At 63.8% G+C, this 115,343-nt stretch carries 92 protein-coding genes and 1 riboswitch (2 of these 93 cut by a window edge); of the genes, 60 read left to right on the top strand and 32 right to left on the bottom strand.

Translation table 11 applies throughout. The features are described 5' to 3' along the window. Positions 1-626 carry the 5' portion of an alpha/beta hydrolase family protein gene (locus tag AC3CBN_RS00755; protein ID WP_488634926.1) on the bottom strand. 478 nt of this gene lie to the left of the window's left edge, so the window shows 626 of its 1,104 coding nt (coding positions 1-626); the start codon lies at positions 624-626; its stop codon lies beyond the left edge, outside the window. A 145-nt stretch (positions 627-771) separates the two neighbouring features. On the opposite strand from AC3CBN_RS00755, the gene glyA reads away from it, so the two are divergent. From glyA to AC3CBN_RS00680, 15 genes are all read left to right on the top strand, one after another. Beyond that, positions 772-2,025, top strand: a complete 1,254-nt coding sequence (gene glyA, locus AC3CBN_RS00750; protein WP_488634925.1) for a serine hydroxymethyltransferase — start codon at positions 772-774, stop codon at positions 2,023-2,025. Positions 2,026-2,108: 83 nt separating this feature from the next. After that, entirely contained in the window at positions 2,109-2,627 is a 519-nt protein-coding gene (gene nrdR, locus AC3CBN_RS00745) for a transcriptional regulator NrdR (RefSeq protein ID WP_488634924.1), read from the top strand. A gap of 197 nt (positions 2,628-2,824) precedes the next feature. Next, complete coding sequence (ribD, locus tag AC3CBN_RS00740; protein ID WP_488634923.1) at positions 2,825-3,925, top strand: bifunctional diaminohydroxyphosphoribosylaminopyrimidine deaminase/5-amino-6-(5-phosphoribosylamino)uracil reductase RibD; 1,101 nt, start codon at positions 2,825-2,827, stop codon at positions 3,923-3,925. A 40-nt stretch (positions 3,926-3,965) separates the two neighbouring features. Beyond that, positions 3,966-4,826 (top strand): phytanoyl-CoA dioxygenase family protein, encoded by an 861-nt coding sequence (locus tag AC3CBN_RS00735; protein WP_488634922.1) that lies wholly within the window; start codon positions 3,966-3,968, stop codon positions 4,824-4,826. Beyond that, a complete protein-coding gene (locus AC3CBN_RS00730; RefSeq protein ID WP_488634921.1) occupies positions 4,823-5,839 on the top strand; it encodes a Gfo/Idh/MocA family protein in 1,017 nt (338 codons plus the stop codon). The genes AC3CBN_RS00735 and AC3CBN_RS00730 overlap by 4 nt, the downstream gene beginning before the upstream one ends. Before the next feature lie 126 nt (positions 5,840-5,965). After that, a riboswitch (FMN riboswitch) is annotated at positions 5,966-6,134 on the top strand. Positions 6,135-6,267: 133 nt separating this feature from the next. After that, positions 6,268-6,909 carry a riboflavin synthase gene (locus AC3CBN_RS00725; protein WP_488634920.1) on the top strand — a complete coding sequence of 214 codons (642 nt, stop codon included), beginning with the start codon at positions 6,268-6,270 and terminating at the stop codon, positions 6,907-6,909. A 143-nt stretch (positions 6,910-7,052) separates the two neighbouring features. Next, the gene (ribBA, locus tag AC3CBN_RS00720; RefSeq protein ID WP_488634919.1) at positions 7,053-8,144 is read left to right on the top strand and encodes a bifunctional 3,4-dihydroxy-2-butanone-4-phosphate synthase/GTP cyclohydrolase II; all 1,092 of its coding nucleotides are present in this window, start codon (positions 7,053-7,055) and stop codon (positions 8,142-8,144) included. Positions 8,145-8,306: 162 nt separating this feature from the next. Further along, positions 8,307-9,272, top strand: coding sequence for a muramoyltetrapeptide carboxypeptidase (gene ldcA, locus AC3CBN_RS00715; protein WP_488634918.1), 966 nt, complete (start codon positions 8,307-8,309; stop codon positions 9,270-9,272). A 46-nt stretch (positions 9,273-9,318) separates the two neighbouring features. Next, the gene (gene ribH / locus AC3CBN_RS00710; RefSeq protein ID WP_488634917.1) at positions 9,319-9,780 is read left to right on the top strand and encodes a 6,7-dimethyl-8-ribityllumazine synthase; all 462 of its coding nucleotides are present in this window, start codon (positions 9,319-9,321) and stop codon (positions 9,778-9,780) included. Beyond that, the gene (nusB, locus tag AC3CBN_RS00705; protein WP_488634916.1) at positions 9,780-10,226 is read left to right on the top strand and encodes a transcription antitermination factor NusB; all 447 of its coding nucleotides are present in this window, start codon (positions 9,780-9,782) and stop codon (positions 10,224-10,226) included. Before ribH ends, nusB begins: the two co-directional genes overlap by 1 nt. Beyond that, positions 10,226-10,768, top strand: a complete 543-nt coding sequence (locus tag AC3CBN_RS00700) for a GNAT family N-acetyltransferase (protein WP_488634915.1) — start codon at positions 10,226-10,228, stop codon at positions 10,766-10,768. The genes nusB and AC3CBN_RS00700 overlap by 1 nt, the downstream gene beginning before the upstream one ends. 40 nt (positions 10,769-10,808) lie before the next feature. After that, positions 10,809-11,786: a thiamine-phosphate kinase gene (gene thiL / locus AC3CBN_RS00695; protein ID WP_488634914.1), complete on the top strand. Its 978-nt coding sequence runs from the start codon at positions 10,809-10,811 to the stop codon at positions 11,784-11,786. Further along, positions 11,783-12,277, top strand: coding sequence for a phosphatidylglycerophosphatase A family protein (locus AC3CBN_RS00690; RefSeq protein WP_488634913.1), 495 nt, complete (start codon positions 11,783-11,785; stop codon positions 12,275-12,277). Before thiL ends, AC3CBN_RS00690 begins: the two co-directional genes overlap by 4 nt. A gap of 171 nt (positions 12,278-12,448) precedes the next feature. Further along, positions 12,449-13,606, top strand: coding sequence for an acyltransferase family protein (locus AC3CBN_RS00685; protein WP_488634912.1), 1,158 nt, complete (start codon positions 12,449-12,451; stop codon positions 13,604-13,606). 65 nt (positions 13,607-13,671) lie between these two features. After that, entirely contained in the window at positions 13,672-14,244 is a 573-nt protein-coding gene (locus AC3CBN_RS00680; RefSeq protein ID WP_488634911.1) for a hypothetical protein, read from the top strand. Positions 14,245-14,275: 31 nt separating this feature from the next. On the opposite strand, the gene ahr is transcribed toward AC3CBN_RS00680, so the two are convergent. Next, positions 14,276-15,292: an NADPH-dependent aldehyde reductase Ahr gene (gene ahr / locus AC3CBN_RS00675; protein WP_488634910.1), complete on the bottom strand. Its 1,017-nt coding sequence runs from the start codon at positions 15,290-15,292 to the stop codon at positions 14,276-14,278. Between the two features lie 150 nt (positions 15,293-15,442). Here ahr and AC3CBN_RS00670 point away from each other — a divergent pair, with 150 nt between their 5' ends. The 22 genes from AC3CBN_RS00670 to msrA all read left to right on the top strand — a co-directional run bounded on the left by AC3CBN_RS00670 (position 15,443) and on the right by msrA (position 37,973). Continuing rightward, the gene (locus tag AC3CBN_RS00670; RefSeq protein WP_488634909.1) at positions 15,443-16,411 is read left to right on the top strand and encodes a potassium channel beta subunit family protein; all 969 of its coding nucleotides are present in this window, start codon (positions 15,443-15,445) and stop codon (positions 16,409-16,411) included. Between the two features lie 232 nt (positions 16,412-16,643). Beyond that, entirely contained in the window at positions 16,644-17,540 is an 897-nt protein-coding gene (gene bla, locus AC3CBN_RS00665; protein ID WP_488634908.1) for a subclass B3 metallo-beta-lactamase, read from the top strand. Between the two features lie 69 nt (positions 17,541-17,609). After that, positions 17,610-17,819: a hemin uptake protein HemP gene (gene hemP / locus AC3CBN_RS00660; protein ID WP_488634907.1), complete on the top strand. Its 210-nt coding sequence runs from the start codon at positions 17,610-17,612 to the stop codon at positions 17,817-17,819. 137 nt (positions 17,820-17,956) lie between these two features. After that, positions 17,957-18,541 carry a hypothetical protein gene (locus AC3CBN_RS00655; RefSeq protein ID WP_488634906.1) on the top strand — a complete coding sequence of 195 codons (585 nt, stop codon included), beginning with the start codon at positions 17,957-17,959 and terminating at the stop codon, positions 18,539-18,541. Positions 18,542-18,716: 175 nt separating this feature from the next. Then, on the top strand, positions 18,717-19,988 hold the full coding sequence (locus tag AC3CBN_RS00650) for an efflux RND transporter periplasmic adaptor subunit (protein ID WP_488634905.1): 1,272 nt from the start codon (positions 18,717-18,719) through the stop codon (positions 19,986-19,988). 24 nt (positions 19,989-20,012) lie between these two features. After that, positions 20,013-20,735, top strand: coding sequence for an ABC transporter ATP-binding protein (locus AC3CBN_RS00645; RefSeq protein ID WP_488634904.1), 723 nt, complete (start codon positions 20,013-20,015; stop codon positions 20,733-20,735). A gap of 61 nt (positions 20,736-20,796) precedes the next feature. Then, positions 20,797-22,110 carry an ABC transporter permease gene (locus AC3CBN_RS00640; protein WP_488636786.1) on the top strand — a complete coding sequence of 438 codons (1,314 nt, stop codon included), beginning with the start codon at positions 20,797-20,799 and terminating at the stop codon, positions 22,108-22,110. A 10-nt stretch (positions 22,111-22,120) separates the two neighbouring features. Further along, complete coding sequence (locus tag AC3CBN_RS00635) at positions 22,121-23,353, top strand: ABC transporter permease (RefSeq protein WP_488634903.1); 1,233 nt, start codon at positions 22,121-22,123, stop codon at positions 23,351-23,353. 78 nt (positions 23,354-23,431) lie between these two features. Then, complete coding sequence (locus AC3CBN_RS00630; protein ID WP_488636785.1) at positions 23,432-24,745, top strand: ABC transporter permease; 1,314 nt, start codon at positions 23,432-23,434, stop codon at positions 24,743-24,745. A gap of 15 nt (positions 24,746-24,760) precedes the next feature. Next, positions 24,761-25,990: an ABC transporter permease gene (locus AC3CBN_RS00625; RefSeq protein WP_488634902.1), complete on the top strand. Its 1,230-nt coding sequence runs from the start codon at positions 24,761-24,763 to the stop codon at positions 25,988-25,990. A 33-nt stretch (positions 25,991-26,023) separates the two neighbouring features. After that, entirely contained in the window at positions 26,024-27,328 is a 1,305-nt protein-coding gene (locus AC3CBN_RS00620; RefSeq protein WP_488634901.1) for an ABC transporter permease, read from the top strand. A gap of 10 nt (positions 27,329-27,338) precedes the next feature. Continuing rightward, positions 27,339-28,562 carry an ABC transporter permease gene (locus tag AC3CBN_RS00615; protein ID WP_488634900.1) on the top strand — a complete coding sequence of 408 codons (1,224 nt, stop codon included), beginning with the start codon at positions 27,339-27,341 and terminating at the stop codon, positions 28,560-28,562. An 85-nt stretch (positions 28,563-28,647) separates the two neighbouring features. Further along, positions 28,648-30,468, top strand: a complete 1,821-nt coding sequence (locus tag AC3CBN_RS00610) for a DUF885 domain-containing protein (RefSeq protein ID WP_488634899.1) — start codon at positions 28,648-28,650, stop codon at positions 30,466-30,468. A gap of 237 nt (positions 30,469-30,705) precedes the next feature. Then, positions 30,706-32,043: a sigma-54-dependent transcriptional regulator gene (locus AC3CBN_RS00605; protein ID WP_488634898.1), complete on the top strand. Its 1,338-nt coding sequence runs from the start codon at positions 30,706-30,708 to the stop codon at positions 32,041-32,043. 158 nt (positions 32,044-32,201) lie between these two features. Beyond that, on the top strand, positions 32,202-32,516 hold the full coding sequence (locus AC3CBN_RS00600; RefSeq protein WP_488634897.1) for a hypothetical protein: 315 nt from the start codon (positions 32,202-32,204) through the stop codon (positions 32,514-32,516). 28 nt (positions 32,517-32,544) lie between these two features. Next, positions 32,545-33,927: a sensor histidine kinase gene (locus AC3CBN_RS00595; RefSeq protein ID WP_488634896.1), complete on the top strand. Its 1,383-nt coding sequence runs from the start codon at positions 32,545-32,547 to the stop codon at positions 33,925-33,927. A gap of 68 nt (positions 33,928-33,995) precedes the next feature. Beyond that, positions 33,996-34,946, top strand: a complete 951-nt coding sequence (locus AC3CBN_RS00590; protein WP_488634895.1) for an SPFH domain-containing protein — start codon at positions 33,996-33,998, stop codon at positions 34,944-34,946. A gap of 14 nt (positions 34,947-34,960) precedes the next feature. Further along, positions 34,961-35,407, top strand: coding sequence for an NfeD family protein (locus tag AC3CBN_RS00585; RefSeq protein WP_488634894.1), 447 nt, complete (start codon positions 34,961-34,963; stop codon positions 35,405-35,407). A 74-nt stretch (positions 35,408-35,481) separates the two neighbouring features. After that, positions 35,482-35,760 carry a putative signal transducing protein gene (locus AC3CBN_RS00580; protein ID WP_488634893.1) on the top strand — a complete coding sequence of 93 codons (279 nt, stop codon included), beginning with the start codon at positions 35,482-35,484 and terminating at the stop codon, positions 35,758-35,760. Between the two features lie 9 nt (positions 35,761-35,769). Continuing rightward, on the top strand, positions 35,770-36,699 hold the full coding sequence (locus tag AC3CBN_RS00575; RefSeq protein WP_488634892.1) for a DMT family transporter: 930 nt from the start codon (positions 35,770-35,772) through the stop codon (positions 36,697-36,699). Between the two features lie 16 nt (positions 36,700-36,715). After that, positions 36,716-37,234, top strand: a complete 519-nt coding sequence (locus AC3CBN_RS00570) for an adenine phosphoribosyltransferase (RefSeq protein ID WP_488636784.1) — start codon at positions 36,716-36,718, stop codon at positions 37,232-37,234. A gap of 82 nt (positions 37,235-37,316) precedes the next feature. Beyond that, positions 37,317-37,973, top strand: a complete 657-nt coding sequence (msrA, locus tag AC3CBN_RS00565; RefSeq protein ID WP_488636783.1) for a peptide-methionine (S)-S-oxide reductase MsrA — start codon at positions 37,317-37,319, stop codon at positions 37,971-37,973. 6 nt (positions 37,974-37,979) lie between these two features. On the opposite strand, the gene AC3CBN_RS00560 is transcribed toward msrA, so the two are convergent. Together AC3CBN_RS00560 and oxyR are read right to left on the bottom strand one after the other, a co-directional pair. Continuing rightward, the gene (locus tag AC3CBN_RS00560; protein WP_488634891.1) at positions 37,980-38,579 is read right to left on the bottom strand and encodes a hypothetical protein; all 600 of its coding nucleotides are present in this window, start codon (positions 38,577-38,579) and stop codon (positions 37,980-37,982) included. A gap of 6 nt (positions 38,580-38,585) precedes the next feature. Continuing rightward, positions 38,586-39,530, bottom strand: coding sequence for a DNA-binding transcriptional regulator OxyR (gene oxyR, locus AC3CBN_RS00555; protein WP_488634890.1), 945 nt, complete (start codon positions 39,528-39,530; stop codon positions 38,586-38,588). A gap of 230 nt (positions 39,531-39,760) precedes the next feature. On the opposite strand from oxyR, the gene AC3CBN_RS00550 reads away from it, so the two are divergent. Next, positions 39,761-42,445 (top strand): M1 family metallopeptidase, encoded by a 2,685-nt coding sequence (locus AC3CBN_RS00550; protein ID WP_488634889.1) that lies wholly within the window; start codon positions 39,761-39,763, stop codon positions 42,443-42,445. A 172-nt stretch (positions 42,446-42,617) separates the two neighbouring features. Next, complete coding sequence (locus AC3CBN_RS00545; RefSeq protein WP_488634888.1) at positions 42,618-46,739, top strand: hypothetical protein; 4,122 nt, start codon at positions 42,618-42,620, stop codon at positions 46,737-46,739. A 136-nt stretch (positions 46,740-46,875) separates the two neighbouring features. Here AC3CBN_RS00545 and AC3CBN_RS00540 read toward each other — a convergent pair whose 3' ends face one another. The 6 genes from AC3CBN_RS00540 to AC3CBN_RS00515 all read right to left on the bottom strand — a co-directional run bounded on the left by AC3CBN_RS00540 (position 46,876) and on the right by AC3CBN_RS00515 (position 52,659). Beyond that, positions 46,876-47,892, bottom strand: coding sequence for an NADP-dependent oxidoreductase (locus tag AC3CBN_RS00540; protein WP_488634887.1), 1,017 nt, complete (start codon positions 47,890-47,892; stop codon positions 46,876-46,878). 16 nt (positions 47,893-47,908) lie between these two features. Next, positions 47,909-48,697, bottom strand: coding sequence for an SDR family oxidoreductase (locus tag AC3CBN_RS00535; protein WP_488634886.1), 789 nt, complete (start codon positions 48,695-48,697; stop codon positions 47,909-47,911). Between the two features lie 16 nt (positions 48,698-48,713). Further along, the gene (locus AC3CBN_RS00530) at positions 48,714-49,484 is read right to left on the bottom strand and encodes an SDR family oxidoreductase (RefSeq protein WP_488634885.1); all 771 of its coding nucleotides are present in this window, start codon (positions 49,482-49,484) and stop codon (positions 48,714-48,716) included. Positions 49,485-49,672: 188 nt separating this feature from the next. After that, positions 49,673-50,362 (bottom strand): histidine phosphatase family protein, encoded by a 690-nt coding sequence (locus AC3CBN_RS00525; protein WP_488634884.1) that lies wholly within the window; start codon positions 50,360-50,362, stop codon positions 49,673-49,675. A gap of 3 nt (positions 50,363-50,365) precedes the next feature. After that, entirely contained in the window at positions 50,366-51,433 is a 1,068-nt protein-coding gene (locus AC3CBN_RS00520) for a phosphotransferase family protein (RefSeq protein WP_488634883.1), read from the bottom strand. Then, positions 51,430-52,659, bottom strand: coding sequence for an acyl-CoA dehydrogenase family protein (locus AC3CBN_RS00515; RefSeq protein WP_488634882.1), 1,230 nt, complete (start codon positions 52,657-52,659; stop codon positions 51,430-51,432). The genes AC3CBN_RS00520 and AC3CBN_RS00515 overlap by 4 nt, the downstream gene beginning before the upstream one ends. A gap of 276 nt (positions 52,660-52,935) precedes the next feature. On the opposite strand from AC3CBN_RS00515, the gene AC3CBN_RS00510 reads away from it, so the two are divergent. From AC3CBN_RS00510 to AC3CBN_RS00495, 4 genes are all read left to right on the top strand, one after another. Then, positions 52,936-53,856 (top strand): LysR family transcriptional regulator, encoded by a 921-nt coding sequence (locus tag AC3CBN_RS00510; RefSeq protein ID WP_488634881.1) that lies wholly within the window; start codon positions 52,936-52,938, stop codon positions 53,854-53,856. 126 nt (positions 53,857-53,982) lie between these two features. After that, complete coding sequence (locus tag AC3CBN_RS00505; RefSeq protein ID WP_488634880.1) at positions 53,983-55,659, top strand: FAD-dependent oxidoreductase; 1,677 nt, start codon at positions 53,983-53,985, stop codon at positions 55,657-55,659. 79 nt (positions 55,660-55,738) lie between these two features. Continuing rightward, positions 55,739-56,578, top strand: a complete 840-nt coding sequence (prmC, locus tag AC3CBN_RS00500) for a peptide chain release factor N(5)-glutamine methyltransferase (protein WP_488634879.1) — start codon at positions 55,739-55,741, stop codon at positions 56,576-56,578. 162 nt (positions 56,579-56,740) lie between these two features. Next, positions 56,741-59,032 carry a TonB-dependent receptor gene (locus tag AC3CBN_RS00495; protein WP_488634878.1) on the top strand — a complete coding sequence of 764 codons (2,292 nt, stop codon included), beginning with the start codon at positions 56,741-56,743 and terminating at the stop codon, positions 59,030-59,032. Here AC3CBN_RS00495 and AC3CBN_RS00490 read toward each other — a convergent pair. Both AC3CBN_RS00490 and dxs read right to left on the bottom strand, forming a co-directional pair. Continuing rightward, positions 59,009-61,609, bottom strand: coding sequence for an MMPL family transporter (locus AC3CBN_RS00490; protein WP_488634877.1), 2,601 nt, complete (start codon positions 61,607-61,609; stop codon positions 59,009-59,011). The genes AC3CBN_RS00495 and AC3CBN_RS00490 overlap by 24 nt on opposite strands. 87 nt (positions 61,610-61,696) lie before the next feature. After that, positions 61,697-63,586 (bottom strand): 1-deoxy-D-xylulose-5-phosphate synthase, encoded by a 1,890-nt coding sequence (gene dxs / locus AC3CBN_RS00485; protein WP_488634876.1) that lies wholly within the window; start codon positions 63,584-63,586, stop codon positions 61,697-61,699. Between the two features lie 132 nt (positions 63,587-63,718). On the opposite strand from dxs, the gene AC3CBN_RS00480 reads away from it, so the two are divergent. Then, on the top strand, positions 63,719-64,135 hold the full coding sequence (locus tag AC3CBN_RS00480) for a low affinity iron permease family protein (RefSeq protein WP_488634875.1): 417 nt from the start codon (positions 63,719-63,721) through the stop codon (positions 64,133-64,135). A 19-nt stretch (positions 64,136-64,154) separates the two neighbouring features. Here the strand turns inward: AC3CBN_RS00480 and AC3CBN_RS00475 are convergent, their stop codons facing one another. After that, complete coding sequence (locus tag AC3CBN_RS00475) at positions 64,155-64,757, bottom strand: HNH endonuclease (RefSeq protein ID WP_488634874.1); 603 nt, start codon at positions 64,755-64,757, stop codon at positions 64,155-64,157. Between the two features lie 254 nt (positions 64,758-65,011). Here AC3CBN_RS00475 and AC3CBN_RS00470 point away from each other — a divergent pair, with 254 nt between their 5' ends. After that, positions 65,012-65,773, top strand: coding sequence for a SapC family protein (locus tag AC3CBN_RS00470; protein ID WP_488634873.1), 762 nt, complete (start codon positions 65,012-65,014; stop codon positions 65,771-65,773). Positions 65,774-65,985: 212 nt separating this feature from the next. After that, on the top strand, positions 65,986-66,387 hold the full coding sequence (locus AC3CBN_RS00465; protein ID WP_488634872.1) for an ester cyclase: 402 nt from the start codon (positions 65,986-65,988) through the stop codon (positions 66,385-66,387). Positions 66,388-66,391: 4 nt separating this feature from the next. On the opposite strand, the gene AC3CBN_RS00460 is transcribed toward AC3CBN_RS00465, so the two are convergent. From AC3CBN_RS00460 to AC3CBN_RS00445, 4 genes are all read right to left on the bottom strand, one after another. Beyond that, positions 66,392-67,105, bottom strand: coding sequence for a DUF899 family protein (locus AC3CBN_RS00460; RefSeq protein WP_488634871.1), 714 nt, complete (start codon positions 67,103-67,105; stop codon positions 66,392-66,394). 67 nt (positions 67,106-67,172) lie between these two features. Next, complete coding sequence (locus AC3CBN_RS00455) at positions 67,173-67,646, bottom strand: GNAT family N-acetyltransferase (RefSeq protein WP_488634870.1); 474 nt, start codon at positions 67,644-67,646, stop codon at positions 67,173-67,175. Positions 67,647-67,855: 209 nt separating this feature from the next. Further along, positions 67,856-69,631: an acyl-CoA dehydrogenase C-terminal domain-containing protein gene (locus tag AC3CBN_RS00450; protein ID WP_488634869.1), complete on the bottom strand. Its 1,776-nt coding sequence runs from the start codon at positions 69,629-69,631 to the stop codon at positions 67,856-67,858. Positions 69,632-69,667: 36 nt separating this feature from the next. Beyond that, positions 69,668-70,150, bottom strand: coding sequence for a hypothetical protein (locus AC3CBN_RS00445; RefSeq protein WP_488634868.1), 483 nt, complete (start codon positions 70,148-70,150; stop codon positions 69,668-69,670). Between the two features lie 194 nt (positions 70,151-70,344). Here AC3CBN_RS00445 and AC3CBN_RS00440 point away from each other — a divergent pair, with 194 nt between their 5' ends. Then, a complete protein-coding gene (locus AC3CBN_RS00440) occupies positions 70,345-70,812 on the top strand; it encodes an SET domain-containing protein (protein WP_488634867.1) in 468 nt (155 codons plus the stop codon). 92 nt (positions 70,813-70,904) lie between these two features. Here the strand turns inward: AC3CBN_RS00440 and AC3CBN_RS00435 are convergent, their stop codons facing one another. Together AC3CBN_RS00435 and fusA are read right to left on the bottom strand one after the other, a co-directional pair. Further along, a complete protein-coding gene (locus AC3CBN_RS00435) occupies positions 70,905-71,411 on the bottom strand; it encodes a GreA/GreB family elongation factor (RefSeq protein WP_488634866.1) in 507 nt (168 codons plus the stop codon). A 138-nt stretch (positions 71,412-71,549) separates the two neighbouring features. Further along, the gene (gene fusA / locus AC3CBN_RS00430; RefSeq protein WP_488634865.1) at positions 71,550-73,589 is read right to left on the bottom strand and encodes an elongation factor G; all 2,040 of its coding nucleotides are present in this window, start codon (positions 73,587-73,589) and stop codon (positions 71,550-71,552) included. Positions 73,590-74,006: 417 nt separating this feature from the next. Between fusA and AC3CBN_RS00425 the strand changes: the two genes are divergently transcribed. The 3 genes from AC3CBN_RS00425 to AC3CBN_RS00415 all read left to right on the top strand — a co-directional run bounded on the left by AC3CBN_RS00425 (position 74,007) and on the right by AC3CBN_RS00415 (position 79,556). Next, the gene (locus AC3CBN_RS00425) at positions 74,007-74,888 is read left to right on the top strand and encodes a hypothetical protein (protein WP_488634864.1); all 882 of its coding nucleotides are present in this window, start codon (positions 74,007-74,009) and stop codon (positions 74,886-74,888) included. 63 nt (positions 74,889-74,951) lie between these two features. After that, positions 74,952-76,874: a hypothetical protein gene (locus AC3CBN_RS00420; RefSeq protein ID WP_488634863.1), complete on the top strand. Its 1,923-nt coding sequence runs from the start codon at positions 74,952-74,954 to the stop codon at positions 76,872-76,874. A gap of 129 nt (positions 76,875-77,003) precedes the next feature. Next, a complete protein-coding gene (locus AC3CBN_RS00415) occupies positions 77,004-79,556 on the top strand; it encodes a hypothetical protein (protein WP_488634862.1) in 2,553 nt (850 codons plus the stop codon). 255 nt (positions 79,557-79,811) lie between these two features. On the opposite strand, the gene AC3CBN_RS00410 is transcribed toward AC3CBN_RS00415, so the two are convergent. From AC3CBN_RS00410 to AC3CBN_RS00385, 6 genes are all read right to left on the bottom strand, one after another. After that, positions 79,812-80,393 carry a hypothetical protein gene (locus tag AC3CBN_RS00410; protein ID WP_488634861.1) on the bottom strand — a complete coding sequence of 194 codons (582 nt, stop codon included), beginning with the start codon at positions 80,391-80,393 and terminating at the stop codon, positions 79,812-79,814. Between the two features lie 132 nt (positions 80,394-80,525). Further along, positions 80,526-82,772, bottom strand: coding sequence for a patatin-like phospholipase family protein (locus tag AC3CBN_RS00405; RefSeq protein WP_488634860.1), 2,247 nt, complete (start codon positions 82,770-82,772; stop codon positions 80,526-80,528). 222 nt (positions 82,773-82,994) lie between these two features. Further along, entirely contained in the window at positions 82,995-85,259 is a 2,265-nt protein-coding gene (locus tag AC3CBN_RS00400; RefSeq protein WP_488634859.1) for a xanthine dehydrogenase family protein molybdopterin-binding subunit, read from the bottom strand. Beyond that, complete coding sequence (locus tag AC3CBN_RS00395) at positions 85,256-85,786, bottom strand: (2Fe-2S)-binding protein (protein WP_488634858.1); 531 nt, start codon at positions 85,784-85,786, stop codon at positions 85,256-85,258. The genes AC3CBN_RS00400 and AC3CBN_RS00395 overlap by 4 nt, the downstream gene beginning before the upstream one ends. A gap of 51 nt (positions 85,787-85,837) precedes the next feature. Further along, a complete protein-coding gene (locus AC3CBN_RS00390; RefSeq protein ID WP_488634857.1) occupies positions 85,838-87,163 on the bottom strand; it encodes an APC family permease in 1,326 nt (441 codons plus the stop codon). A 145-nt stretch (positions 87,164-87,308) separates the two neighbouring features. Further along, a complete protein-coding gene (locus AC3CBN_RS00385; protein ID WP_488634856.1) occupies positions 87,309-89,213 on the bottom strand; it encodes a S53 family peptidase in 1,905 nt (634 codons plus the stop codon). Positions 89,214-89,634: 421 nt separating this feature from the next. Between AC3CBN_RS00385 and AC3CBN_RS00380 the strand changes: the two genes are divergently transcribed. The 5 genes from AC3CBN_RS00380 (at position 89,635) to murD (ending at position 97,222) form a co-directional block, all read left to right on the top strand. Further along, entirely contained in the window at positions 89,635-91,149 is a 1,515-nt protein-coding gene (locus AC3CBN_RS00380) for a fumarate hydratase (protein WP_488634855.1), read from the top strand. A gap of 312 nt (positions 91,150-91,461) precedes the next feature. Continuing rightward, positions 91,462-94,029: a bifunctional aspartate kinase/diaminopimelate decarboxylase gene (locus AC3CBN_RS00375; protein ID WP_488636782.1), complete on the top strand. Its 2,568-nt coding sequence runs from the start codon at positions 91,462-91,464 to the stop codon at positions 94,027-94,029. Positions 94,030-94,112: 83 nt separating this feature from the next. Next, a complete protein-coding gene (locus AC3CBN_RS00370) occupies positions 94,113-94,508 on the top strand; it encodes an endonuclease domain-containing protein (RefSeq protein WP_488634854.1) in 396 nt (131 codons plus the stop codon). Between the two features lie 3 nt (positions 94,509-94,511). Next, positions 94,512-95,855, top strand: a complete 1,344-nt coding sequence (murL, locus tag AC3CBN_RS00365) for a UDP-N-acetyl-alpha-D-muramoyl-L-alanyl-L-glutamate epimerase (protein ID WP_488634853.1) — start codon at positions 94,512-94,514, stop codon at positions 95,853-95,855. A 38-nt stretch (positions 95,856-95,893) separates the two neighbouring features. After that, entirely contained in the window at positions 95,894-97,222 is a 1,329-nt protein-coding gene (gene murD / locus AC3CBN_RS00360; RefSeq protein WP_488634852.1) for a UDP-N-acetylmuramoyl-L-alanine--D-glutamate ligase, read from the top strand. A 22-nt stretch (positions 97,223-97,244) separates the two neighbouring features. On the opposite strand, the gene AC3CBN_RS00355 is transcribed toward murD, so the two are convergent. Continuing rightward, the gene (locus tag AC3CBN_RS00355) at positions 97,245-97,964 is read right to left on the bottom strand and encodes a ThuA domain-containing protein (protein WP_488634851.1); all 720 of its coding nucleotides are present in this window, start codon (positions 97,962-97,964) and stop codon (positions 97,245-97,247) included. A 151-nt stretch (positions 97,965-98,115) separates the two neighbouring features. On the opposite strand from AC3CBN_RS00355, the gene AC3CBN_RS00350 reads away from it, so the two are divergent. Together AC3CBN_RS00350 and AC3CBN_RS00345 are read left to right on the top strand one after the other, a co-directional pair. After that, positions 98,116-98,583 (top strand): GNAT family N-acetyltransferase, encoded by a 468-nt coding sequence (locus AC3CBN_RS00350; RefSeq protein ID WP_488634850.1) that lies wholly within the window; start codon positions 98,116-98,118, stop codon positions 98,581-98,583. Positions 98,584-98,653: 70 nt separating this feature from the next. Then, positions 98,654-99,031 carry a DUF6632 domain-containing protein gene (locus AC3CBN_RS00345; RefSeq protein ID WP_488634849.1) on the top strand — a complete coding sequence of 126 codons (378 nt, stop codon included), beginning with the start codon at positions 98,654-98,656 and terminating at the stop codon, positions 99,029-99,031. A gap of 142 nt (positions 99,032-99,173) precedes the next feature. Here the strand turns inward: AC3CBN_RS00345 and AC3CBN_RS00340 are convergent, their stop codons facing one another. Further along, positions 99,174-101,252 carry a M13 family metallopeptidase gene (locus AC3CBN_RS00340; RefSeq protein ID WP_488634848.1) on the bottom strand — a complete coding sequence of 693 codons (2,079 nt, stop codon included), beginning with the start codon at positions 101,250-101,252 and terminating at the stop codon, positions 99,174-99,176. Between the two features lie 150 nt (positions 101,253-101,402). On the opposite strand from AC3CBN_RS00340, the gene AC3CBN_RS00335 reads away from it, so the two are divergent. After that, positions 101,403-101,762 carry a YfeK family protein gene (locus AC3CBN_RS00335; protein WP_488634847.1) on the top strand — a complete coding sequence of 120 codons (360 nt, stop codon included), beginning with the start codon at positions 101,403-101,405 and terminating at the stop codon, positions 101,760-101,762. Positions 101,763-101,791: 29 nt separating this feature from the next. On the opposite strand, the gene AC3CBN_RS00330 is transcribed toward AC3CBN_RS00335, so the two are convergent. The 4 genes from AC3CBN_RS00330 to AC3CBN_RS00315 all read right to left on the bottom strand — a co-directional run bounded on the left by AC3CBN_RS00330 (position 101,792) and on the right by AC3CBN_RS00315 (position 110,846). Then, entirely contained in the window at positions 101,792-105,586 is a 3,795-nt protein-coding gene (locus tag AC3CBN_RS00330) for a translocation/assembly module TamB domain-containing protein (RefSeq protein WP_488634846.1), read from the bottom strand. 10 nt (positions 105,587-105,596) lie between these two features. After that, a complete protein-coding gene (locus AC3CBN_RS00325; RefSeq protein WP_488634845.1) occupies positions 105,597-107,357 on the bottom strand; it encodes an autotransporter assembly complex protein TamA in 1,761 nt (586 codons plus the stop codon). Positions 107,358-107,464: 107 nt separating this feature from the next. Continuing rightward, the gene (locus AC3CBN_RS00320) at positions 107,465-110,062 is read right to left on the bottom strand and encodes a glycosyltransferase (RefSeq protein WP_488634844.1); all 2,598 of its coding nucleotides are present in this window, start codon (positions 110,060-110,062) and stop codon (positions 107,465-107,467) included. A 130-nt stretch (positions 110,063-110,192) separates the two neighbouring features. Further along, on the bottom strand, positions 110,193-110,846 hold the full coding sequence (locus tag AC3CBN_RS00315) for a helix-turn-helix transcriptional regulator (protein ID WP_488634843.1): 654 nt from the start codon (positions 110,844-110,846) through the stop codon (positions 110,193-110,195). A gap of 131 nt (positions 110,847-110,977) precedes the next feature. On the opposite strand from AC3CBN_RS00315, the gene AC3CBN_RS00310 reads away from it, so the two are divergent. Beyond that, positions 110,978-112,030 carry a class I SAM-dependent methyltransferase gene (locus AC3CBN_RS00310; protein ID WP_488634842.1) on the top strand — a complete coding sequence of 351 codons (1,053 nt, stop codon included), beginning with the start codon at positions 110,978-110,980 and terminating at the stop codon, positions 112,028-112,030. Between the two features lie 250 nt (positions 112,031-112,280). On the opposite strand, the gene AC3CBN_RS00305 is transcribed toward AC3CBN_RS00310, so the two are convergent. Continuing rightward, positions 112,281-112,748 (bottom strand): Dps family protein, encoded by a 468-nt coding sequence (locus AC3CBN_RS00305; RefSeq protein ID WP_488634841.1) that lies wholly within the window; start codon positions 112,746-112,748, stop codon positions 112,281-112,283. Positions 112,749-112,869: 121 nt separating this feature from the next. Between AC3CBN_RS00305 and hrpA the strand changes: the two genes are divergently transcribed. Next, positions 112,870-115,343: the 5' portion of an ATP-dependent RNA helicase HrpA gene (hrpA, locus tag AC3CBN_RS00300; RefSeq protein WP_488634840.1), read on the top strand. The gene runs 1,681 nt beyond the window's last position; the window shows 2,474 of its 4,155 coding nt (coding positions 1-2,474); it begins with the start codon at positions 112,870-112,872; its stop codon lies beyond the right edge, outside the window.

Below are 115,343 nucleotides of genomic sequence, written 5' to 3'. Positions count from 1 at the left end.
TGCGGATAGCGTTCGCAGAAGGCGATGAAGCGAACGAAGCGTGGTTTGGCGCCGGCCAGCATCAGCGAGGTATAGCCGCCCGCGGAGAAGCCCGCCACGCCGATACGACTTGGATCGATCAGCGACTTCCAGCGTGGATCGCTCAGCAGCGTGGTGATGGCTGACTTCACCTGGATCGGTCGTCCCGCGAGCACCTCGATATGGCCTACGCCGCTGGTGTCGCGGAAATAGTCGCCAAGATGGTTGAGCGTGGCGACTACGAAACCATGGGCGGCAAGATACGTCGCCAGGTCATGGTGCCCCAGGTTGCTGCCGCCGTTGCCGTGCGAAATCACTACCAATGGCTTGGCGCCGGGAATGGCCGGAGCGCCGGGCTCGGCGGCGACGTCATAAGGACCCATCGCCGTGGTGCCGGTGGTGGGCTGGGAGGAGGGATAGAACACATAGCCCTCGGTCTGGCCGCCGTTGACCGGGTCGGGGATGCGGATGGGCGCGATGCCGACGCCGTTGACGGTCGGGGCGGCCCATGCCAGCGGGGCCAGCAGGAACAGGACAGGGACGAGCCAGCGGAACAGACGTACAGACGGCAGGTGGCGCGCAGGGGCGTGCAAAAGGGTAGTCGGCATGAGGAAGTCCGTGCAAGGTTTGGTTGCGTGCGTCGTACGGTACGCTGTACGCAATCGTGGTGCAAGTGCACGACGGTGGCCCCCTTAACACGCGACGGCTACAATTTAAGGCTCTAACCCTGCAACCACCCCCCACGAGGTCAGGATGTTCCCGAAGCACGAGACGATCGCCGGTTATGACAATGAGCTGGCGCAGGCGATGGCTGACGAAGCGCGTCGCCAGGAAGATCACGTCGAACTGATTGCTTCGGAGAACTACGCCAGCCCGCGCGTGATGGAAGCGCAGGGCAGCGTGCTGACCAACAAGTACGCCGAGGGTTACCCGGGCAAGCGCTATTACGGCGGCTGCGAATACGTAGACGTGGCCGAGCGCCTCGCCATCGAGCGCCTCAAGCAGCTGTTCGGTGCCACGTATGCCAATGTGCAGCCGCATTCGGGCTCGCAGGCCAACCAGGCCGTGTATCTCGCGCTGCTGCAGCCAGGTGACACCATTCTTGGCATGAGCCTCGCTCATGGCGGCCATCTCACCCACGGCGCCAAGGTCAACATTTCCGGCAAGCTGTTCAATGCCGTGCAGTACGGCGTCAACGAAAAGGGCCTGGTCGACTATGACGAGGTCGAGCGCCTCGCCGTCGAGCACAAGCCGAAGATGATCGTGGCCGGCTTCAGCGCCTACTCGCAGATCATGGACTGGGCGCGCTTCCGCGCCATCGCCGACAAGGTCGGTGCCTATCTGTTCGTTGACATGGCACACGTCGCCGGCCTGATTGCCGCGGGCGTGTATCCCAGCCCGCTGCCGCATGCGCACGTGGTCACCTCCACCACGCACAAGACGCTGCGCGGCCCGCGTGGCGGCATCATCGTCGCCAAGGACGCAGGCGAAGAGATCGAGAAGAAGCTGCAGTCGATCGTGTTCCCGGGTATCCAGGGCGGTCCGCTGATGCACGTGATCGCCGCCAAGGCGGTCGCGTTCAAGGAAGCGCTGGAGCCTTCGTTCAAGACCTATCAGGCCCAGGTGGTGAAGAACGCCAAGGCCATGGCCAAGACCTTTATCGAGCGCGGCTACAAGATCGTTTCGGGCGGCACCGAGAACCACCTGATGCTGGTGGACATGATCGGCCGCGACATCACCGGCAAGGACGCGGAAGAAGCGCTGGGCAAGGCACACATCACGGTCAACAAGAATGCCGTGCCGAACGACCCGCGCAAGCCCTTCGTTACCTCCGGCCTGCGCGTGGGTACGCCGGCGATCACCACGCGCGGCTACCAGGAAGCGGACGTGGTCGAGCTGACGAACTGGATCTGCGACGTGCTGGATGCACCGGCCGACGAGGCAGTCATTGCCAAGGTGCGCGAGAAGGTCACGGCGCAGTGCCACAAGTATCCGGTCTACGGCTGAGCTGAGAGACGAATGGAGAGGAGTGAGATATGAGTAACGGCAACGACCCTCGTTTCTCGTTCTTGGCTATTCGCTTCTGACCCATGCATTGCCCCTTCTGCCAACACGAAGACACCCGCGTGATCGACTCACGTCTCGCCGAAGATGGCGCCACCGTGCGCCGTCGTCGTGAGTGTCCGAAGTGCGGCGAGCGCTTCAACACGTTCGAGACAGCGGAGCTGAAGCTGCCGACCATCGTCAAAAGCGGCGAGCGTCGCGAGCCGTTCGATGAGCACAAGCTGCGGGTTAGTTTCGATCGCGCCTTGCAGAAGCGCCCCGTACCGACCCACTCGGTGGATTCGGCGGTGCGCGAAATCACCAACGACCTGCGCCGCTCCGGCGAGCGCGAAGTGCCTTCGCGCCAGGTCGGTGAGCTGGTGATGCGTGAGCTGAAGAAGCTCGATCAAGTCGCTTACGTGCGGTTCGCTTCGGTCTACCGCAAGTTCGAGGACGTGCAGGCGTTCCGCGAGGAAATCGAGAAGCTGGAGCGCGATTTGCCGGAGCTGGAGGCGTTGCAGCTTTCCCTGCTCGGCGAGAGTGTGGCGCGAAGGAAGAAGTCCTGACGCTTTTCCCCTCTCCCCTTTGGGAGAGGGTAGGGTGAGGGGTCAATCTTGCCTGATGGCTAGGTCAAAGCCGGCTTCTGCTGAAACGCTTCCGCGAGCACCGGCCCCTCACCTCAGTCCTCTCCCCGGAGGGGAGAGGAAGTAAAAGGCGCCACTTCGCATAGACTGACGCAACAGCACTGCGAAACAGCCTATCCATGACCGCCGCTTTTACCGCCCTCGATCATTTGCACATGGCGCACGCCTTGCGCCTCGCTGAGCGCGGCCTGTTCACCACCCAACCCAATCCACGCGTCGGTTGCGTGATCGCGCATGGCGAGCAGATGGTCGGCACGGGATATCACCAGCGCGCTGGCGAACCGCATGCCGAAGTGTTCGCATTGCGCGAAGCCGGCCAGCAAGCACGTGGCGCCACCGCCTATGTGACGCTGGAACCCTGCGCGCATCACGGCCGCACGCCACCATGTGCGGAAGCATTGATCGACGCTGGCATAGCGCGCGTGGTGATCGCCGTGGAGGATCCCTTTCCACAGGTTGCCGGCCGCGGTATTGGCAAGCTGCGCGATGCAGGTATCACGGTCGAAACGGGTTTGATGCGCGAGCAGGCGCGCGAACTCAATATCGGTTTCTTGAGCCGCATCGAGCGCGGGCGTCCCTGGTTGCGCGTGAAACTCGCGATGAGTCTGGATGGCCGTACCGCGCTTTCCAATGGCGACTCGAAATGGATTACGGGCGAGGCCGCGCGTGCTGATGTGCAGCGTTGGCGTGCGCGTAGCTCGGCCATCCTCACCGGTTCGGGCACCGTGCTGGCGGACAACCCGCGCCTGACGGTACGCCTGCCGGATGACGAGGCGTTCACGCCACCATGGCGCGTGTTGCTGGACAGTCGCCTGCGCACACCTGCAGACAGCCATGTGCTGGACGGCGCCGCTCCGACGCTTGTTCTGCACGATGCAACCGCCAAGCCGGTCGACGCGCGTTTCCAGGCTGTCGAGTTGGCGGTGGCAGCTGGGCAGGGCGGTGGACTCGACGTGCACGCCGTGCTGAAGGAACTCGCGCAACGCCATATCAGCGAGGTGCATGTGGAGGCCGGCCCAACGTTGTGCGGCGCGCTGTTCGCGGACGGCCTTGTCGACGAATTGTTGATCTACGTCGCACCGTTGTTGCTTGGTGACACCGCACGCCCGCTATTGTGTCTCCCTCCATTGGCAGACATGGCGGCACGATGGAAACTGCGGACGATCGATCGCCGGGTGATCGGCGATGACATGCGCCTGCTCTTGCGTTCCGACGTGTGAGCTCGGTGCTTTTTCCGAATCCACAGCAAAGGTACAAGGCATGATGCAGTCGCAGCCGACCATGTTGACCGAGGCGGAGCGTGCCTCATTCCGCGAACAGGGTTATCTGGTACGCAAGATTCTCGACGATGCCGCAGTGGCTCGTTACATCGCGGCCGTCGACGAAGCACGCCGTGCGCGCGGTGACGCGGAGCGCATGAGCAACCTGCAGTTCCTGCAGCCCGGCAAGGCGATCCGCGGCATCCAGGACATCATTTGCAACGCCGACATCCTATCCGTGTGCCGCGACTTGCTGGGCGAAGGCATCGTGATCGATGGCGCTTCGCTGTTCTACGGCGAGGCAGGCATCGATTACCGGCAGGGTTGGCACCGCGACGTGCTGCAGGTGCCCGATGACCAGATCGACCCGAACTGGTTCAGCGATGGCTACCACTACAACTATGTGCAAATGAACATGCCGCTCACGGTCGACAGTTGCCTGTGGATCGTGCCGGGCAGTCATCGTCGCCAGCTCAATGCGCAGGAGCGCGCTGTCTTCGGCAACACTGAAAAGATGGCACCGGTGGACGGGCCCGAACTGAGCGAAGGACGTCAGATCGTAGTGCAGCCAGGCGAAGCCGTGTTCTACAACAACTACGCCGTCCATCGCGGTTACGGCGGCGTGCTCAAGGACCGGCGTATCACCATCCACCTCGGGTTCCACTCCACCGAGCATGCGCCGACTTGCCATTTTGGCGTACTCGATCACACCGAGTACACGCTGGATTACCTGTCTTCGCTGGAGCCGCGCGTGCGCGAAGCGATGCGCGCACATCTGGTCGAGCGCGCGCGGCATCCTGAAGTGAACGTGTTCCACGCTTATCACCAGCAGTTCTTAGTCAAGGAGTTCAAGACCACATGACGACGGCAGCGATACGCTGGGGCATCATCGGTTGCGGCAATGTCACCGAAGTGAAGAGCGGGCCGGGCTTCAGCAAAACGCCCAACTCCGCGCTGGTGGCAGTGATGCGTCGCGATGGCGACAAGGCCCGCGACTATGCGCAGCGACATGGCCTATCGCGCTGGTACGACGATGCGGCGGCGCTGATCGCCGACCCCGAGGTCAATGCGGTCTATGTGGCCACGCCGCCTTCGACGCACAAGCAGTACGCGCTGATGAGCATTGCCGCCGGCAAGCCGGTGTACGTGGAAAAGCCGATGGCGATGGATGCGGCCGAATGTGAGGCGATTATCCAGGCGAGCCGCAAGGCGAATGTGCCGGTGTTCGTGGCCTACTATCGCCGACGCTTGCCGCGCTTTCTCAAGGTGCGCGAGCTGATCTTCGATCAACAGGTCATCGGCACGCCGCGCATCGTCAACGCGGTGCTGCATGAGCCTCACCATCCGCGCTACCACGACAGCAACAACCTGCCGTGGCATGTGCGCCCCGAAATTTCAGGTGGCGGCGTGTTCATGGATATCGGTTGCCACACGCTGGACATCCTCGACTGGCTGTTCGGCCCCATCGCTTCCGTCAGCGGCCGCGCGAGCAACCAGCTTGGCGCCTATCCGGTGGAAGACACCGTCGCGATGTCGTTCGCCTTCGGCAACGGTGTGCTCGGCACAGGGCTGTGGAACTTCGACAGCTACAGGCATCACGACCAGATCGAAGTGATCGGCGACAAGGGTCGCATCGCGTTCGCCACTTTCGGCGACGGTCCGATCCGCGTGGAGAATGCCGATGGCATGCATGAACACCATGTGGAAAACCCGCGACATATCCAGCAGCCACTGATCGAGACCATCGTGGCCGAGCTGACCGGGCAGCAGGGCGCGTGTCCGTCGACCGCGGAATCCGGCGCCCGCACGAGCTGGGTGATGGATCAGGTGTTGCGGGACTATCGGCGGGCGTCCGGGCACCCGATGGGGTTGTGAGGGGACCGTCGCGCCCCCCGTGCGCGACCGCCGGGACACATCGTTCTCCTTCACGCACGATCCCGCCGGAGTCCCGGCCAGGGAAGGTGGTAAACTCCCCCCGCCGGTTCGCCGGCAAAACCACAACGACGTCTTCAGGGCGGGGTGCGATTCCCCACCGGCGGTAGGCCCTTCGGGGATAAGCCCGCGAGCGCTTCCGGTGTCATCGGAAGGTCAGCAGATCCGGTCCAATGCCGGAGCCGACGGTTGGATACCAGCGATGGTTTCCAGAAAGTCCGGATGAGAGAAGACGGTATGGTGCGCGCCTTCGCAGGCGTGTGTCTGCCAGACGCCTTGGGGCGTTTTTCGCATGTTTTTCAACGCGGGAAACGTTTCATGTCCAAGCATCGTTACCAATCTTTTGCCGCCTCCGTGCCGGAGGTGCGCTGATGTTTACCGGGATCATCCAGAGCGTGGGTCGCATTGCGCGGCTTGAACCACGCGGCGGCGACGTGCGCCTGCATGTGGATACGGCCGACCTCGATCTTGCCGATGTGCAACTGGGCGACAGCATCGCCGTGTCGGGCGTGTGCCTCACCGCCGTCACGCTGGACCCGCGCGGTTTCAGTGCGGACGTGTCCAATGAAACGCTTTCGCTTACCACGCTGGGCAAGCTCAAAGCGGGCGACCCGGTGAATCTCGAAAAGGCGCTGCGTCTTGCGGATCGTTTGGGCGGCCATTTGGTGTCCGGCCATGTCGACGGCGTGGGCAAGGTCGTCTCGATGACGCCGGATGGCCGTTCGCTGCGCTGGGTGTTTGAGGTGCCGGCCGCGCTGTCGCGCTATATCGCCGCGAAGGGCTCGATTTGCATCGACGGCACCAGCCTCACCGTCAACGAGGTGAACGGCCATCGCTTCGGGGTAAACCTTATCCCCCATACAGTGGAACACACAGCATTCCATGCACGCCGTGCAGGAGACGCGGTGAACATCGAAGTGGACGTGGTGGCTCGCTACATCGAGCGGCTGATCGCCAGTGGCGACGCGCCGAAGCTCGATGAGGCGTTCCTCAAACAGCATGGCTTTGCCTGAAACGCCCTCTTCCTCCGGGAGAGGGATGGGGAGAGGGTGCGGGGCTTGCGCAACCTTCCAGGTGCCGCTCCGCACGAGCCCTCATCCGCCCTCCGGGCACCTTCTCCCGACGGGAGAAGGATCAACGACACGGAATCCTGACCATGAGCTTCAACACCATTCCCGAAATCCTCGAAGACATCCGCGCCGGCCGCATGGTCGTGATCCTCGATGACGAGGACCGCGAGAACGAAGGCGACCTCATCATGGCCGCGCAGATGGTGCGGCCGGAGGACATCAATTTCATGGTGCGCGAAGCGCGCGGCCTGGTCTGCCTCACGCTGACCGAGCAGCGCACGCGCCAGCTGGGCCTCAAGCCCATGGTGGTCGACAACACCTCGCCGTACCAGACCAACTTCACCGTCTCGATCGAGGCGGCCGAGGGCGTTACCACCGGCATTTCCGCGCACGATCGCGCGCGCACCATCCAGGTGGCGGTGAAGTCTGACGCGAAGCCGCAGGATCTCTCGCAGCCGGGCCACATCTTCCCGCTCACCGCACAGCCAGGTGGCGTGTTGACGCGCGCCGGCCACACCGAAGCGGGATGCGATCTGGCCGCGCTAGCGGGGCTTGAACCTTCGGCGGTGCTGATCGAGATCCTGCATGAAGACGGCTCGATGGCACGCCGCCCCGAGCTGGAGATATTCGCGAAGAAGCACGGCCTGAAGATCGGCAGCATTGCCGACCTGATCCGCTATCGCCTGGAAACCGAGAAGACGGTGCAGCGCGTCTACGAGGAGGAGGTGCAGACTGAATTCGGCCCGTTCCGCCTGGTGGCTTACCGCGACGTGATCCGGCACGGGCTGCATTTCGCGCTGGTGCGCGGCACGGTAAACGACGGTGCCCCGGTACTCACGCGCGTGCATGTGCGCAACACGCTGTCCGACGTGCTGCACCTGCAGCGTGATGATCTCGGACTCACCGTGACATCGGCGCTGCGCCGCATTGCCGATGAGGGGCGTGGCGCGCTGCTGGTGCTCTCGGGCGAAGACACTGCCGATGCGCTGCTGCGTCGACTCAATCGCCAGCCGTCGGTGCAAGCGCCAGAAGAAGCACAGCAGCAGGAGTGGCGCCAGTTGGGTCTGGGCGCGCAGATCCTCGCGGATCTGGGCATCCGCCAGCTGCGCGTGCTGGGCACGCCGCGCAAGATGGTGGGCCTTGGCGGCTTTGGTCTCGAGGTGGTGGAGTACGTTTGACGAAAGGTCGAATGCCCCTCATCGTCATCCCGGCTTGACCAGCCATTAGGCTGTTGAAGAGCGCTTCACGGGCATGACGGTGAGGGAGATGACCGCATTTAGCCCCATGGGTGCCATGTTTCTATCGGCATATTTCCGATACGACCACCAACAGACAACGCCATGACCCCAACGACCGTCCGCCTGATCGCCCCATCCGGTTATCCGCACGACCGGGACGCCATGACGCGCGGTGTCGCGCGCCTGCAGGCTGCGGGCTGCGTCGTCGACGGGCTGGACGCGCTCGATCGCGTCGAACAGCGTTACGCGGGCAGCGATGCGGAGCGCGTGGCCGATCTCAACCGCCTGGCCATCCATCCTTCCTTACCGGACGTCGTATTGGCGGTACGTGGCGGCTACGGTGCTACGCGATTGCTGGAACACATCCACTACGGTGCGCTGCGCGAGCGGTTGGCCGACACGTCAACGCTGCTGGTTGGGCACAGCGATTTCACGGCCATCCAGATGGCGCTCCATGTGAAGAGTGGGCTGACCACCTTCGGCGGCCCGATGCTGGGACCGGACTTTGGCGCACCGGAACTCAATGGGTTGATGTGGGAGCACTTCTGGCGTGCCGTTGGCGAGCCGGAAGCCACGGCGAGCTGGGCCACGCCCACGCAGACGGAACTGGATGTCGAAGGCCCGTTGTGGGGCGGCAACCTTGCCGTGCTGTGCAGTCTGATCGGCACGCCGTATTTCCCGAAGATCGACGGCGGCATCCTGTTTGTGGAAGACGTGGGTGAGCCACCGTTCCGCATCGAGCGGTTGCTGTACCAGTTGCACCTCTCCGGCGTGCTGGATCGCCAGCGCGCGCTGGTGCTGGGGCATTTCACCAACTGCCGCCCACATAGCTACGACAACGGTTACGACATGGCCGCCGCGTTCGACCAGATCAGCCGCGTGGCACACATCCCGGTGGTACGCGGCTTGCCGTTCGGCCACGAGCCGGACAAGTTCACCCTGCCGTTCGGCGTGCCAGCCCGGCTGCGCGTGGCCGCGGGGCAGGCCAGCCTGCATTTCCGCGGGCATCCGCACCTTTCCGGAGCGGTTTCCCGGCCTGATCCGGGCACGTTGCCCCAAATCCCGTAAAATAGTTGGCCCCGTAAGGGCCTCAGCCCTCAGGAAACGCTTAACCATGAAGATCATCGAAGGCGATTTCGCCACGCCCAAAGGCCGTTTTGCCATCGTCGCCGGCCGTTTCAACGGTTTTGTCGTCGAGCCCCTGGTGGCCGGCGCGCGCGACGTATTGGTACGCCATGGCGTGAAGGACGACTCCATCGAGCTGATCCGCGTGCCGGGGGCCTGGGAAATCGCGCTGGCTGCCCACAAGGTCGCCAACTCGGGCAAGTACGCCGCAGTGATCGCGCTGGGCGCGGTGATTCGCGGTTCCACCCCGCATTTCGACTTCGTGGCTGGCGAGTGCGCCAAGGGTCTGGCCCAGGCGGCCTATGCCTCCGGCGTGCCGGTGGCGTTCGGCGTGCTGACTACCGACAACATCGAGCAGGCCATCGAGCGTTCGGGCACCAAGGCTGGCAACAAGGGTGCCGATGCCGCGCTGGCCGCGCTCGAAATGGTCAACCTGTACGGAAAGCTGTGATGAGCCAGCGTCCCGAAGGCATCGATCTGGCCGCACGCTCGCGTGCCCGTCGCCGCGCGCTGCAGGCGCTGTACGCGTGGCAGATCAGCGGCAGCCACATGAACGCCGTGATCGACCAGTTCCGCCACGAGCAGGACATGGAAGTGGCCGACCTCGAATACTTCGAGGATCTGCTGCACGGTGTGGAGCGCCATGTCGATGCCATCGACGAAAGCCTCAAGCCGTACGTAGATCGCGAAGTCAGCCAGATCGACCCGATCGAGCGCGCGGCGCTGCGCCTGGCCGCGTATGAGCTGAAGTACCGCCCGGATGTGCCTTACCGCGTGATCATCAACGAGGCCATCGAGGTCACCAAGCGCTTCGGCGCTGACCACGGCCACAGCTACGTCAACGGCGTGCTGGACAAGCTGGCCGGCGCGCTTCGCGCCACCGAGAAACGCGGCTGATGACTGCCGGGGGGCAGTGGATTGAAGGCCGGGTGCCGCTGATCGAGACCGATCGGCTGCGATTGCGTGCGCACCACGCGGGAGATCATGCGCAGTGCACCGCGATATGGTCCGATCCTGACGTCACGCGCCACATTGGTGGCCGGCCATTCACCGCCGAGGAAGTGTGGAAGCGCTTGCTGCAGTACGTCGGCCTGTGGAGCCTGCTCGGCTACGGTTACTGGGCGGTGGAAGAGAAAGCCACCGGCCGCTACGTCGGTGATATCGGGTTTGCGGATTTCAAGCGCGACCTAGAGCCATCGCTCGAAGGCATGCTGGAGTTTGGCTGGGTACTGGCGCCACAGGTCCATGGCAAGGGCTATGCGAGCGAGGCCGTTGCGGCCGTGATGGCATGGGCAGCACAGCACCAGCCGACGTTGCGCGCCGTCTGCATCATCGACCCGGAAAACCTGCCCTCGATCCGCGTGGCCGAGAAGGCCGGCTTCAAGCGCTGGCAGGAAACCACTTACCACGGCAGCCCCACGATCGTCTTCAGCCGGTAGCATCGGCAGCGACATTTCCGATTCACACAGGTCGCAAGCCATGGAATTTCGCCTGATCGACCGCATTCGTGAACGCACTGTGCAAGGTCGCGAAGACGTGCGGCTTGGCATCGGCGATGACGCGGCGCTGGTCGCGCCGCCTGCAGGGCAGGAGATTGCCATCGCCGTCGACACCATGGTCGAGGGCGTGCATTTTCCTCATGGCACCGATCCTGCCGATATCGGCTGGAAGTCGCTGGCGGTCAATCTCTCCGACCTGGCCGCGATGGGTGCGAGCCCCGCATGGGCATTGCTGGCGCTTACGTTGCCGCAGCAGCCGGACGAACAGATACAGCAATTCATCGATGGCTTTGCCGATGGTTTCGCCCAGCTCGCGCAGCCACACCGGTTGGCGCTGATCGGTGGCGATACCACGCGCGGCGCGCTCACCGTGAGCGTGGCCGTTCACGGCTTCGTGCCGCCCGGCAAGGCGCTTACCCGCACCGGTGCGCGCGCTGGCGACGTGGTGCTGGTGACGGGCACGCTCGGCGATGCCGCGGGTGGCCTGCGGCTTTTGCAGCGTGGTGCGCGCGTCGATGAGGGCGATGGGCGCGCCGCCTATCTCATCGAACGCCTCAACCGGCCCACACCGCGGTTGTCGGCAGGCCTCGCGCTGCGCGAGCGAGCCACAGCCTGCATCGACGTTTCCGATGGGCTGCTGGCCGATCTTGGACATATTTGCGAAGCGAGCGGGCTGGGCGCGGAGATCGAGGCGCCGATGCTGCCGCGCTCGTCCATGCTGCTGGGTGCGTTTGATGACGCCGCCGCACGCGATCTTGCATTGGGCGGCGGCGACGACTATGAGTTGTGCTTCACCGTGCCATCGTCACTGGTGGCCGAAGTGCAGAGCGATCTCGCGCGCCTGGGCTGTGGCGCTACGCGCATCGGCCGCATGATCGAGGGTTACGGAGTTCGCATTCGGGACCAGCATGGACAATGGCTGGAAGCAACGCATCGCGGCTGGGACCATTTCGCATGAACGACAAGAAGACACTGACTTCCGAGCAACGCCGCCTGCTGCTCGCCACGCCAGCTGGCTGGCTTGCGTGTGGCTTCGGTTCCGGCCTGGCGCCGGTGGCACAAGGCACATTCGGTTCGCTGGCCGCCGTGCTGCCCTGGCTGCTGTTGCGCACGCTGCCACTGCAGCTCTACGTGTTTGCCGTGGTGGTGGCATTTGTCCTTGGTGTCTGGGCCTGCGGCATCGCAGGTCGCGCGGTGGGTGTGGACGATCACCGCAGCATCGTGTGGGACGAGTTCGTGGGTCTGTGGATTGCGCTGATCCCCGCACTTTGGGCGCCATGGTGGAGCGTGGTGATTGGCTTCGCGCTGTTTCGTCTGTTCGACGTATGGAAGCCCTGGCCCATTGGCTGGCTGGACCAGCGCCTCAAGGGCGGCGTGGGCGTGATGATGGATGACGTGGTGGCCGGCGTGTTTGCAGCCATCGTGCTGGAGTTGCTGCTGAAGCTGTAGTGCTTATTGGCTAGAGCGGAATGAGCGTTTGACTGTCATCCCAGCGAAAGCTGGGATCCAGTGTCTTCGGTGCCATGAAAAGGCCCTAGATCCCGGCGTTCGCTGGGATGGCGGTTCAACCCGAGTGCCGCGTTCGAATTCAATGGAATGACAAGAAAACAGGGGGAGTCGATGAACCGCATGCCGGGCCTGGATCTGCTGCGCGCGATCGCGATCGTGTGGGTGATGATTTTCCATTCCTACATCATCGACGGCTGGGGCCACTTCGGCGGCATCGAAAAAGATGGCTGGATGGGCGTGGATCTGTTCTTCGTGCTCAGCGGCTTCCTGATCGGTTCGCAGGTACTCAAGCCGTTGGCGGAGGGAAGGGCGTTCTCGTTCGCCGATTTTTACCTGCGTCGAGCCTTTCGCATCCTGCCCGCTTATTTGCTGGTGGTGGCTTCCTATTTCCTTTGGCCGTCCATACGCGAGTATTCCGGCATCCAGCCGCTGTGGCAGTTCCTCACCTTCACGGTGAATCTGCTGATCGACGTGGATCACAATCTCGCGTTTTCGCACGTGTGGTCGCTGTGCGTGGAAGAGCACTTCTACCTGCTGTTTCCCGTGCTGGCGTGGTGGCTTGCGCGGCGGCCCTCGCTCGCGAAGTTCGCGGCCGTGTGCCTGGCCGTGGTGGCTTTCGGCCTGCTGGTGCGGGGGTATGTCTGGCTTCACGCCATGGCGCCGGTCAAGGACATTGACCAAAATTCCTATGGAAAGGTCTTCCTGGAAGGCATTTACTACCCCACATGGTCGCGTCTGGACGGTCTTCTGGCCGGCGTGGTGCTAGCGGTTATCCGCATTCACCGGCCGAGGCTGTGGGCGCGTTGGGCCGAGCATGCGCAGGGGATTCTGGTGGCGGGGCTGGCGTTGGTGGGCGGGGCGGTCTGGTTGTTTCAGGATCGGACGGGTTTCATCCCCACCCTGTTGGGCTATCCGTTGCTGTCGTTCGGGTTTGGCCTGGTGGTGTGCGCTAGCTCCAGCGAAAGGTGTGTGCTGGCGCGATTGCGGGTGCCGGGTGCGGGTTGGTTGGCACTGGTTTCGTACAGCCTGTACCTGTCACACAAGGCAGTGTTTCATGTGGTGGAATCCATCGCGGGAACCCGGCTGGACGGTCATGGTGTGCTGACCTTTGCCGGGTACGCGGGGGTGGTGCTACTGGTGGGCGCGCTGTTGCACTACGGGGTGGAGCGTCCGTTCTTGCGATTGCGCGAGCGTTTGGTACAGCCCGCGCAGTCACGACGGCCCCATGCTGGTGACGCAATAGCCGATGCCAGTGTTGAGGTCGCCTGACGGCGATAGCGTTGCTGTTGGCTGGTTGTTGTTCAAAGGGGTTTGACAATCTCAGGGGGGGTGTCATGCGCAAGCTTCTTCAGTTGGCATGTTTGGTTGCGCTCGCATGGAGCGTGACGTTGGCGGTGTTGGCGGCGGATGTGTCGCCGAGGCCATGCAGGATGATCGACCCATCGACCTGTCCCAATGCCACCGTGCTGGTGCGCGCATCCGGATTCGTGCAGGCGCTGGGTCATTTCACGGGCGGCGAGAAGGCCAGCTACTTCAAGTCCAATGGTTCCTTGAGTTCACAGGCGCTTGCCGGCCTGGGGGGGGCGGCGGACAGCGTGGTGGTGCTGACGGACAAGCGCTACCTGTTCTCGGCTTGCCCCACGCGCGACTGCGCTGGCAGTGCGGCTGCCGTGATCCTCAACGAGTATGGCCAGATCGAAGCGCTTGGGTTCTCCAGTTTCCATTGCGATACCGGGTGCGAGGACTACCGGCATCTGGATATCTACATGCGAAAGGACTCGCAAGACGATGCGGTGATCGCAGCGCTGAAAGCATGGGGAACCAGCGAAAAGCTCCGCAAGACGCTGTCGCGACCGGATGCAGACGATGGCATCGACAAGCGGATGGACGTCCATTTGCTGCCCTGAAGGTTAACCCGGCTGAGCGATGCGCAGACCTTTAAGTGCGCATCGCTTCCAGCACGAGGCGATAGCGCGCCTTGCCATCGGCCAGGTGCTTCAGTGCCTGGTTGACCTGGTCCATCGGGAACATTTCCACCTGGGGGCGGATGTCGTGCCGCGCGGCGAAATCGAGCATGGTGGCAATGTCCACCGGCGATCCGCTGGGTGAGCCCGAAACTTCCCGTTCGCCGCCGATCAGTGTGAAGGCCGGCACGGGAATCGGTTCTGGCACCACTCCGACAACATGCATGCGGCCGCGCGGCGCGAGTGTGCCGAGCAGTGCGCCCCAGTCCATCGGTACGTTGACGGTTATCAGCAGCAGGTCGAGTGAGCCGGCTATCGCGGTGATGGCCTTGGCATCGCGGCTGGCTACGACATGGTGAGCGCCGAAGCTGCGCGCCTCGTCCGCCTTGGCAGCGGTGGAGGTGAAAGCGGTGACCTCGCAGCCCCATGCTTTCGCGAACTTCACCGCCATGTGGCCCAGGCCACCGATACCCACCACGCCCACGCGTGCGCTGGGACTGATGTCGTAGGCGAGGAAAGGCTTGAGCACGGTGACACCGCCGCATAGCAACGGGCCGGCGCTGGCCAGATCGATGCCCTCGGGCAGGGGAATGGCCCATGCCCAGTGCGCACGCACTTTGTCCGCGAACCCGCCATGGTGGCCGCCGATGGTCGCGACCGAGGTCGCGCACAGGTTCTGGTGGCCCGACATGCACTGGAGGCAATGCATGCAACTTGCCGCGGTCCAGCCAATACCCACACGCTGTCCTACCTTCAGCCCTTTGGCCTGATCGCCGATTGCCGTAACGCGGCCTATCACTTCGTGCCCGGGCACGAACGGGAAGCTCGACATGCCCCAATCGTTGTCGATCATCGATAGGTCCGAGTGGCAGATGCCGCAATAGTCCACGGCCACTTCCACTTCCTCGGCACCGAGTGGGCCGAGATCGAAAGTCTTCAATTCCAGCGGCTTGCCAGCCTGCTGGACCGCCCAACCCTGCATGTGGGACATCGCTTTAACTCCTGGGGAGGGAGGATGCATGCGTCGAAGACGCTGAAGCCTATTCCACCGTCCGTTGGCGCGATGTATAGGCAAAGCCGATGGACGCGGGGTGCATGCTCTTGGCATGCTGGTCCATCCCCTTTTCACCGGAGTGCACCCATGCAATATCGTCGTCTTGGCAAATCCGGTTTGAAGCTGTCGGCGCTATCGTTCGGTGCCTGGGTCACCTTCGGCACGCAAGTGGGGCGCACACTGGCGCGCGACCTGCTGGCGATGGCGCATGACCATGGCGTCAACTTCTTCGACAATGCGGAGACCTACAACAACGGCATCGCCGAGACCTTGATGGGCGACGTGCTGGCGGACCTGCGTTTCCCGCGCGACAGCTACTGCGTGTCGAGCAAGGTGTTCTTCGGCGCAGTGGACAACCCGTTGCCGACCCAGCGTGGCCTGTCGCGCAAGCATGTGATCGAAGCCTGCCATCAGGCATTGCAGCGCCTGCGTGTCCAGCATCTCGACCTGTATTTCTGCCATCGACCTGATCCGGACACGCCCATCGAGGAAACGGTGGCCGCGATGGACACGCTGGTGCGGCAGGGCAAAGTGCTTTACTGGGGCACCAGCGAATGGCCGGCCGAAGCCATTGTCGAAGCGCATCGCGTGGCGCGCGAGAACTACATGTTTGCGCCGGTGGTGGAGCAACCGCAGTACAACCTGTTGCACCGCGAGCGAGTGGAGCAGGAGTACGCGTCGCTGTACGACGCCTATGGCATGGGCACCACGATCTGGTCGCCGCTGGCTTCCGGTTTGCTGAGCGGCAAGTACAACGATGGCGTTCCCGCCGACGGGCGTCTCGCGCAGCCGGGTTACGAGTGGCTGCGCGAAGCCATTCTCGAACAGGGTGGTAACCGGATTGAGAAGGTGCGCCGCCTTGTGCCGATTGCTGCTGATCTTGGCGTGTCGATGGCGCAGCTGGCCGTGGCGTGGTGCCTGGTGAACCCGCATGTATCCACGGTGATGCTGGGCGCGAGCAAGCTTGAGCAGCTCAAGCAAAACCTGACGGCGCTGGATGTGGTGGCGAAGCTGGACGCCGATGTGCTCAAGCGGATCGAGCGGGCGGTGGCATAAACGCAGCGGCTCCCTCATTTGCAGGAGCGCACCCCTGTGCGCGACCGCAGCCTGCAAACTCACCAAAACGATCGGACGCTGCGGTCGCGCACAGGGTGCGCTCCTACAGGACGCGGCACGTTTTTATGCCAGCGCTTTGCCACAGTCTGCCTCCGTCAGGCCTTGAAGTGGCCGCATATGCTCCGGTCCGAGGCGTCATGTTGATGTGACCCAACCCAAGGAACCCACGAGCATGAAGTCACTGGCACGCACCGCATTTTGCGCATGTCTTACTCTGCTGGCGTTTGCCTCGGCGCGCGCCGATGAGCCGGAATGGACACAGCCCCAGAAGCCATTCCGCATCTACGGCAATACGTACTACGTCGGCATGCGCGGGCTTAGCGCGATCCTCATCGATTCAGCGCAGGGTCTGGTTCTGATCGACGGTACGCTTCCAAAAAATGCGCCGCAGATCGAAGCCAACATCAAGGCGCTGGGTTTTCGCATCACCGATGTGAAGGTGATCCTCAACTCGCATGCGCACTTCGATCATGCCGGTGCCATCGCCGCGCTGGCCCGGGACAGCGGTGCGCGCGTGGAGGCGAGCGAGGCGGGCGCGAAGGCGCTGATGCTGGGCGGCAAGGATCCGGATGATCCGCAATTCGGCGAGGCGTCGCCCTTTTCGCCTGTTCCCCATGTCACGTCGGTCAGCGACGGCGGGGAGGTACGCGTGGGCGACGTAGTGCTCACCGCGCATTACACGCCAGGCCATACGCCCGGCAGCACAACGTGGACATGGAAATCGTGCGAGCAGGGACACTGTGAAAACATCGTCTATGCGGACAGCCTGAGTGCGGTCGCCGCAGATGGCTTTCGCTTCACCGATGACGCGGCGCATCCCCATCGCGTGGAGGACTACCAGCGCGGCATCGACGTGATCGCTGCGCTGCCTTGCGACATCCTGATCACGCCGCATCCCGAGCAGAGTGATTTCCTCAGCCGCGTGGCCCAGGGAGGCGCGGGCGTGAAGCCTGACCCGGTGAAGGACGCCAATGCCTGCCGCGTTTACGCCGAGAAGGGCCGCAAGCGGCTCGAGGCGCGGCTTGCCAAGGAACGGGCTTCGCAGCAGGGCGGGCAAGCTTCGCCTTGAATCAGGGAGTTGACACTCAAATGAGAATTATTATCATCTGACGGTCACCCACCCACGCGGAGCATTCCGATGACCATGACGGTACTGCCACTCGCTCAGGGCGCCGAAGCGCTGGCCCGCCCGTTCCGCCTGCTGAGCCTCAAGACGCCCACGGCGCCGGCCCGTCACATTTCCAGCCAATCGCTGCTGCAGGGCGAGCGTGAACTGGTGATCCAGCATCAGGGCAACGAGTACCACCTGCGTCTGACCCGCAACGACAAGCTGATCCTGACCAAATAGCACCGTCCCTCGAGGAACGCTTCACGGGCAGGGATGCCCATCCTCGATCCGGCCCGTTGGCCGGATCGCCCCAACGCCTATCGCCACGCTGTTCCACGGAACGCCAGCCGGGTCGCCTCCCACCAAGGAGAATGATGATGTTCGGCTGGCTCGCGCATGTCTTACCCGCAGATCGCCCACCCGCTGATGCGACAACCTGGTCCATCAGCCGTTGTTCGGTGTCGATGCCCGGCCCCGAACTGGCGGCGCGCCTGCCCACGCTGGGCAGCGTGCTGTACCTGCCCACGCACCACGCCGCGCATGCCAAATGGCCGCTGCCTCCCGGCTGGCTGGTGGCGCGGCGCGAACTGGTGCCCTTGATGCACGTCGATGAGCTGATCGTGTCCAGCATGATTGGCGCGGATGGACCGCGTGAATGGATCGACGCCGTGGATGCGAGCGGGCGCTTCTGCGCACGACTGCATCTGCTGCCCGATACCGACTACCTCGCATGGGAGTCGTTGCTCACTCGGAGCAGGGTGTTGCCGTCAACACCGTTGTCTCCGCATGAGGTGATCTGCCGTGCGGCCAGTGCCGAACTGGTGAGTTTCCGGGTACGCCGACTGGGGGCACTCAACATGCTCGAAGCTCTGCCGCTGGGTCAGCTGTCGGCGCTGGGGTGCGGCATTGCGCGCGAGGTCGCCCGTGCGGCGGCGGTGGAACTGGAGCCTGCGCTGGGCTGAGTAGTCCGCGGACGCTTGTCCGCCTGTCCGTGCCGGTGTCCGCGGACAACTGTCCGAACCTTTGGCAACATCGTAACTGTATGAAAGCAAGACATTAAATCATCGAATTGCGGTTGGCACGCCGCTTGCTGAGTAAGGTCCAGGGGCCGCATTGTCCGCGGCCAGGGACATATCGATGATTCGTGACACCTCCGCTCAAGACCGCCTGGTCGAGGTCAAACCCAATCGCAAGCGCCGCATGCTGTGGATCGGCAGTGGCATTGCCGTGCTCGCGCTGCTGGCGGTGTTTGGCCCGCGCATTGGTCGGCTGTTCTCGGCCGATGCTTCAGTGAGCGGCTCGCGTCTTGCCTTCGCTACCGTGCAGCGCGGTCCGTTCGTGCGCGACATCGCTGCCGAGGGCAAGGTGGTGGCGGCCGTCAGCCCCACGCTCTACGCGACCTACGGTGGCGCTGTGACGCTGAAGGTGCACGCAGGCGATGCCGTGAAGAAGGGCCAGATGTTGGCCGTGGTCGACAGCCCTGAACTTGCCAACAAGCTGGCGCAGGAGCAGAGCGCCGCCGATGCGATGGAAGTGGATTACCTGCGCGCGCAGATCGATGCCCGCAAAAAGCGCGGCGAACTGCAGAAGGCCTACGACAACGCGCAGATCGAGCAGGAAGGCGCACAGCGCGACCTCGCTCGCTACCAGAAGGCGTTTACCCAGGGCGCCGTGCCGAGCATGAATGTGGACAAGGCCAAGGACGAGCTGGAAAAGGCCAAGATCACGATGACTCATGCCAAGGCCGACCTGGGCACCGACAACGACAGCCTCGACTTCGACATCAAGTCCAAGAAGCTTGCGCATGATCGCCAGCTGCTGTTGGTGAAAGATCTGCAGCGCCAGGTGGATGATCTCAACGTGAAGTCGCCGGTGGACGGCCAGGTCGGTCAGCTGTTCATCGCCGAGCGTGCCACCGTGGCCAAGGACGCCCAGCTGCTCAGCGTCATCGATCTCTCGGCGCTGGAAGTGGAAATGAAGGTGCCGGAGAGCTTCGCGCGTGACCTTGGCATTGGCATGGGCGGCGAGATCAGCGGCAACGGCAGCATCTGGAAGGGTCTGGTCAGCGCCATTTCGCCTGAAGTGGTGAATGGCGAAGTGGCCGCGCGCCTGCGCTTTGACGGCGCCACGCCCAAGCAGCTGCGCCAGAACCAGCGCCTGTCCGTGCGCATCCTGCTCGACAAGCGCGACAACGTGCTCACGGTGCAGCGTGGCTCGTTCGTCGACGAATCCGGCGGCAGCTATGCCTACATCGTGCGCGATGGCGTCGCCGAGAAGCACCCCATCCGCGTCGGCGCCAGCAGCATCGACAAGGTGGAGATCCTCGATGGCCTGAAGGAAGGCGACAACATCGTGATCTCCGGTACCGACAGCTTCAAGGGCGCCCAGCGCGTCGCCATCAGCAACTAACCACCTCCACTGAAGGACAAAACCATGCTCAAGATGACTCATCTGTCCAAGGTCTACCGCACTGAAGTGGTGGAGACCTACGCGCTGCGCGATTTCAACATCAACGTGAACGAAGGCGAGTTCGTTGCCGTGACCGGTCCATCCGGTTCGGGCAAGACCACCTTCCTCACCATTGCCGGTTTGCTGGAAACCTTCACCGGCGGCCAGTACCACCTTGATGGCGTCGAGGTGAGCAACCTCAACGACAACGAGCGTTCGCGCATCCGCAACGAGAAGATCGGTTTCATCTTCCAGGCGTTCAACCTCATTCCCGACCTCAACGTGTTCGACAACGTCGAAGTGCCGCTGCGCTATCGCGGCATGAAGGCGGCCGAACGCAAGCAGCGCATCATGGATTCGCTCGAGCGCGTGGGCCTGGCTTCGCGTGCCAAGCACTATCCGGCCGAACTCTCCGGCGGTCAGCAGCAGCGTGTGGCCATTGCCCGCGCACTGGCCGGCTCGCCGCGCCTGCTGCTGGCGGACGAACCCACCGGCAACCTGGATACGCAGATGGCGCGTGGCGTGATGGAGCTGCTGGAAGAAATCCATCGCGAAGGCGCCACCATCGTGATGGTGACGCACGATCCGGAGCTCGCCGCGCGTGCGCAGCGCAACGTGCACATCATCGACGGTCAGGTGGTGGATCTGGCGGAAGATCCGCGTTTCCACCAGGCAGTGCACGCGGCGCGCGCCAACTCGCCAGCCTGATCCAAAGCACCAGGAACCTCCCGTGCAGCGGGAGGTCGCCATCGCCCCAGAGCGGATGACCATGTTTGCCTATTACCTCCAGCTTGGCCTGCGCAGTTTGCTCAAAAATCCGTTGCTGACCGCGCTGATGGTGATGGCGATCGGTTTCGGCGTGGCCGCATCGATGACCACCTATTCGGTGTTCCGCGCCACGTCGAACAATCCCATTCCGCAAAAGTCCTCGCAGCTCTACGTGCCGCAGATCGACAACTGGGGCCCGGAAGATGCTGCCGAGAACAAGGGCGAGCCGCCGGGTGCGATGAGCTATACCGACGCCACCGGCCTGATGCGCGAGAAGCGCGCCAAGCGTCAGACCGCGCTGTATCCGGCGGCCATCTCCATCATTCCGGAAGACGCTGGCATGCTGCCGTTCCGCGAGAACAGCTACGCCGTGTATGCGGATGCGTTCCCGATGTTCGACATCCCGTTCCTCTACGGCGGCGGCTGGGCGGCAAGTGACGACGACGCACACGCTGCTGTCGCGGTCATTGGCCGCACGCTCAACGACAAGCTGTTCCACGGCGCCAACAGCGTCGGCCGCGAGATCAACCTCAACGGCCGCAGCTATCGCATCACCGGCGTGATGGATACCTGGCATCCCGAGCCGCTGTTCTTCGACCCGGTGAACACCAACGGCTTTGACGATCCGACCGAAGTGTTCCTGCCGTTTACCCGCGCGGTGGAACTGAAGATCGCCACCAACGGCAACAACAACTGCAACAAGGATGCGGGTAAAGGCTGGGACGCCTGGCTGCATTCCGAATGCGTGTGGACCGGCTTCTGGGTCGAGTTGCCCAGCACGGCCGATGCCGACGCGTACAGGCAATACCTCAAGGGATACTCGGCCGAGCAGCAGCGCGCCGGTCGCTTCCATTGGGCACCCAATACGCGCCTGCGCAACGTCACCGAGTGGCTGGATTACCAGAAGGTGGTGCCGCAGGAAGCCAAGGTATCGCTGCTGGTGTCGCTCGGCTTCCTGCTGATCTGCCTGGTCAACACCATCGGCTTGTTGCTGGCCAAGTTCCTGAAGCGCGCCCCGGAGATCGGCGTGCGCCGCGCACTCGGTGCATCGCGCAAGGAAATCTACGCGCAGTTCCTGATCGAAGCGGGCGCGATTGGTCTGGCAGGTGGTGCGCTTGGCCTGCTGCTGACTGGCGTGGGCGTGCTGGGCGTGTCGCTGGTGTTCGAACCGGACATCGCCAAGCTGGCTCGGCTGGATCTGTCGCTGATGGCGCTGACCCTGCTCGTCGCCGTGCTGGCCACCGTGCTGGCAGCGTTCTATCCCACATGGCGGGCCGCGCAGGTTCAGCCTGCCTGGCAGCTGAAATCCAACTGAGGCGACGACCATGCTGCATATCAAGCCCATTCTCGCCGCGCTCAAGCGACACAAGGCCGGCACCATCCTCATCGCCATGCAGATCGCGCTGACGTTGGCGATCGTATGCAACGCGCTGTTCATCATCCAGCAGCGCATCGATCGCATCTCGCGCCCCTCTGGCCTGATCGAAAGCAATCTGATGGCGATCCAGACCCGCTGGGTCGGCATCGAGGACAGCAAGACCGGTCCGCTGACACGCGCCGACGTGCAGGCATTGCGTCAGCTGCCTGGCGTGGAGGACGCGGTGTCGACCAACTCCTATCCGCTGCGTGGCGGCGGCTGGTCGACCGGTGTACGCCTGAATGCCGAGGACAAGAAGCCCAAGGGACACACCACGCTCTACTTCGTTGACGAACATGCGCTGGCCACGTTGGGAGCGAAGTTGATCGCGGGGCGTAATTTCCGTTCTGACGAGGTCAGCGAGTCCGATCCGCAGGCCGTCGGTGATCCGCCGGCCGTCATCATCACCAAGGCGCTGGCCGAAAAGATGTATCCGGACAGCTCGGCGCTCGGCAAGCAGATCTACCTTGGCGACACCAAGAAGCCGAGCACGGTCGTCGGCATCATCGAGCGACTGATGGTGCCGTGGAACGGCACGTGGGCCGACACCTTCTACGAGAATGCCGTGCTCGAGCCGTTCCAGCTCACTGGCAGCTTTACCAACTACCTGATCCGCAGCAAGCCGGGGCAGCTGGACGCCGTGATGAAATCCGCGCCAGCGCTGCTGGTGAAGCTCAACCGCATGCGCGTGATTCCCACCGAGACTGGCGTGCGCACCTTCGCCGCTGTGCGTGAGCGTGCGTACAAGGGCGACCGCGGTATGGCGATTCTGATGGGTGTGGTGTGCCTGGTGCTGCTGGCGATCACCGCAGCGGGCATCGTCGGCCTCACCAGCTTCTGGGTAGGCCAGCGCCGCAAGCAGATTGGCGTGCGACGTGCGCTGGGCGCCACGCAGCGCGACATTCTCAGCTACTTCCTCACCGAGAACCTGCTCATTGGCATTGCCGGTGTGGTCATCGGTGCTCTGCTGGCCGTGGGCATGAACCTGTGGCTGGTGACGCAGTTCGAGATGGCGAGGCTTTCGCTGGTCTATGTGCTGGCGGGTGTCGTTGCGCTGCTTTTGCTGGGGCAGGGCGCCGTGCTGGCGCCGGCGATGCGTGCTTCGCGCGTGCCGCCGGTTGAGGCAACGCGGTCGGTGTAAGGCGCGGTCGATGAGGTGGCGCATGGAAGTCTTGGCACGAGTGAAGTCCTTGAGCGGAATGAGGTGTTCATGAGCGGCATGTTTGTCCACAACCTTCGACTTGGTGCAGCCAGCCTGCGGCGCAATCCGCTGCTGACGGCGCTGATGGTCATGTCGATCGGTTTTGGCGTGGCGGCGTCGATGGTGACGTATGCGGTGTTCCGGGCGGTGTCGGGCGATCCGATTCCACAAAAGTCCTCGCAACTGTTCACGCCGCAGATCGACAACCGTGGTCCGCAATACAACCGTCATGGCGAGCCGCCTTCCGCGCTCAACTACACGGATGCGATGGCGTTGATGCGTGCGCACAAGGCTGCCCGGCAGACGCTGCTGTTTCCGGTGGGCCTGTCGGTGATTCCCGATGACTCGCACCGGATGCCCTTCAAGGCCATCGGCTATGCAGCTTATGGCGATTTCTTCCCGATGTTCGACGTGCCGTTCCAGTACGGCTCGGGATGGAGCTCGGAGCAGGATGAGTCACGCGATTCGGTGGTAGTGATCAGTCGCGCTCTCAATCAGAAACTGTTCGGCGGCAAGAACAGCGTCGGGCGGGAAATTACGCTCGATGACCGGCATTACCGCATCGTCGGCGTGACCGAAAACTGGGACCCCAAGCCGCGTTTCTTCGACCTGTTCAGCGGCAATGCCTACGCCGATCCGTCGCAAATCTATATCCCGTTCACGCTCGCGATCGATCAGCGGATCGATACCTATGGCACCAACAATTGCGGTAGCGATGGCAAGCGCGGCGACAACTGGGACAGCTGGCTGCGCGGCGAGTGCGTATGGATCAACCCATGGGTGGAACTGACTACTGCCGACCAGGTGCAGGCTTATCGGCAGTTCCTAGACGGATACGCACAAGAACAACGCCGAGCCGGACGCTTCAACTGGGCGCCGAACAACCGTTTGCGCGATGTGCATCAATGGATGGACTACCTGCACGCGGTGCCGCCTGAAAGCCGCATCTCGCTGTCGCTGGCGCTCGGCTTCCTGGTGATCTGTCTGGTCAACACGATCGGGCTGCTGTTGGCCAAGTTCATGCGCCGCGCGCCGGAGATCGGCGTGCGCCGCGCACTGGGTGCCTCGCGCGGCGATATCTATCGCCAGTTCCTTGCCGAGGCCAGCATGGTGGGTCTGGCCGGTGGCGTGCTGGGTTTGGTCCTTACAGGATTGGGCATGCTCGGCATTGGTCTGGTGTTCGAGCCGCAGATCGCGCGATTGGCGCATCTGGATGTTTCGCTGGTGCTGCTGACCCTGCTGGTGGCGATCGCCGCCACGGTGCTGGCGGCGTTTTATCCCACCTGGCGGGCGGCGCAAGTGCAGCCAGCCTGGCAGCTGAAATCCAACTGAGGCGAGGAGCGAACCGTGCAGATCAAGCCGATTCTTTCCGCGCTGCGCCGACACAAGGCGGGCACCTTCCTGATCGCGATGCAGATCGCGCTGACGCTCGCGATTGTCTGCAATGCGCTATTCATCATCCAGCAGCGCGTGTCGCACCTGTCCGAGCCAAGTGGCATCGACGAGCCCAACATCTTCACGATCCAGAACGAATGGGTGGGCAAGACCAACCCCGAACAGGTCGACGCCAGGATGCGAGAGGACCTGCAGGTGCTGCGCGAGCTGCCCGGTGTGCAGGACGTAACACCGAGCAATTCCTATCCGTTGCGCGGTGCTGGTTGGGACGACAGCGTCAAGCTCAAGCCCGACCAGCTGCAGGACACCTCGGGTGCGACGTTCTATTTCGCCGACGAGCATTTCATCGACACGCTGGGCCTGAAATTGATTGCCGGCCGTAATTTCCGTGCGGAGGAAATCAGCAGCATGGACATGCGTTTCACGCTTGCGCCACACGTCGTCATTGTGACGAAAACACTGGCAGACAAACTGTTTCCGGCTGGCGATGCCGTCGGCAAGACCATCTATCTGATTGGCGGGCCGACCACCATTGTCGGCGTGGTCGAGCTGCTGCAGGCGCAGAGCGTCGAGCGTTGGGCTTCGGAATTTGCCTATCGGTCGGTGATCGTGCCTGAGCGCCTGGCCGTGTCGTTGGGTGCGTTCTACATCGTGCGCGCGCGGCCGGGACAGCTGGAAGCCACCATGCGTGCGGCACCCAAGGCATTGTTCGAGCACAACCCGCGTCGCGTCATCAATGATGAGAATGGTGTGCTGAGTTTCAGCGAAGTGCGTTCGCGTGCCTACGAACGCGATCGCGGCATGGCGCTCCTGATGGGTGTGATCTGCGTAGTGCTGTTGGCCATTACCGCGGCGGGCATCGTGGGCCTCACCAGTTTCTGGGTGGGCCAGCGTCGCAAGCAGATCGGCGTGCGTCGTGCGCTGGGTGCCACGCGGCAGGACATCCTGCATTACTTCATGACCGAGAACCTGCTGATCAGTTGCGGCGGCGTGTTGTTCGGCGCGCTGCTCGCGGTGGCGATCAACCTGTGGTTGGTCACGCGTTTCGAGATGCATCGGCTGTCGTTGGCGTATCTGCTGGCTGGCGTAGTGATCCTGTTGTTGCTTGGGCAGGGTGCAGTACTGGCACCGGCGATGCGCGCTTCGCGCGTGCCGCCGGTAGAAGCTACGCGGTCGGTGTGACCGCGCGGTTGGCAAGGGACGGAGGGGAAAACCATGTTCAGCTATTACCTTGATCTGGCGCTGCGCAGCCTGAGGCGCAACAGGACACTCACCGCGCTGATGGTGCTGGCCATCGCGCTGGGTATCGGCGCCAGCATGACCACACTGACCGTGTTGCATGTGCTGTCAGGTGACCCTCTGCCGGGAACGAGCGGTACGCTGTTCTATCCGCAGCTGGATCCACGGGATATGGACGGCTATGAGCCTGCCAAGCCGCCGCCGGAACAGGTGAGCTGGATCGACGGCATGAATCTGTTGCGCGCCAAGCGAGCAGATCGGCAAGCACTCATGACGGGCGGCGCGGTGGCGGTGCAGCCCGCGCAGTCGAGCCTGGATCCGTTCTACAGCGACGCGCGCTATACAACCAGCGACTTCTTCGCGATGTTCCAGGTGCCGTTCCTGTATGGGCGCGGCTGGAACGAAGCGGACGACAACAGCAAGTCGCGCGTCGTGGTGATCTCGCGCACGCTCAACGACAAGCTATTTGGCGGCAAAGACAGCACCGGCCAGACGCTGCGCATGAAGGACACGGCCTTTCGCATCGTGGGTGTGCTCGGCAGCTGGCGCCCGAATCCCCATTTCTACGACTTGAACATGGGCAACTATTCGGCGTCTGAAGATGTCTTCGTGCCGTTGAGCACATCGCGCGACATCCACTTCGAGCACAACGGGTCCACCGATTGCTGGGGTACCGGTGGCGGTTCCGAAGAGCATGCCGAGACACAACCCTGCGTCTGGCTGCAGTTCTGGGTGCAACTGGACAGCACGACCAAGGTGGCCGCGTACAAGGAATACCTGACCCACTACGCGCAAGATCAGAAGGCGTTGGGTCGCTTCGAGCGTCCGGTCAACGTGCGCCTGCCGGGGCTGATGGAGTGGTTGGACATCAACAAGGTGGTGCCGGGCGACGTGAAGCTGCAGACCTGGCTGGCGTTCGGGTTCCTGCTGGTATGCCTGGTCAATACGGTGGGCCTGATGTTGGCCAAATTCCTGCGCCGCTCGGGTGAGCTGGGTGTGCGCCGCGCGCTGGGCGCTTCCAAGCGCGAGGTGTTTGCGCAGCTGCTAGTCGAGTCTGGTGTGATCGGTCTGGCGGGAGGCTTGGGTGGCCTGTTGCTGGCATTCGTCGGACTGTGGCTGGTGCGACACCAGCCATCTGACTATGCCGCATTGGCGCATCTGGATACGTCGATGCTGCTGATCACTTTCCTCCTGGCGGTGGGTTCGACTTTGCTGGCGGGTTTGCTACCCGCCTGGCGTGCCTGCCAGATCACTCCCGCGCTCCAACTGAAAAGCCAGTAAGGACGACGCCATGGATATCCTTCCCATTCTTTCCACCCTGCGCCGCCACAAGATCACCGCTTTCCTGGTGATCATCGAGATCGCGCTGACCTGCGCCATCGTGTGCAACGCGGTGTTCATCATCAGTCAGCGCCTCGACCGCATGAGCATGCAGAGCGGCGTGGACGAGCACCGGCTGGTGCACATCGCGCTGGCGAACATCGGTGCCACCAATGACCAAAAGGCGCGTGCGCTGGAAGACCTGGCCGCGCTGCGACAGATTCCCGGCGTCTCGGATGTGGCTTCGGTCAATCAGGTGCCGTTCGGCCGGTCGTCGTCCAATGGCGGCATCAAGCTTGATCCCAAGCAGCGGCTTTCCACGCTCAACGCCACCATGTATTCCGGCGAGAACATCGTTCAGGCGATGGGGGCGCAGCTGATTGCCGGTCGCGATCTGAAGTCGGACGAGTACATGGACTTCGACGATGTAGTGAAAGCCGCCGAGACCAAGGACGCCAAGTCGATTCCCCATGTCATCCTGATCACGCAGAAGATGGCCGACCGCCTGTGGCCGGGTCAGCAGGCGCTTGGCAAGCAGGTTTATCTTTCCGACTTTCCGCTGACTATCGTGGGCGTGGTCAAGGAGCTGGTTCGGCCGTCCATCTGGGACGACTCGGCCGCGAGCTACAGCATGATTCTGCCCATGCGCATCTCCAATGGTGAGTTCGTGATACGCACGGCATCGCCGCAGGATCGCGAACGCGTGCTGGCGGCTGCTTTGGCGAAGCTCAAGGAAATCAACCCGCATCGCGTCGTGCTCAAGAAGCATGTCTTTGACGATATGCGCTACGAGTTCTTCCAGAACGACCGTGCCATGGCCAGCCTGCTGGTGGGTGTGTGCATCGCCTTGCTGGTGGTGACTGCGCTGGGCATTGTGGGCCTGGGCAGCTTCTGGGTGGCGCAGCGGCGTCGGCAGATTGGCGTGCGCCGCGCGCTGGGAGCTACGCGTCGCAACATCTTGCATTACTTCCAGACCGAGAACTTCCTGCTCGCCACCATCGGCATCGTCCTCGGCATGGTGCTGGCCTATGGCATCAACCTGATGCTGATGGTGCATTACGAGCTGCCTCGGTTGCCGGCCGTCTACTTCCCGGTTGGCGCATTGCTGCTATGGACGATCGGCCAGTTGGCGGTGCTCGGCCCGGCCATGCGCGCGGCAGCGGTGCCCCCAGTGGTGGCGACACGATCGGTCTAGCTGAATGCCGGGACATGCGGTTCGGCACGGGCGCAAAGCCGCGCACCGTGCAGAATAGGCACATCTCAACCCGAGGGAAGTACCCATGAAGATCGGTCCGCGTATGGTATTGGCGGGTTTGTTGATGTCGACTGTGAGTATGGCCGCTGTGCATGCGGCCACGCCGCAATCCGCACAGGCGGACGTCTCCACGCGTGTAAAGTCGCTCAACGACCTGCTCGCCGAGCAATGGCAGCACACGCTGGAAACCGCGCCCGAGTTCGCCACGATTCTCGGCGATCTGCGCTACAACGACCGCTGGAGTGACGCCTCGCTGGCCAAGGCAGAGTCCGAATACGCCAAGAACAAGGAATTCCTCAAGCGCTTCGAAGCCATCGACACCGCCGGCTTTTCCGATGAGGACAAGCTCAACCAGCAGTTGATGGTTCGCCAGTTGCGTGACGCCATCAAGCAGCACGATCTGAAGATCGATGAGATGCCGCTGGAGCAGATGAGTGGCGTGCATTTGCGACTGGCTGGCTTCGTCAGCTCCGTCCCGTTCGAAAACACCAAGGAATACGACGATTATCTGGCGCGACTGAAGGCGGTGCCGAAGCTGCTCGACCAAGTGACGGCGTTGGCGCAGCAGGGCATGAAGGACGGCATGATGCCGCCCAAGTACCTGCTGGAAAAAGTCGTCACGCAGATCGACAGCATCTCCAAGCCGGCAGGCATGGATAGCGCGTTCGCCGAGCCGCTCAAACACTTCCCCAAGACGGTTTCCGCGGCCGACCAGAAGCGCTTGCACGACCAGATCCTTGCCGCGATCGACCAGCAGGTGCGCCCGGCGTATCAAAAGCTTGGCCAGTTCGTGGCGAAGGATTATGCGCCGCACGGCCGTACCGAGCCTGGCGTATGGCAGCTGCCCAACGGCGAAGCGATCTACCGCTTCCAGGCGGAGCAGATGACCACCACCAAGGAGAGCCCGGAGCGCATCCACGAGATCGGCTTGTCCGAAGTGAAGCGCATCGAGGGCGAGATGACCGCGATCGCCAAGTCGCAGGGCTTCAAGGATCTGGCCAGCTTCCGTGAATCGCTGAAGACCAACCCGAAGACGCACGCCACCTCGCGCGACGACATTCTCAACCGTTACCGCACCTACATTGCCGGCATGCAGCCGGAGCTGCCCAAGCTGTTTGGCCTGCTGCCCAAGACCAAGGTGGAAGTAGTGGCGGTGGAAGCGTTCCGCGAAAAGGAAGCGGCCGCCGCTGAATACCAGCAAGGCACGCCGGATGGTTCGCGGCCGGGCAAGGTGTTTGTCAACACCAGTGACTTCGCCAACCGCAGCGTGCTGAGCATCGAGTCCACTGCCTATCACGAAGGCGTTCCCGGTCATCACATGCAGATCGCCATCGCGCAGACGCTGCCGGGCTTGCCGCCGTTCCGCCAGCAGGCCGGCTACAACGCCTATATCGAAGGCTGGGCGCTGTATGCCGAGCGCCTGGGCAAGGATATCGGCTTCTACAAGGACCCGCTGTCCGACTACGGCCGCCTCGCCGACGAGCTGCTTCGCGCGGACCGCCTCGTGCTCGACACGGGTGTTCACTACAAGCACTGGACGCGCCAGCAGATGGTGGACTTCTTCCACGCCCATTCCAGCGAGGACGAGCCGGACGTTCAGGCCGAAACCGACCGCTACATCACGTGGCCGGGTCAGGCGCTGGCGTACAAGATGGGCCAGCTGAAGATCCTGGAGCTTCGTGAGCGCGCGAAGAAGGAGCTGGGCGACAAGTTCGACATCCGCGCCTTCCACGACGAAATCCTCGGCGGCGGCGCGTTGCCCCTGGATGTGCTGGAGGCCCGCACGGACGCATGGATTGCTGCGGTGAAGGCAGGCAAGGCGCCGGCTCACCCAGCGAAGGGCTGAGGTTAACGAGGCATCCTCTCCCCTCCGGGGAGAGGATTGAGGTGAGGGGCGGGCTTGCGATGGGGCCACAGCCAGAGCAAGCCCTGATCCGACGCTGTCGCAAGGCGGCGCCCTCACCCAACCCCTCTCCTCGGAGGGAGAGAAGCATCGCGTCGCACCCGACCCGCGACGAATCCTGCCGAAGATGGCAACCTTTTGGCGTGGAGATGCATCCACGTCTACATGTGCAAGCGACGAATGCGAACCGTACTGATCATCGATGACAACCCGGCCGTGGGTGAGGCGCTCTCTTTGGCGCTGTCCCTTCACGAAATCCGCCCGCTCATCGCGCTGACGCCTGAGGATGGCCTGGCGCAGCTGGAACGCGAGCGGATCGACGTGGTGATTCAGGACATGAATTTCACGGCGGATACCACCTCGGGCGAGGAGGGCATTGCGCTGTTCCGTGCCATCCGCCAGCGCCATGCCGACCTGCCAGTGATCCTGCTCACCGCGTGGACGCATCTGGAAACGGCGGTGGAACTGGTCAAGGCCGGCGCCGCCGATTATCTCGCCAAGCCGTGGGACGACGCCAAGCTGCTGGCCACGGTGGAAAACCTGCTGGAGCTTTCCGAGTCCACTCGCGAAGTGGCGCGTACGCGCAACGAGCGCCGCAAGCGCCGCGAGGACCTGCAGCGTCGCTACGACCTCGACGGCCTGGTATTTGCCTCGGAGGCGATGGCGCGCACGCTGGACCTGGCCTGCCAGGTGGCGCGCTCAGACGTGCCCGTGCTCATTACTGGCCCCAACGGCGCCGGCAAGGAGCGCATTGCCGCGATCGTGCACGCCAACTCGGCGGCCAAGCGCGGTTCGTTTATTGCCGTCAACTGTGGTGCGTTGCCCGGCGAACTGATCGAGGCCGAATTGTTCGGCGCGGAGGCCGGCGCCTATACCGGCGCAAACAAGGCGCGCGAAGGCCGTTTCGAGATGGCCGATGGCGGCACGCTGTTCCTCGACGAAATCGGCAATCTGTCGCTATCGGGTCAGGTGAAGCTGTTGCGCGTGCTGGAAACCGGTCAATTCGAGCGCCTCGGTTCGGGCCGCGCGCGGCATGTGAAGGTGCGTGTGCTCAGCGCCACCAATGCCGACCTCAAGACGATGATCCGCGCCGGCACGTTCCGCGAGGATCTTTACTATCGCCTCAACGTGATTGAAGTGAACCTGCCGCCGCTTTCCGAGCGAATCGACGACATCCTGCCGCTGGCCGAGCACTTTCTCGGTGGTCGTGCCGAGCTGGGTGACGCCGCGCGCGAATCGCTGTTGAGTTATCCGTGGCCGGGTAACGTGCGCGAACTGAAGAACGCGATCGAACGCGCCTCACTGCTGGCCAGCGATGGCCGCATCACGCCCGAGCAACTCAACCTGCCGCAAGTGGCACCGTCGGGCGTACGCAATCTGGATGAACCCAGTCGCGAAACGGTGGAAGCGGCGCTCGACAAGGCGGGTGGCGTGGTCAGTCGGGCCGCTCAGGCATTGGGTCTGTCCCGTCAGGCGCTGTACCGCCGCATGGAGCGCTACGGCCTCGCCCAGGCCTGACAGCTCTCGTACCCCCTGTGTGTGCGCCGTCGCGGCCTCATCGCTCCGCGGGCTCTTCACGCACGGGGTGCACTCGTGTCAGTGCTCCCTACCAATAGTCATGATTGCCGCCGTGCCGAAGGACGAGGATGATGTTGGCTGTGCCGATGGAATCCGTCATGCGCTATCGCCACCTGCTGCTCGTGACCACCCTGCTGTGCGCCAGTGCGGCAGCACAGAGCGTTGCGCCGCCTCCCACCGCACAGCCGAGCGATCGCTGGAGCCCGCCGCAGCCAGCACCTGCCGCGACCAGCGGCGGCGCTTATCGCGATGCCTTGAGCACGGCGGCCAGCGAGGCTCAGCACTTCAACTTCAGCGACCAGCCCGAAAAGGACAAGGCTCCGCCGGACCAGTCGCCGATTCGCGTCATCATCAACAATGGCCATGGCCCTCACGTCAATTGCGTACCGATGGGAGCCGGTGCGTGTCATTGATGCCCCATGCGATAAAGGGAATTCATTGATGCTGCGCGGCCGGATTTCGCTTGAGTCGCGCATGGTCGTGTTGCTGGTTCTGGCCGGGCTATCGGGCGCGCTGATCTATGCCGGCGTCACCCAGTGGCCGCTGCCGCAGTTGCTGGTATGGATGCGCCATGACCTGGGCATTGACCTGGGCGCGCCCGCTCACTTCGATTTCTATGGCGGACTGATCGTCTCGCTGGCGTTGCTGTTGCCGCTCGCGCTGTGGCTGGGGCATCGCGTGATGTCGCCCATTACCCGGCTGTTGCGTGCACTGGAAGGTGCCGTGGCGAGCTACCGCGACGGCGACTTCAGTTTCTCCATCGCCGCAACGCGTCGCGACGAGCTCGGCGAGTTGATCCGCATGCACAACACGCTGGGACAGACGTTGCGCGAACAGCGCCAGAATCTCGCACAACGCGAGTTGCTGCTCGACACCGTGGTGCAGAACACGCCGGTGGCGCTGGTGCTCACCGACGCCATTGGACGCGTGACCTACGCCAACATCGCCGCGCGGCACCTGTTCAACGAAGGGCGAACGCTGCACGGGCTGGACTTCATCGAGTTGCTCAGCGGGAGTCCTGAGGCGTTGCGCCGTGCGGTGGAGGGTGGCGAGGACGCCTTGCTCACAGTGGAGATGGATGGTGGTGAGGAAACCTTCCATCTTTCACAGCGCAGCTTCCGCCTGCAGGGACGCCCGCATCGCCTGCAGTTGTTCCGACGCATGACGCGCGAGTTGTCGCGGCAGGAAGTGGCGACGTGGAAGCGGGTGATTCGCGTGATCAGCCATGAACTCAACAACTCGCTGGCACCGATTTCCTCGCTGGCCCATTCGGGTGCGGAACTCGCGCGCCGCGGCGACACCACTCGGCTGCCTGGCGTGTTCGCCACCATTGGCGAGCGTGCCCGTCATCTGCATGGGTTCATTGCCGGCTACGCGAGCTTCGCCAAGCTGCCTGCGCCGCAACCGCTGGCAATTGCGTGGCAACCGTTCCTCGATGGTCTATCGCTGCATTGCAAGTTCCAGGTGCGCGGATCCATTCCCGAGCAACCGGGCTGGTTCGATGCCGGGCAGATCGAACAGGTACTGATCAACCTGATCAAGAACGCGCATGAGTCGGGCAGCGCCGATGACGAAGTCACACTGTCGCAGACGGTCATTGGCCGCGACCTGCGCATCGAGGTCGCCGATCATGGTCCAGGCATGAGCGAAACGGTGCTGGCACAGGCGTTGTTGCCGTTCTATTCGACCAAGCGCTCGGGTACCGGTCTCGGCCTGGCGCTGGCGCGAGAGATCGTGGAAGCCCATGGCGGGCGCATTGCCCTGGCCAATCGCGAAGAGGGCGGCCTGCGGGTCAGCCTTCTGCTGCCGCTGGGGCCGAAGTAGGCCGTTATCCGGGGGCGGTTGCGCTCGCCTATACTCGCTGCATCTTTCATGGATGTGGGGATTAGGCAATGGGACAGCTGTTTGCTTTGGTAGTAGTGATTGTCGTGGTGATCGTACTGGCCAAGCTGGTGCGCATCGTGCCGCAGGGCTACGAATGGACGGTGGAGCGTTTCGGAAAATACACGCGCACGCTCAGCCCTGGCCTGCATTTCCTTGTGCCCTTCATCTACAGCGTCGGGCGCCGGATCAACATGATGGAGCAGGTGCTGGAAGTCCCTTCTCAGGACGTCATCACCAAGGACAACGCCGTGGTTCGCGTGGACGGTGTGGTGTTCTACCAGGTGCTCGATGCCTCCAAGGCCGCCTATGAAGTGTCCAACCTGGAACAGGCGGCACTGGCGCTGGTGATGACCAATATCCGCACCGTGCTCGGCTCGATGGATCTGGACGAATCGCTCAGCCAGCGCGATGCGATCAACGCCAAGCTGCTGAAGGTGGTCGACGAGGCCACTCATCCCTGGGGCGTCAAGGTCAATCGCATCGAGATCAAGGACATCGCGCCGCCGCGCGACCTGGTCGATTCGATGGCCCGCCAGATGAAGGCCGAGCGCGAAAAGCGCGCCAACATCCTCGACGCCGAAGGCTTCCGTCAGGCGGCCATCCTCAAGGCCGAAGGCGAGAAGCAATCAGTGATCCTCGCTGCCGAAGGCGAAAAGGAAGCCGCCTTCCGTGCCGCCGAAGCCCGTGAGCGTTCGGCCGAGGCCGAAGCGAAGGCCACCGCGATGGTGTCCGAGGCGATCGCCAACGGCAACGTCAACGCGCTCAACTACTTCGTCGCGACCAAATACGTGGAAGCGTTGAAGGAGATGGCCCACTCGCCCAACCAGAAGATGCTGCTGCTGCCGATGGAAGCCACCGGCATCCTCGGTTCGCTCGCCGGCATTGCCGAACTGGCCAAGGAATCGCTGGGCCAGCAGCAGAGCAGCACCGTCCGGCGTTCACCGCCGCCGGTGGGTTGAGCGAGGCGACGATGATGGAAGCGTTGGCCCTGCACTATTGGTGGTGGATTCTCGCGTTGGTGCTGATCGCTATAGAAGTGATCCTGCCTGGCTATTTCATGCTGTGGATCGGCATCGCTGCCGGTGTGACCGGTTTGGTGGTGCTGGTGGCGCCGGGGCTGTCGCTGCTGGGCCAGGCCTTGGTATTCGCTGCGCTGGCGTTCCTTTCCTGCGCAGCCTATTGGTACTGGCTGCGCCCACGACTGATGCGCGACGAGCCTGGCGACGCACGACTCAATCGCCGCGGCGAGCAGAAGATCGGTCAGCGCTACGTGCTTGCCGAACCCATCGTTAATGGCCGTGGCAAGGCCAAGGTGGGCGATGGCCTGTGGCTGGTCTGCGGGCCCGATCTGCCGATAGGCAGCATGGTCGAGGTAGTGGGGGTCGATGGAACGACGTTGCTGGTGAGGGCCGCGGAGTAGTGCGTTTCTTCACCCCAGGAACACATCTGCGGCACGAACTTGCTAGCCACCCTACACAGCGTTAGCGTGACCCCATGCGCATTGCCTATCGAGCCGAAACCCTGATTGACGCCCACCTGGTGAAGGACGCGCTGGAGCGTGCCGAGATTCCGGCGTTTGTTTCGGGCGAGTACCTCACCGGCGCAGTTGGGCAGTTGCCGGCGCTGGACTATGTGGCCGTGTTGGTTCCGGAGACGAGTCTCGCGGCGGCTGAGCAAGTGGTGCGCGAAGTGGAGCGTGACCTGGTCGAGGCGCGGCTGGCCATAAGCGACCTGGATGAGGATCCGGACGCACCGCAACCCGCTTTCTGCTGAGTTTTTTGCATGAACGACATTTCCGTCGGCGCGCGGCAGCGTGCCGATCTGGCATTGACGTTGCGCGGAGCCGTCCTGCGGGTGGGTGCGGGTGCCGTGATGCTTTCCACCACCAGCATCTTCGTGACGCTGGCTCAGGTGCCGCCAACCGTATCGGCGTTCTACCGCATGCTGTTCGGCGGAATCATGCTGCTGTCGTGGACGCTGCTGCGCGGCAACTGGCGGACGGTGACACGCCGCGATGCACTCTTGCTGGTGCTGCCGGCGGCAGGCTTCGCGGCGGACCTGATCCTGTGGCATCGGAGCATTTTGTGGATCGGTCCGGGCGTAGCGACGTTGCTCGCCAATGGCCAGGTGTTCCTGATGGCGATCGTGGGCTTTCTCTTCTATCGCGAATGGCTGGGACGCTGGTTCATTCCCGGCGTGTTGATGGCCATGGTGGGCCTATGGGTGCTCGTAGGGGCGAACTGGTCGTTGTTCGATGCGCAACATCGGCTGGGGGTGTGGTTCGGCTTGATCAGTGGCGTGGCCTATACGGTGTATCTGCTCAGCTTCCGGCGCGCACTGCAGGGGCAGACGCAGCTGTCGGCGTCGCAATTTCTGGGCCTGATGAGCCTGTTGTCGGCGGCGTTGCTCGGCGTTTGGGCGTGGGGCGAGGGCGAATCGTTCGCACTGGTCACGGCGCGTAGCTGGGCATCGCTGCTTTCGCTGGCCTTTGTAGGTCAGTTGCTGGCGTGGCTGCTGATGGTGCGCTCGATGCCGCTGCTGCCGGCCTCGCTGGTGGGCCTGCTGTTGTTGCTGCAACCAGCGCTCGCTTTTGTCATGGATGTTCTGCTGTTCCATCGACCGACCACGACGCAGGACTGGTTAGGTCTGGCGCTGGCGCTCGGCGGTATCCTGTTGGGCGCACAGCGCGCTCGTGCACCCATTTCGGAGTAATTCCTTGGACACCTCGCTGCAACAGATCCAGGCATTGATTCGCGCCGTACCGGATTTCCCGAAGCCCGGCGTGGTGTTCCGCGATATCACGCCGCTACTTGCCGATGCCGGTGGCTTCGCCCGTTGCATGGACGCACTGGCCGAACCCTGGCAGGGCAGTGGTGTGCAGGCCGTGTGCGGCATCGAATCGCGCGGCTTCATCTTCGGCGCCGCGCTGGCGCAGAAGCTGCACGCGGGCTTCGTGCCACTGCGCAAGCCCAACAAGCTGCCGCCCCCGGTGGTGGCGGTGGACTATGAGCTGGAATATGGAGTCGATCGCCTGGAGGCGCGTAACGATGCGCTGCGTCCGGGCGAAAGGGTATTGATCGTCGACGACGTGCTGGCTACGGGCGGCACGTTGGCGGCGGCGCGTGCCCTGGTGGAAAAGCTGGGCGCACAGCTGGTGGGTGCCAGCGTGGTGATCGAGCTGGCGGCGTTGCAAGGACGCGCTCGCTGGCGGGAAGGTGCGCCGTTGCAGTCGCTGCTGCGTTACTGATCGCGAGACTGTGGCGCTTCGTTGATTTGCCCGTGCACGGGCGCCACATAGTTCGTATCGCAGAGTGATGGAGGTCATGCCAATGCTGGGTATTGGTGCCTACAAGCAGCGGATCCCACAACGCGAGGATGCGTTGGCGGGTCGTGATCGGCAGATCGTGCCTTCCTCCGCGCATCACGTGCTGGGGACATCATTGCAGGCTCAAGCCTTTCCTCAAGCTGCCGTCCTGGTCGTGGGCATGGGCTGTTTCTGGGGTGCCGAGCGCAAGTTCTGGAACGTGCCAGGTGTGCTGACCACGGCGGTCGGTTACGCGGGCGGCTATACACCTAATCCGACTTATGGCGAAGTCTGTTCGGGCCAGACTGGCCATGCGGAAGTGGTGCGTGTGGTGTACGACCCTGCGAAGGTAAACGTCGATACGCTGTTGCGCGTGTTCTGGGAAAACCATGATCCGACACAGGGCATGCGCCAGGGCAACGATATGGGCACGCAGTACCGCTCTGCCGTCTATGTGAACGATGTAAAGGAACTCGCGGCGGTGGAAGCTTCCGCCAAGCGCTTCCAGCAGGAGCTGAGCCGCGCTGGCTACGGCCCGATCACCACGGACATCGCACTCGCCGGCCCGTTCTATTTCGCCGAGGACGAACACCAGCAATACCTGTCCAGGAACCCAGACGGTTATTGCGGCCTGGGTGGAACAGGTGTGAGCTGTCCTATCGGCGTGATGCAGGCGGTCTGAGCCGGCCTACGGCGTCGCGGGCCCGATGTCTTCAACGTAGACCAGCTCGCAGGCACCGTTGCCGGTGTCATCGCGTGTCATCGAGGTGCGCCAACGCCAGCCGTCTGGGCGGCTGGCATCGACCAGGAAACCTTCAAGATGCACGAGCTCGCCCGGACGCACGCGTTCGAGTTCGCGGCGCACGTGATCGTCGGCCGGGATCATGTGCATGTTCGCGCTGGACCTTTCGATCTCCCGGCGCGGAATCGGGAAGTCGTCGACGTGCCAGTGATAGAAGCGGTTTTCCTGGCTGATCTGGATAGTGGCCAATACCTGGCTATCTGACATGCGGCCCCAGCCAAGGGCGAGATCGACGGGCGCAAGCGCCGCCCCCGCGTCGAGGTGATAGTCCTCGCGTGAAAGTACCCGTGCCGTGAGTTGAAATTGCGCGCGCGTGACCAGCTTGGTGTCACCACGTTGCAGCGTCGTGCCGTCATCCAGATCGACCTGAGTGGGAGCATCCGACGCCAGCACGCCCGGCGGTGGCGCGAGAGGACGATGGCGCGCCCAATGGACGGCGCCAAGGCCGGCGATCAGCAAGAGCCCGATCAGAAGGAATCGCTGCATCGGTGCTCAGCGTCCCGTGTGCTTTGCTGGTTTGGTCTCTGCCAGGTTCGGGTGCAGAAGGTCCGGCGGCAAGCTGCGGATGACATCGGTGAAATGCTTGAGGAACGTGCCCATCGATGAGCTCTTTCGCCATACCAGCGCAATGCGACGGCTGGGTGGATGGCCCGCAAATTCCAGCAGGTGCACGTTGTCGGTGCGTGTCACCGGTGGCTTGATCGCCAGCGTCGGCAGCAAGGTGATGCCCACGTTCGCCGCCACCATCTGGCGCAGCGTTTCCAGGCTGGTGGCGCGGAAGCCCGAGCGTTCGCCAGCGCCGGCCAGCTGACACACTTCCAGCGCCTGGTCGCGCATGCAGTGGCCGTCTTCCAGCAACAGCAGGCTTTCGTTTTGCAGGTCGTCCAGCTTGAGGCGCTTGTTCTTGTGCGCGAGTGGATGCGCTTCAGGCACTGCCAGCACGAAGGGTTCTTCAAACAGAAATTCTGCGTGCAGGCTGTCCTCGTGCAGAGGCAGGGCGAGGATGCCTACGTCCAGCGAACCTTCGCGCAGCATGCGGATCACCTGCTCGGTTTTTTCTTCTACCAGCAGCAGTTCAAGGCGTGGAAAACGCTTGCGCACCATCGGCACCAGATGCGGCAACAAATAGGGGCCGAGCGTGGGGAAGATACCCAGCCGCAACGTGCCGGATTCCGGATCGCGCGTGCGCTGCGCGATGGCTTTGATCTCTTCGATCTCGGAGATCACGCCTCGCGCGCGGCGAGCGATTTCGCGACCGGTTTCAGTAAGCAGCACCTTGCGAGGCGTGCGCTCCACCAGCGCCACGCCCAGTTCCTCCTCCAGCTTCTTGATCTGGGTGGACAGCGTGGGCTGGCTCACGAAGCTCGCTTCGGCGGCGCGACCGAAATGTCGGTGCTCCGCCAGGGCGACGAGGTAGTGCAGGTCACGCAGGTTCATGGGGCGACATTCCGGATAGGCTGATAGCTCATGTCAATCATAATGGTGGTAATGATCGATTTGAACAATGCTTCTGCGGGCGATGATCTGCGGCAGATGTGCATCCGCATCAATCATTTGATGGGATAGCGAGCACGCTGCGCCACCGTGCTCCATGCCTTCTGGCACTGGGTCACTAGTCATGGCAACCCTAGCGTGGAGGTTTGTTCGTCCTAGGGGAGCTTTCACGCATGCGTCGTTTTATTCGTCCACTCGCACTTACCGCTCTCGCCGCCTGTTGCGGTGCCGCCCTGGCCGCGCCGGCCGCCGATGACCAGCCTCACGGCAAGCTGCCGGGCTGGGCGCAGCCGGAGTCCTATCAGCTCGACTTCAAGGTCGATCCGCGCCAGCAGGATTTCTCCGGCACCACCGTCATCAAGGTGAAGCTGACGGAAGCGTCGGATCACTTGTGGCTGCACGGCCGCGAGCTGAAGGTGGGCAAGGTCACCGTGACCGACGCCGCCGGCAAGAAGCACGCGAGCAAGTACGTGGACGTGGCGCCGCAGGAAGGCGTGGTGCGCATCGACTTTGGCGGCAAGCTCTCGCCACAGGAGCTGATCGTCGCCATCGAGTACAGCGCGCCGCTCAACAAGCAGCTGCAGGGCCTGTACAAGGTGAGTCACGAAGGCCAGCCGTATGCGATGACGCAGATGGAGCCGATCAGCGCGCGTTACGCGTTCCCCGGCTTCGACGAGCCCGGCATCAAGACGCCGTTCGATATCCGCCTGACCATTCCGACCGACGAAGTGGGCGTGGCCAACACCAAGCAGGTGAAGGAAGAAGCTGCCGGCAAGGGCTGGAAGACCCTGACCTTTTCCACCACCAAGCCGCTGCCGACGTATCTGGTCGCGTTCGGCGTGGGTCCGTGGGACGTGGTGAAGGGGCCGGACATTTCGCCGACCCAGTATCGCGATCAGGTGCTCGAACTGCGCGGCGTTGCCGCCAAGGGCGAGGGCCATCGCATGCAGCACGTGCTGGGCGAAACGCCGAGCATCATCCATACGCTGGAGGACTACTACGGCTTCGGCTATCCGTGGGACAAGCTCGATCTGCTCGCCGCGCCGGATTTCTCCGCAGGCGCGATGGAGAACCCGGGCCTGGTCACCTTCCGCGACTGGCTGCTGCTGCTCGATCCGGATTCCCCGGCCAACTACGTGCGCGGTTCGTTCAACGTCACCGCGCATGAGCTTGCCCACCAGTGGACCGGCGACACCGTGACGCTCGCATGGTGGGACGACCTGTGGCTCAACGAAGCGTTCGCCACCTGGATGCAGCAGAAGGTGACGCAGAAGGTGCATCCGGAATACCGCGCCGATCTTGACCGCGTGCGCGGTGCGCAGGGTGCGATGAACGGCGACAGCCTGGTCACCACGCGCAAGATCCGCCAGCCGATCACCGGCAACGGCGACATCGAGACCGCGTTCGACGGCATCACGTACCAGAAGGGTGCGGCGGTGCTTGGCATGTTCGAAGGCTACGTGGGTGAAGCCACGTTCCAGAAGGGCATGCGCGTCTACATCCAGGATCACAAGTTTGGCAACGCTACCGCCGACGACCTGATCGACTCCATCGCCAAGGCTGCCGACAAGGGCAACGACTTCAAGCAGGCCTTCAAGAGTTTCCTCAACCAGCCGGGCGTGCCGTACGTGCAGACCAGGCTGGCGCAGGAAGACGGCAAGACCGTGCTGCATCTCAGCCAGAGCCGTTACCTGCCGGTGGGCAGCAAGGGCGACGACAAGCAGGTGTGGGGCGTGCCGATGTGCGTGCGCTACGGTACTGCTGACGGCAGCAAGGTGAGCTGCGAGCTGTTCGACAAGGCGGAGGGCACCATGGTGCTCAACGGTGCCAGCAAGGCGACCTGGGTGCTGCCCAACGCCAACGGTTCGGGCTACTACCGTTTTGCGATGGCCAAGGACGATCTGGCCAAGCTCGGCAAGCAGGTCGGCAAGCTCGATGACGCCGAGCAGCTCGCCTATGCCGATGCGGTGTTCTCCAGCTTCAAGCATGGCGATCTCGACGCCAGCAACGTGCTTGCCGCGCTCAAACCGCTGACTTCGTCCAAGACGCGCGAAGTCGCCACTGCGCCGCTCACCAGCTTCAACTGGATCTATCGCAACCTCGCGCAGACCGACGCGCAGCGCGCCAAGCTTGCCGCATGGGCCAAGGACGCCTACCTGCCGCGCCTCACGCAGCTGGGTTATCACCGCAAGCCAGGTGAGGCCGATAGCGATTCGCTGCTGCGCAGCACGTTGGCCGAAGAACTGGCACTGGCAGTGAAGCTGCCTGAAGTGCGCGCCGAGCTGCTGAAGCAGGGCGACGCGGCGCTCAAGCGCAATGCCGATGGTCACCTCGACCTTGGCGCTGCCGATCACGACCTGCTCGGCGCTGCGCTGGGCGTGGCTGTGCAAGAACGCGGCAAGAGCGCCGTGGACGCGCTTGTCGCCGAACTGCCGCAGACCAGCGACCCGGCCATGCGCAACGCCATGCTCGATGGCCTGAGCGAAGCGAACGATCCGGCGCTGGCCATCCAGGTGCGCAACTTCGCCCTCGACAAGAAGGTGAAGGTGGGTGAGATGGCCATGCTGCTGCGTGGCGGCCGCGACACGCGCGAGCAGCGCGATGCCTCGTGGGAATGGGCAACCACCAACTACGACAAGATCGTGGAGCGCACGGGCAGCTTCGCCGGCGGCCAGCTGCCCGGCCTGATTGGTGGTGGCGGCTGTTCGCAGGTCGAAGCCGATCGCCTCCAGGCGTTCTTCAAGACCCGCGCGAAGGACGTGACCGGCGCCGAGCGTGGCCTGGCGCAGACGACCGAATCGACCGTGCTTTGCACCGCGCTGAAGGAAAAGCAGGGCAACTCCGCGATCAGCGGCTGATCCTGCGTCATCCGACGTACGCCGGGCGGTGCGAACCGCCCGGCGTTTTTTATGGGCGATGGCCAACCCCATCCGCGAGGGGATGCCGTTTCATGGCAGGAGGGTGCTTTCCGTGGCCTTTGGTCGGCACCTACACTGGGCCGGCCCACCCAGGGTAGTCAGGGAGAAAGACATGCGTCGTCCGTGGGAATGGTTGTGCCCGCTCGTGTTGATGGTGGCGCCAGTGTTGGCGCAGGACGTACCACCGCCTTTGCGGGATTGGCAGCCATGGGTACTGCACGACGTGCCGCAGCACGCATGTCCCGTGCTTGCCACACAGGGCGGTATTGCCGAGGAACGGCAATGTGCGTGGCCGGGCCGCCTGGTGCTCGATGCCGGCAAGGACGGTGCGCGCTTCAGTCTCGATGTGCATGTGGATGCGCGCAGCTGGGTCAGTCTCCCCGGCGATGCACACAGCTGGCCGCAGCAGGTGAGCGCCGATGGCAAGCCCATTGCGGTGCTCGATCATGACGGCACACCCGCGCTGCAACTGGAACCGGGCGACTATGCCTTGCGCGGCGTGCTGCCATGGAGCAGCCGGCCAGCTCGCCTGCACGTGCCGGGTACGATCGGACTCGTCGCACTCACGCTCGATGGCAATGCCGTGAGCCGCATCGAGCGCAACGACGATCAACTCACGCTCGGCGAAGCCGCTGCCGCGCAGCGTGCCGCGGATGCACTGTCACTGCGCGTGTTCCGCCGCCTCTCCGACGGCCTGCCGGCGATGCTGGAAACTCAGCTTCAGATCAACGTCACCGGCAGCGCGCGCGAACAGCTCCTCGGCCCCGTGCTACCCAAGGGTTTTGTCGCCACGTCGCTGGAAGGCGAGCTGCCGGCGCGGCTGGAAAATGACGGTCGCCTGCGTGTGCAGTTGCGCCCTGGCCAGTGGACGCTGTCGCTGGGTGCACGCGGCACCGGTGTGCTTGAGCACATCGGTCTCAGCTTGCCCGGCGAGCCGTGGCCGAAACAGGAGATCTGGAGTTATGCCGACGATCCCTCGCTGCGCAGTACGCGCGTGCAAGGGCAAGCCACCGATGCCGGGCAGGCCGATGTGCCCGCCGCTTGGCAAGCGCTGCCGGCCTATGTGCTAGACGATGCCGAAGGGCTTGCCGTTGAACAGGGTACGCGTGGCGGAGAAGGTGGGCAGGGCGATCAGCTCACGCTGCATCGTCAGTTGTGGCTCGATTTCGATGGCCATGGTTTGAGCGCGGCGGATCGCCTCACGGGCACCCTGCGTCACAGCCAGCGGCTGGATGTTGCCACTCCGTGGCAGCTGCTCAATGCGTCGCAGGGTGGTACGCCGTTGTTGGTCACTGCGACCGGTAAGCAACAAGGCGGCGTGGAGTTGCGCGAGACCCAGGTCAACCTTTCCGCCGGATTGCGCATGCCAGAGCGCGGCATCATGCCAAGCGGTGGTTGGCAGCTGCCGCTCGAAGGCATCGACGCCACCTTGCACCTGCCCTATGGCTATCGCCTCATTGGAGCCGCTGGCGCGGACCACTCCCCCGACTCGTGGATCGCGCAATGGAGTCTGCTCGATCTTTTCGTGGTGGCGTTGATCGCCTTGCTCGCTGGCCGACTGCTTGGCTGGCCGTGGTCACTGGTGGCAGTAGGCTTCCTCGCGTTGTCGCAGCACGAGGGTGATGCACCTCGCTGGACGTTGGCTGTCGCACTGGCACTCGCTCTTTTGATGCGTGCTTTGCCGGAAGGGCGGCTTCGCGTCTTCTCGCGTATCGGTGCAGGCGCGTTGCTGGTACTGGCCGTGCTATGGACGTTGCCGTTCACGGCCACGCAGATGAACTATGCGTTGCATCCGCAACTGGAAGGTCGCGGCATGGGCGAGGCAGCATTGGCTGCCAGATTCATTCAGCCGCCGGCAGAAATGGAAGAGGATCGGTTGGCTTCCGCACCTGCGTCGGCTGTCGAGGAGGCATCGACGAATGCGGCGCCGGCGCCCGCTGCCCCTCCCGCGGATATCATCGCGGGGCGTCTGGATAAGGCCAAGGCATTGCAGCAGGTCAGGCCGATGCCGTCTCAACGCAAATTGGAGACCGTCACCGTCACGGGGACACGGATCACTGCCGCGATGACCGTAGGCCAGGAACAGGATGCGCACAGCATCATCCAGGCAGGTCGCGGCACGCCACATTGGAATACGGGCAACAACTATCGCCTGGGTTGGTCTGGCCCGGTGACAGCGGAGCAGTCCACGCGGCTGGTGATAGCACCGGCCTGGCTGGTGCGCGTGTTACGCGTATCCATGCCCGCGCTGCTGATCATGCTTTTGGGCAAACTCGCGCTTGGTCTGCTGCAACCCATGCAGCCGCACTGGCGTCGCTGGCGTTTCCAGGGCGGCGCGGCAGCGTTGCTGGCGCTCGCGCTATTGCCACATGGCGCGCACGCGCAATCCATGCCGAACGATGAGCTGCTCGCCCAGCTGCGCAACCGCCTGACCGAAGCTCCGATCTGTGCGCCCGATTGCGCATCGGTGGCGCAGGCGATGTTCCAGGTCGGTGGCGATAACGTATCGCTGGATATGGAGATCCATTCGGGTGCTTCCATCGCCGTGCCATTGCCGCAAGGTGACGGTGCGATGCAGTTGCAATCGGTGTCACTGGATGGCCGGGATGCTTCGCTGGCTCGCAAGTCCGATGCACTGCTGCTGAAACTCGACCGCGGCGTGCATCGCGTGGCATTGCGCTATCGCGTGGCATCGGTGGAAACAGCGAGCCTGCACTTTCCCCTGCATCCGCAACGCGTGACCTTCAGTGGCGATGGCTGGACGTCCGACGGACTGGACGACAATCGCCTGCTTGGCGACAGCCTTGCCTTGAATCGCGTGCGCACGTCGGACGACGGTAAAGCCATGAGTGCAGTGGCGCAGGCGTTTCCGCCGTTCGTGAAGCTCACGCGTACGCTGGAGCTGGGCACGGAATGGACGGTGCGCAACACCGTGGAACGCATCGCGCCCGTCGACGGTGGCTTCACCCTGGAGTTGCCGCTGCTGCCGGGCGAGCACCCGCTGGGCGATAACGCGCGTGTGCATGACGGCCGCATTGGCGTCACTTTCAACGCCGGCCAGAACGAAGTGAGCTGGGACAGTCGGCTTGATCGCACTGACAAGCTTGCGTTGAGCGCGCCGCCACTGGGCGAGCGCGCGGAACAATGGGTGCTGCAGTCGGCACCGATGTGGCACCTGGAGGCGCAGGGTGTGCCGGCCAGCGTCAGCGACGACGGGCTGCGCTTCCAGCCGCTGCCCGGTGAAAGCCTGAAGGTGGCCATCAGCCAGCCCAAGGCAACGGCAGGCGATAGCCTGGCTTTCGACGAAGTGACCGTGGAGAGCCGCGCTGGTGATCGCGCCACCGAAACGGAGCTGGTGCTCATGGCGCGCAGCACGCGCGGTGGCGAGCACGCCATCGGCTTGCCTGCTGGCGCGGAGCTGCTCGAAGCGCAGCGTGACGGGACGCCGCTGAGCCTGGCCATTCGCGATGGCAAGATCAGCTTGCCACTGCTGCCCGGCGCGCACCGCTATGCGTTGCGACTGCGAGAGCCGCAAGGTGTTTCGATCAGCACGCGCACGCCGGTGTTCTCACTGGATGCTCCAGCGGCAAACATCGCCTTGCGTCACGCCCTGCCAGAGAGCCGCTGGGTGCTGTGGACCTGGGGCCCGACGGCGGGACCGGCCGTGTTGTATTGGTCGCAGCTGCTCGTGCTGCTGGTCGCTGCGTGGTTGTTGTCGCACTACGCACCCACGCCGCTGCGGTTCCACCAGTGGCTGCTGCTTGGGCTGGGCTTCTCGGCGTTCGCCTGGGGTGCTTACGCGCTGGTGGTGGCGTGGTTGATCCTGTTGGGACTGCGCGCGCGGCAGGTGCTGCCGGAACGCTTCGGCACCAGCTTCAACTTGCTGCAAACAGGGCTGGCGCTGGTGACGCTGGCAGCGCTGGCGGTTTTGATCTCCGCCGTGCCGAAGGGGTTGCTTGGGCTGCCTGACATGCACGTGGCTGGCAACGATTCCACTGCGTGGCAGCTCCGCTGGTTTGCCGATCAGAGCGACAGCGTGTTGCCACAGGCGGGTGTCTTCAGTGTGTCGTTGTGGGTCTACAAGATCGCCATGCTGCTGTGGGCACTGTGGCTGGCCAATGCGTTGATCGGCTGGTTGCGCTGGGGCTTCGAGGCATGGAGCCATGGCGGCTACTGGCGACCGCGCAAACCCAAGGTAGTGGAGCCACCGCCAGTGCCCGCGGCTGCGGAGTGAAGGGAAAACGCCACGGCATGTTTGTCGTGGCGTTTCCGGCATGCGATGCACGGTCGCGCACATGGTGCGCTCCTACAAGGTTGCGGCAGCCCTGTAGGAGCGCACCATGTGCGCGACCGCAACCCTTCGATGTATCTCAGTCCTCACTTGCCACGCGCAACACCAGCTTGCCGGTATGGCTTCCATCAAACAGCCGGTTGAGCACCAGCGGCGCGTTCTCCAGTCCATCAGCCACGGTTTCGCCGGCCTTGATCTGGCCGTTGAGAATCCAGCCCACCAGGTCCTGCACGGCGCGCTGCGTGTCGCGATAGTCGAACGCGAGGAACCCGCGCACGGTGAGACGCTTGACGATGATCACGCTGTAGTCGTCCGATGGCTTGCCGCCGCTGGCGTAGTTGGCGATGAGGCCGCACAGTGCCACGCGGCCGCCGTTGACCATGCGAGACAGCACCGCGCGCATCACCGGGCCTCCCACGTTCTCGAAATTCACGTGCACGCCATCGGGCGTTGCCGCAGCGAGTGCCTTCTTGAAGTCGTCGGCTTTATAGTCGACGGCCGCGTCGAAACCGAGATCCTCGACCAGGTGGCGGCACTTCTCCGCACCGCCCGCAATGCCCACTACACGTGCGCCGCGCAGCTTGCCGATCTGGCCGGCAATGGAGCCGACCGAACCGGCCGCCGCCGATACCACCAGCGTTTCGCCGGGCTGCACCGGTGCGATCTCGGTCAGGCCGTAATACGCCGTGATGCCACTGAAGCCACAGGCGCCGAGCAATGTGGGCAATGCCACGGGTGATTTCGGCGGCAGCTTGACCCAGTCTTTTGCATGGGCGTCGTCGATGACGGCGTAGTCCTGCCAGCCGACCAGACCCTGCACCAGGTCACCCACCGCGTACCGCGACGACCGGGACGCGACCACGCGGCCAAGGCCAAGCCCGCGCATCACTTCGCCGATCGCCACCGGCGGCATGTACTGCGGAATATCGCTCATCCACACGCGATTGGTTGGATCCATCGACAGATACAGCACACGTACCAGCGCCTGGCCATCCGCCAGTTCTGACGTGGGTTGTTCGCGCAGCTCGAAATTCTCCTGGCGCACCAGACCTTCGGGTCGGGTTTTCAGCAGCAGTTGCCGATTCGTAAAACTCATGGCGTGATCTCCAGGATCAGACGGCGCGGGCGCCGCCATCGAGCACCAGCTCGGCGGCAGTGACGTAGCGGCTTTCGTCGGAAGCGAGGTAAAGCGTGGCGTAGGCGACATCGTCTGGCTCGCCCAAGCGGTGCATCGGGATACCGCGCACCAACTTTCGCGTGGCTTCTTCCTCGCCCAGCTTCTCGAAAAATGGCGCGACGATGCCGGTGCGGATGAAGGCGGGGTGGATGGAATTGCAGCGCACGTCGATCTTCTGCCGCGCGCAATCCACCGCAACGGATTTGGTCAGCATAGCCACGGCTGCCTTCGACGTGTTGTAAGCCGTGTAGTCCGGATCGACCTTGAAGGCGGCCAGCGAGGAAATGTTGATGATGGAAGCGGGTTGCGCATCGCGCAGATAAGCCATGGCGTGCTTGCAGCCGAGCAAGACGCTTTCCACGTTGACGCCCATCACGCGACGCCATTCCTTCAGCTCAATGGCTTCTATCGCACCGAGCGAACCGATGCCCGCGTTGTTGACCAACACCGAGATGCCGCCCATGGCCTGCGCCGCCTCCGCAAGCGTGCGCTCCCAGTTTGCCTCGTCGCGCACATCCTGCGGCGCGGACCAGGCCACTTGCGTATTGGCATCACGGTTGATATCGGCAGCTAGCGCCGCTGCCGCATCGCCATCAAGATCGGTGAGGAAAACTTTGGCGCCGTGCCGGGCAAGCATGCGTGCGATGGCGGAGCCGAGGCCGCCAGCGGCTCCGGTAACAAAAGCGCGCTTGCCGGCGGCGCGCTGCGGAAGGGGTTGGGTCATGGGAGAGTCCTTGGGATCAGACGCACAGATAGCCGCCGTCGACATTCAGCACCGCACCTGTGGTGTAGGAGGCCGCGTTGGAAGCGAGATAGAGCGCGGCGCCGGCCATCTCCGACGGCTGCGCCACGCGGCGCATCGGCACGTGGGCCAGCGCTTGTTTCAGGATGGCCGGCGTGTTTACCAGCACGGAAGCGAACTTGGTGTCGGTAAGGCCAGGCAGCAGCGCGTTGCAGCGCACACCCTGTTCGGCGCATTCCACCGCGAACGCCTTGGTCATCGAAATCACCGCTGCCTTGGTGATCGAATAGATGCCTTGCGCCACGCCCGGTACCACACCGTTGACCGAGGCGACGTTGACGATGGAGCCGCCACCGTTTTTTGCCATCAGACGGGCACCATGCATGGACATGTAGAAATAGCCGCGAATGTTCACATCCACGGTCTTCTGGAACACCGAAGGATCAGTATCGAGAATGTGGCCGAAGAACGGGTTGGTGGCGGCATTGTTGACGAGGACGTTCAGACGTCCATGCGTCTTTTCTACTTTATCGTACAGAGACTCGATCTGCTCCATTTCGCCGATATGGCAGGCGATGGCTTCGGCCGATCCGCCACTTGTCACGATGTCGTCAACCACTGCCTGGCAGTCGACCTGCTTGCGGCTGGATACGACGACGTGCGCGCCATGCTGCGCGAGCAACCTGGCGATCTCCGCACCGATGCCACGGCTAGCGCCGGTGACGATGGCGATCTTGCCGGTGAGGTCGAAGGGATTGGGTATGGTCATGGCGGCCTACCTGAAGGTGATGAGGTGTTTGGGGTTTACCGTCATTCCGGCGAAAGCCGGAGGTGCTTTACAACAGCCGAAGGGCTGGTCATCCAGCGACTTTGCTGTTGGGTGACAGGCACTGGATTCCGGCTTTGGCCGGAATGACGTTAGGGCGCGGCGGCATGGCATGGAAGAACAAGGCCAACTCATCGCAATGTCACCAGTGCGGAATCATTGACCCGTTCCAGATGCGGCCACGCGTTGTACGTCGTCAGCGTGGCACCGCGCGAGCCTAGCCGCAGTCGCGTCACGCTGGCGTTCACCAGCGGCCAGCTGAGCTTGAACGTGTGCTCGATGGGCGTGTCGAGCAGGGCGCTGGCGATCACCGCGATGGGGCCGCCGGAGGTGAATGCCCAGATCGTTCGTGCGGGATAGTCGGTGAGTTGCTGCAAGGTCGTAAGAACGTCGGCGCGGAATGACAACCAGCTGCGGCTGTACTCGTGGTCATGTTCACCACTGACCCAGCGCGCGATGGCTGCAGCGAACAATTGCTGGAACGCACGATGAGGGTCCTTGGCTTGTTTCAGCTCGGCGCGCAACGCGCCTGCACCCGCGAGATCGGGACGCTGGCGTGCCAGCAGCTCATGGTGGTCAACTTCATCCAGTCCTGGCAGCAATAGCGGCTGCATCGCGATGTCTGCTGCCTGCAGACACAGCGATGCCGTGTCGCGGTGGCGAACGCGCGGACCGATCGCCACCAGGTCGGGTTGCGAGCCGCAGGCGGCCAGCCACTCGCCGAGCAGGCGCGATTGCTGCTCGCCGATCGGCGAGAGCCGGTCATAGTCCTCGGCACTGAAGCTGGCTTGGCCGTGGCGTATCAGCAGTAGCTCGCGCATCGCTTAGCCTTCCGCAGCAATCAGGCGACGACAACGCATGCCCATGTAGCGGGCGGCGTCGCCGAAGCCGGCGAACTGCGGGTTGGTGGTCTGGCCCAGCGCATAGCGGCGGTAGATCTGCTGGATGATCACCATCAGGCGGAACAGGCCGAACACTTCGTAGAAGCCGAAGCGTGACACGTCCAGTCCGCTGCGCTCGCCGTAGTACGCGATCACTTCGGCACGAGTGAGCATGCCCGCCTCGTGCGTGGGTTGGCGACGGAACGACTGGAACACCTTGTCGTCATCGGCCTGCACCCAATAGGCCAGCGAACCACCCAGATCCATCAGAGGATCACCGATCGTGGCCATTTCCCAGTCGAGCACGCCGATGATGTCGAGCGCGTTGTCGGGTGCGAGTACCACGTTGTCGAAACGGTAGTCGTTGTGGATGACGCAGCTGGCGTTGTCGTGACTGGGCTGGTTGGCTTCAAGCCACGCGAGCACGTCCTCGCAGGAGTCGGAACCTTCTGTGGCGGCCTGTCGCCAACGGTTGCTCCAGCCCGTCACCTGACGTGCGATATAGCCCTCGCCTTTGCCAAGGTCGCTCAGTCCCGGCTGCGTGACATCCACCTTGTGCAGCTCGATCAGACGATCGATGAAACCCAGGCAGAGCGTGCGCACACCGTTGCGGTCGAGCCCCAGTTCGGGTGGCAAATCGCGCCGGAGGATGTTGCCTTCGAGGCGCTCCATTACGTAGAAATCCTGGCCGATCACACTGGCGTCGTCACAGCGCGCAAGGATGGCGGGCACGTACGGATAACTTGGCTTGAGCGCGTGCATGACGCGCGCCTCGCGCAACATGTCGTGCGCGGATTTTGCCTTGGCGCCGCGCGGCGGGCGGCGCAACACCAGTTCGCGGTTGGCGTAACCCAACAGGTAGGTGAGATTGGAAGCGCCGCCGGGAAATTGCCTGACGGTCGGCGTGCCTTCGAGGCCATCGATATGCTGCTTGAGGAAGGCATCGACGCGCGTCACGTCGAAGGCATCTTCTTCGCGTACCGCGCGGGCCTGGTCTGGAATGGCAGTCATGCGCTGGATCCCTGCGAGAGCTGAGCCTTGGCTTCAAGTTTGGCGACGACGGCGCGGTGTACTTCGTCCGGACCGTCGGCCAAACGCAGCACGCGGGCGTAAGCGTAGAGCTGTGCCAGCGGAAAATCGTCGGTGAGGCCGGCGCCGCCGTGGATCTGGATCGCTGCATCCGCCGCTTGCTGTGCCACCGCAGGCACCACCACTTTGATCTGCGAGATCAGGCTGAGCGCGGCCTTGCTGCCTTGCGTGTCGAGTGTCCACGCCGTCTTCAGCGTCAGCAATCGCGCCTGTTCGATCGCCATGCGCAGGTTGGCCACGATGTCGGCGTTGCTACCGAGCTTGAACAACGGCTGGCCGAATGCCACGCGGGACTGTGCACGTTTGCACAGCAGCGACAGCGCACGTTCGGCGGCGCCAAGCGCGCGCATGCAGTGATGCACGCGGCCGGGGCCGAGCCGACCCTGTGCGATCTCAAAGCCGCGGCCGGGGCCGAGAATCACGTTATTCAGCGGTAGACGTACATCGTGGAAACTCAGCTCGCCGTGGCCGGAGGGTTCGTCGTAGTCGTGGAATACCGGCAGCATGCGTTCAATGTGCACGCCAGGTGCATCGAGCGGGCAGATCACCATGCTGTGACGGCGATGCGGCTCCGCCTGCGCATCGGTCAGGCCCATGAAGATCACGAAGCGGCAGTGCGGATGACCGAGGCCGGTGGTCCACCACTTGCGGCCATCGAGCACCACCTCGTCACCCTCAATGCGTGCCGTGGCCTGCATGTTGGTGGCGTCGGAAGAAGCAACGTCCGGTTCGGTCATGGCAAAGCCCGAGCGGATCTCGCCATTGAGCAGCGGCTTCAACCAGCGCTCGCGTTGCGCAGGCGACCCGTAACGATGCAGCACTTCCATATTGCCGGTGTCCGGCGCGTTGCAATTGAACACCTCGGGCGCGATGAAGGAGTGGCCCATGATTTCGGCCAATGGCGCGTATTCGAGATTGCTCAGGCCAGCGCCATCTTCCAGATCCGGCAGGAACAGGTTCCACAGGCCCGCAGCGCGCGCCCGCACTTTCAGCTGTTCCATCACCACCGGTTGGCGCCACTGACGATGGTCGGCGCCGCCGGCCAGCTGGGACGCGTAGACCAGTTCGGCGGGGAGGATTTCCTCGCGCATGAAGCGGCTGAGGCGCTCGGTGAGCGACAGGGTGCGCTCTGAAGGGGTGAAGTCCATGGTCAGGCTCCTGAGTCCGTCGCAGCCTACGCCCCTGTCATCCAATTAGTGAAATGAATATGCTTTATGGACGGACATTAATGACTTGAATGACTGGTCAGCTAAAGCTTCTCATCCGTCATTCCGGCGAAAGCCGGAATCTAGCGCCTTGGTGGCACAACCAAGTCACTGGATTCCGGCTTTCGCCGGAATGACGGAGAGGTTCTGGCGGACTCATTCTTGTGCCTGCCGTATCAGCCACTTGCTTGGCGTAGCAGTCTCCTTGAGGACCCATCCGTGGAACGCGACAGTCGCATCGATCTCAACCTGTTCCGCGTGCTGGACGCCATCTACACCCACGGCGGGGTCAGCGCCGCCGCGCGCGTGCTGCACCTGACCCAGCCGGCGGTGACGCATGCGCTGGGCCGCCTGCGCGATCACCTGGGCGATCCGCTGTTTGTGCGTCAGGGCAACCGCTTGCTTCCGACCGAAAAAGTGCGCGCGATGATGCCGACGGTGCAGGCGCATCTGAAGGGCCTGCTGGCCAGTACGCATGCCCAGCCCCAGTTCGATGCGGCGCGGCTGCAGATGGAATTCGTGATCGGGTTTCGCGACATCCTCGAATCCATTGCATTGCCCGGTCTGATGGCGCGCATCGCTCGCGAGGCGCCGAAGGTACGCATCGTGAGTCGACGCGTGGCTGCCGACGACGTGGAGCGCGAACTGGGCACCGGTACGCTGGATCTCGCCGTGGACCGGCCGTTGCGTGCCGGCGCACGCATCGCACATCGTCACCTGCTGGATGAGACGCTGGTGGTGGTGATGCGCCGCGATCATCCATTGACCGAACAGCTGCGCCGCGACGACTACCTTGCCGCCGAGCACCTCACCGTCTCACCACTGGGCGAGTCCAGCGCACTGGATCTGCTGCTGGGTCAGAACGGCATGTTTCGCGAGGTACGGCTGGTGTGCCAGCACTACTTCTCGGCATGCCAGGTCGTGGCGGCCAGCGATCTTCTACTCACTGTGCCGCAGGCGTACGCGAGTCATCTCGCTGGGCTGCTGCCCATCGCCATGCGGCCGTTACCCATTCGTGTAAAGGCCTTTCCCATCCTGGCCTACTGGCACGATTCGAAAGACGCAGACCAGGCGCACCGCTGGTTCCGTGAGCGTGTGGCAGAGGCGGTCGCGCAGGCGATGGAAACTTCTTCACTCTGACTTGCTACCGACACCGCAGCGGGCGCACGATGCCAAGACGGAGCCGCGTCCCTCTTTGCGCCGCGCCGATAACCCAGCAGGAAGACGCCGGCGCGTGCGACCGGCTCCAACGACGAGGTGTCATGCATGTCGGTTACTACGCCCACGCCTGAAGTGGTGTACGACCCCACCGATCCGATGAACCGCAAGGAACAGATGTTCCCGCGGCTGAATCCGGCGATGGTGGCGCGCATCGCGGCTTATGGCGAAGAGGAGCGTGTACCCGCTGGTACCATGCTGTTCCAGCGTGGCCAGCGCGGTGCGGATTTCTTCCTGGTGCTGGATGGCCTGATCGAAGTCTTCGATCTGGACAAGGACGGGAAGGCAAACGTATTCACGATCCACGCCGCGAGGCAGTTCAGCGGCGAAATGAATCTGTTCAACCAGCGCAGCGTGCTCGCCTCGGGGCGTGTCGCCTGCGACAGTCGCGTGGTGCGCGTGCGCTCGGAAGCGTTTCGTCGCATGGTGGCCGCTGAGGCGGACGTCAGCGAAATCATCATGCGCGCCTTCATCCTGCGTCGCGTGGGCCTGATACGGCAGGGTCACGGCGGCGTCGTGCTGGTTGGCCCCGGACACAGCGCCGATACGCTGAGGCTGGAGCGCTTCCTGGTGCGCAACGGATATCCGCACCGGCTGTTGGACACTGAGGTCGATCCGGATGCGGACGGTTTCGTGGCGAGCTTCCAGCTCAGGCGTGAACAGTTGCCGGTGGTGATCTGCCCCGAGCGTTGCTTCCTGCAAAACCCCAGCAATTCGGAGCTGGCCGACGAGCTTGGCCTTACCGAAACCATCGATCCGAATTTCGTATATGACGTGGTAGTGGTCGGCGCCGGCCCAGCCGGTCTTGCGGCTGCTGTCTACGCGGCATCGGAGGGACTCTCCACCATCGCGGTGGAAGGGCTTGCTCCCGGCGGGCAGGCTGGCACTTCGTCGAAGATCGAAAATTATCTTGGCTTCCCCACCGGCATTTCCGGACAGGCGCTGGCTGGACGCGCGCAGGCGCAAGCGCAGAAGTTCGGAGCTCGCCTGGCCATCTCGCGCCACGCAACAGGCGTCGACTGTTCAGAGCAACCTTATCGGTTGATGCTCGACGATGGGCAGACCATTAGTGCGCGTGCGGTGATCGTCGCCACCGGTGCGCGTTATCGCAAACTCAATGTTCCCGGCTATTCGCGCTTCGAAGGCGCGGGCATCCATTACGCCGCCACGGCGATGGAAGGCCATCTGTGCAAGAACGAAGAAGTGGTCGTGGTTGGCGGCGGAAATTCCGCCGGACAGGCAGCGGTATTCCTCTCGGGTCTCGCATCGCACGTACATGTGCTCATACGTTCCGATGGATTGGCTGCGACCATGTCTGACTACCTGGTGCAGCGCATCGCCAGGTCCTCGGCCATCACCTTGCATACACGCAGCGAAATTGTTGACCTCGATGGCGAGGAGCGGCTGGAGCATGTCACCTGGCGTCATCGAGATACGGTCGAACTCACTACGCGCCCGGTGGGTAACATGTTTGTGATGATTGGCGCGGAACCATGCACTGACTGGCTAACCGATTGCCTTGCGCTCGATACCCACGGCTTCGTGCTTACGGGGCGCTGCGCCGAAGGTCATCTGCTGGAGTCACCGTTCGCCACCACCAAGCCGGGCATCTTCGCTGTCGGCGATGTGCGTTCCGGTTCGGTCAAGCGCGTGGCTTCCAGTGTTGGTGAAGGTTCCGTGGTGATCCAGGCCGTGCATCATTACCTGCATCCGGAAGCAAGCTGACGCGCAGCGCGCAAGCTTTACACTGTCGGCTCTCTGTCGATGGATACCACCATGCTGCGTCTGCCGCCTCGCCGTCTGAATGAGTCGTTCCCGCGTGGCTGAGGTGCGCCAGGCGCTTGGCGACGCGGCACGCGAGCTGGGTGACCGGCTGGAAGCGGAACTGCTGCTGGTGCACGTGCTGTGCAAGCCGCGCAGCTGGCTGATCGCACATGCCGACGATGCGCTGGATGCGGCGGATGCGGGCGCTTTCGCGGCACTGGTGCAGCGGCGTCGCGATGGCGAGCCCGTGGCCTATATCACCGGTCATCGCGGCTTCTGGTCGCTGGAGCTGGAAGTGACGCCAGCCACGCTGATCCCGCGACCGGAAACCGAACTGCTGGTGGAGCTGGCGCTGGATCGCCTGCCGATCGACCAGGCCGTTCGCGTCGCCGATCTCGGCACCGGGAGCGGCGCCATCGCACTTGCCATCGCGCGGGAGTGCCCGCACGCGCAAGTTGTCGCCACGGACGCCAGCGCCGCTGCATTGGCAGTCGCGCAGCGCAACGCGGAGCGGTTGGGCATCGGCAACGTCACCTTCGCACACGGCGACTGGCTCGCGCCGTTATCGAAGGATCGTTTCGACGTGATCGTTTCCAACCCGCCATACATCGAAGCTGATGACCCGCACCTGGGGCAGGGCGATCTGCGCTTCGAGCCCGTCAGCGCGTTGGCGTCCGGTGCCGACGGACTCGATGACATCCGTCGCATCGTTGCGGATGCGCGCATCCATCTGAAGCCTGGTGGCTGGCTGCTGATGGAGCATGGCTGGAATCAGGGCGATGCCGTGCGAGCCGTGCTGCAGGCGGCCGGCTATGGCGAGGTGTTTACCGCGCAAGATCTGGAACAGCGCGACCGGGTCAGCGGCGGGCGCAGCGACTGAGCGCGAACCGTCTTCCGGTTGCTGCAAAGTGCCATAGGCGTACACTCGACCAAACCTTGAGAAGTCAGTGCCCGGTGTAGGGCGTTTGTCCGGGCGCATGCCATTCCTGCCGGGAGAGGCGCCTTGCCCGATCGCGTGTCTGGATCAAGCAATCCTGTGCGGATGCGAGGTTTCACGGTTTGGCTGGCGAGCATCGGGCTGGCGTTGCCGTGGGGTCTTTTGCATGCGCAGTTGGTCGAGCCTTCGGCGCAAGACCAGCCGGCACCGCCCCGCTCAGTAGCGCCGGGCACGCAGGCACCGAAGCGAGTGGTGACGCTGGGTGAAGTCATCGTCACGGCCAATCGCCGTCGCGAGCCATCGCGTGAAGTTCCGATGCACGTCGAGGTGGTGGCAGCGGAGCAGCTGCAGCAGATGGGTGCGCGTACGCTCAACGACTATGTGTCCTATCAACCCGGCGTGTTCTTTGCCAGCCAGGGCGGCACGGGGCAGGGCGAACTGGTGATGCGCGGTGTGTCCACGGGCAACCAGACCAGCCCCACGGTATCGCTATATATCGACGACGTACCCATCGGCGGCAGTACGGTTTATGCGGCGTCCGCCACCTTCCTGCTCGACCCGGTGCTGCTGGATCTGGACCACATCGAGTTCCTCTATGGCCCGCAGGGCACGTTGTATGGCGCGGGCTCGATGGGCGGCCTTGTGAAGTACGTGACACACCAGCCCGATGCAAGCGCGGTTTCCGCAAACGTCGGCGCGGATATCTCAAACACCCAGCACGGCGGTATGAACTACTCCGAGCGCGCCACGCTGAATGTGCCGCTGGCCAAGGACGTGGCTGCCCTGCGCCTGAGCGTGGTGGATCAGCACGCCGCCGGTGTTTACGACGCGGTCGGTGCAGTTGCTGCGCGCGGCGCGGACCGCTCGCATACACAGGGCATACGTGCTCAGGTGCAGTTTGATCCAACCAGCAGGCTAAGCATCAATCTCAGCGCCACGGCACAGCGCATCGCCGCGGACGGCCTGTCGATGGCTGACTACAGCCTCGACGGGCAACCGATCTCAGGCGGCCCCTACAACCGCAACCTTAACCATCGTGAGCCCTTCACGCAGACGCTGCAGCTGTACGCGCTACGTGCCAGCTACGACTTCGGTTGGGCGACGCTGGACTGGATCAGTGCATACCAGAACTTCACCAACCGCAGCGTGCAGGACTATCCCAGCGGTTTTCTCGACCTGCTCAACCTGCTGGGCCCCACGCTCGGAGTCGATCAACGGTTGAGCAACCTTTACGTCGATTCCAACTACACCGTGCACAAGGCCACGCAGGAAATTCGTTTCACCTCCAGCAAGGGTGACCACATCGACTGGCTGGGCGGCCTCTGGCTCAATCGCGAAGATGTGTGGGCGCAATATGCGCTGCTTGGCGACAACCTCGCTGCGCCGGGAAAGACCTTTCTGATCGAACAGCGCCACAGCTCACGATTTGAGGAATATGCCGGCTACGGTGACCTCACCTGGCATGTCGGTCCCACCTTTGATCTCGCGGCCGGGGCGCGCATCAATGGCGATTCGCAGCGGCTGTCAAGCCAGGAACAAGGCCCGGTGGCGGGAAGTCCTGGTGGTTTCAGCATCGGGCGAAACAGCTCCGATATCACCGAGATGCTCACTGCCACGTATCGCCCGGATGTCCGTCACAGCTACTACGTCCGCGTATCGACGGGTTACCGTCCTGGCGGACTGCAGGCGCCTCTGACCAGCAGCATCCTGGGCCCTGTTACGAACGCGTCGGATACGTTCGGCTCGGACAAGTTGCAGAGCTACGAGATTGGCTACAAGGGCAGCCATCTGGACGGCCATCTGAATATTGGTGTGGATGCCTACGATATCGAATGGCATCATATGCAGCTGTTCACCTATACGCTGGGCAACACCATCATCCAGAACGCCGGCGATGCGCGTGTGGATGGCCTGGAAGCACAGGTTAGTTACGACACCGGTCCGTGGAACTTCAACGTCGCTGGCGCGTATACCTACGCACGCACGTTGGACAGCAATCCCGAGATCGGCATCAGCGAGGGTGCGCCGCTCCCTTATTCGGCGCGGGCCACGGCCACACTCAATGCCCGCTACCAATTCGAGCTGGCGGGCTTTGGCGCCTATGTCAATGCCACGGAGCGACTGTCGACCATGCGCCACGCAGGCTTCGCTGGCGATCCGAGCGATCCGGATTTTCGCTTGCCCGGATTCGGTCTGCTCGATCTGAATGCCGGTGCGACCCTTGCGCATGGCATCACCGTGGATGTCTATCTGCGCAATGCCCTGAATCGACGCGTTGCCATGGGCACACTGAACGCCCAGGCGATCAACTTTCTCGCGGCGTTGGGTGGCCCGATGCTGGTGCAGCAGTCGACGCCGCGTACTTTCGGCGTGTCATTCAACGTTCCGTTTCACTGAAGACGCCGGGCCGAGCGCGTAAAGTAGTGCGGGCAGGAACACAAACGTTGCCAGCAGCACGGCAGCAAGACTGAGTAGCAACAGTCGCCCCATGCTGGCCATACCCAGATCGTGCGACAGCGCCAGCGAACCGAACGCAGTGCCGGTCGTGAGGGCCGAAAAAAGCACGGCGCGCGCCGATGCCGAGCCCACGAAACTGTCCATGCCGGCGCGCCAGTTCATGACAAAGTACACGTTGAACGAGACGCCTACGCCAAGCAGCAGCGGCAACGCGATGATGTTGGCGTAGTTGATCGACATGCCGGCGAGGCGCGCCGCGAGGGCGGTCAGCAAGGCCGACATCGCAAGCGTCAGCAACACGATGACGGTATCGCGCCAGCGCCGCAGCACCAGCAGCAGGACGACAGCGATGGCGATCGTGGCCCACGTGGCTGCCTGCTGGAAGGCATGCATGATGGTGTCGGCCGAGGCAATGGTGGTGATTGCCGGTCCACCGACATTCGGCACAACGCCCTTCACTGCGGCGACGAAACGACGCAGCGCTGCGGTGTCTTGCGCATCGGTCGTTGGAGACACCTGGATGCGCACGCGACCGTCGGCGGCTATCCAGTCCCGGCGGATCGACTCCGGCAGGTCACGCAGCGTCACGGCACGCGCCTCAAGTGATTCGCGCAAACGATCCAGTTGCGTGGGAAGAAACCGACTCACGGCCGCGTTCATTGCCAGCAATGTTGGGTCTGATGCGTGCCGCAACTGGCCCAGCGCGGTATCGATGCCGCGTAGTGGCGAATCGACGGGAAGTTCAGGCATGGCCCGCGCGATGGCTTCGCGGCTGTCGTCGATCGCCTCGCGTAGTGCTGCGGGTGTCACGGCCGCCGGGTCGGCACCCAGGCTGATGGAAGGCAATAGCAGGTCCTGGGCCTGCTCCAGCTGATCAAGCTTCGCCTGCTGGTGTGATGGAACAAAAGTGCCGGCATGGATCACGCTCGATACTTCCGCCAGCGCTTGCAGGCGCGCGGCCCACGCGCGTGCCTGCGCCAGATCGGGGGCGAGGATATCGATGTTGAATGGGTTGGTGACCGGGTGGTCGGCCATCTGTTGCAGTGTCCGCATCGGCTCGGAGTCCGGCGCCTGCGTGTGCAGTGGGTTGGCGTCAAATGGCATGTGCAGAACGGCAAACAGTCCCGCGATCGCAAGCAGACCGAAACCGATCAGTACGCCATGACGCCTTCGGTTTAGCCATCGATCGCACGCCGCACCATAAGGCAGCGCGATATCGCCGGCGCTGTCCTCTGGACACAGCAACGCGAGCAGCGCGGGCAGCAGGGTCAGCGTGCATATCAACGCCAGCACCATGCCGGTGCCAGCGATGATGCCGAGCTCGGCTACGCCGACGAAGGCCGTTGGGGCAAATGCGAGGAAACCGCAGGCTGTCGCGGCGGCAGCTACCGCGATCTGGCTACCGGCCGAGCGCGCTGTTGCAGCAAGCGCGTCGGCCAGCCGGTGATGCTGCTGGCGCTGGTCGCGCAGGCGCACGGTGAACTGGATGGCAAAGTCCACGGCCAGGCCGACGAACAGCACGGCGAACGCCACCGAGATCAGGTTCAACGTTCCCACGGCCAGCGCCGCGAAGCCGAGCGTCAACAGCAAACCGGTGAGCAGGGTGATCAGTATGGGCACTATCAGCCGCCACGAGCGCAGCGCCAGATAGAGCCACAACGCCAACAGCAACAGGCTGACCACCGTACTGCCGACGATGCCGTCGGTGAGCGCGCCAAATTGAACGTCCGAGAGCGCCACCGAGCCGGTGTAGTGCACTGAGACCCGGCCTTCGCGCACCGCGGGCAATTGCGCCCTCGTGCGCTCCAGCGCCTGGGTGGCGGCAAGGCCGGGCTGAAGCGCGCCCCGGTCGAGCACGGGGTGGATAAGCAGCAGCTCCGGTGCGTCGGCCTGCTGGATCACATCCGAGCTCAGCATTTGCTGCCACGACAAGGGCTGGGTTTGCCCACTTGCCGAGGCTTGCAGCACCTGGCGCAATTGCTCCAGCGCAGCGTGATACGGCGTCAGGTCCGCATGGGCAATGCGCACACCTTCGGCCATCAACGACACGCCCTTCAGAAGGCCACGTGCCGATGGATCGCCGGCCAGAGGCCCCAGCAGCGGTTGGGCCGCAAGCAGGCCATCGAGCAGCTTGCCAAGGTCCTTCGCGTCAAGCAGCAACAGGCCTTCGCGGCGCAGGTAGGGATTCGCACCGGGTCGCACGACATCGCGAAAATGTGCGTGATCCGCCTGCATTGCGTGCGCCAGCGCATCGGCTGTGAGTTCCGCTTCCTCCGGCGTCTTGCCACGCACCACGACCACAATGACATCGTTGAATTGTGGGAACAGGCGATCCATCGCCAGCGCGTGCTGCCGCCAAGGCAACCGTGCGGAGAACATGTGATCGGTGTCGGTATCGATGCCGAGGTGGCTGGAGGCGTAGCCAAGACAGGCCAGGCCTGCCAATGCGTAGGCGCCGATCACTTGCCAGGCATGGCGCCGGCTGGCATCGACGACGCGGGCAATCCACTCAGCCACCGCGGCAACTCCCGAAGGCTACCGCGTCGTCCTACCTGACGCGGCCGGTGTCGCGGTGTCGCCGGACGCTGCGGCCCGACCCGGAGGTCAGGCGCTGATCTGGTTCAGGCTTCCAATTTGTGGAAATCGCGCGCGGATGGCGTTGCGGATGCTCGGCAGATCCAGGCCGGCCATGGTCAACACTTCTTCGCGGCTGCCATGTTCCAGGTACACGTCGGGCAGGCCCAGGTGCAGGATCGGCTTGACGATGCCGTGAGCGGCCAGGCACTCGGCCACGCCGCTGCCCGCGCCGCCGGCAATGGCGTTGTCTTCCAGCGTCACGAAGGCATCGTGCGTCTTCGCCAGCTCGAGGATCATCGCCTCGTCCAGCGGCTTCACGAAGCGCATGTTGACCAGCGTGGCGTCGATTTCGCCGGCAATGACCGTAGCGGGCGCCAGCATGGCGCCGAAGCTCAGCAGCGCCAGTCCACGACCTCGACGGCGCAATTCCGCCTTGCCGATTGGCAGCGTATCCAGCTCCTTGCTGAGCGGTACGCCCGGGCCGGAGCCGCGCGGGTAGCGCACCGCGGCGGGGCCGGCGTAACCGAAGCCGGTGCTCAGCATCATGCGGCACTCGTTCTCGTCAGCTGGCGCCATGATCACCATGTTCGGCAGACAGCGCAGGAAGGAAAGATCGAAACTGCCTGAGTGCGTGGCGCCGTCCGGGCCGACCACGCCGGCACGGTCGATGGCGAAAGTGACGTCGAGGTTCTGCAGCGCCACGTCGTGAATGGCCTGGTCATAAGCACGCTGCAGGAAGGTGGAATAGATCGCCACCACCGGCTTGGCGCCCTCGCAGGCCATGCCCGCGGCTAGCGTTACCGCGTGCTGCTCGGCAATGGCTACGTCAAAATAGCGCTGCGGGTATTCCTTGGAGAAACGCACCAGTCCCGAGCCTTCGCGCATCGCCGGCGTGATGCCCAGCAGGCGCTCGTCTGCCGCGGCCATGTCGCACAGCCAGTCGCTGAAGATGTCGGTATAGGTGGGCTTGGCCGGCGCGGATTTCTTCACCAGGCCAGCCTGCGGATCGAACGGGCCGACCGCGTGGTATTCGATCTGCGCCTGCTCGGCGGGCGCGTAGCCCTTGCCCTTGGTGGTGATGACGTGCAGCAGCTGCGGGCCGGGCAGATCCTTCACCGTGCGCAGCGCGGCGAGCAGCTGCGGAATGTTGTGGCCATCGATCGGGCCGGTGTAGTGGAAGCCCAGCTCCTCGAACAGCGTGCTCGGTACGAACATGCCCTTGGCGTGTTCCTCCCAGCGCTTGAAGAAGCGGCCGAAGAAGGATTGCTTGGGGATCGCGCGCTTGGCACGTTCGCGCCACACGTTGAGTGTGTGGCTGGCCATGGCGCGGGCCATCATCTTGGTCAATGCGCCAACGTTCTCGCTGATGGACATGCCGTTGTCGTTGAACACGACCAGCATGTTCGGCTCCACGTCGCCGCCATGGTTGAGCGCTTCGAACGCCATGCCGGCGGTCATCGCACCATCGCCGATCACCGCCACGAACTTGCGCGGATCACCCTTGCGCTGGGCGGCGATGGCCATGCCGAGCGCTGCCGAGATCGAGGTGGAGGAGTGGCCGACGCCAAAGGTGTCGTACTCGCTTTCCTCGCGGCGTGGGAACGGGGCGAGGCCGTCCTTCTTCTTGATGGTGGTGATGCGGTCGCGGCGGCCGGTGAGAATCTTGTGCGGATAGCACTGATGGCCGACGTCCCACACCAGGCGGTCGACGGGTGTGTCGAACACGTGGTGCAGGGCCACGGTCAACTCAACCACGCCCAGACCTGCGCCGAAATGACCGCCGGAGCTGGCCACGGATTCGATCAGATATTGGCGCAGCTCGTCGGCGACAGCGGGCAGTTCCTCATCGGGAACGCGGCGCAAGTCGGCGGGCGTCTCGATAGGCGCCAGGTGGGGGTAACGGGAAAAGTCGTTCATCTGCGTATTGTTGGCCCAGCGAGGGGGCGGGGCAAGGGCAAACGGGTGAAAACTCGCGGGCACTGCGTCTGCACGCGGTGCAGACGTGGCGGGCGCGAGGCTCAAGGCAGGCATTCAGCAAGGGTCTTCTTCATGAGCAAGCGCAAGGCATTCCAGCGTTTCTCCGAGGCGGTTGCCCGCCATTCGGGACGGCCGGCCGCTTTTGTCCTGGCTGTCGCAGTCGTGGTGGCCTGGGCGCTCACTGGCCCGATGTTCCACTTCGGCGACACCTGGCAGCTGGTGATCAATACCGGCACCACTATCGTCACGTTTCTGATGGTGTTCCTGATCCAGAACACGCAAAACCGGGACACCGCGGCGCTGCAGATCAAGCTGGACGAACTCATCCGCAGCTCGGCGGCACACAACGCCCTGCTGAACCTGGAGGAGCTCGACGACGCGGCGCTGGAACACATTCGCCGTCATTACTGCCTACTTGCCCACGAAGCGGCAGACAGCGTCATCGACGATATCGAGCGCGAGCTGGAAGACGCGAAAAAAACGTCGTGACCTGGCCGCCGACCGGCGGTCAGGCCATGTGTGCGCGCCGGTCGCGAGGCAAGTGGCTCACCAGGAATTCCATCTGGTCGGCCAGGATATTGCGGTTGGACAGGATCAGATGCTCCACCCAACTCGGACGGTAAGGCACCGCCAGCAACGGCATGTTGGCCTGCTGCGGGGTGCGGTTGCTCTTCTTCAGGTTGCAGGCCAGGCAAGCGCAGACCACGTTTTCCCAAGTGTCCTTGCCGTGCTTGGAGATGGGCAGCACATGATCGCGGGTGAGCTCGCCGCGGCTGAAGCGATCGCCGCAATACAGGCACAGGTAGCGGTCGCGGGCGAACAGGGCAGCGTTGGTAAGCGCGGGCGCCGGATCGATCGCGTGGTCACGGCAATGGCCCGTGCTGGCGATGATCGGGTGCAGGGAAAGCCGGCTCTGCTCGCCACTGATGCGGTTATGGCCGCCGTGCACGGTGAGACAAGGGTCTCCCAGGGTCCAGGCGACGGCGTCGCGGACATAGAGGCAAACCGCCTCCTGCCAGCTTATCCAGTCAAGAATTCGGCCAGCGGCATCCAGCGAAAGCACGCGAGTCGAATGAAGATCGACAACGCGGCTAGGTACTTCCATAAGCATGCAAAACCGTCCTTCAACCAGTGCGAATGAACGTCCGGGCGATGCAACGATGCTCGTATTGACTTGAGCATAGACCAATTTCGTTACAGAACACACGCAAATGGTTGTCAGGACAGGAAGATCCCGTCACGGACGGGGGTGTTCGCGAGGCGTGCGGGCGCTGATATAGTGTTTGTTCATCTGTAGACCCGGGGCCGGGTTTGGGAGGGGGAGCCTGGGTGGCGACCCCGGCACGGCAGGGGAGAGGTAGTAACGTGGCTGAAGTTCTTTTCTACGAGCGTCCTGTTCCGCTCAACCGTAACGAGCACAAAGACCTGCGCATCAAGCCCATTCCGAACCTGAAGTTCGCGGGCCTGGTGCACTCGGTGCCGCTGACCGGCGTGGAATTTCCCGCTGCGGCGCGCGACCTGCCGATCCTGTTTGGCGGTTTGACGGCTCAGGATGCCGGCCCGATGGCTCTGCTCGGCCTGCGTCAGAACGAGAACCTGTTCATCGACGCTGATGGCCGTTGGGAAGCCAACGCCTATATCCCGGCCTTCGTGCGCCGTTATCCGTTCGTGCTGGCCGAGAAGCCGGCCGGTGCGGAAGGTGACGATTTCACTGTGTTCCTCGACGAGGCTTACGAAGGCTTCGGCACTGCCGAAGGCGATCGCCTGTTCAAGGAAGACGGCAGCGAGACCGAGCTGCTCAACAACGCGGTGAAATTCCTGGGCGAATTCCAGCAGCATATCGGCCGCACGCAGTGGTTCATGGAACAGCTGCGCAAGCATGACCTGCTCGAGCCGCGCAACATCCGCCTGGAGAAGGATGGCAACACCATCAATCTCAACGGCCTGTTCGTGGTCAACGAAGACAAGCTGCGCCAGCTGGACGAGAAGACCACGCATGAGTTCCTGCGCGAAGGCGTGCTCGGCTGGATCTACGCGCACCTGCTGTCGCTGGGCAACATCGACCGCGTGTCCCAGCGCCTGAGCCAGCGCGAGCAGGCTGAAGCATCGGCTGCGTTGAAGAACTAACCAGCCTTTCGGCGCCGCGGCACGGATGATGTCGCGGCGCTGTTCCCGTGGCGCGCAAGGCGCCGCGGTGTCCGCCGAGGTGGGCGGCGTGCAAACCGTCCTCACATATTCGAAGCATGTTCGGGCGATATGCTTGCTGCGCACGGGCCCATGGCATTGCTCCAGGTTGGGTGCTCCCGGCCAGTCCGCGGTTTCCGCAAGGAGGCAGTTGCGTGTCGGAACAGAACAAGCGTGTGGTGTTGGCCTACGTGGACGCTTTCAACCGCGGCGACCTCGACGCGGTGTGCGAAATCTTTGCCCCTGATGCGCTGATCCATGGTGCGCAGGGCTGGGGCGGGCTGGATGCGGCGCGGCCGATCTGGAGCGACCTGATGCGCTGCTTCCAGGTGAGCCTGGAAGTGGATGCCGTGGTGGCTGAGGGCGATACCGTAGCGGTCTGCTACACCGAGCGTGGCCGTTCGGTGGCTTCGTTCCGTGGCGGCCCGGTGACCGGGCGCGATTACGAAATGATCGCCATGGAGTGGTTTGTATTGAAGGAAGGCCACATCGAGCGCCGTTGGGGCGCGCGCGACACGGCATCGATGTTCCTCCAGATGGGGTTGCCGTTGGCCTAGGGTGTCAGTGGGGCTTGTCGTACCACAGGCTGGGCCGCCAATCCGCACCTCGACCTTCCGGGGTGACATCGAGCATGTTCCACAGCGGCCAGATGAGATCGACGTGGCGTGGATCTTGTCCTGGCTCTGGCGCCGTGAACATCAGCTCGCTGCTCCAGATGTGGTGAATCTGGCCATCTTGCCTCGCGAACACGTTGAGCGCGGGTATCTGCTGGCCGTCGGCCGTCTCGCCGTGGTAGTCCGCGCTATAGGTGTTGTGCGCCGACGACAGCAGGTGCAGGTATCGCCAGCCACGTTCGCGCGCGAAATGGCGGATGCGCTGGATCGGCGACTTGGCTACCACAGCCACGTTGGTGCGCTGGCGCAGGTGTGGCATCTGGCCGTCGAGCGCATCAAGGATGGATGAGCACGACGGGCAAGGTTGCGCCATCGCCGGGCCGAACATGAAGCTGTAGATGAGCAGGCTGTCCTTGCCGTTTTCGAACAGGTCGGACAGGCGCACCTGGCGTTCGATATCGGTATCGAGTGGCGTGTTGCCTTCGTCGTCGAAGGAGTAATCCACCGGCACCACGCCACCCAGCGGCAGGGCTCGCCTCAAGGCGGCTGTGGCTTCGATCTGCCGCCGCAGTTCCATTTCGGCGCGCAGGAGACGATCGCGTGCGTTGCGGTACGCATCGCTTTCACCGGGGAATCGCACGGCATGCAATGGCTGGCTCATGGTCGTCCACCCTCATGCAGCGGCCGCGCACGCCGCGACCGGCGTCTCTCCCGCGTGTAGTTTCCGCTCAGCGGACGGGCTTGGCGAGTCTCAGTAGATCGGCCGCATAGCCCGCGTTCTCGTAGATCGCGCGCGCCCGCTCGTTGCCGGGGAAAACGGCGAGCGTCACCAGATGGCAACGATGCTCGCGTGCCCAGGTTTCGGCGTGGTCCAGCAGCACACGGCCCACGCCGCGGCCTTCGTGCTGCTCAGCCACGGCGATGTCGGAAATGTGGCAGTTGCTTCGCCCGGTAAAGAAATCCAGCGTCTTCTGCAGGTGGACGAAGCCGACCGGTTCACCGTCGTCGTCCTCGGCGACGAACAGGAAGCTGTTGGCCGGCTGATCTTCGAGGTGGTGCAGCAGGTCCTTTCGTATGCCCTCGATGCATTCGTGTCGCCGCCGCCATGGGGGCAGGGTGAAATCCACGAAACGGGGCACCAGGCCGAGGATGAAGTCGTCGTCGTCTTCGGCCAGACGGATCAGGAACGTGACATCGCTCATGCGGGAAAACCGTACTAGCGAAAAGAGGTTTGCCGTTTCTACACCTTGGCGGGCCGCCGCGGTAGTCCCCGACTCGCTACCCGTAGGGGCGCACCCAATGTGCGACCGCGCCGTTCTGGCATCACCGCGCCGCTGGCTCGTCGCGCACAACGGGCACTCCTGGAAAATACAGCCGGGCAGCCCCTCGGCGAGAGGGGCTGCCCGATTGATCAGGCGATGGCCGGGACGCTGTCCACGCCGGCCTCGATGGCCGCCTTGTGGGTCAGGCAGCGCGGCAGGATGCGTGCGAAGTAGAACTTCGCCGTGTCGCGCTTGGCCTGCTTGAAGGCTTCCTGCTGGCTGCCGTTGGCCAGCGCCGCCACGCTACGCGCCTGCATGTAAGCCAGCGCGATGTAGCCGGAGTAATACAGGTAGTCGATGGCGGCGGCGCCCAGCTCTTCCGGGTTGCCCTGCACGCGCTGCGCCAGCGCCAGAGTGAGGTCAGCCCACTGCTTGGCGTAGGTGGCCAGCGAAACGATCAGGTCGCGCAGCGAGGCATCCTGCGCGTGCTGCTGGCAGAACGCCTGGATTTCCTGCAGGAAGATCTTGAAGCCCGCGCCCTGCAGCTGGAGGATCTTGCGGCCCAGCAAGTCCGCCGCCTGGATGCCGGTGGTGCCTTCGTACAGCGTGATGATGCGGGCGTCACGCACGAACTGCTCCACGCCGTTCTCGGCGATGTAGCCGTGGCCGCCGTACACCTGCAGCGCTTCCTTGGTGCTTTCCTGCGCCAGCTCGGTCACCACGCCCTTGGCGATGGGGATGAGGAAGGCGACCAGGTCGCTGGCCTTCTTGCGGGTGGCTTCATCTGCGCCGCGTGCTTCCACGTCGGTCTGCAGCGCGGTGTACAGCAGCAGTGCACGCGAAGCTTCCACGATGGCGCGCTGGGTCAGCAGCATGCGGCGAACGTCCGGCTGCACCAGCAGGTTGTCGGCGGGCTTCTCGGGGAACTTCACGCCCGACAGCGAACGACCCTGCAGACGCTCGCGTGCGTAGTTGGTGCTGTTCTGCAGCGCGCGCTCGGACAGCGCCAGGCCCTGCACGCCCACGCCCAGGCGCGCGGCATTCATCATGGTGAACATCGCGGCCAGGCCCTTGTGCGGCTGGCCGATCAGGTAGCCCTCGGCCGCGTCGAAGTTCATCACGCAGGTGGCCGAACCGCGCAGGCCCATCTTGTGCTCGATGGCGCCAGCCGCGACGTTGTTGCGTGCACCCAGCGAGCCGTCGGCGTTCACCTTGAACTTCGGCACGATGAACATGGAGATGCCGCGGCTACCAGCCGGTGCGTCGGGCAGGCGGGCCAGCACGAGGTGGATGATGTTCTCGGTGAGGTCATGCTCGCCGGCGCTGATGAAGATCTTGGTGCCGGTGATCTTGTAGCTACCGTTCTCGCCCGTGTCGGCGCGGGTCTTGAGCAGGCCCAGGTCCGAACCGGCCTGCGGCTCGGTCAGGCACATGGTGCCGGTCCAGCGGCCTTCCACGATCGGCTTGAGGTAGGTGTTCTGCTGCTCTTCCGTGCCATGCATCTCCATCGCGTGGCAGGCGCCTTCGGACAGCAGCGGATACAGGCTCCACGACAGGTTGCCCGACTGGAAGATCTCGGTGGTGGCAGTGCCCATCGTGTTGGGTAGCGCCTGGCCGCCGAAGTGCTCGGCCTGGGTCAGGCCGGTCCAACCGCCCTCTGCAAAGGCTTTGAACGCTTCCTTGAAGCCCTTGGGCGTGGTCACCGCGTGGGTGGCCTTGTCGAAGTGGCAACCTTCTTCATCGCCACTGGCGTTAAAGGGCGCGAGCACCGCTTCGCTCAGGCGACCGGCTTCCTCCAGCACGGCGTCCAGCAGGTCGCGTGTGTGGCCCTCGCCACCCTGCAGTTTAGCGAGAACAGCTTCTGCGCCGAGCACATCGAAAAGGGTGAAGCGCTGGTCGTCGAGAGGGGCCTTGTAGATGGTCATGGCGAAGTTCCTTCGGTGGTCATACGGGCGCTGGAATCAGCGCCAGGTGTTAGGGATGCCCGGCACCGGCGAGAGCCAGTCGTTGCCGTGGAAATTGAAATCGCGCGTCTTGTCTTCCTGCTCTGGTTTGGCACTGGCGCTGCCGGCCACGCTGTAGGGCAGGCTGCCGGCGCTGCCTTTGACGGCGACCGTCTTGAGCGCAGCCGACATTTCAGGGGTTGGCAGCAGGTCGATCTGGGCGACGTCGGCGGCGAAGGGGGGAATATCGAGATCGAAGCGGCTGTGCAGTCGCACTGGCACCAGGTCCGCCACCTTCAGCTCGCCATCGATGGATTTGAATTCCATGCCGCCGTAGCTGTTGTTCTGGATGCGGACGGTGAGGCGCCACTGGCCGTCTGGCCGCGTGGTCATCTCCTGGATGCTCACGGTGGGCGGGAACACGCTCTTCTTCGGCGGCCCGCAAGCCACCAGGCCTGCGACCAGAGCACCGAGCGCTACACAGCGAAGCAGTCGTCCCATGGATTCACCTCAAACGATTGTTTGAATCTTAGCAGGATGACCTTGCCGTCTGTCACGGGGTCATCGCCCGATCGGGTGATCTCACCGGGGCGGCGATCACGTCCGCGTGATGGAGTGCGCCGCCGGCGGAGAGGTTCCCATTGCGCAGCGCAACAGGCATCATCGCTGGCTCCCCTACCAGTCTTAGCTCGCACATGACCCGACGTATCGCTGCCCGCCGCTCGCCCATCCATGGCAATGGCGTCTTCGCCGTCGCCCCGATCAAGAAGGGCGAGGAAATCATCGAATACAAGGGCACGCTGATGACCCATGCCGAAGCCGACGTGATGTACGGCGACGGCGGCGAAACCGGGCATACGTTCCTGTTCACGCTCAACGACGAATACCTGATCGACGCCAACCGCAAGGGCAATACGGCGCGCTGGATCAATCACAGCTGCGACCCCAACTGTCAGGCGCTGATTGAAGAAAGCGCCAGCGGTGACCCGCGCAAGGACCGCGTGCTGATCGAAACCATCCGCAACATCAAGCCGGGCGAAGAGCTGACCTACGACTACGGCATCACGCTCGACATGCCGCACACGGCGCGCCTGAAGAAGCTGTGGGAGTGCCGTTGCGGCTCGAAGAAGTGCATCGGGACGCTGCTCAAGTCCAAGCGCTGAGCACGACCGCTTCCCTGCAGCAGCGCACTTGGTGCGTGATGGCAGGGGTGCGGTGTCATCGCGGTATCGCCTTGCCGCGCGCAGGAGCGCTGCTACAAAGATTCATCCGGATAGACGATGGCGACCACCTCCACGGTGAGGTTTCCGGCGGGCCGCTGCCACACCACCTCGTCGCCGACTCGCGCGCCGAGCAGCGCCACCGCCAGCGGTGATACGTAGCTGACCAGCCCGTGCTCCACGTCCGCCTCGTCCTCGCCGACGAGGCGATATCGCGCTTCCCCTTCGTCGCCGTCCACCGTGACCAGCGCACCAAAAGCCACGCGGTCGCGGGGTTGTTGCGACAGATCCACTTCGATGGCACTGCTGACGCGCGCATTGAGCCAACGTACGTCGCGTTCCATCACGGCAAGCTCGCTCTGCTGCGGCAGCGTGTCGCTAGCGGCGCGCAGCGCATCGCGGCGTTCGCGCGCAGCGATCAGGCGCGCGCGCAACTGGGCCAGCCCTCGCGGGGTGACGTAATTGGGATGTTCGCTCAGCGGGATATCCGGCAGCCGTTCGCCGACGGACTCGTCCGCATCCTTCACGAAGGAGCGGCTCATGTGTCGTGCCTCCTGCGCCCTACGCGTCGGCGCATATCTGTTCATCACATGGCGACGTTGTCGCCGCGCATCAAGCGGTGCGCACGCCCCCGAAACGTGCGTGGTTTTCACCACGCACGCCAGCTCGGTGGGTGCGGATCAATCCTCTTCCACGTGGGGCTTCCAGGCCTCGGTGAGCTGTTTCTGCACCGGCGAGGGCACCGGTTCGTAGTGGCTTAGATCCAGGCTGTAGCGACCACGACCGCCGGTCATGGCCTTCAGCTCGGTGGGGTAGTCGGTGAGCTCGGCCAGCGGGGCCTGTGCCTTGATCACCAGCTCGCCGCCGCGCAACGAGTCGGTGCCAAGAATGCGGGCGCGCTTGCCGGCAAGGCCGCCGGTGACGTCGCCCACGCTCGACTCGGGTATGGCCACTTCCACGTCCACGATGGGTTCGAGGACGATCGGGCGCGCCTTGCCCACTGCATCGAGAAACGCTTTCTTGCCGGCGCTGACGAAGGCCACTTCCTTGGAATCCACCGGGTGGTATTTGCCGTCGTACACGGTTACGCGCAGGTCCTGGATGGGATAGCCGGCGATGGCGCCGTTCTCCATGGCTTGGCGCACGCCTTTCTCGATGGCAGGCAGGAAATGGCCGGGAATGACGCCGCCTTTCACCGCATCCACGAACTCAAAACCCGCACCGCGCTCAAGTGGCTCCACGCGCAGGAACACTTCGCCGAACTGGCCGGCGCCGCCGGTCTGCTTCTTGTGCCGGTGATGGCCGTCCGCACGCGCAGCAATGGTTTCGCGATAGGCGATGCGCGGCGGGTGCGTAGTCACCTCCACACCGTAGCGCTCCTTCATGCGTTCCAGCATCACTTTCAGATGCAGGTCGGATAGCCCACGCACCACGGTTTCGTTGAGTTCCTTGTGATGCTCCAGTCGAAAGCAGGGGTCTTCCTCTCCCAGCCGCGTCAGTGCCTGCGAGAGCTTCTGTTCCTGACCCTTGTGCTTCGGCTCGAGCGCAAGGCCGAACATCGGTTGCGGGAATCGCATGGGTACGAGGTGAATGCTGTCCTCGTCGTGCGAGTCATGCAATACGGCATCGAAGTGGATTTCCTCCACCTTGGCGATCGCCGCGATGTCGCCGGGAATCGCCAGTTCGATCTCGTCGTGCGTCTTGCCGCGCAAACGGAACAGGTGGCCCACCTTGAACGGCTTTTTGCTGTCGTCGATTAACAGCTGCGTATCGCGACGGATCGTGCCTTGCCACACGCGGAACACGCCAAGCTTGCCCACGAATGGGTCGTTGACGATCTTGAACACGTCGGCGATTACGTGCTGCGAGGGATCGGCATTGACGGTGATGCGTTCGTTGTCGCCATTGAGGAAATGCGGTGGATTGCCTTCCGATGGACTGGGCAGCAACCGGTCCGCCAATTGGAGAAACTCTTTCACGCCAGCGCCGTTGCGTGTGCTGACGAAGCAGATCGGCACCAGATGCCCTTCGCGCAGGCATTGCTCGAAGGCGTCATGCAGTTCCTGCGGGCTGAGGTCGCCTTCGCCCGAATCGAGGTAGTGACCCATCACGGTTTCGTTGATTTCCACGACCTGGTCGAGAATGCGCTGGTGCGCCTCGGACAGCGACGAGAAATCCGTGGTGCCCTCGCTGTGGAAGAAACAATCGAGTACCAGCTTGCCGCCCTGCGCTGGCAGGTTCACGGGCAGGCACTGGTTGCCGAACTCCTCGCGCAATGCGTCAACCAGCGCGCCAAGCCTGGCGCCTTCGAAGTCGATCTTGTTGATCACCAGTACACGTGCCAGACGGCGCTCGGCGGCGCGCTCCATCATACGTCGCGTGCCGTATTCGATGCCGTTGCAAGCGTTGACCACGATCGCCACCGTTTCCACGGCAGCGAAGGAAGCCAGCGTGGGGCCGCGGAATTCCGCGTACCCCGGGGTATCGATGAGGTTGATGTGGCTGTTGCCGAACGGAACGCTGGCGATGGCGGTGTCGATGGAATGGCTGCGCGCTTTTTCCTGGGCGTCGGTATCTGACTGCGTGGTACCGCGCTCCACCGAACCCTGGACCTGGATGGCGCCGCCTGCATGCAGCAGAGCCTCGAACAGCGTGGTCTTGCCGGCGCTGGCATGTCCGGCGAGTGCGATGTTGCGGATGTTTTCCGTGTTGTACGACACGATGCGACCCTCCTCTGGCGAGGCGCGGTTTCGTGCCGACGATGACCTGCGGCGCCGCACGAAGCCGCGCAAGCGGCTGACGATGGCGGGCCGTCATGGTCGTCCAGGCGTGCGGGACGCGGGGGCGGTCATGGCGGGTACGGCCGGGGAGGCCGTCTGCGTAGATTTTCGCTAATACCCAGCGGGGTCAAGCTGCAGTGCGGGGAAGGGGAACCCTCGGGGCGTGTCGCTTGTCAGCAGAAGTCTCCCCGCGCATGGCTAGAAGGACGCTGGCCGTGCGGTTGTTCCCCCGACGCAAAGAAGGGACTCCCCATCGAGCACACCGAGCAGGTCGAACACCATCGCTGGACGCCACCCGAGCCGAGCACGCGCGGGCTGGCGCCTCTCGATGGCCCCACGCGCGCGTTGCTGCATCAGATGCGCTGGCGCAAGGCGCCACCCAGCCGGGGGCGCCGATGGTTGGCGCTGGGCGTTGTGCTGGTGCTGCATGTGCTGTTTGCGCTGCTCACCTGGCACGAAATGCGGGTGCGCGACCTGCGGGAGGCAGGCCATGTGCGTCAGGATGCGCTTCAGGTGCGCCTGATTCCCCACATGCCAGCTGCCGCGCCGGTCGCTCCGCCGGAGGTGACCTTGACGCCACCGCCACCGCCGCCACCCCGCAAACCTCCGGTCGTGCATGAACCGCCCGCGAAGAACGCGATGACGGTGACCATGCCTGAACCAGCACCGGCCGAGCCATCCACGGTCGCGCCCGCGCCATCGCTCTACGACGCGAACGGCCAGCCGCTGTTGCCCGCTCCGGTCACCAGTGCGACCACCGCAGCCTCCGGCTATGTGCAAAGCGCACCGCGGGGCGACAGCAAGGTGATGCGGCACGACAACCCCATCACCTATAAGGCGACGCGCTTCGACAAGGACTGGTCACAGGGCGGCGGCAGTTCCGTGGACGACGCCCTCAAGCGCGTGGTGGAAAAGAGCACGGTGGAGCACACCTTCCACGTTGCGCCCGGTGTGCGCATTCATTGCGCCGTATCGCTGGCGGCGCTCGCGGGCGGCTGCGGTGGCGACCCGCCACCGACGCCATCGGCCAAGAGCGCGGACATGCGCCTCAACATGGCTCCTGCAAACGCATTGGCGCCGGGGGAGCCAGCACCGAAGCCGCCGACTGTGGACGAATGCATTGCCATCTACCGCGCCGACAAGCCGTTGCCGCAGGGTTGCCCTGTCGATACGCCCACGCGCTCAGTGGATGCCGAGTTGCGCGAGCGGGCAGCGCACCCAGCAGACCAGGGCGGCTGAGTCTCTGGTGGTCGCCGCGCGCGAGCTTCTAGAAACGTCATTGGCGCCCGCTACACTGCGCCCATGGACAGGGAATCCGAGAGCCGGCTGACAGTGACGCTTCCATCGCCCAAGTCGGCGGCGGAGAGTGCATTCGTCTATCGCCGCCGACGCGCGGAGCGGCCGCGCGAGCGCTGGCTGCGCATCCTGGGGCTGGCTGGCGCGCTGATTGTGCACCTGGTGTTCCTGTTCGGCGCGATCCTTGGGCCTGCCTACCAGATGGAGGAGCTCACCGAATCGAGCACGCCGCTGGTGGTCCGCCTTATCGAGAAGAAGAAGGAAGAGCCGCCACCGCCGCCGCCCGTGCGTGGCACGCCGCCCAAGCAGGTCGGACCGGTGCATCGCGGCAACGCGAGCAAGGCGCCGCGCACGGCGAAGCAGAGCAGCTCGTCCACGCGCACCAACAGCGAACTCTCGCCGGTGCCGATCCCCGCGTTGCAGACACCGGTAATCGCCGAGGTACCGAAGGCGACCGCGCCCAAGCCCGAAATCACGGCCGCACCACTGCCGCCGGTCACTCTGCCCAGGCCCGCGCCGACCGAGGAGCTGCAGCCCGTGCCCACGGCGCCCGAGCCGCCGCAGGTGGCTCTGGAAACGCCGCCAGCGGCCAAGCCAGTGCCACCGAAATTCCAGCCCGAACCGGTGCGCAAGCCGCAGACCGAGGGCAACCAACCCGAGCCGCCGCCGGCCTCGCTGGCGATTCCCGAATTACCGTCGCAGTCGGCACCGGTGGTCACGCCGCCCACCATCGCGATGGAAAAAGCAGCGCCCGCGAACACGCGACCGAGCGTGGCGCAGGTGGCGCGCCCCGAAGAGCCCGCCGCACCGCCCGAGCCAGAAATGCAGGCCGTACCGTTGCCGGCGCAACTGGCCCCCACCGTCAACCTGCAGCCGCAACCGAGCACGGTGGTGCCGGTGGTGCCGCGCGAGCAGCCGCGCGTGGAGGCACCGGCCATTCGCGTGGCCGAGGCAGAGCTGGAAGCCGTGCCTTTGCCACCCAACCCGCAACCGAGTTTGGAACGCCCGCAGGCCCCGCGTCTGGAAACCGCAGCACCCAAGGCCATTGCGCTGGAAAACAAACCCGCCATCGAACGTCCGCAGATTTCCGCCGCGACGCCTTCGGAGGCAGCGCCAAGCCAGAGCAGTGCGGCGTCGGCAGCTTCGTCCACTACGCAGTCATCAAGTGCATCGAGCGCGCAGGCCAATGCGGCCAGCAGCGAAACGAGCCAGTCAACCGGCGAGCAGGGCGTCAGCAGTGCACCCAATGCCACCCCTCAAGGAAGCAACACGGCGACGCCGGGGCAACCGAGCGGCGTGAGCCAGTCCCCCGCGGCTACCGGAGGCAACGGTCCCAATCTTTCGCTGCCGCCTGGCCAGGGGAACAGTCAGGGGACGCAGCCAGGACAAGGTCAGGAAGGCGGCGTCAACGGCACGTATGTGCAGCTAAAGCCGCACGGCAACACCGAGATCATGTCGCACGGCACGCCTAGCATCGGTTACGAGCCCACGCGGTTCGAAAAGGACTGGACGCCCGAGGGCGAAAGCTCGATCGACACCGCGCTGCGTCACGCGGTGGAAAAGACCACCATGCGTCACACCTTCCACTTGCCGCGCGGTGTGCGCGTGGAGTGCGTGGTGATGCCGTTGTTCCCCGTCGCATTGTTTGGCTGCGGCAATGGCGATCCGCCACCGAAGCCAGTCGATGATGTGGTGTACGACAGGATGAAGATGGCACCCACCAACCCGCTGGTGCCGCCTGCGCCGTCCACCGCACCTGCCCCGGCCATGGCTACGGTGAAACTGGACAACAGCGCGCAGTGTGCGGCGGCCCGGGTGGCAGGCGGCCCACTGCCTGGCGGATGCAGCAATCTCGATCCGGTCGTGGTGCCGACAGGGCCGGCGCGTTCCAGCAGTTCGTGGGTGCCGGCAAGCGATCAGTTCCACTGAGGCCCGCCATTGCGCCGGCGCGCTTAGGTAAATTTACGCGGCGGCATATGCGAAGTTTTGCGCTACCGGGCGTTATCCGCGAGGTTCATGCTCGTCGCATCGCAATGGCAAACAGCCGTGAGGTGCAGCATGCGCGCGATGCGTTGGCTTGGCCTGATGCTTGCGCTCGCCCTGTTGGCGGGTGCTCCTGTCCACTCGCAACAGGGCAACACGACAGCCGCGCCCCAGGGCAACGCGGACTTTCGCGCATGGCCGCATACCTTCGATATCGATGGCGTGCACATGGTGTTGCATCACCCGCAGCTCGATAGCTGGGTGGGCACCCAGCTCAAGGGGCGCATCGCCGTCGCCGTGAAAACGGGCACGCAGGTCGGCAGTGACGGCAAGTCGCATGACGTGATGACCTATGGCGTGGCCTGGGTTACCGCGCGCACCGAAACGGACAAGGTGCTGCGGCAAGTAACGCTCTCGCAGGTCACCGTCGACAAGGTTTCGTTTCCCACCGATACCGCGCAACAGTCGCGCTACCTCGACGTATTGCGGCGCATCGCGGCACGCAGCCACCAGGTAGCCAATCTCGACACGCTGGAGGCCTCGCTGGCGATCAGCAAGCAGGAGAAAGAAATAAAGAACGAGGCGGTGCGAAACGATCCGCCGCAAATCATCTTCTCGTTCAAGCCGGCGCTGCTTGTGCTGATCGATGGCGCACCCGCCAGCAAGCCCACGGGTGTGTCCGGCATCAATCGCATCGTCAACACGCGCTCGTTGATACTCCAGCAAGGTCAGCAGTACTACCTCACGTTCGCGGGCAAGTGGGTGTCGTCGACGTCGCTGGATGGGCCGTGGACAGCAGTGAAGACACCGCCGTCAGCAGTGACGAAGGCCGCGCAGGCGGCGGTGAATGCCAAGCAGGTGGACACGCTGGAGAATCCTTCGGATGCACTCAAGCAAGTGCTCGATTCTGGTCAACTGCCGGAGATCGTGGTGCGTGCGCAGCCGTCGGAACTGATCATGGTGGAGGGGGAACCGCAGTTCGCCGCGATCCCGGGTACGCAGCTCGCCTATGTCTCCAATACGGGGTCCGATGTGTTCGTCGATCAGGCGCATGGCCTCACGTGGTACGTGTTGATCTCCGGTCGCTGGTTCACCGCCGAGTCGACCAATGGACCGTGGCGCTATGTGGCGGGCGAGTCGCTGCCGCGAGATTTCGCCAACATCCCTTCGGACAGCCCCAAGAGCGCCGTGCTCGCGTCGATCCCGGGCACGCCCGAGGCACGCGAATCGCTGATCGCCAACAGCATTCCGCAGACCGCGACGGTGGACAGCCACACCACCGCGCTCCACCTGAGCTATGACGGCGCGGCGCAGTTTCGTCCGATTGAAGGAACCACGCTGTCCTACGCGTGGAATACCGAGGTTCCAGTGATTCGCGTGGATGCCACGGCCTACTACGCGGTGCAGAACGGCGTGTGGTTTACGGCGAGCAGTCCCAATGGGCCGTGGTCGGTGGCGCTGGAAGTGCCGTCGGTGATCTATTCGATTCCGCCCAGCTCACCGCTGCACTACGTCACCTACGTGTACGTGTATGGCCACGAGAGCAACCAGGTCTACGTGGGTTATTCGCCGGGCTACTACGGCACCGTGGTGAGCGATGGCGTGGTGATTTACGGCACGGGGTACGCCTGTGATCCGTGGATAGGCAATGACATCTGGTACGGCTGTCCGGCGACCTATGGCTTCGGCGTGTCGTTCGGCTGGACGCCATGGGCGGGTTGGGGCTTCGGCTACGCCTGGGGATGGGGATGGGCGTCGGCGTGGTACGGGCCGTGGTGGGGGCCCTGGGGTTACTACCCGGGCTACTACCCGGGGTACTGGGGCGGCGCCATCGCAGCGGCCAATGTCTACGGGCGTTGGGGCAATGCCGTAGTGTCCGGCCGGGTCGCTGGTTGGGCCAATCCGTGGACGGGCAACATCGGTCGGGCAGGGCGCGGCGGCTACACCAACGAGGCGACAGGTGGTCGCGGCGTGGGCTATGCCGGCCGCAACACCAACATCTACACAGGCACGACGACGGCCGCCGCAGGCGGCATCCGCTACAACCCGCAAACAGGCCGTGTGGTCGCCGGGCAGGGCGGTGCCGCGGTCAATCCGTACACGGGCAACGCGGTGGCGGGCGGGCAACGCACCGTAGCGAACACCGAAACTGGTCGCGTCACCCAGCAGGCAGGCGTCGCCGGTCGTACCGACCAGGGTGCCGGCGCGGCGGGAGCGTTCAATTCGCAGGGTGCGGGTGGTGACGCACGCGGTGCCGGCTATGTTCACTACGACAAGGCGACCGGCGATGTCAGTCGCGGCGGCGTGGTGAACGTCAACGATCAGATCTACGCCGGCAAGGACGGCAACGTCTACCGCTACGACAAGGACCAGGGCTGGCAGCAGGTCGACAACAAGGGCGAGTTCAACCGCGTGAATGGGCCGGACAGCGCCGACACGAACCGAGATCGCATGGCGCGCGACCGAGGCGCCGACAGTACTCCGTCTCAGCAGGGCCAGCAGCGCCAGCAGTTCGACCGCAGCAACTACAACAGCCAATACCAGGGTCGGATGGGCGGATACCGCCCGTCGACGGGTGGTGGCCGTTTCGGTGGTGGGCGCATGGGCGGCGGAGGGCGCCGGCGGTAGGACGCTCTGAAAAAGTATTCGCCGTCGTCACCGGTCCTGTCTGCGCGCAGACAGGACCGGTGACGACGTATTGAATTTCAGATAACGGGGTGATGCCTGAAAGACTCGCCAGCTGCGCCCCACGCCTTGGCAAGACAAGCCAGTCTTCCTGGCGCTGTGCGACACACCTGACGGTCCTTTCAGGCGTTATGCCGACGGCGAATACTGGTTCAGAGCATCCCTAAGCCGGCAACCCACCGAAGGCACTGCATGCGATCAACGCACGATGCCGTCCGCCTTCATCTTCGGAATCAGCGTCTGCGCCAGCTGCGTGGCGGTTTTGGGAATGTCGTTGGTGGCGACGTTCTCGGTGGTCACGGTCCAGATCAGCTTTTCGTTGTGCGCATCCCACACGCTGGTTTCCAGCGTGACCACTTCATACTGGTTGATGTCGGGCGTGGACGCCCACGCGCCGCCGTACCAGCCGTAGAAGCCGCCGTAGGACGGACCGGTGGACGTGACGCTGACCTTCTGCTGCACGCGTTGCACGCGCGTCACCAGTACGGCCTGCGCACCGCTGCCCTTCACCAGATCTTTCAGTCGTACGGTACCGCCATTGCCAGGTGGTATCTGGGTATAGCTGGCTGAAGCCTGCACGCCGGCAGCCTGCAACTGCTGCGCGAAGGTGTCCTCGAAGACGCGCCTCATGGTGTCACTGCGCGAGATGCCTACGACCACCACGTTGGATGCCGGCGGGCCGGCCCACGAAGGGTCGCGCCATTGGTTGGTAACGCTGACGGTCGAGCACGCACAAAGCACCAGGCTGACGGCCACAACAAACAGACGCAGGGGTTTCATGGCATAGCTCCATGGCAAAAAGCCCACTCGGAAAGGTGGGCGGCGGCGGGATTGTGCGGTGCCTTTTGTGGAGGCCACGCGATTGCCGACCATCAGGCCGACCTCTGTGGGTGCTTCCCGCCGCCCGTCCGGTTACTGCTGCGGCCGCAGCAGCGATCCGAACGTCAGGTAGATCGAGTTATGTCCGCCCTGGGCGTAGCCATAACCGAGGAACAGCGGGCCAAGCGGTGTCTGGATGCCGAGAAACATGCTGCCTGCATAAATCACAGAGCTGAGCTGGACATCGCTCTTGTCGTGCCAGGTGTTGCCCGCCTCCAGGCTGGCGCCGATGTAGATCGGCGTGGAGAACAGCGCATCGAGCCTGCCAGTGCGCCGATACAGCACGGCACGCGCCAAGGCAGTCTGGTTGCCGTAGAGAGAGCGCTCTGAATAGCCGGACAGGTTGAGGAAGCCGCCTAGGAATCCCTGGCTCTCGAAGAACTTGCTGTTGTCCAGTGCGCTGCTCGCACGCAGGCCAAGCAACAATCGATAGCGGCCGTCGGTTGGCCACAGGTCGGGCACCCAGTCGGCCACCAGGCGCGCCACGTCGCCCTTCGCGGTGGCGCCCATGAACGGGCGATACAGGTCGTAGTACAGGTTGATGTGCGCGCCACGCGAGGGGAATTGCGCGTTGTCCAGGCTGTCCCAGTCCGTCCCCACCCGCACGACGCTGTATTCGCTGACGTCGCTCGGGGGAAACGTCGCCGTGGGAACACCGATACGCAAGTCGCCGCTGTCCTTGCCGCGGGTGAAGGAGGTGAGCAGGCGCCACGTACTCGTCGGCGACCATCCGGCTTCCAGACCGAGGCTGCGGCGCTTGATGCGGTATTCGGCGAGTTGCTTGTCCCCGGCATCGTTGAACAGCGGGAAATCCTCATTGCGCAGCAGCAGAGAGGGCATCACGTACGCTGACGCCCCCTGGCCGAAGGGCTGGTAGAACTCGCTGGCCAGACCGCCGATGCGTCCCGCCCACAGCGTGCTGCGCCACTCGCCGCCGTAGCGGTTGATGTTGGTGGCGTTGAGCTCGCCGGAGATCAGGTATTCGCTGCGCCCCTGAAAGTCGTCATCCAGCTGGAACCCAACCTTGCCGTAGAGCGGTCCCCACGGCTTGTCCCTTGGAATGATCAACAGGCCGCGCGAGCCGTCATTCTGCTCAAGGTGATAGTCGATCTGCTGGTAGTTGCCGCGTCCGTAGAGGCTACCGATCTGATCTTCCAGCTTGTCCGGGTCGAAGGGTTTGCCGACGTTCTTCTCGAGACGTTCCTGGACGTACTCGGCGGTATCGGTATGTTTTGCATCCACCTTCAGAAAGGCGACCAAGCCCGGATCGAACTGTCGCTGCCGGTGGTTGGTCACAAAGCTTTGCCATTGCTGTGGGTCCACTGCCAGCGCGCGCAGTCTTGGCAGCGCAGCCTCTGCGGCCGCGCGGCCGATGGCGATCGCCTCGGGGCCGCGGTTGAACTCGCCGGCACCCAGGTCGCCCAGCGCTGGCGTGATCAAGATGTCATTGGGCCCCAGCGTGTCCAGTTGCCGCTGCGTTTTTTCCGCCATCAGCGCGCTGACCATTTGATTGAGCACGGCCACGGGGTTGCTCATTTGCTCGCGCGTCGCCAGCGGCGAGCCGACATCGACCACGATGAGCTTCTGTGCGCCCATGGCACGTATGACGTCGATCGGTACGTTGTCCATCAGTCCGCCGTCGACCAGCAATTGGTCGTCGACAGTGGTCGGTGCAAACGCGCCGGGCACGGACATGCTCGAACGGATCGACAGGGCCAGATCGCCCGATCCGAACACCACCGGCTTGCCAGCCACGATGTCGGTGGCCACGGCACGGAACGGAATCGACAGCTGATCGAAATCGTGCACGTCCCAGGTGGAAATCAGCAATCGCCGAAGCAACAGCAACAGCTTCTGTCCCTGCACCACGCCGGCCGGCGTGATGATGTGCCCGTTCTTGTAGCCGACCTCGAAATTCAGCAGGTAGCGGTAATCGGCGTCCTTGCGGCGCATGGGCATCTCTTCACGCGCAGGGTTGTCCGAGAACAGGTCGTTCCAGTCAAGCGACGTGATGATCTTGTGCAGTTCCTGCGGCGTGTAACCGGCCGCGTACATGCCACCCACGATGGAGCCCATGCTGGTGCCGGAAATGCGGCAGATGGGAATGTGCTCGCGTTCGAGTACTTCGAGTACACCGATGTGCGCCGCACCTCGCGCACCGCCACCGCCTAGCACCAGGCCGATGCATGGTGTGGTGGTTGCCATAGGGGACGTTTGCGCTGCCACCTGCGCGCAGGTGCACAACAACAGCAAGGCGATCAGTGCGGGGCGACAGCGCATTGACGATCCTTCTTGCTAGAAAGGCGGCATGCGCTGGATAGGCTGCCGGCACGGCATCGTATGACATAACGGATGCGCTGTGCGTCGATGCGGCATGCACATCAGTCGATGCACATGACGATACACATTTTCATCACAAAGCTGTCCGTGAATGGCGCGTCCATTCGCAGTGTCAGTGAGGCGACATCGCATGCAGTGCGATGTCGCCTCGTGACGTGATGGTTACAACATGCGAAGCATTTCTTTCAACAACGGCAGGCGGCGTACGCGTACCGCGCTGACGCGGAATACGGCATTGGCGAGTGCGGGTGCTGCGGTGGGCATGCCGAGGAAGCTGGCGCCGGTGGGATCGCGATCGCCCGGCACCACGATGACCTCGGTGGTATCGGGAAGCTGCGCCATGCTGGCCAGCGGATATTCCTTCCAGTTGTGCTGCTGGACCTGGCTGTCCTTGTAGCTGACGGAAAGGTTGAGCGCGGTCGACAGCGCATCGAGCGTGGCGCCCGCGATCTGGCCTTCCAGACCGGTGGGATTGATTACGCGACCCACATCCACTGCACACACCGCACGCTCGATGTTCAGGCGGTTGCCCTGCAGTGACGTTTCAATGGCATGCGCCACATAGGCGCCGTCGACATACCAGCAGGCAATGCCCAGCCCGTTGACGGTGCGCAGCCAGTTCTTCCAATCGATGCGGTCAGCCACCAGCTTGAGCACGTTGATCAAACGGCCGGTGTCGAGCGTGCGGTCGTTGCCAAGCGGGATCATGCGCGGCGCGCCGATCAGGCGCAGGCGCGTGACCAGCGGGTCCTCCTTCAGCGACTGAGCGATCTCGTCGACAAAACTTTCCACCGCGAACGCATTGCTCAGGTGCGGCATGCCGCGTGCAGGACCACGTGGCATCGCCGAGGGCAGCGCATACCAGTCGCTGCGCAAGTTGGGCACCAGCCCCGCGGGCAGCTGGTGCGCGTCCACCTCGGATACCCACAGGCGATTGTCCGGCAGGCCGCGTTGCGCCAGCGCCGATGCGCTGGCCATGCGCTGGTTCCAGGTGACAATCTGGCGTTTGCCGTCCAACGTGGCGCTGAATTTGTGCACGCAGGCCGAGCGGTAATAGTCCTGCGCGAGATCCTCGTCGCGCGTCCACATCAGCTTGACTGGCTTATCCACGGCCTTGGCCAGCATCACCGCTTCGGCCACATAGTCGTGATCGAGCCGCCGACCGTAGCCGCCGCCCACGCGTGGCACGCGGATCTGGATCTGGGTCGGCGCCAGGCCGGTAAGCCGCTGCACGACCTGCCACGCCTGTTGCGGCGCCTGCGTGGGCACCACCAGGGTGGCGCCTTCCTTGTCGATGCGCACGAGGCAGTTCATCGGCTCGGAGGTGGCGTGCGCCAGCCACGGCTGCACATAAGTGGCTTCGATACGGCGCGCTGCCTTTTTGCCGGCGGCATCGACATTACCGTCGTTGCGCACGCGCGTGGCGGGTGTGGCGTTCTTGTCGTTGACCAGGTCGGAGGCCTGCTGCTCGAACCAGGCGCTGCTCTCGCTCTGGGCGCCAGCCTTCCATTGCAGCTTGAGCTTGGCGCGGCCCTGCATGGCTGCCCAGGTGTTTTCGGCCAGCACGGCCACAGCGGGTGCACGCACGGTCTGGCCGAGCGGTACGCCAGCTTCCGGCTTGAGCTGCAACACCTTGATCACGCCCTTCACGGCCATGGTGTCGGTGGTGTCGAGATTCTCTACGCTGCCGTCGGGCCACGGGCAGTGGCTGAGCACGGCAATCAATGCTTCGCCGACATAACTGTCGAGCGCATAGATGGCCTGGCCCGTCACGATGGCGCGTGCGTCGATGTCGCCCGCCGGCTGACCGATCAGCGTGTAGCGGTCCGATGTCTTCAGCGGCACCGGCGTGGTCGGAGGGGCGATCTTCGCGGCGGCGTCAGCCAGCGCGCCGTAACCCAGGCGGCGACCGTCCGGCGCGATGACATTGCCTTCCTCGCAACGCAGGCGATCGGCGGGCACGCCGAGACGACGCGCGGCAGCCTGCAGCAGCAGCCAGCGCGCGAGCGCACCGGCCTGACGCAGGTCGGCCCATGCGGCGGGGATCGAATCGCCCAGGCCGCTCGTCTGGTGGCCATAGATCCAGTGCGGCTTGCCGTTGTCGTCGTCCACACCCAGGCCCAGCGGCGCCACGCTAACGCGGGCCCAGTCGGCGTCGAGTTCGTCGGCGATGATGCGCGGCAGCGCCGTGGCTGTGCCGGTGCCCGTGTCCGGATCGCGCGCACCGATGATTACGTTGCCGTCGGCATCGATACGCACATAGGCGCCAAGGCCATAAAGGTTGTCGCCCAGCAAGGCAGGCGGCACCGGAAGGTCCGCCGCATCGGCGAGGCGAATGCCCACCACCAGCGCGCCAGCGGTGCCCGCCAGCACCTGCAGGAAACGACGACGCGAGAGCTGCGCGGTATTGTCGTTGCTGGCGCTCATGCGTGGCCTCCATTGGCAGCGCGCTTGATCGCACGGCGCACTCGCGTCTGGCAGCCGCAGCGGCACAGGTTCGGCAACTGATCGATCTCGTTGTCGCTGGGTTGCGGATGGCGATTGAGCAGGTCCAGCGAGGCCATCAGCCAGCCGGGCGTGCAGTAGCCGCACCCAATGGCGTCCTCGTCCACGAAGGCCTGCTGCAGCGGATGCAGCTTGCCATCAGCTGCGGCCAGACCTTCCACCGTGGTGACCGACTTGCCGGCCAGTTGAAGGACCGTGAGGCTGGTTGCGGAGGCGAGTTTGCCATCGACCAGCACCAGGTCGTAGCCGCCTTCGCCGTGCTCGCCGCTGTACTTGGTGCCGGTGAGGCGCAACACGTCGCGCAGGTACCACAGCAGCGGCATCTGGTCGTCGCCGGTGTGGCGGTAGGGCCTGCCGTTGATCTCCAGATCCACGCCCTCGCGCACCTTCTCGGGCACGATGGTGTTGCTTGGTCGGGGCGTCAGAATCTGGTCTTGCGCGTGCGCCATCGGGGAAAGCCTCCTTCTTTATCCGCGCATTGTGGCATTGCGGCGCGGTGCTTAGGAGGTGACCCGGCTGAACAGGCGTCGCCACACGATGTAGACAGGAATGCCCGCGGCCATGATGAGCAGGCCGATACCGGTGTTCATCGGGCTCGAGCGCAGGCTCTGCACCATGACCAGGCCGATGGTGGCGATGAAGATCAGCGGCAGCAGCGGATAGCCCGGCACGCGGAACGCAGCCTGCGCACCCTCGTGCTTGCGATACCAGAACAGGGTGCCCACGCCGAAGGCGCAGGCCAGCCAGTCGCCGAAGGTGGCGTAATCCAGCAGCTGGCCGTAGCTGCCTGACCACACCAGCACGATGGCCCAGCCCGAAAGCAGCAGCAATGCGATGTTGGGTGTGCGGTGGATGGGGTGCAGGCGCGCCACGCTACGGAAGAACAGGCCGTCCTCTCCCATCACCTGCAGCACGCGCGCGCCGGCCACCAGGGTGATGTTGCAGAAGCCTAGCGCGGAAATCGCCACGCCGACTGCGATCAGTTTGGCGCCGGCGATGCCGAACACCCGCTGCATCACGTCGGCGGCCGGTGCGCGGCTGGCGGCGAGGCCCGCATGGCCGAGCACGGAGAGATAAGCCAGGTTGACCAGCGCGTAGGCCGCGATGACCAGCAGCATGCCGATCAGCAGGGCACGAGGTAGCGTGCGTTGTGGATTGCTGACTTCGCCGGCCAGATTGTTGAGATAGGTGAACCCGGAATAGGCGAACAGCACCGGCAGTGCGGCGCCCATGAAACCCACGTTGGCAGTCTCAGGGTCGGTGGCCAGAATGCCGTGGCTGCTCACGCCGGCCAGCAACAGGCCGCATACCACCAGCACGGTCACGGCCAGGAGCTTGAGCAGGGTGAACATGTTCTGCACCTGCGCGCCCAGGCGAAGGCCGAACAGATTGATCAGTGCCACGAAGACCAGGGCGCCAATGGCCAGGCTTACGGTGGCGCTGGCGGGCAGGCCGAACAGGGATGCTGCGTAACTGGCAAAGATCGTGGCGACCGCCGCTGTCGATCCCGAATAGATCACCAGCAGCATGCTCCAGCCGAACAGAAAACCCGCCAGGGGGCCGAAGGCTTCGCGCAGGTACACATAGCTGCCGCCCGCATGGGGGCGCCGGGCGCCCAGTTCCGCGTAACAGAGCGCGCCGATCAGGGTAAGCAGACCCGCGCCGATCCACAGGAGCAGCAACGACAACCCCGACGATGTGCGCATCGCTACCACATAGGGGTTGAGGAAAATGCCGCCACCGATGATGCCGCCGACCACGATCATGGCCGCGTCCCACGGGCGGAGGCGGCGTACGTAACCGCCGGACGTCGAGGTGTCGCTCATGAAATACCCGCTGCGGGAAATTACGGGCGAGCATGGCGTGCGCAGACGGCGTCAGCAAGCCCCGGCAGGTCGGCGCGCTGGATGTGCAACAAAAAAAGGGCCGGCCCCTGTTGGCGCCGGCCCATTGCACTCGATGGTTGATAGATCAGAACACGCTGAGGAACAAGGCCAGGTTGGTCACGTTGAGCGTGCCGATGCCTGCGCCCGGCTCGTAACCACCCACACCCTTGTAGAACCAGTTGTCGCCCGACTTGATGTCGCCGAACGCCGAGAACGAGCCGTAGCCGAAGATGTTCTGCAGCGGATACACCTGCGGATTCCACAGGCCGACGCGGCGATGGGTCGCCTGTCTCATCAGGGCGCTGATGCCATTGAGCTGCGGTGCCACGAAGCTGGTGCCGCCAAAGAACGTCAGCAGGCCACCGTCCGTCGAGGAGATCACGCTGTAGCCTGTCTCCGGGTCACCGTTCAACGAAAGATCCGGCACGTTGCGGCCCTTGAAGTTGGCCGGCAGTGTGTAGTTGATGCCGAACGGTGGGAACAACAGGGTCTGGTTCTTCTCGCTCTTGCGAATGCCGGGAGTGAACTGCTGATAGAGCGGAAGTTTCCAGAACACGCTCACGCCGCCGCCGCCGCCGACCGAGAACACCTGGTCGGTGATATCCACACCAAAATTGGTCTGGAAATACTGAGAGATGTAGTCCCAACCCCAGACGCTCTCCTTGGCAAGCGTTGCCTGCGGGCCGCCGCTGAAGCTGTAAGTGAAGGGCCAGGTGGTGCCGCCGGCGGTCGTGATGAAGGGATCAGAACCTGGGGCATCGGCGGTGAGCGGTGGTGGGACGGGGTCGGTCAGCAAGCCGCCCAAGCCGCGGACGGTGTCGTAGGCGCCAGAGTCTCCGGAAGTGGCGAACATGGAGATGCCTTGCGCTGCCGCTTCCATGAACACCTGGTGGAAGGCGAGTAGTTCGTCGGTGAAATCGACGCCGCCATTGAGCTGTGGGAAATAGAAAATTTCCGGCGAGCCCCAGCTGACCGAGATGCTATCAACCTTGTTTTCGGACACGGCCTGGTTGAATACGTCGAAGAAGCCGGCATCGGTATTGGGTGCGTCATACACGATGATGTCCGCCCACGGCGCCAGTCCACCGGACTGCTCCACATCGAGCGAGGTTTCGCCCGAACCTGCTGGACCACTGAGCGGTCCGCCGCCGTCAACATGCACCTGGGTGATGCGGTTTGGCTTTACGGGGAGCCCGATCATGCTCCAGTACGCATAAGCATCAGCCGGCACGAAATTCGCCAGCGTGGCGATGCCGATCGTCGAGCCCTTGCCGTTCACACCGGCCTTGTAGAGCGGATTGATGTTGTAGTGATTGGCGACATCGCCCACGGTGAAACTGCCTACCGTGCAGGTAGCTGTCGGGTTGCCAGTACAGGTCACCGCGGGCTTTGCAGCGGCGCTCTTGGCCAAGGTGTTGGCCTGCGCCCCTTGCTGTGGCGAGAACAGCGAGCCCATGCGATGCGAGCGGTAGCGCGCCTCGCTGCTAAGGCCCGAGGCTACCACCAGCGTGCCCGAGAGTGCCGAGGGCAGCTTGGGCGTGGCGTTTGGACGATGGAAGACGGTTCCGTCGCTGGTCTGGTAATCGTGGATAGACGTCTGGAAGGCTGTATTGAACTGCCCGATGGTGCCGCTCACCTTGATGGCCAGGTGGTTGGGCAACAATTCGACCTGGGTGAGGCCCGCCTGCTTGATGAAGGCCTGGGCTTTGGCAATGTCGTCAGCGGTGGCGCCGAAGCGGTCGGCAAACTGGTCAGTGGTGAGGAAGCGGTGATACTGCGGATTGCCCTGGGTCACCGTGCTGTAGATGAACTTCTCCAGTGCATCCTGGTTGCGTAAACCCAATACCAGGGTGACATTGACCTTTTGGCTCTGGTTGCTTGGCCCCAGGTCCGTAGGCGAATTGCTGGCAGCGAACGTAGCGGTTGTGAAGCCGGTGAGCAGCAATGCCAGCGCGGCCGCGAGCGACTTGCGGTGCAGGTTCGAGTGCATGTTCGGTTTCTCCAAGGGTAGACGGTCGCACCGGTCGACGCTGCGCCAAACGCGCCGCGCCCGCCTCCCGGACAAGCCGTGAGCCAAACGGTCGAGAACACATTCCCCAACAACCCAGGCGGCCCCCTGAAGACAATCCGCACTGGTTCAGCGAAAGCTAATCCTCTGTCGACCTTCGCGGAAGTGTCCGACTTGACGCAAAATCGTTCGAAAGCCGTGTCAGGGCTCAAAGAGAGGCGCAAGTAATTGCGCTTACGTCATTTGGCCGACGCCCGCGCGGCGGGTCCGATCTGTTGACTGCAAAGCGGCGCGACGGTGTGATTTCTGAGGTGCCAGGCCGTTTTGCGGCACAATGGAAGGGTTGTGCGTCGTGGACAGCCCGTTTTCGACGCCGTATTCCCCCGGAGTCGAAGCCGCTGCCATGACCACCATCAAGCAAGACGATCTGATCCAGTCCGTCGCCGACGCCCTGCAGTACATCAGTTACTACCACCCCGTCGACTACATCACCAACCTCGCCGCCGCCTATGAGCGCGAGGAGTCGCCGGCCGCGAAAGATGCGATGGCGCAGATCCTGATCAACTCGCGCATGGCCGCCGAAGGCCATCGCCCGCTGTGCCAGGACACCGGCATCGTCACCGTGTTCCTCAAGGTGGGCATGAACGTGCGCTGGGACGCCACCATGTCGCTGGAAGACATGGTCAACGAAGGCGTGCGCCGCGCCTATAACGACCCAGACAACAAGCTGCGCGCCAGCGTGCTGGCCGATCCGGCTGGCAAGCGCACCAATACCAAGGACAACACGCCGGCAGTGATCAATGTCTCGATCGTGCCGGGCGACACCGTCGACGTGATCGTCGCGGCCAAGGGCGGCGGTTCGGAAGCCAAGTCCAAGTTCGCGATGCTCAACCCGTCCGACTCCATCGTCGACTGGGTGATCAAGACCGTGCCGACTATGGGCGCTGGCTGGTGCCCGCCGGGCATGCTGGGCATTGGCATTGGTGGCACTGCCGAGAAGGCGATGCTGCTGGCCAAGGAGGCGCTGATGGAGCCGATCGATATCCAGGACCTGATCGCGCGTGGCCCGAAGAACCGTGCGGAAGAGTTGCGCGTCGAGCTGTACGAGAAGGTCAACGCGCTGGGCATTGGCGCGCAGGGCCTGGGTGGCCTCACCACCGTGCTCGACATCAAGGTGAAGGATTACCCGACCCACGCCGCGAACCTGCCGGTGGCGTTGATTCCCAACTGCGCTGCCACGCGCCATGCGCATTTCACGCTGGACGGTTCCGGCCCGGTGATGCTCGACCCGCCGTCGCTGGAAGACTGGCCCAAGCTCACCTACGACTCGAGCAAGGGCCGTCGCGTCAATCTCGACACGGTGACCCGCGAAGACGTCGCCAGCTGGAAGCCCGGCGAAGTGCTGCTGCTCAATGGCAAGCTGCTCACCGGCCGCGACGCCGCGCACAAGCGCATGGTTGACATGCTCAACAAGGGCGAGCCACTGCCGGTCGATTTCAACGGCCGCTTCATCTATTACGTGGGCCCGGTCGATCCGGTGCGCGACGAAGTGGTGGGTCCGGCGGGCCCGACCACCGCCACGCGCATGGACAAGTTCACCGAGCAGGTGCTGGCGCAGACCGGCCTGCTGGGCATGGTCGGCAAGGCCGAGCGCGGCCCGACCGCTATCGAAGCGATCAAGAAGCACCAGTCGGTGTACCTGATGGCCGTGGGTGGCGCTGCCTACCTGGTGTCCAAGGCGATCAAGGCTTCGCGCGTGGTCGGCTTTGCCGACCTGGGCATGGAAGCCATCTACGAGTTTGAAGTGCAGGACATGCCGGTGACCGTGGCCGTGGATTCGGCCGGTACGTCGGTGCACCAGACCGGCCCGAAGGAATGGCAGGCGCGTATTGGCAAGATTCCTGTCGTGGTGGCTTGATGCCCTGCTTCCTCTCCCCTCCGGGGAGAGGATCGAGGTGAGGGGAGGGTGCTCGCGAAAGCCTTTCTAGAGCGAGCTTTCGCCCAACGAAGACCGAGGCTAGGCCGACCCCTCACCCCAACCCTCTCCCCGGAGGGGAGAGGGAGCAGAAGCCCCTCGCGTTTAGCCATCCAAATGCCCGCAGTTTCCGAGCGGTTGCATTCCGGCTGCTGCAACGCAACACTGTCGAAATTGTTTCCCCAACCACCACCGAAGGTACTCGTGAACCCGCAAAGCCCCGCGTCGCTTCCTGCAGACGCATCCTGGATCGTGATGAAGTTTGGCGGCACCAGTGTCGCCACCCTGCCGCGCTGGCAGAACATTCTGGAGCTGGTAGCCAGCCGCCGCGCCGAAGGCGCCCGCGTGCTTGTTGTCGTTTCGGCACTCTCCGGCATCACTGACGCACTCAAACAAATGTGCGCACAGGAAGACAAGGGCAAACGCATCGAGGCTGCCAAGGCGATCGCACAGCGTCACTACGACCTGCTCGATCACATGCAGCTGGCGGTTCCGGACACCCTCGGCGCACGACTGACCGAACTCGCACAGCTGGCCAACGATGGCCCGTCGCAGCTCGGCGAGCTGGCCTGGGCCGCGTTGGTGCAGGCGCACGGCGAGCTGATGTCCAGCGCGCTGGGTTCGGCGTTCCTTACGCACAGTGGCCTGCCGACCCAGTGGGTGGACGCGCGTGACTGTCTTTCCGCCATCGCATTGCCCAACCAGAACGAGCGCACCAAGCTGCTTTCGGCGATGGTCGAGGCCAAGCCCGATCCTGCGGTGAATGCACGCCTTGCCAAACTCGGCGACGTGTTCATCACGCAGGGCTTCATCGCTCGCGAGTCGCAGGGTCGTACGGTGCTGCTCGGTCGCGGTGGTTCGGATACCTCCGCTTCCTACTTCGGCGCGTTGCTGAAGGCGCAGCGTGTGGAAATCTGGACCGACGTGGCCGGCATGTTCACCGCCAACCCGCGTCAGGTGCCGAGCGCGCGTCTGCTGCAGCGCCTCGATTACGAGGAAGCCCAGGAAATTGCCTCCACCGGCGCCAAGGTGCTGCATCCGCGCTGCCTGTCGCCGCTGCGCGAGCCGCGCGTGCCACTCTTGATCAAGGACACCAACCGGCCAGAGCTGGAAGGCACCTTGATCGGCCCCGAGGTTCGCGAGCACGCGCCGAGCGTCAAGGCGATCAGCGCGCGCAAGGGCATCACGCTGGTGTCGATGGAATCGGTGGGAATGTGGCAGCAGGTTGGCTTTCTTGCCGACGTGTTTGCGCAGTTCAAGCAGCACGGCCTGTCGGTGGACATGATCGGCTCGGCCGAAACCAACGTCACGGTGTCGCTGGATCCCACCGAGAATCTGCTCGATTCCGATGCACTTGCCGCGCTGGCAAGCGATCTGGCCAAGGTGTGTCGCGTGAAAGTGATTGCGCCTTGTGCAGCGATCACGCTGGTCGGTCGCGGCATGCGTTCGATGTTGCATACGCTGTCGGGTGTGCTTGCCGAGTTCGGCCAGCTGCGCGTGCACATGATTTCGCAGTCGTCCAACAACCTCAATCTCACCTTCGTGGTCGATGAGAACGTGGTGGACGAACTGTTGCCGCATCTGCACGAGCTGCTGATCACCGCAGGTGCGCTGCGCACGGATGACAGCGCGCTGTTCGGCCCGAGCTGGCAGGCGTTGTACGGCAGCGGCGAAGTGCTGCCGCCCGCCGCGTCGTGGTGGCGAGAGGAGCGTCGAGAGCAGCTGCTCAAGATCGGTGCCCAAGCCACGCCACGTTACGTCTATCACCTGCCCACGGTGCGCCAGCAGGCACGTGACCTGAAGACGCTGGCTGCGGTCGATCGCCTGCACTACGCGGTGAAGGCCAACACGCATCCGGCCATTCTGAGGGCGCTGGCCGAGGAAGGTTTCGGCTTCGAGTGCGTCTCGCCGGGCGAGCTGAAGGCGGTGATGGCTGTGGTGCCCGAATCGGCGCCGCTACTGTTCACGCCCAACTTCGCCCCGCGCGAAGACTACGAGTGGGCCCTGACCACGCGTGCCACGCTCTCGCTCGACTCGCTGTATCAGCTGGAAAGCTGGGGCGAGCTGTTCCGCGGCCGCGAGGTGGTGCTGCGCATCGACCTGGGTCGTGGCCTGGGTCATCACGAGAAGGTGCGCACCGGCGGCAGCGGCAGCAAGTTCGGTTTGCCTGTGGAGCAGGTGGATGCGTTCCTGCGCCTGGCCGATACTCATGGCGTCATCGTGCGCGGCCTGCATGCCCATCTGGGTTCGGGCATTCTCGATGACGGTCACTGGGGCGAGGTCTATGGCCAGCTGGCCAGCCTGGCCGAGCGCATCGGCAGCGTCACATTCCTGGATATCGGTGGCGGCCTTGGCGTGCCATCGCATCCGGGCGAGGCGCGGCTGGATATCGCCGGCCTCGATCGCGTGCTGCGCGAAGTGAAGGCCGCCTATCCGCACTACAAGCTGTGGATGGAACCGGGCCGTTACCTGGTGGCAGATGCGGGCGTGCTGATCACCAAGGTCACGCAGACCAAGGGCAAGGGCAATGGCATGGTGCGCTACCTCGGTGTGGACACCGGCATGAACAGCCTGATCCGACCGGCGCTGTACGAGGCCTGGCACGAGATCGTCAACCTTAGCCGCCTGGACGAGCCGGCCACGGCACTGTTCCAGGTGGTGGGCCCGATTTGCGAGAGCGGTGACGTGCTCGGCACGGATCGTCGCCTGCCTGAGCCGCAGGAAGGCGATGTGATGCTGATCGCCCAGGCCGGCGCGTACGGCAAGGTGATGTCCTCGCCGTACAACATGCGTGATGAGGCTGAGGAAATCGTGATCGAGTGACGCAACACTTCTCCCTCTCCCCGTTGGGGAGAGGGTTGGGGTGAGGGGTGGGTGCTCGCGAAAGGGTGGAAAGGAGCTTCAGGATGAAGCGTCTCAATGTAGACAGGGCTCGCAGTTTGCGGGGTGCTCAAACGGATGCCGAGCAGGCACTCTGGTACCGCTTGCGCAACCGGCGCTTGCAAGGCTGGAAGTTTCGTCGCCAGAACGAAATCGGCTGCTACATCGTCGATTTCGTCTGTCCTGACGCGGCGTTAGTTGTGGAGCTCGACGGCGGCCAACATGGCGATCAGCTGATTTATGACGAGCGACGGACCCTGGAGCTGCAAGCGATGGGCTACAGAGTCCTGCGTTTCTGGAACAATGACGTACTGACGAACATCAACGGTGTGTTAGAGGCGATTCTGGAGGCTTTGGCCAGCCCCGTCCCCTCACCCCAACCCTCTCCCCGGAGGGGAGAGGGAGCACACCATGGAGACTGAGGCGTGACGACCAATATCCAACCTCGCCTGACCCAGGTATTCCGCTTCGTGCGCTGCAGTTACGCCGATGGCGTGGCCGAGCTGGTGTATGCCTTCGACCACGGCGAGGAGCTGATTGAGCGGGTGCGCTTCCCAAATGCGCCAGCGATCCCGCATGGGCATCAAGCCGCGTTCGACGAGGCACTGAAGCTGCTGCACCTGATCGCCGGTGTCAGCTACTACAAGGCTGGCGTGCCGCCGCGCATCGACGTGGCTGGCGGTCCGCTGGACGACGCCACCGCCGACCTGCTCGATGCGTTGTACCTGCATGGCCTGGCCGAGTTCGCCTATCGCAACGGGCTGGATCTACGCGGACGCATCGCATTCCCACGCGGCGCCGCTGCGAAGCCCGCTGCCAAGGCGTTAGGCCTGCCGCATCGCACGCTGGTCCCGATTGGCGGTGGCAAGGACTCACTGGTTGCGGTGGAAGCCATCAAATCCATCGGCGGCGAAGCGACCGCTGTATGGGTCGGCAACTCACCACTGATCGCGGCCTGCGCGGAACGCACCGGTTTGCCGACGCTCAATATCCAGCGCGAACTGGCGCCCGGATTGTTTGAGCTCAACCGCCTCGGCGCATGGAACGGCCATATCCCGGTGACGGCAGTGAACTCCGCGATCCTCTCGCTGGCGGCCATCATCTATGGCTTTGATAGCATTGCCTTCGCCAACGAGCGCTCTGCCTCCGCCGCCACGCTGGAGTACGAAGGCCAGCAGGTGAACCACCAATGGAGCAAGGGCTACGTCTTTGAAGCGCTGCTCGGCAACTGGCTGCATGAGCATGTAGCGGCTGATCTCGACTATTGCTCGCTGCTTCGCCCGTATTCGGAGCTGGCAGTGACGCGCGCGTTTTCCAAGCTCACGCCCTACTTTGATGCGTTCTCCAGCTGCAATCGCAACTTCAAGCTGCTCGGTCCCAAACCGGCCGACCGCTGGTGCGGACAATGCCCGAAATGTCATTTCGTGTTCCTGGCTCTCGCGCCGTTCCTGGCCAAGCCGCGATTGCTTTCCATCTTTGGCCGTAACCTGCTCGACGATGAAAACCTGGCGCCCGGCTTCGATGCGTTGCTGGAGTACCAGGATCACAAGCCGTTCGAATGTGTGGGTGAGGGCGCGGAGGCGCGCGCCGCGATGCATGCGCTGAGCCAGCGTTCGGAGTGGCAGGAGGATGCGCTGGTCGCGCGCTTCCGCAGCGAGATCCTGCCGCAGCTCGACGAAAAGGAGCTGGCGCTCGAGCCCTGGCTGCTGCCATCGAGCGAGCAGCGCATCCCGAAGCGTTTGCAGTCAGCGTTGGCGTTCTTCGCGTGACGTCTGGTTCGCCACTACGCATTACGGATCTCGCAAGTATGCGCGTCGCTATATGGGGTTTCGGCCGTGAAGGACGCGCTGCCATCACGGCGATCCGTTCGCGACTGCCGACGTTGCCCCTGACGCTGTTCTGCAGCGAAACGGAAGTGGCGGCGGCGTGTACATTTGATCCGGCATTGGATGTGCGTGGCGTGGAACCCGACGCCACGGCATTGACCGTGTTCGATGTCGTGGTGAAGTCGCCCGGCATCTCTGCCTATAAACCTGCGTTGCTCGCAGCATGCGAGGCGGGCATTCGCATCACTTCCGGTACGGCATTGTGGTTCGCCGAAAGGCCTGACGAGCGTGTCGTTGCGGTTACCGGTACTAAGGGCAAAAGCACGACCACGGCGCTCATTGCGCACCTTGCACGAAGCCTGGGCGTGCGCACCGCGCTCGCCGGCAACATCGGTATGCCGCTGCTGGAACTGCTCGATGCTTCGGCCGACGCGTGGGCCATCGAGCTATCCAGCTTTCAAACCGGCGAGGCTGGCTCCACGGAACTCGGCGTGGTCACCAGCCTGTACGAGGAACATCTCGACTGGCATGGCTCGCGCGAACGCTACGTCGCCGACAAGCTGAAGCTTGCCGAGGCGTCGAGGCAATTGCTGGTGAACGCCACGCAGCCATCGCTGCTGGAGCGCACCGCCAGCCACCCGCATCGCCTCCTGTTCGGTCATGCCGAAGGCTGGCATATGGCAGCTGGTTTCATCCGACGCGGCACGCAGCCAGTGTTCGAGGTCACCAAGCTTCGGGCGCCAGGTGAGCACAACGCGCTCAATGCTTGCGCCGCGCTGGCGGCGTTGGAGGCGATGGGTTTCGATGCCGTGACCGCTGCTGATGCGCTGGCGACTTTTCGTCCGCTTCCGCATCGTTTGCAGCCCTTGGGTGAACATGACGGCCTAAGTTGGATCAACGATTCCATCAGCACCACGCCGCTGGCCACCCTGGCTGCGCTGGGCAGCCTCGGCGATCAGCGGGTGACGGTCATCGTCGGCGGCCATGATCGCGGTCTCGATTGGACGGACTTCGTGGCGGCCATGAAGGTGCACGCGCCGCGCGCCATCGTGGCGCAGGGCGCGAACGGTCCGCGTATCGCACGGGCACTACGCGATGCAGGCGTCATCGTGGAAGAGACGGGCGATCTTGCCGCAGCTGTCGAACGTGCTCGCGCGCTGACGCCGGCGGGCGGCACCATTCTGTTGTCACCGGGCGCGCCCAGCTTCGACCAGTTCCATGACTACGCCGAACGCGGCCGCCGCTTCGCCGAGCTGGCGGGGTTCGATGGCCGGGCCATCACGGGTATCGACGGGATGGGCGTGGGCTAAGCAGCCTCACCGGCGCGAAGCGTCAGCATGTGTCCGAACGTCTGGCGGCATAGCGCAATCCGCGACGCAGCAGCGCCAGGAAGTTCGGGTCGGCGTACACGGCCGCATCATGCCCGAGGCCCGTGTACCAGCCGCGTCCGCCGTCGAAAGCGTGGCACCAGGCTATCGGGTGGTCCGCACCCATGGTGCCGCCCTGATACGCGTGTTCGTCCACAGTGGCGACGATCTGGACTTGTTCGCGCGGGTTGCTGCGATAGTTGTAGAGCTCGTCGCGGATAGGCCAAGGCGTGCTGCTGCTTTCTGGCAGCACGCGAGTGGATTGCAGGCCCGGCGGATGACTGCGGAACCAGGCGCCGACCAGACGTCCATACCACGGCCATTCGTACTCGGTATCGGCCGCTGCATGGATGCCGACGTACCCGCCGCCACGGTGCATGAAGTCTTCCATTGCCTGCTGTTGCGCGGCATCCAGTACGTCGCCGGTGGTGTTGGCGAATACCACCACGCTGTAACGGGCCAGGTTGGCGGCGGAAAAATCAGCGGCGTCCTCGCTGCGATCGGAAGCCATGCCTTCTTCGTGCGCCAGTCGTTGCACTGTCGCCACGGTGGTCAGAATCGACTCGTGCCTGAAGCCAGCCGTCTTGCTGAACACCAGAACGCGTTGCGGCGTAGTGGCGGCAGCGGCATTTCCAAAAAGGATCAGGGCGGCGAAGCACAGCAAGGCGAGGGCATATCGGCGCATGCGCGAATTCTGCCATCTCAGCATCGCGAGTAGAAAGGAAGGACGTATTCTCCGGCCAGGCGAACGAGGTACGGGTTGTTGTCCAAGGCGATGGCCACGGCTTAGCATCACCACCTGCGCCCATGCTTCTGGAAAAAGAAGGGAGTACTTCGTGCCGACAGTTCCCAACATCCGCCTCGACGATTTGCGTGGGCCGGAAATCGCAGCTCTCCTGCGCGAGCACCTGGAAGATATGGCAGTGCATTCGCCGCCCGAGAGCATTCACGCGCTCGATCTGGAAAAGCTGCGCAGGCCCGAGATCACCTTCTGGTCCCTTTGGCAGGGTGGTGAGCTGATGGGCTGCGGGGCCATCAGGGAACTCGACACCACGCACGGCGAAATCAAGTCGATGCGGACATCGAAGCATCATCGGCGACGCGGCGTGGCGGCCTCGATGCTTCAGCACATTCTCGATGAAGCGAAGCGGCGAGGTTACCGTCGGCTGAGCCTGGAAACGGGTTCTCCGGCAGCCTTCGAGCCGGCGCGATTGTTGTATGCGCAGTTCGGCTTCGTGGCCTGCGGTCCCTTTGCCGACTACGTCGATGACCCGTACAGCGTGTTCATGACGCGCGAGCTTTAACGGCCGCCGATTTTTCACTCTTCGATAGGCATACACTGGATGCCTCGCCACTGTCGCCGAGGTGACTGTCATGAGCGATACGCAACGCCTGAAGCTGCTTCAGATCGCCCTTGTCGTACTGGGGGTCGTGTGTTTAGCCATCTACCCGTTGATGCGGGTTTGGCCATCCGGATGGGTCTGGCATGAGGGTTACTCGGACTATCCGATGATGATCGTGGGCATCTATGCCACGCTGGGCGTGTTCCTCATCCGCGCTGCGCGTGATCCGCTAGCCAACCAAAGCCTCATATGGTTCGCCGTGTGGTCGAGCGTGGTGCATGGCGGCATCATGGCGGTGCAAGCGCTCAGCCACGCGGAGCATATGGGACATCTCTGGGGTGATGTGCCCGCACTGTTCATCGCGGCCATCGTGCTGGCGGCGCTGATGCCGAGGCCGGCGAGAATGTAGTCATCGCTGCGTGGGTCGCGCACAGGGTGCGCTCCTGCACAAAGCGAGATCACTGCTGAAGCGCACCGCTGTGCGCGGCCCACGAAACGAAAGAGCCACGCCTCTCGCGAGACGTGGCTCTTCTCTTCGTCAAGCTACCGGCTTACCAGATCTTCACGCGATCCGCCGGTGCGAGATACAGCGTTTCACCCTGCTTGGGCTTGAACGCGTCATACCACGCATCAATGTTGCGTACGGTCTGGGCGCGGAAGCGGCCCGGCGCGTGCTCATTGCCGACCACGCGTGCCCGTAGTGCGGCGTCACGAACCTTCTCGCGCCACGACTGGCCGAAGGCGAGGAAGAAACGCTGGTCGCCGGTGAGGCCGTCGATGACCGGTGCGGGCTTGCCGCCCAGCGACTTGTGATACGCGAGGTAGGAGATGGTCAGGCCCGAGACGTCGGCGATGTTTTCGCCCAGCGTCTGCTCACCGTTCACGTGCAGGCCCGGCAGCGCTTCATACGCACTGAACTGCTCAGCCAGCTTCTTCCCGGCGGCTTTGAAGTGCGCCTGGTCTTCCGGCGTCCACCAGTTGGCCAGGTTGCCTTGAGCATCGAACTCGGCGCCGAGGTTGTCGAAGCTGTGGCTGATCTCATGACCGATCACGGCACCGATCGAGCCATAGTTGGCCGCGGCATCGGCCTTTGGATCGAAGAACGGCGCTTCGAGAATGGCGGCAGGGAAATTCAGCGCGTTCTGCAACGGCAGGTTCACGGCGTTGACGGTCTGCGGCGTCATCCACCATTCGCCGCGATCGACCGGCTGGCTGAGCTTGGCGAGCTGGTGCTCATACTCATACTTTGTGGCGCGCTGCTGGTTGCCCAGCGCGTCATCGGCGCGGATCTCCAGCTTGCCGTAATTACGCCACGTATCCGGATAGCCCACGCTCACGAGGGTGCTGGCGATCTTGGCCTTGGCCTTCTGACGCGTGGCCGAGGTCATCCAGTCGATGTGATCCACGCGATCATCGAAGGCGGCGAGGATGTTGTGCACCATGTCCTCGACCTGCTTCTTGGAAGACGCAGGGAAATACTTCGTCACATAGATCTGGCCCACGGCATCACCCAGCGCGACATTGGTGCTGGCGATGGCGCGCTTCCAGCGGTCACGCTGCTGAGGCGTGCCCTGCAGAGTCTGGCCGTAGAAGCCGAAGCTCAGGTCCGCATAGGCCTTGGGCAGCAGGCTGGCGCTTTCATTGAGGGCGTGGAAGGTGAGGTAGTCCTTCCAGGTCTGCATCGGTTCGCTGGCGGTGAGGGCGGAAAGTCCCTTGATGCCAGGTACCTGCCATACGTCCACGATCTTCTGCTGGTCGAGACCAGCCGCCTTGAAATAGGTGCTCCAGTCCAGGCCCGGCGCATTCTTGGCAAACGTGGCAAGCGCCCACGGATTATTGGCCTTGTGCACGTCCTGGCTGTCGACGATGTCGACCTGCACCTTGGCGATCTTGGTTTCCAGATCGAGGATGGACTTGGCCTTCGCATCGGCATCCGCCACACCAGCCTGCTTGAGCAGGGCTGCGATGTAGGTCTGGTACTTGCCGCGCGTGTCGACCATCGCCTTGTCGTCGGACAGGTAATAGTCGCGCGTGGGCATACCCAGGCCGCCTTGCAGCAGATAGGGGATGTTGTGCGTGGCGTTGTCCAGACCGTGCGAGACGAACAGGCCGAACAGGTGCTCGGTCTGGAAGTTGGTGGCGTTGACCGGATCCACGTCGGCGCGCAGGCCTTCACCCAGCACACGGGCGAGGTCGGCCTTGCTGGCAATGGCATCGATCTGCTTTAGCTCGGGCTGCAGCGGCGCAAGGCCGCGCTTCTCGATGGCGGCCTCGTCCATGAAGGCGGCGTAGTAGTCGGCGATCTTGCGTTCGTTGCTGCCGGCTGCCGGGTTGCCCTTGCCGGTGTCGTGGATCAGCTCGGCGTTGCGCTTCTCGGCCTTCTGAAACACCTGCAGGAAGATGCCCGTGCTGGAACGGTCAGCCGGAATCTCGGCCGTCTTCTTCCAGTTGCCATTGGCATAGTTGTCGAAGTCATTACCCGGCTGCATGCTGTGGTCGATGCCGGCGAGGTCGATACCGCTGGCGCTGCGCGCGGGCGTCTGGGTTGCTGCGGGCTCGGCCGGCGTGGCGGCCAGCGCGCAGGTGCTGGTCAGCGCCGCTGCCGTGAGAATCCAACGAAAATGCTGCATGGGTGGCGCTCCTGCCGAGGGAAAGGCCAACGATAGCCCATTGCCCGCCAGGGAATGGATATGACCCATGGGCTAGGATGGCCGCAGCGCACTTTCATGTGACAGGTCGAAAATCCGGAGAGGCTCGTGCATTGCGCCAGGCGCCTGGGAATGGTTGCGATGATCGCTGTCGGCATTTGCCAGCCGGCCGCCGATGTCCTTGCGGCACTCGATGCCACGGGGCAGCGCGAGGTGCAGGCGTTGCTGGCGTTTGTCGGCAGCAGCCATTGCACGTTCATCCGAAATGGCAGCTCATACAGCGCCGCCGAGGCGCAAGCGCACCTGCAGGACAAGCTGGATTATCTGGAGCGCCGGAATCGGGTGAATTCCGCCGAGGAGTTCATTGAGCGGGCGGCCAGCCAAAGCAGCCTCAGTGGCAAGCCTTACAAGGTGAACTGCGACGGCAGGGAACAGCTATCTGCAGATTGGCTTACCGAGGAACTGCAGCGTCTGCGCCAGGGCCAGCCCTGAGGTTTGTCGGCGAGACGAACTCTGGCCTGCTATTTCTCGATTCGGTAGTTGACGCTGGCGCGGCTGAAATCGGTGGCGTTCTGCGCTTCGAAATTCCAGCGTGCGTTGAAGTGATAGCGCACAGTGATGACCTGGCCAGGGTCGAACAGCCCCACGCCGTAGCTCACATACAGGCGTGGCGAAAGATATTTGCCGACGGTGAAGGCTGAGCTGCCGTTGAGCGCGTCGCTGCTGCTCACGCCGATGTCGTCCACGCCGAGCTGCGAGCCAATGCTCTTGGCCAGCAGGTTGCCAGTGGCCGAGCCCAGCGCCTGTGCCGCGGCGCCGACCATGTTGCCTTCGCCGCCCTTGACCTGTGACAACGGCTTGCCGGTGACCAGGTAGGCGAGTGCGTCGGACTGTTCCATCACCGGCTGCGAGAACACGGTGAGCACGGGGCGTTGCGCCGTGCCGGCAATATTGAGGCCTACCTTCTGCCCATCATCGATGGTGGCGTTGGGATTGAGTTTCCGCACGGCGCGAATGCTCAGGCCGGGGTTGTCGATCGGTGTGGTGGCAAAAAGCAGCTGGCCGCGTTCGATCTGCAGGGTTTGTCCGTAGGCTTTATAGGTGCCATCCACTTCGATCTGGCCCTGCCCGGTGGTGGTACGGCCCGGGCGCTCGCTCACCACCAGCTGGCCGTGCAAACGGCCGTCCAGGCCCATGCCGACGAGATGGGTTTTCTTGCCAAGGTTGACGGTGACGGTCGTCTTGATCGGCAAGCGGCTGGCCTGTTCTTCCTGTTGCTTGTCGTCTACTACCACCACATCCGGTGAGGCCTTGGTGGCGCCCGTGCCGGGCAGCTTGTCGATATTGACGTCGGCGCTGTCCAGCGTCACGCTGCCGGTGATGTCCAGGCCGGTGGTGTCATGGCGCACGGCGAGATCCGGCGAGATGGCTACCTTCGCTGCGGGAATGTCGACTGCCTTGAAGTTGCTGCCTTTTACCGACAGCACGCTTTGTGCGTCGGCACCCAGAGCGACGGTGCCCTGCAACGCAACGCTTCCGTCGCCCGAGTGCAGCGTGCCATCGACGCGGAAATGCTGTGCGTCGGTGGTATGGACGGTAAGGTGTCCCTGGCTCAGTTTCAGGCCCATCGCGGGAATCTCCGCTGCAAAATCGCTGATGCCCGCCTGGCCTTTGATGGCCGGTTGCGACAGCGTGCCGCCGAAGTTGAAGTCGCCGCTGATTGCTCCCTTGGGATTGACCACCTCGGTGGTGAATATCTCCAGCAGGGCCAGATTGCTTGCGTGGATGGAAACCTGGCCAGTCAACGCCTGCTGCGCACCGCTGATGGTGACCTGGCCGTCCAGACGTCCGTGGTTGGTAAGTCCCGCATGCAGGTCGATGCGCTGGCTCGAAGGGCTTAGCTGGGCATTCAGCGCGAGGTTGTCGTAGGTGAGAATCGGCTGGTCGGTGCGGTCGGCGTAGGCAATGGAGCCGCGCGACGACGTGATGGATGCCGTGCCGTTGAGCGCGCCCGCTACATTGCGCCGGATGTTGCCGCTGCCTTCCAGCGAGCCCTCCACGCGCATCGGCACCTTGGCGGTGCTGACGGCGCTCATCAACAGTGCGATGGGCAGGCTGTGCAGGCGATAGCTGGCATCCAGATTGCCGGCCTTGTCCTGTTTGGCGGTGGCGCACAGCAGTGGCTCGCCAGCAGTGAGGCACAGCTCGGACAGGCTCATCGCGCCATCGTTGTACGACATCGATGTGGGCTGCTGCAGACGCCAACGGGGCAGGCCGGCGAGATCGATATGGAGCGCAGACAGCGTGCCATTCCAGGCCGAACCCTTGAAGTTGCCGCTCAGTGCGAGGCTCGTGGACAGCGGCGAGCCGTGCGCATCCAGCGTGAGGCTGTGTCGCTCCGCCGCGCCATCGCCGCGCACGCTCACCTGCGTGAAGGCCAGGCCCGCTGCATTCACGCCGACTGCCTGCAGGTCGAGCTTCCCGCCTGGATGGCTGATGTCGGGTACGTTGGCAAGCAGGTGCAGGCTGTCGACACGCTGCCCTGCGTAGCTCAGTGCGCTTCCCTGCAGGTTGGCGTCCACTGCGAGCTGCGGACGCTTGCCCAGCACGCGGACGGTGCCCTGCAGACGACCGGCCGAGTCCGGCAGCCAGTCGGCCAGCGTGGCCACGGCAAGCTTGACGGTGATGTTGTTGCTGTTGCCGGGCTTGGCGTCGATCTGCACGTCGCTGCTGCCGGATATGAGGTGCAGCTTGCCGTCCACGACACCTTCTGGCGGCAGGTGCAATTTGCCATCGCCGTGCACGGTGCGCTCGCGCAGACGTCCTTCGAACTTGCGGATATCCAGCGTGACGTCGGGGCGATCCTGTGGCAGCGAGCCTTGCGACGCGATGTCGAAATCGAGCGAGCCATTCCATTTCGCCAGCAGGTGGCCGGGGTCGAACTTGCGGGCGGTGGCCTCCATGTCCCAGCCAAGCTCAGGCTGCAGCGTGAGCGTTCCCTTCGCCTGCAGGTTGCCCTGTGGCTGCTTGACGGTGAGCGCGTTCACCGTGATCAGCTTCTGTGTGCCATCGAGGTCCAGCGTCACGTCGGCGAGCTTGCCGGGAATGCCAATGGCTACGTCACCACGAGCGCGGAATTGATCGATGCTGCCGTTGGCCTTGACGCTGCCATGGCTCAGCAGCAATTGCCCAACCAAATCCTCAGGCAGCTCGACGTCTTTCCAGTCGACCGTCAGGTCTGCCGATAGCGGCTGCGCACTGAGCTGCACCACACCATGCGCGCTGACATTTCCCTTGAACTGCGCTGAGCCGAGGCCCAGTTGTTCCACCGTCAGTGTCTTGAGGTCTTCGCTGAAGCGCGCGCTTAGCGGGCGAAGCTGCAGCTGGTAGTCGTTGAGGCCAAGTTGGCCGTTGAGCGCGCCGCTGCGGCGATCGCCCTTGCCGTCAAGCGCCACAGCCAGGCCGGTGAGCGAGCTGTCGCCCAGCAGGGGCTTGGGATCGAAACGTGGTGCATCGAGGCGCGCCGTCCAGGCATAGTCGCCGCCCTGTGCGAACTGCAGTTGCAAGCGTGCCGCCATCGGCTGGGTGAGTTGCAGGTCGAGCCGCGCTTGCTTGCCATCGCCGTGAGCTTCGAGCTGGCCGGCGTACTCGGTACCACCGAGCGTCCAGGCGAATGCTGCCTTGCTGTCGCCGCGATAGTTGCCAGCCACCACCAGCGAACCGTTGAGATCGGCGTGACCCTCCGGTGCGCGCAGGACGAGCTGGCGCAGAGCGATCCCGCGACTCGTCCAACTGCCCGCCACGTCGAGCGTGTTGGAAACGAACAGCGCTTGGCCATCCTGGGAAATTCGTGCGGAGCCTATGTGCGCGCGATCGAGCAGGATGTCGAACGGTGGCTGCCAGGAGAAGTTGCTTTCGGGCTGCTCCGGTTCGCTCTTGGGCAGCGCTACTTCCACGCCATCGACATTCAGATCCAGCACGTGCAGGCGTTTGCGAAGCAATGATGATGCGCGCAGATCCACATGCGCTTTCGCCACCTTCACATCGAGGCCCTTGCCGTCCGCGTAGCGCAAGCCGGTGAGATCCAAGGGCCCCAGCAGTCGACCTTGCGCTGATTGAACGGTGAGCGCGCCGTCGGTGAAACCTTCGGCGCGATCCAGTGCAAAACGCAGTCCTGATCCCGTACCGAGCAACCAGCTCACGGCGAGCATCAGCAACAGCAGCAACGCCAAGAGCGACAGCACGATCCAGCGCAACCAGCGACGACGCGGCTTGGGCGCAGCGGCAGGTGCGGAGGCGGGCGTGGCGGAAGTCATCGCGGCGTACTCACAGATCCGGGCCGATCACGACGTGAAGTTCCACGCCATGCTCATCCGGGTTATGCACCGGCGTGCCCAGGTCCACCCGGATCATACCCACCGGCGACAGCCATCGCACGCCCAGGCCCGCGCCGATCTTCGGGCGATAGTCGGTGTTGTCGAAGGCATTGCCGGCATCGACGAAGGCGGCCATGCCCCAGTTCTTGTTGAAGTAATGCTCCACCTCGGTGCTGCCCACCAGCAGGTTCTTGCCGCCGATCACGCGGCCATAGGAATTCTTGGGGCCAATGCTCTGATAGCTGTAGCCGCGCACTGAACGGTCGCCACCGGCGAAGAAGCGCAGCTGCGGCGGCAGGTCGCTGAAATCATTGGTCCAGGTGGCGCCAGCCGAGGCACGCAGAATCAGGCGGTTTCGCCCGGCGAACGACGTGATCCATTTGCCGTCGGCGGTGATCTGACTGAAGCTGGCGTCAGACAGCAAACCACCCACGGTAGTGCGCGCGGCGAGCGTCAGCGACCAGCCGTTGCGCACGAAGATCGGGTTGTCACCGGATTTGCGAGACAACGATATCTCCGGATAGAACAGGTCGCTGCGGCCGTGCTCCACGCCCGGCGCATTGTCCGGCTCGCCGTTTTTCTGGCCTACGGTGAACGTGCCATCCAAAGCATGCATGCCGATGGTTCGCACCCAGCCGTGCCACTGACGCGTTTCGTTGGCGACGATTTCCAGCGTCTTCGAATGCGAAGTGTCGGTGTCCGAGTCGCGATAGGTGGCGCCGTAATTGAAGCTTCGCTGGTTGGGGCCGGGCATGGGCACGGAGTACAGCGTGGAGAGTGTCTTGAGGTTTTGCGCCACCACAAGCTCGTTCTTCCATTTGTGGCCGTTGCGGTTCACCCATCGCCGCTCGCTGGCGACACGCACGCCAAAACCGGTATCGGTGCCGTAGAACGGGCCGCCGGTGTAGATGGTGCGCTTGGCCGGCACCAGTTCCACTTTCACGTCGACCACGCCGTTCTTTTTGTCGTCCACATCGGGCAGCACGTTGACGACCGAAAAGTAGTCGGCGCCATTCAAGGCCTGCTGCAGTTGCAGGAGCTTGTCCTGGGCGAAGTAGTCACCGGACTTGAACGGTACGTAGCGCTGCAGGAAACCCGGCTTGAATTGCGAGCCGTCGAAGTGCACGTCGCCAAAGCGGTAGCGAGGGCCTGCCTGCCAGGCCAGATGGATGGCCGCGCTGCGCTCGGCGCGATTGACGTCCACGCGATGAGTGACCAGGCGTGCGTCGAGAAAACCATTGGCGGTGAGCGCGCCGCTCAACGCATCGCGCGCTGCATCGTACGCGCCATGATTGAGCATTTCCCCCTTGAGCTTCTCGATGGCGCGCTGCGTGCGGCGAATGGCGGGAATGGCTGCCGCCTCGGCATCGAGCTGAACGTCCACCGCCGTCACGGTGACCGGCTGACCCGGCGTGACGTGCAGAGTGACGCGCCAGTCGGTGCCCACGGGGTCGAGTTGCCCCTGCACGGTGGCTTCGTAGTAGCCGTAAGGTTCCAGTGCGCTCTTCGCCTGATCCAGCGCCTGGTTGTAGAGACGGCGCACCTGCGCCTCGGTCACGTCGCGATTGGCGTACTGCGATATATCGACACCTGACGTGACGGCCACTTTGAGCGGATCGTCCACGCCATCCACCACTACCTGTACGCCCGCATGCGCGAGCAGCGGGAACAACAGCAGCGACAACAGCATCAGGCGTCGAACTCGGCGCATGCGATCCTGATTCCATCCTGGAAGTGGCGGCGCGCACGTGCGGGCAACACGTGCGGCCCAAGCTTAGCCTATCGACTCACGCACACTGGTGAACGGCGCGTCAGTGATCAGCCAGCCTTGTCGCCTGCCTTGTGCGCAATCCATGCGCCCGCTACTGCCGAGACGTACGGGATCGACTGTGCAGACAGGATGAACATCCACAGCGTGCCTTCCACGTACTGCGTGCCGAAGCGCATGCCCATGCCGATCACGCAGAGGAGCATGGCGAAGGCCATCAGCAGTTCCTCGCGCACCGGGGCGAATGCGGCGAAGTTGCTGCCGCCTAGGCGACGGCTCTTGGCGGTCACCACGAATGAGGTCTTCTCGCGCGTGAGGCCATGCAGGATGCCGCGTGCAATGGCATGCGACAGACCCATGCTGGCCAGCGAGGCCATCAGCGTGTCGTACCAGCTGCAGGGGACGCGGGCGCGGTACAGCACGATGCCGAAGATCGCCTTGGCAAAGAAGAAGCCAATCACCGGAATCAGGAACAGCTGCATCGGCAGCGCAAACAGCTGCGGGAAGGCCACCATGCCTGCCGTCCAGAAGATCGCCATCATGGTGAAGATCAGGTGCAGCGCATCGGCGAACCAGCTGAACCAGCCAGTGAGGAAGTGGAAGCGCTGGCCACCGGAGAGCGGGCCCTTCTTGGTCATCCAGTCCCAGCGACCCTTGAGGATCTGCATGGCGCCAAACGCCCAGCGATAGCGCTGGCTCTTGTAGGCCTTGAAGTCGGCCGGGGTGAGACCCTTGCCCATCAGTTCATCGACGTAGACCAGCTCGTAGCCGGCGTGCATCAAGCGCAGACCCAGCTCGGCATCTTCGCAGATGGTCCATTCCGACCAGCCGCCCGTACCTTCCAGCGCTGAGCGACGCACCATGGTCATGGTGCCGTGCTGGATGATGGCATTGCGCTCGTTGCGGTGGTGCATGCCGATGCGGAAGAAGCCGTCGTATTCCCACGCGGTCATGCGGCGGAAGCGGTTGTGCTCGAACTCGCGGTGCGCCTGCGGGCATTGCACCACGGCCACCTTCGGATCGTGGAAGTAACCTGTCAGCGAAGCCAGCCAGTCCTTGCGCACTTCGTAGTCAGCGTCGATCACCGCCACTACGTCGGCACGCGGATCTGTTTCCTTCAGGCCGAAGTTCAGCGCACCGGCCTTGAAGCCAGGCCAGGGTTCCAGATGGAAGAAGCGGAACTTGCTGCCCAGCTTTTCGCAGTAGTCCTGCACCGGCTTCCAGATCGCCGGGTCCTTGGTGTTGTTGTCGATCACCAGGATTTCGTAGTTCTCGTATTCCAGCGCGGCCAATGAATCGAGCGTGATGATGACCATCTCCGGCGGCTCGTTGTAGCAGGCCAGGTGGATCGACACGAACGGTTGCTTCTCCACCGGGTCGGGCGGCAACAGGCCCGCATGGCGGATCCATTCGCGGCGCCACAACACCTCGGTGAACTCGAAGCCGTTGATCAGCAGGATGGCCAGGATCGCGATCTGTGCCGGGAACAGCAGCACCAGCATCGTCCAGTCGATCCAGCTCAGGTAGAAGTTGAACGGCAGCGTGGCTGACCACGTAATCAACCCGCACGCGAGCTGGATCAGCGCGCAGAAGAAGAGGCGGCCCATCAGCTTGAAGCGGCTGTAGCTGCGCGCGAACCAGATCATCGGCAGCAGCGCGAGCAAGCTCGCGGCCAGCGCCTTCCATGGCCACGCCGTGTCCTCGGTCACCGGGCCGGTGAACGGGAACTTCGGCTGACGATCGGCGTTGAACATGCCCCAGTAGGCTTCCGTGCGGCCGGAGAGCTTCTCCTTCCAGGGCTGGTCGAACGCCTCCATCACGTAGTAGTCGATGTTCTCGCGCTTGGCCATGTTGAACCACTCGCGCAAGAAGATCGCCTCGTTCGACACGGAAGGGTCGGCGTACTTGTAGCGATCGCCATTCGATGGCCAGCCGATTTCGCCGATCACGATCGGCTTGTTCGGGAACATCTGCTTCAGCGTCTTGTAGCTGCCCATCGCGTCCTGGATGGCCGACTTGCGATCGATGCCGTTCCAGTACGGGAACAGATGCACGGTGATGAAATCCACATGTTCGGCCAGCTCTGGATACTTGGCCCAGATGTGCCACGGCTCGGCGATCGACACCGGCTGGTGCAACGCTGCGCGAACGCGATCGGCGTAAGCCATCAGCTGTTCGGGTGGGATGTCGTTGCGGAACAGCACCTCGTTGCCGACGATCACGCGGTTGATCGAATTCGGATAGCGACGCGCCTGCGCGATCAGCGTTTCGATTTCGCTCTCGTTGTTGTCGAGGCGCCGGTCGATCCACGCGCCAGCCATCACCTGCAGGCCATCCTTCTCGGCGAGGCGATACACCTGCGGGTTCTGCAGCGTGGAGTAGGTGCGGATGCGCGAGGTGTAGCGGCTGAGCAGCTTGAGATCGCCGTCGATCTCCTCGTCGGAGGGGAAGTCGTTCTTCAGCGGGTTCTGGTAGCGCTGGAAAGCAGACAGCGCGAAGCCGCCGATGGGACCTTTCCAGTCCTCCGGACCGTGCGGGAGATTGCTCCACCACCACAGGCCGATGTTCATGGCGGCCACGATCAGGGCGAGCAGGATGGCTGCGAGCAGCGGGTGCCGGCTGTCGTGGGTGGTTGGTGTGGCGCTCAAAACGATCCCCGTGGCTGCCTCACACGAGGCCGAAAAGCCTCAAGAGCTTAACCATGGAGCGCATTTGTCTCAATCAAGACGGGGCAAGATGGTCAGCGCAAGGTCAGGCCGGGTGCGTCGGCGCAACTCTCTAACGGCACGGTCCCGCCATCCTGCACAGTTCTGCCACCAGCGTGGCCTGACTGTGCTTCACCGTCTTTTCGAAGACGTGCTTGAGGTGATTGCGCGCGGTGCCTTCGCCCATGGCGAGCATGCGGGCGCAGTCGCGCAGTTCGTGGCCGTCGGCGAGCATGCCGGCCAGGGCTGCTTCGCGTGGTGTCAGCCCGAAGGCCACCGCGATGGCCTCGCGGGGTACGGGCCGCAAATGTTCAGGCGCCGTGATGAAGACCGCCACCTGGGGCGGAGAACCGGGCATCGGTGACAGCCTCAGCAATAACGGCGCGGCGTGTCGCGAGCGTCGGGGCAGCCCAAGGTAGCGCGTGGAAGGAGATTGGCCTTCGTCAGACATGGCCGATGTCGCCATCAGCGCCATGGCGTGTCGCAGGCGGCGGGTGTCGGCGTGAGTGGTGGCGGTCAGCCCGGTGGGTCCGTCGGCCAGGCCGTCCTGTCTGGCCAGGAGGTCGCGCGCGGCGCGATTGGCGTAACTCGGTCGGGCCTGGGCATCGGCGAGGATCACCCCGACCAGCAGTTGGTCCAGCAGCTGGCGCAACACCGCTGCACGCGCACCGGCACGCTGCACGGCAGGCGCGCGAGACTCCCCTGCTATGGGTGGGCGCCGAGGCATGGCGGACTCCCGCCATCGGCCTAGTGCTTTCGCGCTGTCCGGTTTGGGACAGGCGTTGCGATCACCGATGGCGTATGCATTGGGGTTCATCCTACTCCACCGCTTTCTGAGCGGTGTCGCGGAGTTATGTCATGGCGATCGACGAACAACGGCTTCAGGCATTTCTGGGCAAGGCGGTTGGCGACCTGGGGGCGGCGGTGAGCGCCACCCTGATCCAGATCGGCGACGAACTGGGTTTCTACAAGGCGCTCGCAAAAGAGCGGCTCACGCCGGCCGAATTGGCTGGCCGCACCGGCACCTATGAGCGTTATGTCCGCGAGTGGCTGGGCAATCAGGCGGCTGGCGGCTATGTCGAGTACGACGAGGCCAGCGGCAAGTACGGCCTCAGCGAGGAGCAGGCGCTGTGCATGGCCGACCCCAAGGGCCCGGTGGACCTGCCCGGCGCTTACTCCATCGTCGAGGCCATGTACCACGCGAAGGAACGCACGCTGGCGCATTTCCGCAATGGTGAGGGCATGGAGTGGGGCGAGCATCATCCTTGCTTGTTCCACGGCACCGAGCGTTTCTTCCGCGCGGGCTACAACGCCAACCTGATCGGCGCCTGGTTACCGGCCCTTGATGGTGTGGTGGACAAACTGCGCCGTGGCGGCCGCGCGGCGGACGTGGGCTGCGGGCATGGCGCCAGCACGATCCTGATGGCGCAGTCGTTCCCGCAATCGGAGTTCGTGGGCTACGACTATCACGCGCCATCGATCGATGTGGCACGCGATCGCGCGAAGGCGGCGGGCGTGAAGAACGCGTCCTTCGAGGTGGCAGATGCCACTGGCTACGCAGGCAAGGACTTCGACCTGATTGCGTTCTTCGATTGCCTGCACGACATGGGCGACCCCGTCGGTGCCGCGAGGCACGCGCGCCAGGCGCTAAAAGGCGACGGCAACTGCATGATCGTGGAGCCCTTCGCCGGAGATCGCGTGCAGGACAACCTCAATCCAGTCGGCCGGGTCTATTTCGGTGCGTCGGCGCAGATCTGCGTGCCGGTGTCACTGGCGCGGCACGGGCCGGCACTGGGTGCGCAGGCGGGCGAAGCGAGGCTGCGCGAGGTGGTGGTGGACGGCGGTGGCTTCCATCAGTTCCGACGGGCGACGGAGACGCCGTTCAACCTGGTGCTGGAGGCGAGGCCGTAAGCACTTCTTCCTCTCTGCTCTGGAGGAGAGGGCCGAGTTAAGGGGCGGGAGCTGGCCGCGCCCTCTCAACCACGTCATTCCAGCGAAAGCTGGAATCCAGTGCCTTGGGCGGAGACGTACGGGCAGGGCCGAAAGTCGCTGGATTCCGGCTTTCGCCGGAATGACGGTGAGGGGGAGATGGGTTTTCGCCAGCACCCACTCCTCACCCCAACCCTCTCCCCAGAGGTGAGAGGGCGTCAGGGTGCGGTGCTTACTTCAGCAGCGATCGCAGCATCCACGCCGTCTTCTCGTGCTCCTTCAGGCGCCCCGTCACGATATCGGCGGTACCTTCATCGCCCGCAGCGTCGGCAGCCTTGATCACACCGCGTGCCGTATGCGCGGCGATCTCATGGCCTTCCACCAGCTGGCTCACCATGTCCTTCCAATCCGGCACGCCAGCCTCTTCCTTGATCGAGGTGAGCTTGCCGAACTGGCTATAGGAGCCGGGGGCGAACACGTCCAGCGTGCGGATGCGCTCTGCCACTTCGTCTGCAGCGAGCCACAGCGCGTTGTACTGCGTCTCGAACATGGTGTGCAGGCTGTTGAACTGCGGCCCGGTGATGTTCCAGTGGAAGCTGTGCGTCTTGAGGTAGAGCGAATAAGTGTCGGCGAGCAACTTGGAAAGTTGTTGACCGATCTGCTCCCGGTCCTTCTTGGCGATGCCGATGGAAATGGCCATGGATTGCTCCTTATCGAGGGTGTTGGGATGAAACCTGGGTCGAGCTTATCGGGGCGGGCCACGGTCGTGAAATGAATCCTTCTGATGTGGACGATAGTCAGCGGCTATCATGTGCGGTCCGATGACCCAACCATCCATTCCACCCGCTGTTTCCGACCCGCGATTGCGCGCGCTGCGCAAGGCGCTCGACGACGTGTCCAGCCGCGACTACGGCCGGCTACAGGGTCGCCTGCGCGAGCTGACGCGACGAATCGACGAGAAAAAGCTGAAGGCGCTCACCGCCGATATCGAGGCCTCCGCGGCAAAGCGCCACGCTCGTGTCCAGGCCAAGCCGGCGATCCGGCTGGACGAGTCACTGCCCCTCACCGCGCGTGCCGACGAGATCGTCGAGTTGATCCGCAAGCACCAAGTGGTGGTGATCGCAGGTGAAACCGGATCGGGAAAAACCACCCAGCTGCCCAAGCTGTGCCTGGCCGCCGGGCGCGGCGAAGCGGGCATGATTGGCTGCACCCAGCCGCGCCGGCTGGCCGCACGCTCGGTCGCCCGCCGTGTCGCGGAAGAGCTGAGCACCCAGCTTGGCGACCTGGTCGGCTTCCAGGTGCGCTTCAACGACCAGGTGTCCGAACGCAGCCTGATCAAGTTCATGACCGACGGCATCCTGCTCGCCGAGACTCAGGGTGATCCCTGGCTGAGCGCCTACGACACCATCATCATCGACGAGGCGCACGAGCGTAGCCTCAACATCGACTTCCTGCTGGGTTATCTCAAGCAGTTGGCAGTCAAGCGGCCCACGCTGAAGATCATCGTCACGTCGGCCACCATCGATACGGAACGTTTCGCTGAGCACTTCGGCAATGCGCCGATCGTGTCGGTGGAAGGTCGCACCTATCCGGTGGACGTGCGCTGGCGCTCGGTGGATGACGTGGCCGCTCGCGCCGGCCATGGAAGGCCAAGTGTCGCGAGTGCAGGAGGCACAGGAGCGACCCGTGGTCAGCGAGCTGGCGACCTGCAGCAGGGCAGCGCCGAGCATGTGGCCGCCGTGCTGGACGAGATTACCCATGAGGATCCGCTCGGCGATGTGCTGATTTTCCTGCCCGGCGAGCGCGAGATCCGTGATGCGCACCTGATGTTGTCGCGACGTCAGTATCGCGAGACGGAAGTGCTGCCGCTGTATGCGCGCCTGTCCGCCGGCGATCAGGATCGCGTGTTCAAGCCGGGGCCGAAGCGCCGCCTGGTGTTGGCCACGAATGTCGCCGAGACCTCGCTCACGGTGCCGCGCATCCGCTATGTGATTGATTCGGGCCAGGCGCGCGTGAAGCGCTACAGCCAACGCAGCCAGCTTGAGCGCCTGCATGTGGAGCCGATCTCGCGCGCCGCCGCCGATCAGCGCAAGGGACGCTGCGGCCGCGTGGGCCCCGGGGTCTGCTATCGCCTCTATGACGAAGCGGATTACGAAAGCCGCGCCGCGTTTACCGATCCTGAGCTGCTGCGCTCGTCGCTGGCCAACGTGATCCTGCGCATGCTGTCGCTGCAGTTGGGCGAGGTGGACCAGTTCCCGTTCCTGGAAGCTCCCGATCCGCGCGTGGTGGCCGATGGCTATCGTCGCCTTGCCGAAATCTCGGCCATTGACGACGAGCGCCGCCTCACTGCCATTGGCCGCACTGTGGCCAGGTTGCCCATCGATGTGCAGTTGGCACGCATGCTGGTGGAAGCCGAGAAGCTGCATAGCCTGCGCGACCTGCTGGCGATCGTCTCCTTCCTGAGTGTCCAGGATCCGCGCGAACGCCCCGCCGACGCGCGGCAACAAGCGGATGCCGCGCACGCAGCGTTTGCCGATCCGAAGTCCGATTTCGTCGGCGTGCTCAATCTGTGGCGTGACTACGGCAAGGCGCATGAGGATCTCACGCAGTCGAAGCTGCGCGATTGGTGCTCACGGCATTTCCTCAGCTTCATGCGCATGCGCGAGTGGCGTGAATTGCATCGGCAGTTGTTGCTGGTGGTGCAGGAGCTTGGGTGGAACCTCACTTCTCCTCCTCCCCTTCGGGGAGAAGGCCGGGAGGAGGGGCCAACCTCGCGAGGCGCTGCAAAGTCGAAAATTGTTGCTGTTGAAAAGACGCAAGGTAGGCAGGCTTCCCGCGAGCACCCGCCCCTCACCCCAACCCACTCCCCGGAGGGGAGGGGGAGCAAGGACGACGAGGCGGCCCGACATTACGAAGCTGTCCACCGCAGCCTGCTGACTGGCCTGCCCACGCAGATGGGCCACAAGGACGAGAAGGGCGTCTTCCGCAGCACGCGCGAGCGCCGTTTCCAGGTATTCCCCGGTTCAGCGCTCTCGAAAGTTCCGCCCAACTGGATATTCGCAGCACAGATCCTGGATGTCGGTGGCCGCGTGTGGGGCATGATGTGTGCCCGCGTCGAGCCGCTGTGGATCGAACAGCAGGCCGCGCATCTGCTGCGCTCGTCGTGCCGCGACGCGCATTGGTCGCGCAAGCGTGGCCATGTCGTGGCCTACGAGCAGGTGAGCCTGTTCGGACTGACTCTGGTCGAGCGGCGCCCGGTGACGTTCCAGCAACAGGATCCGGCGCTGGCGCATGA

Source organism: Dyella sp. OK584 (assembly GCF_057787755.1).
Note: the sequence above shows the minus strand (reverse complement) of the source record. Positions and strands in the feature narration are given on the sequence as shown.

Excerpts from the sequence above, each read along its gene's own strand:
- AC3CBN_RS00575 (WP_488634892.1), top strand. The coding sequence starts at position 35,770 with ATGAACGACATTTCCGTCGGCGCGCGGCAGCGTGCCGATCTGGCATTG.
- AC3CBN_RS00375 (WP_488636782.1), top strand. The coding sequence starts at position 91,462 with ATGAAGTTTGGCGGCACCAGTGTCGCCACCCTGCCGCGCTGGCAGAAC.
- AC3CBN_RS00310 (WP_488634842.1), top strand. The coding sequence starts at position 110,978 with ATGGCGATCGACGAACAACGGCTTCAGGCATTTCTGGGCAAGGCGGTT.
- AC3CBN_RS00690 (WP_488634913.1), top strand. The coding sequence starts at position 11,783 with ATGAACGACAAGAAGACACTGACTTCCGAGCAACGCCGCCTGCTGCTC.
- murD (WP_488634852.1), top strand. The coding sequence starts at position 95,894 with ATGCGCGTCGCTATATGGGGTTTCGGCCGTGAAGGACGCGCTGCCATC.
- hemP (WP_488634907.1), top strand. The coding sequence starts at position 17,610 with ATGACCATGACGGTACTGCCACTCGCTCAGGGCGCCGAAGCGCTGGCC.
- AC3CBN_RS00440 (WP_488634867.1), top strand. The coding sequence starts at position 70,345 with ATGACCCGACGTATCGCTGCCCGCCGCTCGCCCATCCATGGCAATGGC.
- AC3CBN_RS00515 (WP_488634882.1), bottom strand. The coding sequence starts at position 52,659 with ATGGACTTCACCCCTTCAGAGCGCACCCTGTCGCTCACCGAGCGCCTC.
- msrA (WP_488636783.1), top strand. The coding sequence starts at position 37,317 with ATGCTGGGTATTGGTGCCTACAAGCAGCGGATCCCACAACGCGAGGAT.
- AC3CBN_RS00540 (WP_488634887.1), bottom strand. The coding sequence starts at position 47,892 with ATGAGTTTTACGAATCGGCAACTGCTGCTGAAAACCCGACCCGAAGGT.
- nusB (WP_488634916.1), top strand. The coding sequence starts at position 9,780 with ATGAGCCAGCGTCCCGAAGGCATCGATCTGGCCGCACGCTCGCGTGCC.
- AC3CBN_RS00615 (WP_488634900.1), top strand. The coding sequence starts at position 27,339 with ATGGATATCCTTCCCATTCTTTCCACCCTGCGCCGCCACAAGATCACC.
- ahr (WP_488634910.1), bottom strand. The coding sequence starts at position 15,292 with ATGTCCCACATGCAGGGTTGGGCGGTCCAGCAGGCTGGCAAGCCGCTG.
- AC3CBN_RS00700 (WP_488634915.1), top strand. The coding sequence starts at position 10,226 with ATGACTGCCGGGGGGCAGTGGATTGAAGGCCGGGTGCCGCTGATCGAG.
- AC3CBN_RS00595 (WP_488634896.1), top strand. The coding sequence starts at position 32,545 with ATGCTGCGCGGCCGGATTTCGCTTGAGTCGCGCATGGTCGTGTTGCTG.
- AC3CBN_RS00605 (WP_488634898.1), top strand. The coding sequence starts at position 30,706 with ATGCGAACCGTACTGATCATCGATGACAACCCGGCCGTGGGTGAGGCG.
- AC3CBN_RS00645 (WP_488634904.1), top strand. The coding sequence starts at position 20,013 with ATGCTCAAGATGACTCATCTGTCCAAGGTCTACCGCACTGAAGTGGTG.
- AC3CBN_RS00390 (WP_488634857.1), bottom strand. The coding sequence starts at position 87,163 with ATGAGCGACACCTCGACGTCCGGCGGTTACGTACGCCGCCTCCGCCCG.
- AC3CBN_RS00590 (WP_488634895.1), top strand. The coding sequence starts at position 33,996 with ATGGGACAGCTGTTTGCTTTGGTAGTAGTGATTGTCGTGGTGATCGTA.
- AC3CBN_RS00620 (WP_488634901.1), top strand. The coding sequence starts at position 26,024 with ATGTTCAGCTATTACCTTGATCTGGCGCTGCGCAGCCTGAGGCGCAAC.
- AC3CBN_RS00460 (WP_488634871.1), bottom strand. The coding sequence starts at position 67,105 with ATGAGCCAGCCATTGCATGCCGTGCGATTCCCCGGTGAAAGCGATGCG.
- AC3CBN_RS00395 (WP_488634858.1), bottom strand. The coding sequence starts at position 85,786 with ATGGCGCACGCGCAAGACCAGATTCTGACGCCCCGACCAAGCAACACC.
- AC3CBN_RS00435 (WP_488634866.1), bottom strand. The coding sequence starts at position 71,411 with ATGAGCCGCTCCTTCGTGAAGGATGCGGACGAGTCCGTCGGCGAACGG.
- AC3CBN_RS00415 (WP_488634862.1), top strand. The coding sequence starts at position 77,004 with ATGCGCGCGATGCGTTGGCTTGGCCTGATGCTTGCGCTCGCCCTGTTG.
- dxs (WP_488634876.1), bottom strand. The coding sequence starts at position 63,586 with ATGAACGACTTTTCCCGTTACCCCCACCTGGCGCCTATCGAGACGCCC.
- AC3CBN_RS00580 (WP_488634893.1), top strand. The coding sequence starts at position 35,482 with ATGCGCATTGCCTATCGAGCCGAAACCCTGATTGACGCCCACCTGGTG.
- prmC (WP_488634879.1), top strand. The coding sequence starts at position 55,739 with ATGAGTCGTTCCCGCGTGGCTGAGGTGCGCCAGGCGCTTGGCGACGCG.
- AC3CBN_RS00630 (WP_488636785.1), top strand. The coding sequence starts at position 23,432 with ATGTTTGTCCACAACCTTCGACTTGGTGCAGCCAGCCTGCGGCGCAAT.
- nrdR (WP_488634924.1), top strand. The coding sequence starts at position 2,109 with ATGCATTGCCCCTTCTGCCAACACGAAGACACCCGCGTGATCGACTCA.
- AC3CBN_RS00735 (WP_488634922.1), top strand. The coding sequence starts at position 3,966 with ATGATGCAGTCGCAGCCGACCATGTTGACCGAGGCGGAGCGTGCCTCA.
- AC3CBN_RS00410 (WP_488634861.1), bottom strand. The coding sequence starts at position 80,393 with ATGAAACCCCTGCGTCTGTTTGTTGTGGCCGTCAGCCTGGTGCTTTGT.
- AC3CBN_RS00355 (WP_488634851.1), bottom strand. The coding sequence starts at position 97,964 with ATGCGCCGATATGCCCTCGCCTTGCTGTGCTTCGCCGCCCTGATCCTT.
- AC3CBN_RS00450 (WP_488634869.1), bottom strand. The coding sequence starts at position 69,631 with ATGACCATCTACAAGGCCCCTCTCGACGACCAGCGCTTCACCCTTTTC.
- AC3CBN_RS00585 (WP_488634894.1), top strand. The coding sequence starts at position 34,961 with ATGGAAGCGTTGGCCCTGCACTATTGGTGGTGGATTCTCGCGTTGGTG.
- AC3CBN_RS00655 (WP_488634906.1), top strand. The coding sequence starts at position 17,957 with ATGTTCGGCTGGCTCGCGCATGTCTTACCCGCAGATCGCCCACCCGCT.
- ldcA (WP_488634918.1), top strand. The coding sequence starts at position 8,307 with ATGACCCCAACGACCGTCCGCCTGATCGCCCCATCCGGTTATCCGCAC.
- AC3CBN_RS00475 (WP_488634874.1), bottom strand. The coding sequence starts at position 64,757 with ATGCTTATGGAAGTACCTAGCCGCGTTGTCGATCTTCATTCGACTCGC.
- AC3CBN_RS00330 (WP_488634846.1), bottom strand. The coding sequence starts at position 105,586 with ATGACTTCCGCCACGCCCGCCTCCGCACCTGCCGCTGCGCCCAAGCCG.
- glyA (WP_488634925.1), top strand. The coding sequence starts at position 772 with ATGTTCCCGAAGCACGAGACGATCGCCGGTTATGACAATGAGCTGGCG.
- ribBA (WP_488634919.1), top strand. The coding sequence starts at position 7,053 with ATGAGCTTCAACACCATTCCCGAAATCCTCGAAGACATCCGCGCCGGC.
- AC3CBN_RS00385 (WP_488634856.1), bottom strand. The coding sequence starts at position 89,213 with ATGCACTCGAACCTGCACCGCAAGTCGCTCGCGGCCGCGCTGGCATTG.
- AC3CBN_RS00480 (WP_488634875.1), top strand. The coding sequence starts at position 63,719 with ATGAGCAAGCGCAAGGCATTCCAGCGTTTCTCCGAGGCGGTTGCCCGC.
- AC3CBN_RS00530 (WP_488634885.1), bottom strand. The coding sequence starts at position 49,484 with ATGACCATACCCAATCCCTTCGACCTCACCGGCAAGATCGCCATCGTC.
- AC3CBN_RS00640 (WP_488636786.1), top strand. The coding sequence starts at position 20,797 with ATGTTTGCCTATTACCTCCAGCTTGGCCTGCGCAGTTTGCTCAAAAAT.
- AC3CBN_RS00305 (WP_488634841.1), bottom strand. The coding sequence starts at position 112,748 with ATGGCCATTTCCATCGGCATCGCCAAGAAGGACCGGGAGCAGATCGGT.
- AC3CBN_RS00525 (WP_488634884.1), bottom strand. The coding sequence starts at position 50,362 with ATGCGCGAGCTACTGCTGATACGCCACGGCCAAGCCAGCTTCAGTGCC.
- AC3CBN_RS00560 (WP_488634891.1), bottom strand. The coding sequence starts at position 38,579 with ATGCAGCGATTCCTTCTGATCGGGCTCTTGCTGATCGCCGGCCTTGGC.
- AC3CBN_RS00345 (WP_488634849.1), top strand. The coding sequence starts at position 98,654 with ATGAGCGATACGCAACGCCTGAAGCTGCTTCAGATCGCCCTTGTCGTA.
- AC3CBN_RS00730 (WP_488634921.1), top strand. The coding sequence starts at position 4,823 with ATGACGACGGCAGCGATACGCTGGGGCATCATCGGTTGCGGCAATGTC.
- AC3CBN_RS00600 (WP_488634897.1), top strand. The coding sequence starts at position 32,202 with ATGCGCTATCGCCACCTGCTGCTCGTGACCACCCTGCTGTGCGCCAGT.
- AC3CBN_RS00370 (WP_488634854.1), top strand. The coding sequence starts at position 94,113 with ATGAAGCGTCTCAATGTAGACAGGGCTCGCAGTTTGCGGGGTGCTCAA.
- ribH (WP_488634917.1), top strand. The coding sequence starts at position 9,319 with ATGAAGATCATCGAAGGCGATTTCGCCACGCCCAAAGGCCGTTTTGCC.
- AC3CBN_RS00610 (WP_488634899.1), top strand. The coding sequence starts at position 28,648 with ATGAAGATCGGTCCGCGTATGGTATTGGCGGGTTTGTTGATGTCGACT.
- AC3CBN_RS00680 (WP_488634911.1), top strand. The coding sequence starts at position 13,672 with ATGCGCAAGCTTCTTCAGTTGGCATGTTTGGTTGCGCTCGCATGGAGC.
- AC3CBN_RS00400 (WP_488634859.1), bottom strand. The coding sequence starts at position 85,259 with ATGAGCGCCAGCAACGACAATACCGCGCAGCTCTCGCGTCGTCGTTTC.
- AC3CBN_RS00380 (WP_488634855.1), top strand. The coding sequence starts at position 89,635 with ATGACCACCATCAAGCAAGACGATCTGATCCAGTCCGTCGCCGACGCC.
- bla (WP_488634908.1), top strand. The coding sequence starts at position 16,644 with ATGAAGTCACTGGCACGCACCGCATTTTGCGCATGTCTTACTCTGCTG.
- AC3CBN_RS00550 (WP_488634889.1), top strand. The coding sequence starts at position 39,761 with ATGCGTCGTTTTATTCGTCCACTCGCACTTACCGCTCTCGCCGCCTGT.
- AC3CBN_RS00535 (WP_488634886.1), bottom strand. The coding sequence starts at position 48,697 with ATGACCCAACCCCTTCCGCAGCGCGCCGCCGGCAAGCGCGCTTTTGTT.
- AC3CBN_RS00445 (WP_488634868.1), bottom strand. The coding sequence starts at position 70,150 with ATGGGACGACTGCTTCGCTGTGTAGCGCTCGGTGCTCTGGTCGCAGGC.
- AC3CBN_RS00425 (WP_488634864.1), top strand. The coding sequence starts at position 74,007 with ATGCGCTGGCGCAAGGCGCCACCCAGCCGGGGGCGCCGATGGTTGGCG.
- ribD (WP_488634923.1), top strand. The coding sequence starts at position 2,825 with ATGACCGCCGCTTTTACCGCCCTCGATCATTTGCACATGGCGCACGCC.
- AC3CBN_RS00315 (WP_488634843.1), bottom strand. The coding sequence starts at position 110,846 with ATGCCTCGGCGCCCACCCATAGCAGGGGAGTCTCGCGCGCCTGCCGTG.
- AC3CBN_RS00725 (WP_488634920.1), top strand. The coding sequence starts at position 6,268 with ATGTTTACCGGGATCATCCAGAGCGTGGGTCGCATTGCGCGGCTTGAA.
- AC3CBN_RS00405 (WP_488634860.1), bottom strand. The coding sequence starts at position 82,772 with ATGCGCTGTCGCCCCGCACTGATCGCCTTGCTGTTGTTGTGCACCTGC.
- AC3CBN_RS00505 (WP_488634880.1), top strand. The coding sequence starts at position 53,983 with ATGTCGGTTACTACGCCCACGCCTGAAGTGGTGTACGACCCCACCGAT.
- AC3CBN_RS00635 (WP_488634903.1), top strand. The coding sequence starts at position 22,121 with ATGCTGCATATCAAGCCCATTCTCGCCGCGCTCAAGCGACACAAGGCC.
- AC3CBN_RS00325 (WP_488634845.1), bottom strand. The coding sequence starts at position 107,357 with ATGCGCCGAGTTCGACGCCTGATGCTGTTGTCGCTGCTGTTGTTCCCG.
- AC3CBN_RS00670 (WP_488634909.1), top strand. The coding sequence starts at position 15,443 with ATGCAATATCGTCGTCTTGGCAAATCCGGTTTGAAGCTGTCGGCGCTA.
- AC3CBN_RS00335 (WP_488634847.1), top strand. The coding sequence starts at position 101,403 with ATGGTTGCGATGATCGCTGTCGGCATTTGCCAGCCGGCCGCCGATGTC.
- AC3CBN_RS00495 (WP_488634878.1), top strand. The coding sequence starts at position 56,741 with ATGCGAGGTTTCACGGTTTGGCTGGCGAGCATCGGGCTGGCGTTGCCG.
- AC3CBN_RS00455 (WP_488634870.1), bottom strand. The coding sequence starts at position 67,646 with ATGAGCGATGTCACGTTCCTGATCCGTCTGGCCGAAGACGACGACGAC.
- AC3CBN_RS00685 (WP_488634912.1), top strand. The coding sequence starts at position 12,449 with ATGAACCGCATGCCGGGCCTGGATCTGCTGCGCGCGATCGCGATCGTG.
- thiL (WP_488634914.1), top strand. The coding sequence starts at position 10,809 with ATGGAATTTCGCCTGATCGACCGCATTCGTGAACGCACTGTGCAAGGT.
- AC3CBN_RS00420 (WP_488634863.1), top strand. The coding sequence starts at position 74,952 with ATGGACAGGGAATCCGAGAGCCGGCTGACAGTGACGCTTCCATCGCCC.
- AC3CBN_RS00545 (WP_488634888.1), top strand. The coding sequence starts at position 42,618 with ATGCGTCGTCCGTGGGAATGGTTGTGCCCGCTCGTGTTGATGGTGGCG.
- AC3CBN_RS00340 (WP_488634848.1), bottom strand. The coding sequence starts at position 101,252 with ATGCAGCATTTTCGTTGGATTCTCACGGCAGCGGCGCTGACCAGCACC.
- oxyR (WP_488634890.1), bottom strand. The coding sequence starts at position 39,530 with ATGAACCTGCGTGACCTGCACTACCTCGTCGCCCTGGCGGAGCACCGA.
- AC3CBN_RS00520 (WP_488634883.1), bottom strand. The coding sequence starts at position 51,433 with ATGACTGCCATTCCAGACCAGGCCCGCGCGGTACGCGAAGAAGATGCC.
- AC3CBN_RS00650 (WP_488634905.1), top strand. The coding sequence starts at position 18,717 with ATGATTCGTGACACCTCCGCTCAAGACCGCCTGGTCGAGGTCAAACCC.